This is a genomic window from Cerasicoccus sp. TK19100 (assembly GCF_027257155.1).
GTDB lineage: Bacteria > Verrucomicrobiota > Verrucomicrobiia > Opitutales > Cerasicoccaceae > Cerasicoccus > Cerasicoccus fimbriatus.
On record NZ_JAPWDU010000001.1, the window covers coordinates 574,941 to 690,283 of the forward strand.

Annotated in this window: 97 protein-coding genes, 1 tRNA gene, 2 pseudogenes and 1 riboswitch (2 of these 101 cut by a window edge); of the genes and pseudogenes, 53 read left to right on the forward strand and 47 right to left on the reverse strand. The window is 56.5% G+C overall.

Going from position 1 to position 115,343, the window contains the following annotated elements; all coding sequences use genetic code 11:
• Window positions 1-384, reverse strand: partial view of a LacI family DNA-binding transcriptional regulator gene (locus O3S85_RS02300; RefSeq protein WP_269537541.1) — the 5' portion only. It extends 690 nt beyond the left edge of the window; 384 of the gene's 1,074 nt are visible here — the first part of the coding sequence; its start codon is at window positions 382-384; the stop codon falls past the left edge of the window.
• A 167-nt stretch (window positions 385-551) separates the two neighbouring features.
• On the opposite strand from O3S85_RS02300, the gene O3S85_RS02305 reads away from it, so the two are divergent.
• The 3 genes from O3S85_RS02305 to araD are packed head-to-tail and all read left to right on the forward strand — an operon-like array spanning window position 552 to window position 4,363.
• On the forward strand, window positions 552-2,141 hold the full coding sequence (locus O3S85_RS02305) for a xylulokinase (protein WP_269537543.1): 1,590 nt from the start codon (window positions 552-554) through the stop codon (window positions 2,139-2,141).
• Between the two features lie 29 nt (window positions 2,142-2,170).
• Window positions 2,171-3,664: an L-arabinose isomerase gene (gene araA, locus O3S85_RS02310; protein ID WP_269537544.1), complete on the forward strand. Its 1,494-nt coding sequence runs from the start codon at window positions 2,171-2,173 to the stop codon at window positions 3,662-3,664.
• Between the two features lie 3 nt (window positions 3,665-3,667).
• On the forward strand, window positions 3,668-4,363 hold the full coding sequence (gene araD, locus O3S85_RS02315; RefSeq protein WP_269537546.1) for an L-ribulose-5-phosphate 4-epimerase AraD: 696 nt from the start codon (window positions 3,668-3,670) through the stop codon (window positions 4,361-4,363).
• Between the two features lie 42 nt (window positions 4,364-4,405).
• On the opposite strand, the gene O3S85_RS02320 is transcribed toward araD, so the two are convergent.
• Window positions 4,406-4,481: transfer RNA gene (locus tag O3S85_RS02320), tRNA-Thr, on the reverse strand.
• 516 nt (window positions 4,482-4,997) lie between these two features.
• Between O3S85_RS02320 and O3S85_RS02325 the strand changes: the two genes are divergently transcribed.
• Window positions 4,998-6,377 (forward strand): trypsin-like peptidase domain-containing protein, encoded by a 1,380-nt coding sequence (locus O3S85_RS02325; protein ID WP_269537548.1) that lies wholly within the window; start codon window positions 4,998-5,000, stop codon window positions 6,375-6,377.
• A gap of 10 nt (window positions 6,378-6,387) precedes the next feature.
• Here O3S85_RS02325 and O3S85_RS02330 read toward each other — a convergent pair whose 3' ends face one another.
• Genes O3S85_RS02330 through O3S85_RS02390 form a run of 13 tightly spaced genes read right to left on the reverse strand, consistent with a single transcriptional unit; the run spans window position 6,388 to window position 16,745 of the window.
• The gene (locus tag O3S85_RS02330) at window positions 6,388-7,707 is read right to left on the reverse strand and encodes a class I adenylate-forming enzyme family protein (RefSeq protein WP_269537550.1); all 1,320 of its coding nucleotides are present in this window, start codon (window positions 7,705-7,707) and stop codon (window positions 6,388-6,390) included.
• Window positions 7,704-8,120, reverse strand: coding sequence for an ApeP family dehydratase (locus O3S85_RS02335; RefSeq protein WP_269537552.1), 417 nt, complete (start codon window positions 8,118-8,120; stop codon window positions 7,704-7,706). The genes O3S85_RS02330 and O3S85_RS02335 overlap by 4 nt, the downstream gene beginning before the upstream one ends.
• A gap of 10 nt (window positions 8,121-8,130) precedes the next feature.
• Window positions 8,131-10,404 carry an MMPL family transporter gene (locus O3S85_RS02340; protein ID WP_269537554.1) on the reverse strand — a complete coding sequence of 758 codons (2,274 nt, stop codon included), beginning with the start codon at window positions 10,402-10,404 and terminating at the stop codon, window positions 8,131-8,133.
• Complete coding sequence (locus tag O3S85_RS02345; RefSeq protein ID WP_269537556.1) at window positions 10,404-10,964, reverse strand: hypothetical protein; 561 nt, start codon at window positions 10,962-10,964, stop codon at window positions 10,404-10,406. Before O3S85_RS02345 ends, O3S85_RS02340 begins: the two co-directional genes overlap by 1 nt.
• A 14-nt stretch (window positions 10,965-10,978) precedes the next feature.
• A complete protein-coding gene (locus tag O3S85_RS02350; protein WP_269537557.1) occupies window positions 10,979-11,752 on the reverse strand; it encodes a glycosyltransferase family 2 protein in 774 nt (257 codons plus the stop codon).
• Window positions 11,745-12,044 carry an ApeI family dehydratase gene (locus tag O3S85_RS02355; RefSeq protein WP_269537558.1) on the reverse strand — a complete coding sequence of 100 codons (300 nt, stop codon included), beginning with the start codon at window positions 12,042-12,044 and terminating at the stop codon, window positions 11,745-11,747. The genes O3S85_RS02350 and O3S85_RS02355 overlap by 8 nt, the downstream gene beginning before the upstream one ends.
• Window positions 12,011-12,802 (reverse strand): lysophospholipid acyltransferase family protein, encoded by a 792-nt coding sequence (locus O3S85_RS02360; RefSeq protein ID WP_269537560.1) that lies wholly within the window; start codon window positions 12,800-12,802, stop codon window positions 12,011-12,013. Before O3S85_RS02360 ends, O3S85_RS02355 begins: the two co-directional genes overlap by 34 nt.
• On the reverse strand, window positions 12,792-13,706 hold the full coding sequence (locus O3S85_RS02365) for an LpxL/LpxP family acyltransferase (protein ID WP_269537562.1): 915 nt from the start codon (window positions 13,704-13,706) through the stop codon (window positions 12,792-12,794). The genes O3S85_RS02360 and O3S85_RS02365 overlap by 11 nt, the downstream gene beginning before the upstream one ends.
• The gene (locus O3S85_RS02370; RefSeq protein WP_269537564.1) at window positions 13,697-14,350 is read right to left on the reverse strand and encodes a hypothetical protein; all 654 of its coding nucleotides are present in this window, start codon (window positions 14,348-14,350) and stop codon (window positions 13,697-13,699) included. Before O3S85_RS02370 ends, O3S85_RS02365 begins: the two co-directional genes overlap by 10 nt.
• Complete coding sequence (locus O3S85_RS02375) at window positions 14,343-15,440, reverse strand: beta-ketoacyl-[acyl-carrier-protein] synthase family protein (RefSeq protein ID WP_269537566.1); 1,098 nt, start codon at window positions 15,438-15,440, stop codon at window positions 14,343-14,345. Before O3S85_RS02375 ends, O3S85_RS02370 begins: the two co-directional genes overlap by 8 nt.
• Before the next feature lie 15 nt (window positions 15,441-15,455).
• Window positions 15,456-15,710 (reverse strand): phosphopantetheine-binding protein, encoded by a 255-nt coding sequence (locus O3S85_RS02380; RefSeq protein ID WP_269537568.1) that lies wholly within the window; start codon window positions 15,708-15,710, stop codon window positions 15,456-15,458.
• Window positions 15,711-15,721: 11 nt separating this feature from the next.
• Window positions 15,722-16,327 (reverse strand): TVP38/TMEM64 family protein, encoded by a 606-nt coding sequence (locus O3S85_RS02385; protein WP_269537570.1) that lies wholly within the window; start codon window positions 16,325-16,327, stop codon window positions 15,722-15,724.
• A 43-nt stretch (window positions 16,328-16,370) separates the two neighbouring features.
• Window positions 16,371-16,745 (reverse strand): acyl carrier protein, encoded by a 375-nt coding sequence (locus tag O3S85_RS02390; protein ID WP_269537571.1) that lies wholly within the window; start codon window positions 16,743-16,745, stop codon window positions 16,371-16,373.
• 142 nt (window positions 16,746-16,887) lie between these two features.
• Here O3S85_RS02390 and O3S85_RS02395 point away from each other — a divergent pair, with 142 nt between their 5' ends.
• Window positions 16,888-17,541 (forward strand): HAD family hydrolase, encoded by a 654-nt coding sequence (locus O3S85_RS02395; protein WP_269537573.1) that lies wholly within the window; start codon window positions 16,888-16,890, stop codon window positions 17,539-17,541.
• Window positions 17,542-17,555: 14 nt separating this feature from the next.
• Here O3S85_RS02395 and O3S85_RS02400 read toward each other — a convergent pair whose 3' ends face one another.
• The 6 genes and pseudogenes from O3S85_RS02400 to O3S85_RS21190 all read right to left on the reverse strand — a co-directional run.
• Window positions 17,556-18,311 (reverse strand): hypothetical protein, encoded by a 756-nt coding sequence (locus O3S85_RS02400; RefSeq protein WP_269537574.1) that lies wholly within the window; start codon window positions 18,309-18,311, stop codon window positions 17,556-17,558.
• A gap of 81 nt (window positions 18,312-18,392) precedes the next feature.
• Window positions 18,393-19,265, reverse strand: a complete 873-nt coding sequence (locus O3S85_RS02405; RefSeq protein WP_269537576.1) for an LOG family protein — start codon at window positions 19,263-19,265, stop codon at window positions 18,393-18,395.
• Between the two features lie 57 nt (window positions 19,266-19,322).
• A complete protein-coding gene (gene speA / locus O3S85_RS02410; RefSeq protein ID WP_269537578.1) occupies window positions 19,323-21,284 on the reverse strand; it encodes a biosynthetic arginine decarboxylase in 1,962 nt (653 codons plus the stop codon).
• A gap of 68 nt (window positions 21,285-21,352) precedes the next feature.
• Window positions 21,353-22,231, reverse strand: a complete 879-nt coding sequence (locus O3S85_RS02415) for a hypothetical protein (RefSeq protein ID WP_269537580.1) — start codon at window positions 22,229-22,231, stop codon at window positions 21,353-21,355.
• 77 nt (window positions 22,232-22,308) lie between these two features.
• Window positions 22,309-22,641: a hypothetical protein gene (locus O3S85_RS02420; protein WP_269537582.1), complete on the reverse strand. Its 333-nt coding sequence runs from the start codon at window positions 22,639-22,641 to the stop codon at window positions 22,309-22,311.
• A pseudogene (locus O3S85_RS21190) lies at window positions 22,641-22,780 on the reverse strand (sodium/proton-translocating pyrophosphatase); the annotation flags it as partial. The gene O3S85_RS02420 and the pseudogene O3S85_RS21190, both read right to left, overlap by 1 nt.
• Window positions 22,781-23,160: 380 nt before the next feature.
• Here O3S85_RS21190 and O3S85_RS02425 point away from each other — a divergent pair.
• The 4 genes from O3S85_RS02425 to O3S85_RS02440 all read left to right on the forward strand — a co-directional run bounded on the left by O3S85_RS02425 (window position 23,161) and on the right by O3S85_RS02440 (window position 27,672).
• Entirely contained in the window at window positions 23,161-23,910 is a 750-nt protein-coding gene (locus O3S85_RS02425; RefSeq protein WP_269537584.1) for a hypothetical protein, read from the forward strand.
• Window positions 23,911-24,033: 123 nt separating this feature from the next.
• Window positions 24,034-24,426 carry a preprotein translocase subunit YajC gene (gene yajC / locus O3S85_RS02430; RefSeq protein WP_269537586.1) on the forward strand — a complete coding sequence of 131 codons (393 nt, stop codon included), beginning with the start codon at window positions 24,034-24,036 and terminating at the stop codon, window positions 24,424-24,426.
• 62 nt (window positions 24,427-24,488) lie between these two features.
• The gene (gene secD, locus O3S85_RS02435) at window positions 24,489-27,173 is read left to right on the forward strand and encodes a protein translocase subunit SecD (RefSeq protein ID WP_269537588.1); all 2,685 of its coding nucleotides are present in this window, start codon (window positions 24,489-24,491) and stop codon (window positions 27,171-27,173) included.
• A gap of 85 nt (window positions 27,174-27,258) precedes the next feature.
• Window positions 27,259-27,672 carry a cupin domain-containing protein gene (locus O3S85_RS02440; RefSeq protein ID WP_269537589.1) on the forward strand — a complete coding sequence of 138 codons (414 nt, stop codon included), beginning with the start codon at window positions 27,259-27,261 and terminating at the stop codon, window positions 27,670-27,672.
• A 7-nt stretch (window positions 27,673-27,679) separates the two neighbouring features.
• Here O3S85_RS02440 and O3S85_RS02445 read toward each other — a convergent pair whose 3' ends face one another.
• Window positions 27,680-28,279, reverse strand: a complete 600-nt coding sequence (locus tag O3S85_RS02445) for a hypothetical protein (RefSeq protein WP_269537591.1) — start codon at window positions 28,277-28,279, stop codon at window positions 27,680-27,682.
• A 498-nt stretch (window positions 28,280-28,777) separates the two neighbouring features.
• Between O3S85_RS02445 and O3S85_RS02450 the strand changes: the two genes are divergently transcribed.
• The 3 genes from O3S85_RS02450 (at window position 28,778) to O3S85_RS02460 (ending at window position 35,668) form a co-directional block, all read left to right on the forward strand.
• Window positions 28,778-33,442 (forward strand): glycoside hydrolase family 9 protein, encoded by a 4,665-nt coding sequence (locus O3S85_RS02450; protein WP_269537592.1) that lies wholly within the window; start codon window positions 28,778-28,780, stop codon window positions 33,440-33,442.
• Window positions 33,443-34,625: 1,183 nt separating this feature from the next.
• Window positions 34,626-35,171 carry an NUDIX hydrolase gene (locus tag O3S85_RS02455; RefSeq protein WP_269537594.1) on the forward strand — a complete coding sequence of 182 codons (546 nt, stop codon included), beginning with the start codon at window positions 34,626-34,628 and terminating at the stop codon, window positions 35,169-35,171.
• A complete protein-coding gene (locus O3S85_RS02460) occupies window positions 35,156-35,668 on the forward strand; it encodes a hypothetical protein (protein ID WP_269537596.1) in 513 nt (170 codons plus the stop codon). The genes O3S85_RS02455 and O3S85_RS02460 overlap by 16 nt, the downstream gene beginning before the upstream one ends.
• A 190-nt stretch (window positions 35,669-35,858) precedes the next feature.
• On the opposite strand, the gene O3S85_RS02465 is transcribed toward O3S85_RS02460, so the two are convergent.
• Together O3S85_RS02465 and O3S85_RS02470 are read right to left on the reverse strand one after the other, a co-directional pair.
• Window positions 35,859-36,611: a sugar phosphate isomerase/epimerase family protein gene (locus O3S85_RS02465; RefSeq protein WP_269537598.1), complete on the reverse strand. Its 753-nt coding sequence runs from the start codon at window positions 36,609-36,611 to the stop codon at window positions 35,859-35,861.
• A gap of 117 nt (window positions 36,612-36,728) precedes the next feature.
• Window positions 36,729-37,781 carry a Gfo/Idh/MocA family protein gene (locus tag O3S85_RS02470; RefSeq protein WP_269537600.1) on the reverse strand — a complete coding sequence of 351 codons (1,053 nt, stop codon included), beginning with the start codon at window positions 37,779-37,781 and terminating at the stop codon, window positions 36,729-36,731.
• 155 nt (window positions 37,782-37,936) lie between these two features.
• Between O3S85_RS02470 and O3S85_RS02475 the strand changes: the two genes are divergently transcribed.
• From O3S85_RS02475 to O3S85_RS02510, 8 genes are all read left to right on the forward strand, one after another.
• The gene (locus tag O3S85_RS02475; RefSeq protein ID WP_269537602.1) at window positions 37,937-38,725 is read left to right on the forward strand and encodes an AraC family transcriptional regulator; all 789 of its coding nucleotides are present in this window, start codon (window positions 37,937-37,939) and stop codon (window positions 38,723-38,725) included.
• Between the two features lie 298 nt (window positions 38,726-39,023).
• Complete coding sequence (locus tag O3S85_RS02480; RefSeq protein WP_269537604.1) at window positions 39,024-39,839, forward strand: glycine/sarcosine N-methyltransferase; 816 nt, start codon at window positions 39,024-39,026, stop codon at window positions 39,837-39,839.
• A gap of 6 nt (window positions 39,840-39,845) precedes the next feature.
• Entirely contained in the window at window positions 39,846-40,676 is an 831-nt protein-coding gene (locus O3S85_RS02485; RefSeq protein WP_269537606.1) for an SAM-dependent methyltransferase, read from the forward strand.
• On the forward strand, window positions 40,673-42,250 hold the full coding sequence (locus tag O3S85_RS02490; protein WP_269537608.1) for a BCCT family transporter: 1,578 nt from the start codon (window positions 40,673-40,675) through the stop codon (window positions 42,248-42,250). The genes O3S85_RS02485 and O3S85_RS02490 overlap by 4 nt, the downstream gene beginning before the upstream one ends.
• 131 nt (window positions 42,251-42,381) lie before the next feature.
• Entirely contained in the window at window positions 42,382-43,074 is a 693-nt protein-coding gene (locus O3S85_RS02495) for a type II secretion system protein (protein ID WP_269537610.1), read from the forward strand.
• Between the two features lie 159 nt (window positions 43,075-43,233).
• On the forward strand, window positions 43,234-43,677 hold the full coding sequence (locus tag O3S85_RS02500; protein ID WP_269537612.1) for a VOC family protein: 444 nt from the start codon (window positions 43,234-43,236) through the stop codon (window positions 43,675-43,677).
• 39 nt (window positions 43,678-43,716) lie between these two features.
• Complete coding sequence (pyrF, locus tag O3S85_RS02505) at window positions 43,717-44,415, forward strand: orotidine-5'-phosphate decarboxylase (RefSeq protein ID WP_269537614.1); 699 nt, start codon at window positions 43,717-43,719, stop codon at window positions 44,413-44,415.
• A 48-nt stretch (window positions 44,416-44,463) separates the two neighbouring features.
• Entirely contained in the window at window positions 44,464-45,666 is a 1,203-nt protein-coding gene (locus O3S85_RS02510; RefSeq protein ID WP_269537616.1) for a sensor histidine kinase, read from the forward strand.
• Here O3S85_RS02510 and O3S85_RS02515 read toward each other — a convergent pair.
• The 3 genes from O3S85_RS02515 to O3S85_RS02525 form a co-directional block, all read right to left on the reverse strand.
• Window positions 45,663-52,487, reverse strand: a complete 6,825-nt coding sequence (locus O3S85_RS02515) for a hypothetical protein (RefSeq protein ID WP_269537618.1) — start codon at window positions 52,485-52,487, stop codon at window positions 45,663-45,665. The two genes, O3S85_RS02510 and O3S85_RS02515, sit on opposite strands and share 4 nt — an antisense overlap.
• A gap of 164 nt (window positions 52,488-52,651) precedes the next feature.
• Window positions 52,652-55,621, reverse strand: coding sequence for an MMPL family transporter (locus O3S85_RS02520; RefSeq protein WP_269537620.1), 2,970 nt, complete (start codon window positions 55,619-55,621; stop codon window positions 52,652-52,654).
• Between the two features lie 89 nt (window positions 55,622-55,710).
• Window positions 55,711-56,574, reverse strand: coding sequence for an outer membrane lipoprotein-sorting protein (locus O3S85_RS02525; RefSeq protein WP_269537622.1), 864 nt, complete (start codon window positions 56,572-56,574; stop codon window positions 55,711-55,713).
• A 174-nt stretch (window positions 56,575-56,748) separates the two neighbouring features.
• Between O3S85_RS02525 and O3S85_RS02530 the strand changes: the two genes are divergently transcribed.
• The gene (locus O3S85_RS02530) at window positions 56,749-56,994 is read left to right on the forward strand and encodes a hypothetical protein (RefSeq protein ID WP_269537624.1); all 246 of its coding nucleotides are present in this window, start codon (window positions 56,749-56,751) and stop codon (window positions 56,992-56,994) included.
• 15 nt (window positions 56,995-57,009) lie between these two features.
• On the opposite strand, the gene larE is transcribed toward O3S85_RS02530, so the two are convergent.
• Window positions 57,010-57,822 carry an ATP-dependent sacrificial sulfur transferase LarE gene (gene larE, locus O3S85_RS02535; RefSeq protein WP_269537626.1) on the reverse strand — a complete coding sequence of 271 codons (813 nt, stop codon included), beginning with the start codon at window positions 57,820-57,822 and terminating at the stop codon, window positions 57,010-57,012.
• Window positions 57,823-57,894: 72 nt separating this feature from the next.
• Here larE and larC point away from each other — a divergent pair, with 72 nt between their 5' ends.
• From larC to O3S85_RS02555, 4 genes are all read left to right on the forward strand, one after another.
• Window positions 57,895-59,271: a nickel pincer cofactor biosynthesis protein LarC gene (gene larC / locus O3S85_RS02540; RefSeq protein WP_269537628.1), complete on the forward strand. Its 1,377-nt coding sequence runs from the start codon at window positions 57,895-57,897 to the stop codon at window positions 59,269-59,271.
• Window positions 59,264-59,998, forward strand: a complete 735-nt coding sequence (gene larB, locus O3S85_RS02545) for a nickel pincer cofactor biosynthesis protein LarB (protein WP_269537630.1) — start codon at window positions 59,264-59,266, stop codon at window positions 59,996-59,998. The genes larC and larB overlap by 8 nt, the downstream gene beginning before the upstream one ends.
• A gap of 812 nt (window positions 59,999-60,810) precedes the next feature.
• Complete coding sequence (locus O3S85_RS02550; protein ID WP_269537632.1) at window positions 60,811-61,524, forward strand: BRCT domain-containing protein; 714 nt, start codon at window positions 60,811-60,813, stop codon at window positions 61,522-61,524.
• 25 nt (window positions 61,525-61,549) lie between these two features.
• Entirely contained in the window at window positions 61,550-61,870 is a 321-nt protein-coding gene (locus tag O3S85_RS02555; protein ID WP_269537634.1) for a hypothetical protein, read from the forward strand.
• A gap of 63 nt (window positions 61,871-61,933) precedes the next feature.
• On the opposite strand, the gene O3S85_RS02560 is transcribed toward O3S85_RS02555, so the two are convergent.
• Window positions 61,934-62,674 carry a TVP38/TMEM64 family protein gene (locus O3S85_RS02560; protein WP_269537635.1) on the reverse strand — a complete coding sequence of 247 codons (741 nt, stop codon included), beginning with the start codon at window positions 62,672-62,674 and terminating at the stop codon, window positions 61,934-61,936.
• A 128-nt stretch (window positions 62,675-62,802) separates the two neighbouring features.
• On the opposite strand from O3S85_RS02560, the gene O3S85_RS02565 reads away from it, so the two are divergent.
• Window positions 62,803-62,997 carry a hypothetical protein gene (locus tag O3S85_RS02565; RefSeq protein ID WP_269537637.1) on the forward strand — a complete coding sequence of 65 codons (195 nt, stop codon included), beginning with the start codon at window positions 62,803-62,805 and terminating at the stop codon, window positions 62,995-62,997.
• Window positions 62,998-63,178: 181 nt separating this feature from the next.
• Here the strand turns inward: O3S85_RS02565 and O3S85_RS02570 are convergent, their stop codons facing one another.
• The 3 genes from O3S85_RS02570 to rny all read right to left on the reverse strand — a co-directional run bounded on the left by O3S85_RS02570 (window position 63,179) and on the right by rny (window position 66,576).
• The gene (locus O3S85_RS02570) at window positions 63,179-64,012 is read right to left on the reverse strand and encodes an alpha/beta hydrolase (RefSeq protein ID WP_269537639.1); all 834 of its coding nucleotides are present in this window, start codon (window positions 64,010-64,012) and stop codon (window positions 63,179-63,181) included.
• Window positions 63,993-64,994, reverse strand: a complete 1,002-nt coding sequence (locus tag O3S85_RS02575) for a 3'(2'),5'-bisphosphate nucleotidase (protein WP_269537641.1) — start codon at window positions 64,992-64,994, stop codon at window positions 63,993-63,995. The genes O3S85_RS02570 and O3S85_RS02575 overlap by 20 nt, the downstream gene beginning before the upstream one ends.
• Window positions 64,995-65,061: 67 nt before the next feature.
• Entirely contained in the window at window positions 65,062-66,576 is a 1,515-nt protein-coding gene (rny, locus tag O3S85_RS02580) for a ribonuclease Y (RefSeq protein ID WP_269537643.1), read from the reverse strand.
• Window positions 66,577-66,827: 251 nt separating this feature from the next.
• On the opposite strand from rny, the gene O3S85_RS02585 reads away from it, so the two are divergent.
• Window positions 66,828-67,682 carry a hypothetical protein gene (locus O3S85_RS02585; RefSeq protein ID WP_269537645.1) on the forward strand — a complete coding sequence of 285 codons (855 nt, stop codon included), beginning with the start codon at window positions 66,828-66,830 and terminating at the stop codon, window positions 67,680-67,682.
• 77 nt (window positions 67,683-67,759) lie between these two features.
• Here O3S85_RS02585 and carA read toward each other — a convergent pair whose 3' ends face one another.
• Window positions 67,760-68,917, reverse strand: coding sequence for a glutamine-hydrolyzing carbamoyl-phosphate synthase small subunit (carA, locus tag O3S85_RS02590; protein WP_269537647.1), 1,158 nt, complete (start codon window positions 68,915-68,917; stop codon window positions 67,760-67,762).
• Window positions 68,918-69,050: 133 nt separating this feature from the next.
• Between carA and O3S85_RS02595 the strand changes: the two genes are divergently transcribed.
• The 5 genes from O3S85_RS02595 (at window position 69,051) to O3S85_RS02615 (ending at window position 72,995) form a co-directional block, all read left to right on the forward strand.
• Complete coding sequence (locus tag O3S85_RS02595; protein WP_269537649.1) at window positions 69,051-69,731, forward strand: exopolysaccharide biosynthesis protein; 681 nt, start codon at window positions 69,051-69,053, stop codon at window positions 69,729-69,731.
• A gap of 169 nt (window positions 69,732-69,900) precedes the next feature.
• Window positions 69,901-70,377 (forward strand): hypothetical protein, encoded by a 477-nt coding sequence (locus O3S85_RS02600; RefSeq protein ID WP_269537651.1) that lies wholly within the window; start codon window positions 69,901-69,903, stop codon window positions 70,375-70,377.
• An 84-nt stretch (window positions 70,378-70,461) separates the two neighbouring features.
• Window positions 70,462-71,427: an endonuclease/exonuclease/phosphatase family protein gene (locus O3S85_RS02605; RefSeq protein ID WP_269537653.1), complete on the forward strand. Its 966-nt coding sequence runs from the start codon at window positions 70,462-70,464 to the stop codon at window positions 71,425-71,427.
• A gap of 19 nt (window positions 71,428-71,446) precedes the next feature.
• Window positions 71,447-72,352 (forward strand): phosphatidylserine decarboxylase, encoded by a 906-nt coding sequence (locus tag O3S85_RS02610; protein ID WP_269537655.1) that lies wholly within the window; start codon window positions 71,447-71,449, stop codon window positions 72,350-72,352.
• An 82-nt stretch (window positions 72,353-72,434) separates the two neighbouring features.
• A complete protein-coding gene (locus O3S85_RS02615) occupies window positions 72,435-72,995 on the forward strand; it encodes a hypothetical protein (RefSeq protein WP_269537657.1) in 561 nt (186 codons plus the stop codon).
• Between the two features lie 54 nt (window positions 72,996-73,049).
• On the opposite strand, the gene O3S85_RS02620 is transcribed toward O3S85_RS02615, so the two are convergent.
• From O3S85_RS02620 to O3S85_RS02630, 3 genes are all read right to left on the reverse strand, one after another.
• On the reverse strand, window positions 73,050-74,000 hold the full coding sequence (locus O3S85_RS02620) for an ADP-ribosylglycohydrolase family protein (protein WP_269537658.1): 951 nt from the start codon (window positions 73,998-74,000) through the stop codon (window positions 73,050-73,052).
• A gap of 62 nt (window positions 74,001-74,062) precedes the next feature.
• Window positions 74,063-75,556: a coiled-coil domain-containing protein gene (locus tag O3S85_RS02625; protein ID WP_269537659.1), complete on the reverse strand. Its 1,494-nt coding sequence runs from the start codon at window positions 75,554-75,556 to the stop codon at window positions 74,063-74,065.
• Between the two features lie 68 nt (window positions 75,557-75,624).
• A complete protein-coding gene (locus O3S85_RS02630) occupies window positions 75,625-76,065 on the reverse strand; it encodes a hypothetical protein (protein ID WP_269537661.1) in 441 nt (146 codons plus the stop codon).
• 276 nt (window positions 76,066-76,341) lie between these two features.
• Between O3S85_RS02630 and O3S85_RS02635 the strand changes: the two genes are divergently transcribed.
• Complete coding sequence (locus tag O3S85_RS02635) at window positions 76,342-77,331, forward strand: malate dehydrogenase (RefSeq protein ID WP_269537663.1); 990 nt, start codon at window positions 76,342-76,344, stop codon at window positions 77,329-77,331.
• A gap of 121 nt (window positions 77,332-77,452) precedes the next feature.
• On the forward strand, window positions 77,453-81,379 hold the full coding sequence (locus tag O3S85_RS02640; RefSeq protein ID WP_269537665.1) for an SdrD B-like domain-containing protein: 3,927 nt from the start codon (window positions 77,453-77,455) through the stop codon (window positions 81,377-81,379).
• A 21-nt stretch (window positions 81,380-81,400) separates the two neighbouring features.
• Here O3S85_RS02640 and O3S85_RS02645 read toward each other — a convergent pair whose 3' ends face one another.
• The 3 genes from O3S85_RS02645 to dnaG form a co-directional block, all read right to left on the reverse strand.
• Window positions 81,401-87,655 carry an autotransporter outer membrane beta-barrel domain-containing protein gene (locus O3S85_RS02645; protein ID WP_269537667.1) on the reverse strand — a complete coding sequence of 2,085 codons (6,255 nt, stop codon included), beginning with the start codon at window positions 87,653-87,655 and terminating at the stop codon, window positions 81,401-81,403.
• 292 nt (window positions 87,656-87,947) lie between these two features.
• Window positions 87,948-89,810 carry an RNA polymerase sigma factor RpoD gene (rpoD, locus tag O3S85_RS21185; RefSeq protein ID WP_332107527.1) on the reverse strand — a complete coding sequence of 621 codons (1,863 nt, stop codon included), beginning with the start codon at window positions 89,808-89,810 and terminating at the stop codon, window positions 87,948-87,950.
• A gap of 21 nt (window positions 89,811-89,831) precedes the next feature.
• Window positions 89,832-91,673 carry a DNA primase gene (gene dnaG, locus O3S85_RS02660; RefSeq protein ID WP_269537669.1) on the reverse strand — a complete coding sequence of 614 codons (1,842 nt, stop codon included), beginning with the start codon at window positions 91,671-91,673 and terminating at the stop codon, window positions 89,832-89,834.
• A 225-nt stretch (window positions 91,674-91,898) separates the two neighbouring features.
• Here dnaG and O3S85_RS02665 point away from each other — a divergent pair, with 225 nt between their 5' ends.
• The 3 genes from O3S85_RS02665 to O3S85_RS02675 all read left to right on the forward strand — a co-directional run bounded on the left by O3S85_RS02665 (window position 91,899) and on the right by O3S85_RS02675 (window position 94,115).
• Complete coding sequence (locus O3S85_RS02665) at window positions 91,899-92,444, forward strand: PEP-CTERM sorting domain-containing protein (protein WP_269537671.1); 546 nt, start codon at window positions 91,899-91,901, stop codon at window positions 92,442-92,444.
• Window positions 92,445-92,534: 90 nt separating this feature from the next.
• The gene (locus O3S85_RS02670) at window positions 92,535-92,864 is read left to right on the forward strand and encodes a hypothetical protein (RefSeq protein WP_269537673.1); all 330 of its coding nucleotides are present in this window, start codon (window positions 92,535-92,537) and stop codon (window positions 92,862-92,864) included.
• 207 nt (window positions 92,865-93,071) lie between these two features.
• Entirely contained in the window at window positions 93,072-94,115 is a 1,044-nt protein-coding gene (locus O3S85_RS02675; protein WP_269537674.1) for a uracil-DNA glycosylase, read from the forward strand.
• A 48-nt stretch (window positions 94,116-94,163) separates the two neighbouring features.
• On the opposite strand, the gene O3S85_RS02680 is transcribed toward O3S85_RS02675, so the two are convergent.
• Complete coding sequence (locus O3S85_RS02680; protein WP_269537675.1) at window positions 94,164-94,727, reverse strand: type VI secretion system tube protein Hcp; 564 nt, start codon at window positions 94,725-94,727, stop codon at window positions 94,164-94,166.
• Between the two features lie 20 nt (window positions 94,728-94,747).
• Window positions 94,748-96,250, reverse strand: a complete 1,503-nt coding sequence (locus O3S85_RS02685) for a hypothetical protein (protein ID WP_269537676.1) — start codon at window positions 96,248-96,250, stop codon at window positions 94,748-94,750.
• A 281-nt stretch (window positions 96,251-96,531) separates the two neighbouring features.
• Between O3S85_RS02685 and O3S85_RS02690 the strand changes: the two genes are divergently transcribed.
• Window positions 96,532-97,338, forward strand: a complete 807-nt coding sequence (locus tag O3S85_RS02690) for an alpha/beta hydrolase (RefSeq protein WP_269537677.1) — start codon at window positions 96,532-96,534, stop codon at window positions 97,336-97,338.
• A 3-nt stretch (window positions 97,339-97,341) separates the two neighbouring features.
• Here O3S85_RS02690 and mnmM read toward each other — a convergent pair whose 3' ends face one another.
• A complete protein-coding gene (gene mnmM / locus O3S85_RS02695; protein WP_269537678.1) occupies window positions 97,342-97,905 on the reverse strand; it encodes a tRNA 5-(aminomethyl)-2-thiouridylate-methyltransferase MnmM in 564 nt (187 codons plus the stop codon).
• Between the two features lie 107 nt (window positions 97,906-98,012).
• Between mnmM and O3S85_RS02700 the strand changes: the two genes are divergently transcribed.
• Window positions 98,013-98,531 carry a TlpA family protein disulfide reductase gene (locus O3S85_RS02700; RefSeq protein ID WP_269537679.1) on the forward strand — a complete coding sequence of 173 codons (519 nt, stop codon included), beginning with the start codon at window positions 98,013-98,015 and terminating at the stop codon, window positions 98,529-98,531.
• Window positions 98,532-98,541: 10 nt separating this feature from the next.
• On the opposite strand, the gene O3S85_RS02705 is transcribed toward O3S85_RS02700, so the two are convergent.
• Both O3S85_RS02705 and O3S85_RS02710 read right to left on the reverse strand, forming a co-directional pair.
• Window positions 98,542-99,603, reverse strand: coding sequence for an NAD(P)/FAD-dependent oxidoreductase (locus O3S85_RS02705; RefSeq protein WP_269537680.1), 1,062 nt, complete (start codon window positions 99,601-99,603; stop codon window positions 98,542-98,544).
• 65 nt (window positions 99,604-99,668) lie between these two features.
• Window positions 99,669-103,133, reverse strand: coding sequence for a PPi-type phosphoenolpyruvate carboxykinase family protein (locus O3S85_RS02710; protein ID WP_269537682.1), 3,465 nt, complete (start codon window positions 103,131-103,133; stop codon window positions 99,669-99,671).
• 246 nt (window positions 103,134-103,379) lie between these two features.
• On the opposite strand from O3S85_RS02710, the gene O3S85_RS02715 reads away from it, so the two are divergent.
• The 6 genes from O3S85_RS02715 (at window position 103,380) to O3S85_RS02740 (ending at window position 107,364) form a co-directional block, all read left to right on the forward strand.
• On the forward strand, window positions 103,380-103,913 hold the full coding sequence (locus O3S85_RS02715; protein WP_269537683.1) for a GbsR/MarR family transcriptional regulator: 534 nt from the start codon (window positions 103,380-103,382) through the stop codon (window positions 103,911-103,913).
• Window positions 103,914-103,955: 42 nt separating this feature from the next.
• A complete protein-coding gene (locus O3S85_RS02720; protein WP_269537684.1) occupies window positions 103,956-104,132 on the forward strand; it encodes a hypothetical protein in 177 nt (58 codons plus the stop codon).
• A gap of 10 nt (window positions 104,133-104,142) precedes the next feature.
• On the forward strand, window positions 104,143-104,604 hold the full coding sequence (locus O3S85_RS02725; protein ID WP_269537686.1) for a hypothetical protein: 462 nt from the start codon (window positions 104,143-104,145) through the stop codon (window positions 104,602-104,604).
• Window positions 104,605-104,637: 33 nt separating this feature from the next.
• On the forward strand, window positions 104,638-105,402 hold the full coding sequence (locus tag O3S85_RS02730; protein WP_269537687.1) for a DUF2071 domain-containing protein: 765 nt from the start codon (window positions 104,638-104,640) through the stop codon (window positions 105,400-105,402).
• A 45-nt stretch (window positions 105,403-105,447) separates the two neighbouring features.
• Window positions 105,448-105,882, forward strand: coding sequence for a hypothetical protein (locus O3S85_RS02735; protein WP_269537689.1), 435 nt, complete (start codon window positions 105,448-105,450; stop codon window positions 105,880-105,882).
• Window positions 105,883-105,945: 63 nt separating this feature from the next.
• Window positions 105,946-107,364, forward strand: coding sequence for an exopolysaccharide biosynthesis polyprenyl glycosylphosphotransferase (locus O3S85_RS02740; protein ID WP_269537691.1), 1,419 nt, complete (start codon window positions 105,946-105,948; stop codon window positions 107,362-107,364).
• A gap of 110 nt (window positions 107,365-107,474) precedes the next feature.
• Here O3S85_RS02740 and O3S85_RS02745 read toward each other — a convergent pair whose 3' ends face one another.
• Window positions 107,475-107,909 carry a hypothetical protein gene (locus tag O3S85_RS02745; RefSeq protein ID WP_269537692.1) on the reverse strand — a complete coding sequence of 145 codons (435 nt, stop codon included), beginning with the start codon at window positions 107,907-107,909 and terminating at the stop codon, window positions 107,475-107,477.
• A gap of 168 nt (window positions 107,910-108,077) precedes the next feature.
• Between O3S85_RS02745 and O3S85_RS02750 the strand changes: the two genes are divergently transcribed.
• Window positions 108,078-108,638, forward strand: a complete 561-nt coding sequence (locus O3S85_RS02750; RefSeq protein WP_269537693.1) for a TetR/AcrR family transcriptional regulator — start codon at window positions 108,078-108,080, stop codon at window positions 108,636-108,638.
• Window positions 108,639-108,757: 119 nt separating this feature from the next.
• Here O3S85_RS02750 and O3S85_RS02755 read toward each other — a convergent pair whose 3' ends face one another.
• A complete protein-coding gene (locus tag O3S85_RS02755; protein WP_269537694.1) occupies window positions 108,758-109,357 on the reverse strand; it encodes a polysaccharide biosynthesis/export family protein in 600 nt (199 codons plus the stop codon).
• A 123-nt stretch (window positions 109,358-109,480) separates the two neighbouring features.
• A complete protein-coding gene (locus tag O3S85_RS02760) occupies window positions 109,481-109,921 on the reverse strand; it encodes an acyl-CoA thioesterase (RefSeq protein WP_269537695.1) in 441 nt (146 codons plus the stop codon).
• Window positions 109,922-109,955: 34 nt separating this feature from the next.
• Between O3S85_RS02760 and O3S85_RS02765 the strand changes: the two genes are divergently transcribed.
• The 7 genes and pseudogenes from O3S85_RS02765 to O3S85_RS02790 form a co-directional block, all read left to right on the forward strand.
• Window positions 109,956-110,108, forward strand: coding sequence for a hypothetical protein (locus O3S85_RS02765; RefSeq protein ID WP_269537696.1), 153 nt, complete (start codon window positions 109,956-109,958; stop codon window positions 110,106-110,108).
• Between the two features lie 65 nt (window positions 110,109-110,173).
• Window positions 110,174-110,288, forward strand: a riboswitch (TPP riboswitch).
• A gap of 85 nt (window positions 110,289-110,373) precedes the next feature.
• Complete coding sequence (thiC, locus tag O3S85_RS02770) at window positions 110,374-112,299, forward strand: phosphomethylpyrimidine synthase ThiC (protein ID WP_269537697.1); 1,926 nt, start codon at window positions 110,374-110,376, stop codon at window positions 112,297-112,299.
• A gap of 78 nt (window positions 112,300-112,377) precedes the next feature.
• The gene (locus O3S85_RS02775) at window positions 112,378-112,848 is read left to right on the forward strand and encodes an SET domain-containing protein (RefSeq protein WP_269537698.1); all 471 of its coding nucleotides are present in this window, start codon (window positions 112,378-112,380) and stop codon (window positions 112,846-112,848) included.
• 531 nt (window positions 112,849-113,379) lie between these two features.
• Complete coding sequence (locus O3S85_RS02780) at window positions 113,380-113,892, forward strand: hypothetical protein (protein ID WP_269537699.1); 513 nt, start codon at window positions 113,380-113,382, stop codon at window positions 113,890-113,892.
• Window positions 113,893-113,982: 90 nt separating this feature from the next.
• Window positions 113,983-114,216: pseudogene (locus tag O3S85_RS21220) on the forward strand (HNH endonuclease); the annotation flags it as partial.
• A 48-nt stretch (window positions 114,217-114,264) separates the two neighbouring features.
• Entirely contained in the window at window positions 114,265-114,762 is a 498-nt protein-coding gene (locus O3S85_RS02785) for a hypothetical protein (protein WP_269537700.1), read from the forward strand.
• 258 nt (window positions 114,763-115,020) lie between these two features.
• Window positions 115,021-115,343 carry the 5' portion of an SOUL family heme-binding protein gene (locus tag O3S85_RS02790; protein WP_269537701.1) on the forward strand. It continues 244 nt past the right edge of the window, so only the first 323 of its 567 coding nucleotides appear in the window; the start codon lies at window positions 115,021-115,023; its stop codon lies beyond the right edge, outside the window.

Sequence of the window (115,343 nt, forward strand, 5' to 3'; positions counted from 1 at the left end):
ATGAAGAATGCGGTTCAAACGCTCGCCATCCAGCTCCGGATCGTGCAGCCAAAAGGTGTCAAAAGTATAGCCCAGATGCTGTGCTCTTCTTTTACAACCTGCGACGTAGGTGGGGATGGTTGGGTGCTGCTGAAAGGCAAACTTATCTTTGTTGGCGTTGATCAAGGCCAGGGTGGCTTTGGGGCCGGCGTTTTGTCCGGAGCGGAGCTGTGTCATGAGGTGCGCCACGATAGGATTTCGCTGATAGCCCATGTCATCGGCGATTCGTTGAATGCGCTCACGGGTCCGGGGTGGAATTTGCGAATCGTTCCGCAATGCGAGGGAAACGGTATTCTTGGAGACACCGGCTTCACGGGCAATGTCAGTCATCGTTACGCGTTTCATAGCCGACATTTTCACGCGGGCGACATTACTGTCAAGCCGCGTCGCGATTTACAGGATGATTCTGGTAACTATGATTATTAAAGTAACTCATTTCCCCGTCTCTCGTCGTTACCCAAACCATCGAGAGAGTCGGCAGCGCCGCGTCGCAGATTTCTACTTATAGCCCTATGAACAATTACGCAGAAGAAATACAAAACGGCCAGGCTGTGCTTGGCATTGAGCTGGGCTCTACACGGATTAAAGCGGTGTTGGTTGGCACTGATAATCAGCCAATCGCATCGGGCGGATACAGCTGGGAAAATCAACTGATCGACGGCGTCTGGACCTACTCTTTGGATGAAGTTTGGGCGGGCGTCCAGGCCAGCTATTCAGCGTTGAAGAAAAACGTGTTGGCCGAGCATGGCGTAGAGCTTTCCACTATCAAAGCCATCGGCTTTAGCGCGATGATGCACGGCTATCTGGTCTTTGGCGCGGATAACGAGCAACTGGTCCCGTTTCGCACTTGGCGCAATAACATTACCGGGCCTGCCTCGGAGAAATTAGGTGAGCTTTTTGATTACCCAATACCTCAGCGGTGGAGCATTGCGCATCTCTATCAGGCTATTCTCAATGGTGAGTCGCACGTTGGCGAAATCACTTACATGACGACGCTTGCCGGCTATGTGCATTGGAAGCTAACCGGGCAAAAAGCGATGGGCATTGGCGAGGCATCAGGCATGTTCCCCATCGACATTGGTTCGCAGGATTTCAACGCAGGGATGATCGCGCAGTTCGATGAGTTGGTGCAAGAGAAGGGCTATGGCTGGAGCCTGAAAGAACTGTTGCCACAAGTGCTATCCGCGGGCGAATCGGCAGGTGCGCTGACGGAAGAAGGTGCCAAGCTGTTGGACCCTTCTGGCTCGCTCAAACCGGGGATTCCGTTCTGCCCGCCAGAAGGCGATGCGGGCACGGGCATGGTGGCGACCAACAGCGTCGAAGTGCGCACGGGTAATGTCTCGGCGGGCACCTCCGTTTTCGCAATGCTGGTTCTAGAAAAAGAGCTGACCAAAGCGCACCATGAAATTGATTTAGTCACGACGCCCGATGGCAAGCTCGTGGGCATGGCGCACACGAATAATTGCTCCTCGGATATCGATGCATGGATCGGCTTGCTCGGAGATGCGGCCAAGACCATGGGGGCTGATTTTAGCACGGACGAACTCTACGCCCGGCTTTTCAATCTCGCGCTGACGGGGGATGCGGACTGCGGCGGCCTCCTTGCCTACGGTTATGTTTCCGGTGAGCACGTGACGGGTTTTACCGAGGGGCGACCGCTCTTCGTGAGGTCACCGGATAACCGCTTAACGTTGCCGAATTTTATCCGCACGCATTTGTTCACCGCGCTTTGTGCGCTGCGCACCGGCCTCAATGTTCTCTTCGTCGATGAGGGCGTGGAAGTCGACGAGATCCGTGGTCATGGCGGATTTTTCAAAACACCGGTTGTCGGTCAGCGTATCATGGCGGCGGCGACGGGCGCACCGGTTTCCACGCTGGACACCGCAGGCGAGGGTGGTGCCTGGGGCATCGCACTTTTGGCCGCATACATGATGCGCGCAGATCAGGCCATGACGCTGCCCGAATTTTTAAAACCTGTTTTCGCCGACAGCATGGGAGCAGCGGTTGAACCCGACCCGGAGGATGTCGCGGGCTTCCTTCGCTTTTTTGAACGCTACCACCGCGGCCTCTCAATCGAGCGCGCGGCAGTAGACGCGATTTAATGGTTAAACCTTAGCAATGATTTAATACAATGAGCACGAAACAAGTTTGGTTTGTCACCGGTAGTCAGCACCTTTACGGCCCGGAAACGTTGAAGCAAGTGGCGGCGAACGCCGAAGAGATCGCCAAGGCGCTCAACGCCGATGCATCGATACCGGTCGAGATCGTCTTCAAGCCGATTGTCACCACTCCGTCGGAGATTCGGTCGACCCTCGCCGCGGCTAGCAGTGAGGCGAGCTGCATCGGTGTTATCACATGGATGCACACATTCTCGCCGGCGAAAATGTGGATCAGCGGCCTGAATGCGCTGACCAAGCCGATCTGCCATCTGCACACGCAGTTCAACCGCGACATCCCTTGGGATATCATCGACATGGACTTCATGAACCTGAACCAGTCGGCGCATGGTGGGCGTGAATACGGTCATATGCTGACCCGCATGCGCATTCCGCGTAAGGTGATCGTGGGCCACTGGGAAGCATCTTCGGTCCGCAATCAATTGGCAAAGTGGGCGGGCGTTGCGCTTGGTTGGGATGAAATGCGCAACCTGAAAATCGTCCGCTTTGGCGATAACATGCGCTATGTTTCGGTGACTTGTGGGGACAAGGTCGAGGCCGAGCGGGTGTTCGGTTTTGAAGTGAATACGCATGCCGTGGGCGACTTGGTTGCGGTGATCAATGAAGGTGCGGATGCGGAAATCGACAATGTATGCCAAGAGTATGCCGACCTGTATGATTTGGCTCCAGAGCTGGCTAAGGGTGGGGCGCGCCACGACTCTTTGCGTGAAGCCGCGCGCATTGAGATTGGCCTGCGCCGATTCCTGGTCGACGGCGGCTATGGCGCATTTTCCGATACCTTTGAAGATCTCCACGGCATGGTGCAGTTGCCGGGCTTGCCGGTGCAGCGTCTTATGTCCGACGGATACGGGTTTGCCGGTGAAGGAGACTGGAAGCACGCCATGCTGGTGCGCGTGCTCAAGGCGATGACTCCGGGCATGAGCGGCGGCACCTCCTTTATGGAGGACTATACTTACCACTTCGATCCGGCTGGCGCGCGCTGCCTGGGTTCGCACATGTTGGAGATTTGCCCGTCCATTTCGGCGACCAAGCCACGTGTCGAAATTCATCCTCTGGGCATCGGGGGGAAGGCTGACCCGGTTCGCCTGGTTTTCAATGGCTCCACGGGTTCGGCGATCAATGTTTCGCTGGTCGATCTCGGCAACCGTTTCCGCTTCCTCGTGAATGAGGTGGAAAGCGTCGAGATACCCCATGAAATGCCGAAGCTGCCAGTGGCCCGCGTCCTCTGGGATGCCAAGCCGAACCTGGCAACGGCGGCCGAAGCCTGGATTCAGGCGGGCGGGGCTCACCACACGGCGTTCAGCTTTGACGTGACTGCGGACCAGATCGAAATGCTCGCCGAGATCAGCGGCGTCGAGTGCGTTTTCATCGATGAGGCGACCGAGATGCGCCGATTCAAGCAGGACCTGCGCACGGGCGAAGTTTATTACGGCATCCGGGGGATCTAAGCGATGAATTACCAATCCATTCGCGAAGAGTGCTGCGAGGCGAACCTCGCGTTGCCCAAGACCGGCCTGGTCGATTTGACCTTCGGCAATGTCAGTGTGCTCGATGCTGACGCCGGTGTCTTTGCCATAAAGCCAAGCGGGGTGGACTATGCCGCCCTCCGCCCGGAGGATATGGTGGTCGTGGATCTGGATGGCCAAGTCGTTGAAGGGAAGCTGCGATACTCATCGGACACGCCGACCCATCGCTGCCTGTTCCTTGCTTTTGCGGCAGCAGGAGTGCGCTCGGTGGTGCATACTCATTCGCGTTGCGCCGTGGCCTTTGCACAGGCCGGTCGTGAAATCCCCTGTCTGGGGACGACGCACGCCGATCATTTTTACGGCCCGGTTCCGGTAACGCGAAAGATGACCGCCGAAGAAATAAACGGCCAATACGAATGGGAAACTGGCCAAGTGATCGTCGAGCGCTTTCAGGGCATCAATCCCATGGATGTGCCGGCGGTTCTGGTTAACGACCACGGACCTTTTGTGTGGAATGTCTCCGGAGCCAAGGCGGTCGAGTATGCATTCGCCCTGGAAGTGGCGGCGGATATGGCGCTGAAAACGCTATCCATTTCGCCTGATCAGCCCCCGGTCGACCCGGTGCTGCTCGATAAACATTTCCTGCGCAAGCACGGCAAAAACGCGTATTACGGGCAGTAGTCCGGTTTCCTGATTTGCGCCTGAAAAATCAATGGAATCAGATGGAGCCGGGTATCGGACTTGAACCGACGACCTGCTCATTACGAATGAGCCGCTCTACCAACTGAGCTAACCCGGCATCCAAGAAAGCCTATACAAACAACATTCCACTGCGCTCCGGTCAAGTGTGATTTTTCGATGATCGAGAATCTCCCCACGGGCGCAGAGTAATGATTAAGTGAGGATTTGATCAGCGCGAGTTAGGAGGGCGTCCGTGTTGTCTCCTGGCAAACGGCCCATGAGGTCATTAAAAAACGAGCACTTAGGTTTTCTAAAACAACGCAGGCTATGTTGCTTCAACAACACTAGCTATGTTGACCCAACAACAGTGGCTATGTTGAGGAAACAACAGTAGTGGCTTTTTCAAAACATAGCATAGGGCTTTTTAAAAACAACAGTATAGGGAAACGCACTTTTGGCTCAGTTGCTTTGGTTGGCGTGCTTTTGCTACAATTTGGTATGCAAATTGGACTGTCGCGCGGTTCCTGCGGAGGCGAATCGACCATGACTGCGGGGCCACTATCGGCCAGTTGATCGAAAATGCGCATTTCGAAGCAGGGCTTGCCATCGGCATTAGGTCGCGCATCTTGTGGCTATGTTTAGTCTGCGCAAATGTGTGATTCCCTTCTGGTCTGGTTTGATGGTGCTTGTGGTCTTTTTGTCCGGCTGCGCACACCAAGGCAGCACGTCAGAGGTCGCAAACGGCAACGAGGCAGAGTTCGATCAGCTGCTCGACAGCGTCGTGCGGCTCGATGTTTGGGAAACGACGTTTGAGGGCGGGGCCAAGCGCACCGCGCGCGGCGTTGGCAGCGGTGTGATCATGACCGAAGACGGCTTAATCCTGACCAATGCCCACGTGGTCAACCCATACGCGGAGCGGATTTCCGTCACATTGAACAATTTGGAGCGGGTGCCAGCGACGCTGCTTGGGTGGGATCATTGGACGGACCTCGCCGTCGTGAAGCTGGACGCCGATGAAATTGCCAAACGCAACTTAACGTTCTCCCATGCGCAGTTTGGTGACAGCAGCCAATTAAGGCCCGGGCAAACGGTTTATGCCGTGGGGACTCCAAACGGTCTGACGCGCACCGTTTCGCGGGGGATTATTTCCAACACCAATCGCTACTTCGAGGGACGAACGGTGGGGCAGGGCTACGAAACTGGGATGTTCAACACCTGGCTGCAAACGGATGCCGCGATCAATCCCGGCAACAGCGGTGGCCCGCTCGTGCTGCCCAATGGCTTGGTGATTGGCATTAATACCCGCGCGTATCTGGGCGCGAACAATTTGGCCTTCGCCGTACCCAGTGATATTGCCCGCGAGGTATTGAGTGAACTCATTGAGGCCGAGTCCGTCTCGCGTAGTTATATTGGCCTGATCCCCGGGCCGCTACAAGATCTGGAGAACTTCTACCAGCTTGAGGCCAATCAGGGAATGCTTGTGCAAAGTGTGGACCCCGGCTCACCGGCGAGCACCGCAGGCATCAGCCCGGGCGACATTGTTTTGTCAATCAACGGCGAGCCGATCGATGGTCGGTTTCCGGAGCAACTGCCAGCGATTCAGCACTCTATCGCCAGTAGCCCGGTGGGCAGTGAGCTGAGATTTGAAGTGCGCCGGGGCAGTGCGACTAAAGTAGAAACAGTGGTTTCGGAGCCGCTGGAAAGCCGGGTCGGTGCGATGGAGGCCTTCGAGAAGTGGGGGCTGAGTGTGCAGCGCATTTCCAAAGCGGTAGCCCGCGAGGAGAAGTTAAAAAGCAACGACGGCGTTCGCGTAATGGGGGTCCAGGCGGGTTATCCGGCCGCAGAGGCAGGTGTGCGCCGCGGCGATATCATCCTTAAAGTTGGAGATCAGTCGATAACGACATTGGACAGCATTCAAGCCGTGTATGAGGGCTGGGTGGCGAACCCCGAGAAGGTATTGGTCGAGGTCGACCGTGGCCATCAGGCATCGTATCTGGTCCTCAAGCCCCGATAGCCCGGGTTATTCAAAACTGCCGCTTGAGCTTTCGCCGGTCGACTTTTCCGCGAGCATTCACTGGCAGTTGCGGAACGCATTTTACCTTAAACCGGCTACGCCATGGCTGAAACTTATCGGCAAGGTGGCTGCGTAATTCAGCTTCGTTAATTTTGCCTTCGTAGGCGATCAGTAGTTTGTCCGTGATCTCGTCGTGAAGTGCTGCCGCGGATTTTACGTCTCCGGCCTGGAGGGCAATGTTCTCGATCGAAGACAGATCAATGCGCCGGCCAGCACATTTGACGATACGATCCGAGCGGCCACGGATGACGATGCTGCCATCGTTTCGGATAGTAACTTTGTCCTGCAAAGTAATCTTCGCGTGTCCGCGGGGATTGGTCGTCCGCCGGTAGGAACTAACCGCCGCAGATGTCACCGTGAGCCGTCCATGTGAATCCGTGGAGAGGGTTACATTGTCCATGGCCTGCCCGATGCTCTCACCCTGCTGGCCCAATTCTCCAGAGCGGTCATAAGCGATGCCGCCGCATTCGCTGGCTCCGTAAAAATTATGAATAAGCAGGCCTGTATGCTGATTGAACTCATTGGCGAGCTCGGCGGGCAGGGGTGCTGCCGCCGATATGCAGAGCCGTAACTTGCCAAGGCGAATGCCTTCCGTGCGCGCGATCGACTCAAAGACTCGCGGTACACTGGGAAATACGGTGGCTCCGTGTTGTGCAATTTCATCGGCGATCACACGGGGCAGGGCGGCGCTGCCAATGGCCATGGGGATGCCCGCCGCGAGTAGCGGCACGACTAAATTCCCCAGGGCATAGCTGTGGGCAAATGGTAGCAGGGCGAAGTTCACATCGTCTGACCGTAGTCCCATGGTCGAAATGATGTTGTCGGCATCCGCGCAGAGTTCGGCCTCGGTGAAGGCAAATGCTTTGGGGTTACCGCTGGTGCCGGAGGTTAGCTTGAGTAGCGCGATGCCGTCCTTCCAGCCGCGTGCATTTTGGTCGAGGATTTCGAGGCTTTTACTTTGCATCGCAAAGCAACGGGTGGCCGTCGCTTGCTGGCGGCAAAATGCAGTATCTGCCACGCCGTCTATTGGAGCTACCACGGCACCTGCCCACCGAAGCGCGAGAAACGTGGCCAGCCACTCAACGCTGTTTGGCAGGTGTAGGGCGACTGCTTTTCGCTTCAGATTTTGCAGGCGAAATAGTTCCAGCTTTGTCATCGCCAACTCATGCAGTTGAGCGCGAGTCCAATGCTGGCCGTCCTCAATGACAGCTAGTGCACCGGCATCCTGTTTGAGGAGCTTCGCCCAACGATCGGTCAGCGGAGTCTTCACTTTGCCAGAATGGTTAGCTGACCCTCCACGAGTAGCATTTTACCGGAGGATAGCTGGGCATTAAAGATAAATGCACCGACTTCGCTGTCGGCTACCAGATCCGCAGAAATGAAAATTTCTCCATCCTCTGGTAAGGTGGCTTGGCGGAGGTCCCACTGTGAAACTTTGATCAAGCGACCTTCACGATAGCCTCGCTCAGCGTAGTATTTCCCAATGATTGCGGCGCATGCCTGAGAGGCGATTTCCAGGGACCAAGCCGAGTCGATTGTTTCCCCCGATTTGATGTAAGGATGGTTCAATAGACATGTGCTGCAGCGAACGGACCCGGCCGAAATATCGTGAATTCGGTCGAGCAAAATCATGGGCGACTCGTGCGGAATCAGGTCGCGAATCTCGGTTGCTTCATTTGTCACTGGAGTGGATTCAGTTCGTTTGTCGGGATGAGGGCAAGCATAGTAGTTCGGAGATCAGCCAAGCCATGGCTACGGTTAGGACCACTACTTGCCCCAGTTGTGCCACGGCGGGAATGGAGCACAAGGAGAGCACTAAAAACGCACTGAAGGTCGTCGCTGCGGAAATGCGAATCGAAGACGGGGGCTCCTCGGCTGAGGCGGCAAACGCGCCATAGTCCAGGGCCAGGCAAAAGGCCAAGACGCCACCAATCAAGGCGAGTAGGCCAATCGCCCCGCTGGCAAGCACGGTGAGCGCCAGGCCGATAACGACGGACCAGAAGGGGACAAGCATTGCGCGCATGGCGTGCTTGCGGAAAAAGACTACGACACAGAGTGTAATCGCGATCAGGCCGAATGCGGCACTGTTCAGTATGCCTTCGCGCGCATGCTGGAGCACTTCGTTGAGCTTGTTTCGCTGAGACAACTCTCTCGTGAAGGCAGTGAGTGAGTCGGGGATGCTGTTATCGGCGGGAGCGTTGATGACCGCTACCCAATGATCGCCGTCGTGCATGAGCAGGGCTTGTGCGGGCCCATGCAGGGCGTCAGCAATGTTGCGATAGGCCGCGTGTATCTTTTGAGGCGAGTCCCATTCCGCGGCGTAGGAAAGCCGGGAGAAAAATGGCTGAAAGGCATTTGCCTCAAATCCTGCTTGCTCCAGCTCTTGCTTTAACTCTTCGCCGAAGTGTTTGCTTTGCGATGCAAAGTTCTGCTGGAGAGCATCATCACCTCCTGAGTAGTTGACGCTTTCAGGAAATTGCTTGGACACCTGTTGAATGCGATTTCTAAGCTGGGCTGGTGAATTGCCAAAAACATACCACTGCGTGCTGTCGCCGTCTGGGCGGATGTTTTCGGTCAATGTGCTGAAGCGGTCGATGGCTTCAGAAACAGGCATTTGAAAGTCTGTAATGTCGTCCGAAAAAACGTGCGTAGAAGCCAGATAGCCCATCGCACTGATCCATAGGACGAGCGCGAAGGGTGCCCATGCCTGCCAGCGTAGCGCAGGCAAGGGCCGCTTGATCAGGCGCGAAATCTCGTAGTTGCCCGCGATGGGCTCAAGCCACGGGAGGAGGAACTTTACTGACAGGAGTGCGGCGAGCATGCCTGCGGGCACCATGACCGCAACTTGCTTCATGGCGACCATTGGGGATAGCCATAAAAACAGAAACCCGTAGCAGGTGGAGAGGCAACTGGCCGTGAGTGGCAGGCGGACTTTTTTCCACGCCGTTTGAAGGTTTCCGTTTTTTCGATTTGCTGCCAAATGGACGGCATAGTCGACCGCTAGCCCAAGGACCACGGAGGCCACGGCAATCGCTATGACGTGGATGTGCCCGAAGATCACCAGACCAGCTACCATACACCACAGGACGGCGACACATGCTGGCACTGCGGTGAGAAGTATGAAGCCCGGGTGCCGGGTAAGCGCAAGAATCAGCGCAAGCATCACGACGACCATACCGATGTTGAGCAGGCTCACTTCGCTCTTGGTCTTGGCTGCACTCTCACGCGCAATGTCGTAAACACCGCTGGCTAGCTGCTCATAGCCCGGGTAGCTGGCGCGCATCTTTGCCTCGATGGCTCGCAGTGAATCTTCAATCTCCTGCTGGCCTTCCGAGGTGAGCGGGTCGACATTGATGGGCAGCCAGAGCATTAGCTCGTCAGCAGAAAGCTCGGGCTGGGCGGGTAACGACTCCAGCGCGTGGGGGACGAGCAACAGCGGGTCTTCAGGAATTTGATCCGCGTAGCCCATACTCGCTGGGTTATCTAGAAACGTATTTAGGCGACTGGCTGAATCTTTCGCTAGCCATGCAATGAATTCCTGACTGGGCTCATCTGCCTGACGGTATTCGCGATGCCGGTCGCTGAGCCATCCACTAAACAACAAAGCCTCACGGTGCTCTTGAACCACCCCGGCCAGTGCTTCAAACTGATTAGGTTGGTTGAGCAGGATGGCTTCGCTAAAAGCGGTTTGCTGCTGCGCGGTTTCTCGCAAATCCGCAGTTGCTTGCTTTAAATCTGCACCTTCTACCATGGCGCGAAGCATGACCGGATACGACAGGCGCTCATTCAAAAGTTTGCGAACGGCCTGATCCTCCGGTGCCTCGCTCTCTTCGGGTAAGAGTTCCAGAATATTGTCATTAAAGGCCTGCGACCAATCAACGAAAGGCAGATATGCCAACGGCGCGACGATCAGCAATAGAATTGCGATCCAGGGCGTCGATACCTTTCGTTGGGCAGGCGCACTCATTAGTTGGCAAACGGCGTGGCCGCGTCATCGCCACTGGTCCAAACGACTTCTCCGAATTCGTAATTGCGCGTTGCCTGATTGCGCTGATGAACGCGCACTGACTGCACACTTTGCGATGCAAAGTAAACTTCGATGAAGTCTATGCTCGCCGCTATTGAATCATTCTTCGGCGAGAGCTTTAGGCCGTCCGCAGTCGGTTCAATATTCCAGTTTGCCTTTAGCTGTTGCACGTCGCCGCGAAGCAGGTCGCTGATCGCGTGCCCATCGAAGCGGTCACTGGGGATCGTTTGCAGCGCCCCGCTGCCGTCATCTAATTGAATACTGTCGCCGCGTATGAGTAGCCTCATGCTGCGGGGCGAATCGTAAACAATGGCGAGGTCACCCTCAGGCGAGCGATACATTTTGCCGGTATAGCGTTTGGGGAATCGGCGAAATGGAAAAGTCCGCTCTTCGTTGAATGCGAGCATGGCGGTCTCGGGGCGTTCGGGCCATGCCAGACGCTGTAGCATGTCTTCCACCGGCTCTGCGCGCAGGCAAGGGCTACCCAGACCAAACAGCATCGCTATCAGGAATATTACTTTGCCGATGTTCGTCGAAAGCGGCGCTTTAACTGGGCAATGTGAAAACATTTGAGGAGGAATTCTGGCAACAAACGGACATGCAGGCAAACCATTGTAAGGTTGTCACGCAGATAGTGAAAATGGCTGATGCCGCCTTCGTCTTTGGGCACATAGCGGACCGCTGCTTTGAGCTTAATTGGCCGGACACCTGCCCAGAACAGGCGCACGGCCGCAGCGGGATCGAAGTCATAGCGTCGGCCCATGGTGGTTTGTTTGAAGGCATCGAGCAGCGGCCTTACGGGATAGACGCGAAAGCCGTATAGTGGGTCCGCAATGCCACCCCAAAGAGTCTCAACTTGCGTTAGCGCAATACTCAGTTGGCGACCAGCGAGGCGGATCATCGGTGCGTCCGGGCCAAAGTCGGGCTGCCCCATGATGGTTGCGTCCGGGGCCTCGACGGATGCCGCCATAAATTCAGCGACTTGGTGGGTGGGGTGCTGCCCGTCGGCATCCATGAGCAGCATGTGGGTGTAGCCGGCATTCATGGCTTCCCGAGCGGCCAGAAGCGCCGTCGCGCCCTTACCGGCGTTCTCTTTTTGGACGAAGACGCGCAGGCCCGGCCACTGTTCAGGGTTCTTAAGAAACTCCTCGTGGGCCCCGTCCGTGGAGCCGTCGATAAAGAGCCATACCGGGTTCCAAACGGCGAGTGCTTCGGTGATCGTGCGTCGAAGAATCGGCCCGGTGTTGTAGGACGGGATGACGACGACATGCGTGCTGGACTCAGTCATGCCGGACTAGGGAAATTTGGGCGTAAGGGCCGTCTGCGTCGGACACCTCGCCTTTAAACCCTAACTTGGTTGGTGCGAGGGAGATGTCGACATCGCACCCAGGTTGGAGCTCACGCAGCAACTTGAGTTGGCGGATTTTCCAGCCACTTGTTTCCGGCGAAATGTCACTGGCAAAGCGGATGAGCCACTGAGCCTGCACGGCGGCCGGCACAATGGCGTGGCCGGGGAAATGCCCCGCGCAGTGTCCATTGTCGAAGGTTACTTTGAGGCTTTTGCTCGTTGTTTCTGCCATGGGGCGAAGTCGTCGGTGGAAAGTTCGTGGCGGAAGAATGACTCAACTCGCTGGCAAAAGTGAACTGCTTTTTCACCCTCATTGACCTCGAAAATTTGTCCCGGCGTGAAGACGTATTGGAAGGGCGTGGCGTAGCGGCGAAGGAGGCCGCCACCCTTGGCAAGCAGACCGCACGAATTGCGGATGACAATGGTGCGAACCCGGACGTCGGCCCGGCGGGCGACGAGGGCAAAGCCTGCTTTGAACTCGTTCAGTGGCGGGATTTCCGTGCGCGTGCCTTCCGGGAACACCAGGATCGTCTTGCCGAGGGCCAAGGCATTGCTCATGGCGTGAAGGAGGTCCAGCCCCTCGTCATTGGCGATAAAATCGTTCTCGCGAATCACGCCGCAAAAGAATGGGCTGCGTCGCAGGCTGGATTTAAAGATGCACACGACATCCGGCAGTTCGGTTAGGAGAAAGAGTGCATCGAGCAGCCCGGTATGATTGGCCACGATGATCGACGGGCCCTTGGGGATGGCCTCGCGGACGCCTTGAAAACGGACGCGACCAACGCCGCCTGCTTCGATCGCGGCGATGAACGTCTTGAGTAGCCAGACCATGATTCGCCGCGAGAATTGCTGGCGTCGTTCGCTGGCGGGCAGCCATTGGGTGAGCAGGCAGAGGGCGTTGTAGGCCAGTGCTCCGCTGCCAAAGAAGAGCACCAGGCCCAGATAAATAATGTAGCGCCCGAGGGGAGCCTCTGTCCGGTTAGCGGCCATCAGGAGAAGGATCTTGGGCCTGGGCCGGGTTTAACGGAAGAAAATTAAACCACTGATAGGGATGCGCCTTGAGCAGGGATTCCAGCCAATTCAGGACACCCTGAAAATGCTCATGCGCGGCGGTCTGGGCTGCTTGGCGATTTCCGCTCGGGCGAAACGCTTCGCTGGCGTAAACATCGAAGCGATCCCGGGAATCACCGTGGGGCAGGGCGATGCAAAATTGCACCGGCCGCTGGTAAATCGCTGCGAGCCGATAAATGGTTACCGGAAAAAGCCGTGGCTTGCCGAGGAATTGAAACGCCTCCAGCTTGGAGGCGTGCTCGACCCGGTCGCACTGCATGGCGATGGATTTACCCGCACCGAGGGCGTCCTTGAGCGCAAAGACAATCTCCGACTCGTCGTTGACCCAGATGATCTCGATCATTTCGCCAGCCTGAGCGAGAAGGCGCTCGATGTCTTCAGAGTTTTCGACGCGTTGGCGAATCATGGTGACGCGTCGCCCGGTCTGCTTGATGTGAAAGCCCATCAGGTCCGACGCACCCACGTGAAAGGTGCCCAGCATGATTGGCTCATCGGCATACAGCAGATGCCCGCGCTCGCGATTGGCGTCATCACGCCAGTCGATTTTAATCGTGCCCGGTTGGTTGGCGCGGAGCTTGGCCAACAGGCTATGGGTAAACTCCGCAAAGTGGCGCATGCCTTCGCGCTTCGTTGCGGGGCGTTGCCGGAGGGCGGTTAAATACTCGTGAGAGGCCGCGCGCTGCCCAGGCATCGAGCTGTAGGCAACCGCTCCGCCGATGCTGACGACGGCATCCCGCAGTGGTCCGGGCAGATGCTTGTCCCACCAGTGGATGGCCCGATAGCCCCAGCTGGGGCCGGGGTTTCTGGGCGGAGCTACAGCCATGTTAACCGGATGACGCCGCGTTCGGGCAAGTGTGCGCAAAGGTCTTGTCGCTGGGCCAGACGTTTCGCTGCATCCTGGTGTGTGTGGCTGGCCGCCTGGCTATCGCCGGGCTGCAGGGATACTTCGCCGAGTGCATTCACGGGGTCGCGACTGAGGCGCAGGTAAAAGCCAAAGGTGGCCCCGGAGCCCAAGCCGTGCTGAGCTGCCCACTGAGTGTATTCTTCGCCTGCCGCCAAGTGGACCACCTCGGCGCGAGAGATGAGGGCCGCCAGCAAGGACTCAGCCAGTAAATTTTCAGCACCAATGATCGGGGTTAACTGAGCCGCAGATTGCCCGCGCACGACGTTGATCAGGTCCAAGGGGCCAGGCTGGATTGAGTTTTGGAAATGCAGCGGACTGGGCGTGGGAAAGCTCTCCAGATACTTTTCCAAGCTGATGGAGCCGCCATACTCCGAAGCGAAAATCCACTCATCGTTGGGCTGTGGGGCAGCATTCTTGGTCAGCTCGCCGAGGATCAGGGGCAGAGCAGTAAGCCGCCGTGCCGCCAGTGGTTTAAAATTTTTGCGCAGGTCTTTGCGCACCTCATCGGACAGTTCCTGAACGGGCGCAAAGGCAGATACTTGCTGAATGTAGCGCTTATTCATGGGTGATGAGGTGGCCGGCATGCGCGCCGCCAAATGCACTGCTGAGCAGAACCGCGGCTTGGTAGTTTTTCGTCGAAAAGGCTTCTGCCTGAACGTTAGCCGAGCAATAGGGGGCCGACGAACCGACGTTGCCCGGGGCCCGGCCTTGGCGCATGGATTCCAGGGCAATGGCGAGCTCCACCAGGCCACATGAGCCAAGGGTGTGGCCGAGCGATCCCTTCCAGGAGACCAAGGGGGCCTTGGGAAATGCTTTGGCGGTTGCTGCGGCTTCGAGTCGCGCGGCCTCAAGGGTTCCGGTTCCGTGCCCCTTGACCCAAGCGGGTGCGCCATCCAGAACGGCGGCCAGCGGAGCGACTACGGCGTTGAACCCGGAGCCGCTTGGGTCATTGCCCGTCATGTGGTGAAACTCGGAATACGATGATGACGCGGCAATACGAAATGGCGACGGCTGGCGACTGAGTAAGGCGAAACCCGTCCCGTCACCAAGGCCAATTGAACCGGTTTCACGCGCGGCGTAGGGTTGCGGGAAGTCGTTGTTAAGAATCTTCAGCGAGTGGAATCCGCCCACTACGAAATGGCTGAGGTAATCGAACGAAAACACCAGTGCTTCGTCAGCCAGGTCGTTTTCCAAGAGGCGTTGCGCGTGGATCAGCCCAAGTTGAGCCGAGACACAAGCATTGGAAATGATGGTCCGGTTACCGCCCCAGTTCAGGCGAGTGGCAAATGCCTGCACCGCGCTGACTGCGGTGGCTTGCTCCCGGTAGTGCGCATGGCCCTGCTGATGGAATGCGAGCATCTGATCGATGCCGAAATTACTGCTGGTGATAACGATCGGATGGCGCGCGTCGCCCCATGCTCTTTGCGGGACGCTGGCAAGCAGCTCGAGGCATGGCTCCAGCCAGCGGGGCGGATCGCAGTCGGCGAGATTTCCAGTCAGCGCCAGCGGCACCGCGTCATCGGAACCGGGCAGGGGAGGCATCGCGCGCAGGGCAATTTTCCCATCGACCAAGCCTTGCCAGGACTCATGGGCGTTACCCAGCGCCGTGCGGCAATCGCACGCATGTAGGTAAACGTCGGTCTGTGGGGTCATAGAAATCGTTAGCGATCAGCTTTGGCGGGACTGAATGAACGCAGCCAAACTGTTGATACTGGCAAGCGCTTCGCGGGCTTCCTCACTGTTTTTAATTTTGATGCCGAATTCCTTCTCCACGCGGACAACGAGCTCCAGCGCATCGATGGAGTCCAGCCCAAGGCCGTTGTCCATCAGGGGCTCGTCGTTGTCGAGTTCTTGGGGTTCGACGTCATCCAGTTGCAGGGCGTCGACAATCAGGGTTTTTAATCGGTCAGTCAGGTCGCTCATTCGTTCTGCGGTCAAGTTGTTGAGGCTTCGGATTGAGTCAAGTCCGCATGCCGCCGTTTAAAGGTCACGCGAATGCCGAGCATCGTCACCAGCACGACAAATCCACCCCAAAGTGCGAGCTGTCCATCCTGCGTAATGGCACCATTGGCGGTCAGCGCGACGCCCAGCAAAAAGCAACCCTGTATGGTCCAGGACAAGGCCAGGTAAGCGGCAAACGGCACGGCGAGCACGCCAAGGATATAATTTTGCATCCAGAAGGGGATGCCGGGGATTGCGCGCACGAGGATGGTCAGGCGCAGTGCGTTGCCCTCGTTGAGGGAAAAAACCTGCGGCCAGCGTCGGGAAATCTTTTCCCGCAAAGGCTCGCGCCAGCAGTAGCGGGCCAGGAGATAGCTGGCGGACATGTTAATCGCCAGGCAAACCAGGCCTACTGGAATGCTCTGCCATGGTGAAAACGCGACTCCTGCGCAGACGTAAAACACCGAAATCGGAAAGCCGACCATCGGCAGGAAAATCATCAGCAGGGCAAAGATGGCCAGGGCCCAAGGCGAACCATTGTCCAACAAGGTCCGCCATCCGCCATTGAGCATAATCAGTGACCAGGCGAGGATTGCCATGGTGGCCCAGCCAATCGTCAGCGGTATCCAGCGCCGACTGCGGTTAGTTGATGGCGCGCTTTTGCTCAATGAGATTTGCCAAGTCGTTCAGGTTCTCCAGCTCCACGAGGTCCTGATTATTCATCGTCACGTCGAACAACTCCTCCACGGCAAAAGCGACTTCGGCCAGCATCATGGAATCCGAGCCGAGATCGGTCCGCAGATTCAGCGTTTCTGCGTGTGCGGCCAACCACTCCTTGGAGAGGTCTTCCACGTGATGTTCCAAAAGTCCGAGCGCCAAGGTGCTCAGGCAACTACGGTCACCTGTCGACATGAAGCGCACAAACGCGTTCTGAAAATCCGGAGAATAATGACGCGCGCGATACCGCCATACCGCTTCCTGGTCGGTAGCGGTATCGGTTGGGGCTGGGTTATTCATCGTGTTGGTAGTATTCACGTGCAACGACCATTAAATGCCATTCTGGTGCATATTCGCAAGAGGAATAGTTTTTCAGACTCTATCCAGTGGCAAATCACGCTCGCCGTTGACTTTTTTTTAGCGGCGGCGACTGTCATCTCCAATGGCTTACAAGCACGTGATTTGGGACTGGAACGGCACACTGATGGACGACGGCTGGCTATGCGTGGACATCATGAACCGCTTTTTGGCGCGGCGCGATAAACCGACGATCGATAACGAATTCTACCGCCAGCATTTTCAATTTCCCGTGCAGCGCTATTATGACGCGCTGAATTTTGACGAGACGGTGGACCCGTTTAAGCAAATCAGCCACGAGTTTATTGCCGCCTACGAGGCCCAGAAACGCGAATGCGTGCTCTACCCCGATGCTGAGTCCGTGCTGGCTCGGTGGCATGCTGCGGGCGTTGAACAGGTGGTTCTCTCGGCTTACCGTCAACCGCTGCTGGTGGAGATCATCGATTTCTACGGCCTCAATGACTACTTCGACCGTCTGATCGGCCTGGACAATATCTACGCGGAGGGGAAGACCGGCAACGCGCTGCAACACGTGGCGTCGATCCCGCATGAGCCGCATGAGTTGCTACTGATCGGCGATACCGTGCATGATTACGAGGTCGCCAATGCCGTCGGTGCAGACTGTGTGCTCGTTTCGCACGGGCATAATTCGCGGGAGCGTCTGGAGGCGACGGGCGCTGTCGTAGTCGATTCGCTAAAGGAGGTTGCGGCGCGAATCCCGGTGGCACCCCACGAATAACTAAACGGCCGCGCCTAGCTCTTGCCGCCGCGAATCAGGCGGGCGACAGCCTTGGAGCCGGTTTCCTTGCGGGCCTGCTCCAGCGCCTTGCGCAGGTGAGTGGGCGTGCGTTTTTCGGCTGGGCCGATGTCGTCGAGACTGGTGGGCAAATTGGCCTCTTCCTCGTCGAGGTCGCTATCGGCCAAGGGTGCCTTGCTAATGCGAAAAGGTGGCTTGGATTTAGGCTTGGCCGGTGGCTCTGGCTCTGATTCCTCAATCTGTTCGGGCGCTACGGTTTCGGGCTCCGACTGGTGTTTTTTGCCAACGAGGTCTGCGCCGGTAGGGCCGAACTTTAGCTGGGTCGCCGCGGGCTTGGACTCGGGTTCCTCGGGTTTTTGCTGTTTGACGACTTCACCGATGCCGAGGTCTTCATCGTCCGAATAGCGGTTAAAACGGCTCTGGGCCAAGCGTGCAGACTCCGGTGCCCCACCACTATTCAGCTCTATTTCGGCCAGGCGAAACTCCAGCTTCATCACATGGTTGCGCACTTCTGCCCAGTCGCCGCCGCCATGTTTGGCGGTCACGTAGTATTCCACGATGTAGGGCGCGCAGGCCAATACGGCACCGCTGACGATAGAAATGACCACCCAGGCCATCGCAAGCGGGGGCAGGGGCGCTCCCTGAGAGAAGGCCAGGCCGATGCCGGTGGCCACTAGCAATGCATCGCCAACGAAAAACGGCCACTTGGCAATGTGTCGCTTAGGTGTCGGCATGAAGGAATCACTGGGCATGCAAGTTGAAGTAACGGCTCGGTGCCGCCGCTGGCAATGATAATTCCCGCCCATTCGCGGGCGGTTTAAAGTGAAACTGTTTTAGATCCCCGGTATGGTCGGCTCGACGTGTGGCTTGTTGACGTAATGGGTCGTTAGTTCCTCAATAATCCAGTCCCGCGCCTCGTCGATATCGTCCATGATGCGGAACAAATTGAGGTCCTCATCGCTGATCATACCCCAGTCTCGAAAGGCTTCGAAATTGAGAATATCGTTCCAGAATTCCGAACCAAGCAGCACGATCGGCATGCGCTTTTGGATCTTGTGGGTTTGAATGAGCGTCATGATCTCGAAAAGCTCGTCCATCGTGCCAAAGCCGCCGGGGGTGGCGACCATCGCCTTGGCCATGTAGGCGAACCAGTATTTGCGGATCATGAAGTAGTGAAATTCAAACTGCAGATCGTGCGGAATGTAGGGATTGAGCTCCTGCTCGAAGGGCAGGCTGATGCCGAGGCCCACAGACGGCTGATCGGCGAGGTAGGCACCGTGATTGGCTGCGCGCATCATGCCGTCGCCACCGCCGGTGCAGATAAAAAAGCGCTTCTTGGGATCGGTGATAGTCTTGGACCATTCGGCGAGCTGGCGGGCCAGTTCCATCGCCATATCGTGATACTTGGAGGCACGCATGTGGCGCTTGGCGACGCGAAGTCGCTGGGCCAGGGCTTCGTCGTCGGGTTTGCCTTCAGCGGCTTCTTTTTCGGCGACGGTCAGGTGTTCGCGGGCGGTATTGCTATCGGGGATGCGGGCCGAGCCAAAAAACGCGATGGTGTTATACACGCCCATGCGTTTCAGGCGCTTTTTGGGCTCTGCCAATTCGCAAAGGATACGCACGTGACGTGCCTGGGAGCTATTGAGGAATTCTAGATTTTTGTAGGCCTTTGGTGGCCACTCATTTGTGTAATTTGTGTCTTTCATGATGTTATCAATCGACACTACTCCCAAATGCTAAACTTTCCCAGCCAAGATCGTGCTTTATTTCGCCTTTTTCTTGACGGTTTTCTTCACCTTATCGCCCGGTGTCAGGTAGGTTTTTTGGTTGAGCATATCCGTGTAAAGATTGAGCAAGCGGATGCCTTCGCGGGGCTTCACGACGTCGTTGCGGGTGGCGACGTCGATCTGCTTTTTCATGGCTCGGGTTAGGTCCGCGCCTTTGTATTGGATAAAGTCGAGCACCTCGTCCGTGGAGAAGCCGCGGATGGTTTCCTCAATGTAGAAGCCGTCCTCTTCGTCGTCTTCAAGGAATACGTGCACTTCGTTGACGCGGCCAAAGAGGTTGTGCAGGTCGCCCATGATGTCCTGATACGCGCCGACCAGGAAAATGCCCAGGTAGTATGGTTTTTTGCCCAGCGGATGCAGGCGCAGACTGTGGCGAACGTCTTCCAGGTCGACAAAGTCCGTGACCTTGCCATCGCTGTCACAGGTAATGTCCACCAGCGTCGCTTCGATGGTCGGCTCTTCGTCGAGGCGCTGTAGCGGTGCAATGGGGAAGAGCTGGTCCAGCGCCCAGTGGTCGAGCAGGCTTTGGAAGACGGAGAAATTGCAAACGTATTGCTCTGCCAGCAGGGCACCGAGGTTTTCAAGATCCTCGGGGACGTAGCCGTCCTTCTTGAGGCCGGTGTGGATGTCGGCGCAAATTTGCCAGTAAAGGGTGTCCGCCTGGGCGCGGGTAGGGAGGTCCAGGTAGCCGAGGGAGAACAGATTTGCAGCCTCGTCTTTCTTTTGTTGGGCATCGTGAAAACGCTCCTGCGGGCCGTGTGCATCCTTGTTGGTCAGGATGTATTGCAGGTCGGCCAGTATTTGGTGCTTCTTGATCTTAGGCGTCTTCCCTTCCTCGGTTTCCGGAATTTTGACAATGCGATCCACGGCTTCAATCACGAGGATCGAGTGGGGGGCCACCAGCGCGCGCCCGCTTTCAGAAATGATGTCTGGCACGGGATGGCCAGCCTGCTCGCAAACGCTCTTGATGTTAAAGACGACATCGCGCGCATACTCGCCCATTGAGTAGTTCATTGAGCTCTCGTAGTTGGTCCGGCTGCCATCGTAGTCGATGCCCAGACCGCCGCCCACGTCGAGATATTTGATGTCGAAGCCCATTTGGCGAATCTCGCAATAGAAGCGTGCAGCCTCGCGGACGGCCTTCTTGATCGTCAAAATATTCGGCACCTGCGAGCCGATGTGGAAGTGCACGAGGCGCAGGCAATGGCCGAGCTTGGCGCGCTTCAGCTTTTTACCGGCGGCGACGATTTCCGCGGCGGTCAGGCCGAACTTTGCATTGTCGCCGGTGGACGTCGCCCATTTGCCTTCGCCGGCGATGGACAGCTTGACGCGGAAGCCGATATGGGGCTGCACGTTCATTTCGCGGGCCACCTTGATGATCGCGTCCACTTCGGAAAATTGCTCGATGACGAGGATGACTTCGCGGCCCAGGCGCACGCCGAGCAAGGCCGCGCGAATATAGTCCATGTCCTTGTAGCCATTGCAGACGAGCAGGTCGTTCTTGCGATCAAGCTGGGAGAGGGCAATGAGCAGCTCGGGCTTGCTGCCGGCTTCGAGGCCAAAGTCATAGGAGCGGCCAGCGTCGAGAATTTCTTCCACTACCTCGCGCAGTTGGTTGACCTTGATCGGGAACACGCCCCGGTAATGCCCCGCATAGCCTTCCTCTTCGATGGCGCGGTGGAAGGCTTCGTTGAGCATTTCCACGCGGCGGCGGAGCAAGTCCTGCACGCGAATGGTCAGCGGCGGGCGTAGGCCGTGCTCGGCTTCGGCTTCGGCCAGGACATCCGCCAGGCTGATGCTGGGACCGTCTTCGCCTAGTGGCTGGACACACAGATTACCTTTTGCATCCGCGCTAAAGTGGCCTTGGCCCCAGCGGGGCAGGCCGTAGTATTCTGCGGATTTTTCGGGGGACCAGTTGGACTTGTCTGAAGCAGGCATTCTGGCGCGAAATTGTGGATAAATCGGGCGTTCGTCAAAGGCGAAAGCAAATGGATCGAGTCACCGGCTTAATGATTACACTGGCTATCGCCGAAATCTTCGGGCCCAAGAATGCCCGGATAGTGCTCCTGGCCGCATTCTGGGCAAAGGCTGTGGCTGAACTCTGCAGTGGAATGCGCGCGAATGTAGCTCTCCACTTCGTGCCAGTAGCCTTTATCGTCGCGCACTTTTTTACAATAGGAGCAGATCGGTAGCAGGCCGCGCAGTGTTTCAATACGATCCATGGCCATCTGCAATTTTACGCGAGCCTGGTGCTCGCTTTGCCATTGTTGGAACTCGGCGATACGCGTTTGGTGGAAACGCCAGTTAACATACAGCCCGCAGATGACCGTAATGGGGAAAATCATCGTAGCTTCCCACCACATCTCCGTGAAACCACCATGGGCATGCAGCATCCAAATATGCGCCGTGGCAAAAAAGGTGCCGGAGATCAGCTGATACGACAGCCGGTTGGGCATGAAAATGAAAATCGAGATCAGATAGGCGAGATCCGCCATGGAGTTCTGATAGGCATTAACGGGCAGTAGGTGGTCAGTCCAGACGAACAAGGTGCTGCAGATAAGTTGCCACGCCAGCACCAGTTTCTGCAGCATGGTTGTGGACCGAATAAACGGGATCCAACTGGCGAAAGCGAGGGAAAGCGCCAGCAGCAGCGCACGCATCTGCACAACACGGCCGCTGTCCAGGGAACCACTCGGCAGCGAAAATTCTTCAACGATGAAGGCAAAGTTCACCAGCCCAATCAAAATGACGGCAGTGACCGTTAACCGGCGGTCGGCCTTCGCGTAGCGGCAATGAATGACACTGCTTAAAACCCTGCCTTTAAGTTCGGAGGGTTCCGGTTGGTCAGCGTTAGGTTGGCTATCGTCGGAATCGGCGATGGTCATTCGGCTTGGTGTAGAAAGGGCTTAGGTGAGAGGCCTTTATCCTTTACACTGCCGGGGGCACCTTAAAGAAAAAAATCTTAATCTTTCAAATTATCTGACGGTGTATCGGCCTCGGGTCGTCGGCCTTCCGTCGCTCGGGGCAGGCCATAGCTAAACCAATAAGCCGGCACGGTGATCGGAGCGAAAATAACCCCGAGCACCGTCCACCAAATCTTTTCGTCCTGCGTTTTCCGTGACTGCCATAGATCTATCGCGATCCAGATTAATCCCGCCAATGCGACGATACGCGGGATGTCGCCCAGCTTAAGCACCAGGCTCTCGATGGCAGAGATACCCAGCCAGGGACCGAGCAATTGAACGGGCAGCCAGACGGCCGTAAATGTGCAGAGGGCGATTTTGATTTGTTTCATTACAGTAGCTGAAATCCGGTGCTCACGCTGGCCATAGCGATGGAGATCACGCTCATCAGCTTGATGAGGATGGTCAAGCTCGGACCGCTAGTGTCATAAGGGGATTACCGACGGTGTCGCCGAATACCGTGGCCTTGTATTGCTGTTTTAAGTAGGTGCGCGTCGTCACTGACGTAGCTGACGATCTCGACCGTGCGGTCGTTACCGGCGGGTTGTTGGATCATACCAACTTAGCATGTTCACGCTAAAAACAACGCCACGAGGGCGGAGGTGGTGGCAAACCAGAAGAGGGGGGTAGTTCTGGGTTTTACGGGGTTCTCTTTGACTGTTAGCGGTCTATTCAGGGACTGTCCTTGGATGGTTGGATTTTTCCTGACAAGCTGTCCATCAGCGGCTTGCGTTATGCCAAATACACACACTATTTCCAACTACGGCAATTGTGTTTAAATTGGGGACGTCAAATCATGGCTGGACGCGAATTAGTTTGCTCCGGTGATTTAAATCCGGTGAACTATTGGTATGCTGATTAAGCACTTTGCGTTATCTCTTTCCTTGGCGTTGTTTGTTTTAACCGGTTGCGAAAGCACGGACCCGGGCTCCGGTTCCAGTTCCAGCGAGCCTATGGGAAATAACTTCTCGGGCCACGTGGCGGTGCTGCCGTCTGAGGTGCTCAGTTACCTGCCGCAAAATTACGCGTATATCTGCCCGATGGTCAATGAGGCCACGGCAGATGAGCTCATCCAGGAAGGCTATCTCGTGGCTCCGGAAGACCTGGTAGCCAACGCCCTGGCTGCCAACGGGGAATCGCTGCGCCGTCAAATTCAGTCCAGCGACCCCAAAGTGATGGCCAAGGGCGTCAGTGATCTGATCTGGAAGCTCAACGACGAGACCAAGGTGGAAATGCTGATTGTCCCGCAGATCTTGGAGCAATCCGTCACGCTTAAGTCGCCGTATAACGGCCACAGCTGGGGCGGCGTATCGCGGGAGTTCCACGTCAACGGCGATCGTGGCGGCGAACAGATCCTGCAGGTCGACACTGCCTCCGTCATCATGGGGGCGTACAATAAGTTCGGGCAGGCGGTTTACTTTGGGCAGGGGGGCATGGACTTCCTCGAAAATGCCACACGTGCCGGCGATCACCTCTATCTTTCACCCAAACTTTCCGGGCAGATCCCCACCGTGTATGTGCAGGATGCCGTGGCTAAGGCCTTGGCCCGCTGGCAGATGGAAGCCCCCGTTTCGATGAGCGGTCGGGATTACCAGCGTTAGAAGGAGTAAGCCACTCACTATTTAATGCCCACGGGTGCGGGTGAATCACCCTGATTTGTGGCTGATTCACGCTTGCTTTCCGTGGGTGCATCCGTTTGTCTGCCCGATTTCCCGAATTTAAACATGCTCGAAACACCCAACATTGCATCTTTTTTCACTATTTTAGCCCAAGCGGAAGGCGGCGATCAAAGCCCGATGAGCTTTTTCCTGATGATCGGTCTCTTTATGGCCGGTTTCTGGTTCCTCATCGTTGCCCCGCAGCGCAAAATGCAGAAGGAGCACGACGCACTGGTCAAAGGCCTGAAAAAGGGCGATAAAATCATGACCAAGGGCGGCGTGTTCGGCACGATTGTTAACGTCAAGAGCGACCGCGTCTCGGTGAAGGTCGCCAACAACACCAACATCGAAATCTCCAAGCCCTTCATCCAAACCGTTCTGAATAAGAAGGACGACGCCAAGGGTGATGAAGCGGCGGAAGACACCACCGACGAGCCGGAAAAAACTGAGGCTAAGTAAGTTTTCCACGAACATAATCCCCGCATCAAGGACCAAGGAAACTTTGGTCAACTGCCAAACCCATGAAAAATTCCATTATTTGGAAACTGATCTTCACCGCCGTCATCATGGCCTGGGCGGTGCTCTCGCTGTTCCCGATTAAAGACACGGATTTCCGCGACTACGTGCTCGCCGAGCCGGTGGACAACGCCGCCGAGTTCAATGAGCTGGTCGAGGAAGCTGATAGTCGGGTCACCGAGAACTACCCGTTCGTCGCCGCCTTGCGCGATACGGCCAATGAAAAGAAGGTCAACCTGCACGATCAATACTTCCCGCACATTAAGATGGTGCGTGAGCCGAATCTGCAACGTGCCAACAAGATCATCACCGATTATCTTTACCAGCAATCACGCGGTAAACTGCACCTCGGTCTGGATCTCGATGGCGGCGTCTCGCTGGTGCTGAGCATCGATGCGGAGCAGGACCCCAATGCGCAAAACGTCCGCTTGGAGAAGGCGGTCGAAATTATTTCCGGCCGTATCAACGCGCTTGGCGTTGCCGAGCCGCTGATCCGCCCGATCCCGCCGAACCGCATCGAAGTGCAGCTGCCAGGCGTCGACCTTCAGCAAAATCCGGAGCTGATCGTAAACCTCGTTAAGGCTGCGCGTTTGGACTTCCGCACCGGGCACCGCTACCTGCGCCCGAATTCAGATCCTAACAGAGGACCAATAGACAACGTGGGCGACTTGAAAAGCCTGCCGCTCAACCCCGGCAATCCCAATGGCCCCAGCGCCATGTATGAAGTGCTCGCCGACGAGCGCACCGACGCCAAAACCGGCGAGACCACCATTGTGAAGTATTGGGTCAAGAAGATCCCCGAAGCCCATGGTGATATCATTGACGAAGCCTACATTGACATGAGCACCGGCTCTCCGATGGTCGGCTTCACTACGACTTCCGAAGGCTCCGAGATCATGAAAAACATGACTCAGCGCATCGTCGACGAGAATGCCAGCACCCGCACTGACGAGCTGCTGGTCGTCGTTCTCGACGGCGAGTTGGAATCCGCCGCCACGGTGCAGAGCGCGATTTCCCGCAACGGCCAAATTACTGGCAACTATTCGCAGGACGAAGTGATCCAGCTCGTCAGTGCGCTGAACAATCCGCTGGAGTTCGCCCTGAAGGTCGACCAAATGCAGGAAGTCGGCCCGAGCCTGGCGAAGGACGCGCAGGATGCCTCCATCAGCGCCGCCATGTATGGCGCGATTGCGGTGGTGGCCTTCATGGTGATTTATTACCTGTTCTCCGGCGTTGTCGCGGTGGTTTCCGTGTCCCTCAGCTTGGTCATCGTGCTCGGTGTGCTTGCTGGTGTTGGCGCGACGCTTTCGCTGCCAGGCATTGCCGCGTTGGTCCTGACCATGGGTATGGCCGTGGACGCGAACATCCTGATTTTCGAACGTATCCGCGAAGAGCTCGTCGCTGGCAAGTCCATCAAGAACGCGCTTAAAATCGGTTACGACAAGGCGCTGTCGACCATCGTTGACGCGAACGTCACCACGATGATCACGGCCGTGATCCTGTTCGTGCTCGGCGTCGGCCCAGTCAAGGGCTTTGGTTTGACGCTGGCCGTCGGTATCGGTGCCTCGGTGTTCGCCGCGCTGATCATCAGCCGCGCACTGTTGGAAATCATCGTGCATGGCGGCATTGCCGAAAAGGTGATTCCGAACTTCAGCATCCAGAAGGGCTTGGGTATCAAATCGCTTAACTTCCTGGGCAAGCGCAAGCCGGCCTTTATCTGCTCCTGGGCGCTGGTCCTGGCGGGTGTGGTCGCGATCTTTATCGCCAAGGACGACATCATGGGCATCGACTTCCGCGGTGGCGCGGAGGTGGTGTTTGAGTTCGATCCGGGCTCGAAGGACACCCTTGAAATCGCCGCGATTGAAGACATGGCCGTTGCCAACGAGCTGGGCGAAGTCATCCCGGTCTTCCAGTCTGAAATTGGCCAAAATATCGAGCGTCTGCGCATTCAGGTAGACTCGGAAGAGGGCCGCACTGAAGCCCTCGTCAACGCCATGCTGGCCACGTTCCCGAACGCCGAGCTGGTGAAGGTTTCTGAAAACGTCATTGGTGCCGCCGTGAGCGACCAGATCGTCTTCAACGCCATTGAGTCCATTGCTTTCGCGCTAATCGGCATTCTGCTCTACGTCGCGTTGCGCTTTGAGATCGGTTACGGTGTTGGCGCGGTCGTAGCGACGATTCACGACGTGCTGATGTCGATTGGCCTCTTCGTGATCCTGGGGCAGTTCCTGGGAATAGGCAGCGGTCAGTTTACCGCGCCGATGGTGGCCGCCGTGCTGATGATCGTGGGTTACTCGATTAACGATACCATCGTTGTGTTTGACCGTATCCGCGAGGAGCTGGAGCTCAACCCGTCCATGAAGCTGTTCGACGTGATCAACCGCGCCATCAGCCTCACGCTGAGCCGAACTTTGCTCACCAGTATCACGACTTTTGTCGCTGCCTTCGCGCTGTTTATCTTCGGCGTTGGCGTGGTGACGGACTTCGCGCTGGTCTTCCTGATCGGTATCGTCACCGGCACGTTCTCGTCGATCTTCATTGCGAGCCCGGTCTTCTACGCCTGGCACAAGGGTGACCGCAAGCACGTCACCGATCACGAGTATGCCAAGCCGACCTACGAATGGGAAGCGGGCAGCAAGCGCGCCACCAAGGAGTCGGATTCCGACAAGACCTCCGGCGCACCGGCCTAATCGGGTCAGTCAACTTTTCCCAAAAGGCGAATGCACGCATCGGCGGCATTCGCCTTTTTTCTTTTCCCGTGTGCGTCCGCTTGGCATGTTGGAGCGCATGGAGAAAGCCCGCATCCTACATCAGGCAACTGGCCAGAAAAACGCCGCCCAGCGCCTGGGCCCCTACGTGCTGGAAACGCTGATCAAGGAGGCCGACGAAATCGGCGTCACCGCCTACCGCGTGACGATCGAGCCGCACTCCACGACCGCTATTAGCTACCACAAGAAGGCGGAGGAAATTTACTACGTGCTCTCCGGGGAGGGAACCGCGCTGCTCGATGGCGTGGCGCATTCACTAGTGGCGGGAGATTTTTTACGCCTGCCGCCTGGCGTGAAGCACGGCTTTATCACGACCGCCAAGCCCCTGGTCATGCTGGATATCCACAGCCCGGGTTCGCGTCCGGATCGCGATGTCTATTTCGAAGGTGAACCACCTTCAGGCTTCTCAGATAACGAGTAGCCAGAGGCTACTTCATAATCAGATACTCGAAGCGGATGTAGCAGATGTAGTCATCCGTGCCGCCTTCGAAATGGATGCTCTTCAGCACGTATGAGTTGTCATCATCCTTGTCTAGGATAACGGGGTCGTTGCCAAGGGCCGCGCTTTCGCGCTGTTTGGCTGCTTCGAGCGCTTCCTGCCTCTTGCGTCGTTCTTTGGCGGAATTCAGGCGGTCGTTGATCATGCGCTCGGCCTTGTAGCGGGCATCGATTTCGGCAAGCTGGATCGTGCGCCCGTAGCCGACCGTTACTTCCTGCAAAGGCCTGCGGTTATTGGGGCGGTAAATGTCGTGCTTTATTTTTATGCGGCAAAAGTGGGTGTCTCCCCGATTTTCCAGTTTAATCCAATCCAGGATATAATCACCGTCGAAGGCCTTGTTTTTAGCCTGGTCAAGAACGGCTTCTTCGGCGCGTTCGCGCGAGCGTCCGTAGTCCACCAGCATTTCGTCGATGGTGGTATTGGGCTTGCGCGTACGTGGTTGCTCCTGGGCGGGGAGCAGGCCGGCAAACAAAAATAGGGGAATGATAATCGATAGAGAGAGCCGCCGCATGATTGGCAGCGTTACCATTTTAAACGGGGCAGTCAATATCCGGAATCGGTCACCTTGGTCTCCTGTTCGACTATTTTCGCGATATAAGCGTAATTTAATCCTGCTTTAAATTCTCTCCTTTAATTATACGGAAGTGAAAAAATCAGGCTTCATTATAGGTGAAAATACGGGATTTTACTGAGGCAAATGGGGGAGTTGTAAAAGAATTATAAGTGGCTGATCATGAAATGGTAAAAGAAAAAAGTCTGCTTGGAATAAGTGCGGATATACTTACTCTTATATACAATCCTGAACTGCGAGTCACGAACCGAGAAACTGATTATGAACCGACTCCAGTATTTTCATCCATCCAGTTCGCCCTAACTGCCGGGCGTCGAATCCGCCATTATCGTTTGGTGGAGTAGGGGTGTTGCCCCATTGCCTGAGCCAAGGCTCAGTTGACCTACTTAATTCTGGCTATGCGCCTGGACGAGGCGCCGCCGTGCCTACGCATATTTGACTTACACACCACAGATTATGAAATACACACTCATTGCCGGTCTGGCGGCATTTGGTCTGAGCGCTTCGGCGTTTGGTCATGGATCGATGGCCGATCCCGTCAGCCGTGTTTACGAAATCTTTCTGGAGGATCCCCAGTCCCCGGATTACCCCTCATCGGCGGCCGCAATCGCGGTCAACGGCACCCAACCCTTTTACGACTGGAGCGAAGTCAACCGCCTCGTTCCGGATTACAACTACCAGTCTCTTATCCCTGACGGTCGCTTGATCAGCGCCGGGCGTGACAAATATCTGGGCATCGAACTCCTTCGCGACGACTGGCCAGTGACCTCGATTGAGGCCGGCCCCTACGATTTCGTTTACGCCGCGCACGTGCCCCACGATCCGAGCTTCTTCGTAGCCTACATTACCAAGCCGGGCTACGACCCGCTGCAACCGGTGGCATGGGACGACCTGGAGCTGCTCGATGGCAACATCCAGGCTAACCTCGTGGGCAATAATTACCTCTTCACGCTGGACCTGCCCGAGCGCGAAGGACGCCACGGCATCTACGTGATCTGGCAACGCATCGACCCGGCGGGCGAAGCGTTTTTCTCGTGGAGTGACGTCGTCTTCGGCGAGGACAATGGCAACACCACCACGCCTCCGGAGGACACGAGCGGACCAACCTCGTCTGCCGTTGATTTCTCCGTCAGCAATTCATGGGACGGCGGTTTCGTGGGCAACGTGACCTTGACGAACCCCTTCGACTACGCGCTGAACGGCTGGGAGATCGAATTCGATTTCCCCCGCGAAATGATCAACGTTTGGAGCGCCAATGTTGTCTCCCGCAACGGCGATGCCTATGTGTTAAAGAACGCCGGTTGGAATCCGCAAATTCCGGTGGGCGGCTCGGTCACTTTTGGCTTCCAGGCCAGTGGCGACCATAACGGCGTCAATATGACCAATATCTCGCTCAACGGCGTTGATATCAGCGACATCACCCACGATCACGGCGATCATGGTGATCACGGTGACGGCGGCACGGGAGACGGTGGCTCGGGTGGCGACCATGGCTCCGGCGATAGTGGCTCAGGCGATAACGGCTCGGGTGACGGCGGCTCTGACAATGGCGGCGGCGACATGGGCGATGGCCACGTCGATCACGGCTCCGGTGACAATGGCTCCGGTGACGACCACGCCAGCGGTGACGCGGGCCTCGTCGTAACCGTAGCGGATGACTGGGGCAGCGGCTTTACCGCCAGCGCCACGATCACCAATACCACGGGTGCCGACTTGCAGGGCTGGACCTTGACCTTCGACTGGCCGCACAAGCCAACGAATGTTTGGGACGCCAACCTTGTCTCCGTCAGCGGCGACACGGTAACCATTAAAAACGCAGCCTGGAACGCTTCGCTTCCGGCCGGCGCGAGCGTCACCTTTGGCTTCAACGGCTCACCAGGGGACGTTACGACCCAGCCCACCAACGCTGCCCTCAACGGCACACCCGTCAGCGGCGGCTCTGGCGACAATGGCTCCGGAGGTTCCGATAATGGCGGCTCCGACGGCGGCAATGATAACGGCGGTTCCGATGGCGGTAATACCGACGGCGGTGACGACGGCTCCAACGGCGGCGGTACGGACGATGGTTCGACTGGCGGCAGTGATAACGGCGGCTCGGGTGATGGCTCCAACGGGGGTGGCGACAACTCCGGCGGCGACGCCGATGCAGGTCTTACCCTGACCATTACCAACGACTGGGGCAGTGGCTTTGGCGCCAGCGCTACGGTCACGAACACGACCGGCAACGCGATCAGCAGTTGGGAACTCAGCTTCGACTGGCCCTACGATATCACCGATTACTGGAGCGCGACGCTCGTCTCTCATGTGGGTGACCGCTACACGTTCTCCAACGTTTCTTATAACGGCAGTATCCCGGCGGGCGGCTCGATCGAATTCGGCTTCAACGGTGCTCCGGGCAACGTTTCCTCGTTCCCGACGAACATCACCTTGAACGGTCAGGCAGTCACCGGCGGTAACGGCGGCGGCACTGATGACGGCGGCTCGGGTGATGGCGGCAACGGCGGAGACAATGGTGGCTCTGACGGTGGCAATGACAACGGCAATACCGGCGGCGATAACGGCAGCGGTGGTGACAACGGTAGCGGCGACGGCAATGCCGGTGTGGAGCCCGATGGCAACTTCCGCAAGCGTATCGTGGCCTACTTCCCCAGTTGGGGCATCTATGGCCGTGACTACCAGCCAACGGAAATTCCTGCCGAACGCCTGACGCACATTATTCATGCGTTTGCGACGATCGATGCCGCGGGTGAGATCGCGATAATTGATAGCTATGCCGATCTGGAGAAGTCCTACGGCGACGACACTTGGGATCAGCCTTTGAAGGGCATCTTCAATCAATACATCGAGCTCAAGGCAGAGCACCCGCACCTGAAGACGCTGATCGCTGTGGGCGGTTGGTTTGACTCGGGTCGCTTCTCGACGGTGGCCGCAAGCGCAGCCAGCCGTGAAAAGTTCGCGCAATCCGTTCGTGAGTTCGTGGTCCAGTATCAGTTCGACGGCGTGGATCTCGACTGGGAATACCCGGTCATTGCGACCGATGTGAACAGCAATGTCTCACCCGCTGACGGCGAGAACTACGTCCTCCTGGCACGTGCCATTCGCGCGGAGTTCGACGCCCAAAGCGCCATTGACGGCAAGACCTACCTGATTAGCGCCGCGGTGCCCGCTGGTTACGACAAGTATGAGGCGATCAACCTCGACGGCCTCGCCGATGAGCTGGATTGGATTAACGCCATGACGTATGATTACCACGGCCGTTGGGTCAGCAATCGTACCGGCCACAATGCGCCGCTGTTCCACAACCCGGCCAGCCCGGATAGCGACCGCTACAACGCGTCTTCCACCGTGCAGGGTTACATCGACGCCGGCGTTCCGGCCGAAAAGATCAACCTCGGCATCCCGCTGTATGGCTACACCTGGAAGGGCGTCGGAGCGACCAGTGATGGCCTCTACCAGAGCGCCACAGGCGTTGGTTTTGGCACAATCGCCGAAGAGCCCGGCATGGCGGACTACCGCACGATCGCCGCACTCGTCGACGCCGAGCCGTCCGCCGAAAAGTGGGACGAGACCGCGCAGGTGAGTTACTTCTACAGCCCAACGCTCGATGGCGGTTCCTGGGCCGGTTACGACAGCCCGCGCGCCGTGGAGCGCAAGCTCGACTATGTGGACGATGAAGGCCTCGGCGGCGTGATGTTCTGGGAGTTGTCTAACGACATCCGCGACTACGACGACGAAGACAGTATCATCCACATCGTGTCGGACAACTACGCCGTGGCCGACAACGGTACGGGCGCGTTCAACTATGGCGAAGCCCTGCAAAAGTCGCTCTTCTTCTACGAAGCGCAACGCTCGGGTGAACTGCCGGACGACAACCGCGTCTCCTGGCGTGGTGACTCCGCGCTCAACGACGGTGCCGATGTGGGCCTCGACCTGACCGGTGGTTATTACGATGCGGGCGATCACGTGAAGTTCGCGCTGCCGATGTCGGCCTCGCTGACCTTGCTCGCTTGGGGCATCGAGGAATACGAAGACGGTTACGCGAACAGCGGCCAGTTGGACGAAGCACTGGACACGATTCGCTGGGGCACGGACTGGCTGATGAAGGCCCACCCGAGCGCCAACGTCTTCTACGCGCAAGTCGGTGACGGCCATGTGGACCACGCATTTTGGGGCCCACCGGAAACCATGACGATGAACCGCCCGGCCTGGAAGGTGGACGCGCAAAATCCGGGCTCCGACGTTGCGGGTGAAGCCGCCGCCGCGCTCGCCGCCGCATCGATCGTCTTCCGCGATAGCGACCCGACCTACGCCGACGAACTGCTCAGCCACGCGATCGAGCTCTATAACTTCGCCGACACCTACCGCGGCAAATACTCGGACTCGATCCCGAACGCGCAATCGTTCTACAACTCGTATTCCGGCTATAACGATGAGCTGGTCTGGGGCGCGCTCTGGCTATACAAAGCCACTGGCGATTCCGCTTACCTGACGAAGGCCGAGAGCTATTGGAGCGCCATTGGCGGCCTCAATAACAGCTGGACCATCAACTGGGATGATAAGTCCTACGGTGCCGCAATCCTGCTCGCGCAATTGACCGGTAAGGCCACTTACAAAAACTCCGTGGAGAACTGGCTCGATAACTGGATCGGTGGCTCGGTTGCTCAATCCGACGGCGGTCTGCGCTGGATCCAGCAATGGGGCAGCCTGCGCTACGCTGCAAACACCGCGATGATGGCGTTTATCTACGGCGATACGGTCAACAACGATAACGGTGTCTACACCGCCTTCGCGGAAGATCAGCTGAACTACTGCCTGGGTGACAACCCGGCGGGTCGCAGCTATGTGGTTGGTTTCGGCGTCAATCCGCCGATCAATCCGCACCACCGCGCAGCGCATGGTTCCACCAGCAATAACCAATACAATCCGGTTAATAACCAGCACGTGCTCTACGGTGCCCTCGTGGGCGGGCCGAAGTCAGCCAATGACTTCGACTACGTTGACGACCGCTCAGATTACGTGGCCAACGAGGTGGCCATGGATTACAACGCCGGCTTCACCGGCGCCCTCGCGCGCCAGACCGAAGTCTACGGCGGCGAGCCCCTGGCCAACTTCCCGAATTAATCTTCCTTAGTTGGATTGAGATACACATAGCCCGGTGGTTGGTTTCCGGGCAACCCAAGCAGGGCGCGGTTCACTCCGCGCCCTGTTTCTATAAACTATGTCACGCTGCCGCACCCGTAGCATAGGCGTCCCGCCTGTGCCCGAATCAATGATATCAAAATGTTGGAGCAGGGGCACAGGCGGGACGCCTATGCTACGGCTGCCAAACAGCCAACAAAACCCTGCCCCCAAGCACATTTTTCATTCGCTTCAAACGCTACTTCCTGCCATACTTTCATTATGAAAAGTCGGCCCACCAGAAGCCCCCACCGCTGGCTAAGTATCGCCGACTGCGCGACCAAGCGTCGCCGACTGTAGCTCGAAGCGTCGCCGACACTTCTACGGAGCGTCGCCGACGCTTCACCCAAAGCCTACCCCGGTGTTTACCATACTTACGCCCGTCTTTCCTCCCAACACACGGGTTGTTCTTTACTGAAACCTCGGACGTCATTCCTAGATAATTCCTCCGCAGTGAGTTAGTAGTCATTGTGCTAATTGATTTAATTGTAAATCAGTTTCTTGTATCATCCTCAAGCCTTGACGGATGGGGCCCATTGGGTTAATCATTCAATCATGAAATTCCAGAAGGTCACTCAGTTTAGATCATCTTGGGCGTGAACAGTAATACTGTCGTGCTAATAAATGAAAACCGAAGACGTAAGTAAAATTTGGGGTAATGAGATTATCCCAGTTGTCCATCGCCCAGGAGGGAAGCATGACATAAGAGTTAGGCTACCATTTTCCAATGATAACAGAAGTTTTCTTGGCGGAGGAACACGCAAGCAAGAGCCAGTTTGGAACAAAGAAAAGAAGTTCTGGTCATTGCCGAGGAGTAGATTTAATGAGATTGTTGAACTTATCTTGAGACGACATTCTAAAGTCTATATCATACAGCCTTATATTGAGACAGAGAAGTGCGCACCAGCATGCCGAAATGCTATAGGTCACGAATGCCAATGCTCTTGTTTAGGAGCAAATCATGGAATTGGGAACGATGGAAGTTGGTTTGATATATCTGAGAGTCTAGCGTTGCGGCACAGAAATCGGACACTCGGGTGTCGATTGCTAGTGTCAAATTAAGCATCAACAACTCTGGTGCATGTTTCTTCTGGCGGTGGGACGGCACTTTGCTACGTTGCGCTACATGACGCCCAAGCTATTTGAATCCTTCCAGCATTGCCCCATGTGCGGCTCGGCCAACTTGTGCCAGGGCGCGTTGCAACGGAAATGCGGGGACTGCGGGCATGCGATGTTTAACAACCCGATTGCCGCGGTGGCGGTTTGGATATTCGACGCCGAGAATCGGGTGCTGCTCATCGAGCGTGGACGCGAACCGGCCAAAGGGAAGCTGGCACCGCCGGGTGGATTCCTCGATGCGGGGGAGTCGTTGGAAGTCGCCGCCAAGCGCGAGATCGAGGAAGAGGTCGGCCTGAAAATCAAGGACCTGCAGTTCGTCTGCTCGCACCCAAATGACTACCTTTACGGCGGCAAAACTTGCTCGACGTGCGATGTATTCTTCACCGCTCAGTTAGCCGAACCGGCAGGCAACGGCGTGGCGCAGGAAGGCGAAGTCACCGCGATGAGTTGGCGAGCGCTGGCGGACATTTCGCGCGACGACTTGGCGTTTGAGTCGATGCGGGTGTCATTGGATAAGTTGCGGGGATTGCGCTTGTTATGCAGAAAAAAGTGAATCTGGCATCGGTGCTGACAGCGATTGTCTTGTTTTTCCTTCCTTGGGTGCAAGTTAGCTGTCAAGAGGGGGTCGTTCGACAATCGGGGGTGCAGGCTATCCGAGGTGATGTCACCGTCATCAAGAATGGCGAGGCGCAGAAGCAACCAAGAACCGTTGAAAAGAAAAATGATTTTCCGGAGCCTGCTTGGCTGATACTGGCGGCTTTTGTCTCGCTCTGCGGAGCGGGAGCTTTGGGGATTTGGTCTTGGTTTGCCAAGCGTAGTGCACTGGATCAGGCAGTTGTGTGGATTTGTGTGGGGGCGCTTATTTTAGTTTTGGCTCAAAGCTTCGTTGGCTTTCCGCTCTTTACCTTCATACTGCAAGCGACCGACAAAGCCGCCTTTGATGACGAATTGTGGCGAAGTTACCAACCTGCTTTTTATGCACTCTGGGTCGCCTTGTTTCTGCCCATTACATGGCGTATCGCGGATAAGAAGTTTAAGGGTGCTGGATAAGGTGGCGCGGATCGTCTCGATTCGCAGTTTCAGTTGATTGGCCAGTAGGATGCTGGCGGCTTGTCTGGAGACTGCGCCCTACCTTTTTGCTTTGCGTTGCAAAGTAAACGGCCCGCCTGAGCAGAAATCAGGCGGGCCGGGTGGGGGATAATTCGCTATTATGCGAAATACTAAATGGACGTATTGTGGCTTAGGTCGCGGCGCGCATGGAGGCAACGCAGTCTTTGAGGGCGGGGACAGGGTCTTCCGGGTCGCCTTCATATTCGATGACGGTCATGCCCTCGAAGCCGCCGTTTTCCAGCGCCTTGACGAAGCCCGGGAGGTCGAGGTTGCCGGTGCCGACAACGACATCGGTCCACTTGCCGTCCTTGCCGAAGGTGAAGTCCTTGTAGTGGACGCCGTAGATGTGGCCGGCAAATTTTTCCGCCCACTGGATTGGCTTGCCCTGGTTGGGGCCGATTTGCATGCACCAGGCGGTGTCGATGCAAAGGCCGATCTGTGGGCCGCCGAGCTTGATCAGGTATTCGAGGACGTCGGGGCTGCCGCCAAACATGTAACCGCCGTGGCAGTGAATGCCCACGCGGATGCCGAACTCTTCCGACCACTGGCGGACCTTGGGCACGGCCTGCATGAAGCTGTCGATGCGGAAGTGGGCGGAGATGTGCTTAGCACCTGCGGCGGCGGCGCACTCGAACTTTTTGCGCTCGTCGTCGCAGCCGACGAAGGTTTCCACGCCAATGGAGCAGATGGAGACGCCGGCATCGTTGTAAGTCTGAACGACTTCCTTGAAGGACTCCGGGTCGTTGAAGTCGGCGTGAATGCCGCAGATTTCGATTTTGCTCAGGCCGATTTCCTTCACCTTGGCGGCGACGGCGGCGTTGTCTTTGGTGTTGCGGAAACAATAGCTTTGCACGCCAAAGTTTCTTGCGGGGGTGGTGCTCATAATAAGTGTTGGTTGAGGTTTTTAACTACGGATGTCGCAGATGAGCGCAGATATTGATATGAAAACTTATCGGTGTGAATTTGCGTTATCCGTAGTTCCTAAATTCTTAGTTTCAGTTTAAAGAATGACTTCCTTGCCGGTGGCACTGGATTCCTGGATGGCGTCGAGAATCTTCTGCACGACGAGTGATTGCTGCGGAGGCGTGGCAAGTTCTTCGCGTCCGAGGATCACGTTGGTGAAGTTCGCAAAGCGGCAGCAATGTTTGTAAAGCGGCTCAGCCTTGACGCTCTCAATGACGTCGTAATCGGCGCGGAGCGGGTCGTTGCGGAACAGCTTGGCTGTGGCGACATCCGCGCCGGCTTCGGTGCCAAAGAGCTGCACGCCGTTGCGGTTCGGTGTTTCCATGTGGCAGGCCCAGCTGGCGTCGAGGGCAACAGTGGCACCATCGCTAAAGCGAATCAGTGCAGTAGCAAAATCATCCACGTCGAAGACGGACTCCGTCTTGTCGGAGATGCCCCAGCCGCCGGCACCCAGGCCGCGGTTACCAAATTTGGTGTAGGTCGCGCCATAAACCGAAACCGGATCGAAGCGGTTGATGGAATACAGGCACAGGTCGAGGAAGTGAACGCCGATGTCGTTCAGGCAGCCGCCGCCCGCGAGGACCTTATTGCCGAACCAGGTGCCCATGCCCGGGATGCCGGTGCGGCGATTCCAAAATGCCTTGGCGTGGTAGATCTCGCCAAAGGTGCCCTGGCGCTGCAGGGAGACGATCTTCTGGTGAGTTTCGACAAAGCGCTGATTCATGCCGACGGTGAACTTTTTGCCAGCGCGTTCAGAGGCGGCAATGACGTCCGCAGCTTCCTTGGCATTGAGCGCAAACGGCTTTTCGAGGATGACATGTTTGCCGGCTTCGAGTGCTTGAATCGCGAGCGGTGCGTGAAACTTATTGGGCACGGCGATGTAAACCGCGTCGACATCCGGGTTGGCCAGCAGCTCATCCGCCGAGGCGTAGCTGTTGGGGATTTGCTTGTCCTCGCAAAGCTTCTTCAGGCGCTCGGCGCTGAGGTCACTCGCGGCAATGACAGAGGCGTCGTCGTGCTTGTTAATTTGGTCGGTAGCGGGCCAGGCAATGGAGCCGGCACCGATGAGGCCGTATCGAACTTGAGACATGTTTTATTCAGGGTTTATTTTTTAAATGTCGGGTATGGCTCTTATCAAAGGCCTTTGATTGAGGATTGCTAGAATATAGAATTTACAAAAGCTATGATATTTTACCGATTTCTCTGCTTGCCCCAACGGGCGAGAAACTGATTGGCTAACGGTTAATGTTTAGTAGCTTGCGCAAGTTGGAAATTCTATCGGTGGCGCATTTTCACCATCCGCCGGGACTGCATCCCAAGCCGCGTATCATTGCCAAGGACCAGCTCTGCATCGAATTAGTAACCGGGGGCCGCGGCTGGATTGAGCACGAGAATGATTGGGTGGAGGTGAACCCTGGTGCCTTACTCTGGAACGGCCCCGGTGAATACACCATCGGGCGCAATGATTTCGAAAATCCCTATCGCTGTCTCTCGGTGCGTTGCCGATACCAAGGGCGTTTTCAGCGCGCCACGCCGCGTATCACCAAGTGGGATGACTTGGATTCGGTGCGGCAGTTTACGGATCAGGCCGTGCGCCTCTTTTACGAGGAAAGTTTTAATGTGGAGTTGCTGACCGGCCGCATCATGGGGGAGCTCCAGTTTCGCGCCGGTTATTACGCCTGGGCGAGTGACCGCCAGGAAGCGCCCAAGCCATTGCTCTTAGCGCAGCAGGCAATTGAGCGCGACTATGCGCAACCACTTTCAGTCGAAGACCTGGCGGAACTCAGTGGGTGGTCGGCCCCTCATATGCACGCGGAGTTTCGGCGGCACTTCGGGGAGTCGCCACATCAGGCCTTAATTGCCCGGCGGATGCGCGCGGCGAAGGTGCAACTGGCCGCGACGAATAACCCGATTAAGCAGATCGCCGTCGAATGTGGCTTTTCCGGAGCCTCGGCTTTTTGCACGGCGTTTCGTCGCCAGACGGGGGTGACTCCCGCTGTTTTTCGTCAACAACAGCAGCACGGAGCCCGATAGTTTCAGATCGAGGGTTGCATTGTGGTAAGGGCGTGGCTTACCATGCCATCTTCGTTTCCTAATAGGTAACACTAAAGAAGCAGAGACCCAGAAATATCCATCAAAGACAGCGCCAGCTCCGGCGAGCCACCGTTATAGGCTACGAGCATGCCCGTGGGCCCCAAGACAGATTTCTGTTCGGGACGGGTGAGGATAGAAGAATCTGGTTTCAAGCCGCACCGCAGGCATGGCCGTGTACGACTACTTTTTTCGCAACCTGGCTGTAACCTCCATTATTATTATTATTATTATTATTATTATGACAGATGTCACCAAGACCACCGAACAGGACTACGGGGAAAACCCAATCGGAGTCCGAGAAACAGACACTTACAAAGGCGAATACGTCCATTCCTTCGTGGATAAATGGGACGAGCTGATTGATTGGGACGCACGCGCCGAGAGCGAGGGTTCGTTCTTCATTAAATTACTGAAGGAGCGCGGCTGCAAGCGGGTGCTGGATGTTGCCACCGGCACGGGGTTTCACTCCGTTAGGCTGATCAAGGAAGGCTTTGAGGTGGTGAGCGCTGACGGCGCACCGGAGATGCTCGCCAAAGCATTTAATAATGGCCGCAAACATGGCGAAATCCTGCGCACGGTACAGGCAGACTGGCGTTGGCTAAACCGCGACGTGCACAACAAGTTCGATGCCGTGATTTGCCTGGGCAATTCCTTTACGCACCTTTTCTCCGAACGCGATCGGCGTAAGGCATTGGCCGAGTTTTATGCCTGCCTGAGACATGATGGTATCCTGATTCTCGACCAGCGAAACTACGACATGATCCTGGATGAAGGCTTTAAGACTAAGCACACGTATTACTACTGCGGTGAGAATGTTCGCGCCGAGCCAGAGCACGTTGATGAGGGGCTGGCGCGTTTCTGCTATTCCTTCCCGGATGGCTCTAAGTTCCACCTGAACATGTATCCGCTACGCGCTAATTACGTGAAGCGGCTGATGACCGAAGTCGGTTTCCAGAACATCGAAACGTTTGCGGACTTCCAGGAAACTTACCGTCAGGACGACCCGGATTTCTATATCCACGTCGCCGAGAAACGCTACCCGAACGCCAAATAATACGATATGAGCAACGCGACTGTAGAAAAAGCAAAAACCTATTACGACAGTAACGACGCCGATAACTTCTACTTCAATGTATGGGGTGGGGAGGATATCCATGTGGGCATTTACCTGCGCAAGGGTGAGTCGATTTTCGAGGCCAGTCGTCGCACGGTGGAGACCATGGCTGCGCGGCTCGATGGCTTTCCGGCGAGCTCACGCGTGGTTGATCTAGGCGCTGGTTATGGCGGTTCCGCGCGCTACCTTGCGCGGGAAAAGGGATTCCACGTTACGTGCCTGAATCTCAGTGCCGTGCAAAACGAGCGTAACCGCAAGATGAACGAAGAGCAGGATTTGGCCGATCAGATCGATGTCGTTGATGGCAATTTCGAGGAACTGCCTTTTGCGGATAATTCCTTTAACATTGCCTGGACACAGGATGCGATTCTCCACAGTGCCGACCGCGAACGCGTATTTGCCGAAGTGGACCGTGTGCTCAAGCCTGGAGGCGTAATGGTGATGACTGATCCGATGATGAAGGAGGGTGCCGATCAATCCGTCCTTCAGCCAGTCTTTGACCGGATTCATCTGGCCTCAATGGGCAGCGTGGAGAAATATGCGGCTTATGCGCAAGAGCTTGGCTGGACTGTCGAGCCCATGGAAGAGCGCACCAAGGATCTCGTGACACACTACTCACGCGTTTTGGAAGAGCTGGAATCGCGCACTGAAGAGCTATCACGCCACTGCAGCGTGGAATACATTGAACGCATGAAAAAAGGTCTGCGGCACTGGATCAACGCTGGTCAGAATGACGCCTTGTTCTGGGGTATTCTGATGTATCGCAAACCAGAATGAGCGAAGCGAAAAATGACAAGCCGGCGCGCAAACGCATCGACGTACACGCGCCGGTTTTCTTCTGTTCGGCCGGGCTGATAATCTTCTTTGTCATTGTGAGTTTGGTCTCGCTGGAAACAGCGGGCCAAACTTTCTCTGCGATGCAAAGTTGGATATCGAAGAACTCACGCTGGTTCTTCATTGGCGTGGTGGATCTGTTTTTGCTGTTCATCGTTTGGCTGCTTTTCACGCGCTTCTCCCACATCCGTCTGGGCGGGAAAGACGCGAAGCCGGAGTTCAGCTACTTCTCCTGGATGTCGATGCTGTTCAGCGCAGGCATGGGTATCGGCCTGTTGTTCTACAGCGTGGCCGAGCCGATCATGCACGCTTCGAATCCGCCCTTTCACGGTGTGGAAGCATTGACGGAAGATGCCGCGCGCGACGCCATGCAGCTCACGTATTTTCACTGGGGTTTCCATGCCTGGGGCATCTATGCGCTGGTGGGGTTGTCGCTGGCTTACTTCTCCTTTAACCATAAGGCTCCGCTCACGATTCGCTCTGCGTTTCGTCCGCTACTGGGTGACCGGGTGGATGGGCCAATTGGCAACTCGATTGATATCCTCGCCGTCGTTGCGACCTTATTTGGCGTGGCGACTTCCTTGGGGCTCGGTGTGCAGCAGGTTAATGCGGGCTTGGACTACTTGTTCGGCATTGGCGAATCGAGGATTACTCAAGTGCTGCTGATAGCGGGCATCACCGCGCTGGCGACGATTTCCGTCGTCTCTGGTTTGAATGGGGGCATCCGCCGTCTGAGTGAGCTAAACCTGTCGGCCGCCGCACTGCTGCTACTCTTTGTATTGTTTGCTGGGCCGACTCTGTTTCTGCTCGGCGGCTACGTGCAAAATATCGGCTCTTATTTGCAGAATTTTCTTAAGCTGAGCACTTGGACGGAAACCTATCAGCGTACAAACTGGCAAGAGGGATGGACCGTTTTTTATTGGGCCTGGTGGATCGCCTGGTCGCCGTTTGTGGGGATGTTCATTGCCCGCATTTCACGCGGTAGGACGATACGGGAATTTATTCTGGGTGTGTTATTGGCACCGACCTTGATGACGTTTGCCTGGTTGTCGATATTCGGCAACGCCGCGTTGTTTGAACAGCTTTACGGCGCTGGCGAGCTGGCGGGAGAGGTTAATAAGAGTATCCCTGTGGCGCTCTTTGAAATGCTCGACGCCTATCCGCTGTCCAAAGTCGCTTCACTACTTTGCGTGGTGGTGATCATCACCTTCTTCGTGACTTCGTCTGACTCGGGTTCGCTGGTGATCGACATCATCACCGCAGGCGGCAATACCGACCCGCCCGTGGCACAGCGTGTTTTCTGGGCGGTGATGGAGGGCGTCGTGGCGGCTGTTTTATTGCTTGGTGGCGGCCTGGGTGCTCTGCAGACGGCTTCCATTACGACGGGGTTGCCGTTTGCCATCGTGTTGGTGGTAATGATGTTCAGCCTCTACAAGGGGCTCTCGCAAGACCCGGCGGCACCCCCTTCGTATCAACAGCTACGACGCAAGGTCGAAAAACTGGAGCAGGATCGCTAACTTTTTCATATAAAAACCCGCATTGATTGGCGGCGATGTGATATTTAACATTAGCGCTTGTTGATGAATTAGAGTATATCGTAACACTGCGGGGCCTCGCAGGCTTTTTAACCCAGAAAGACCTGCGAATTATGAAAAGAAAGCAACTTGGTTTCACTTTGGTGGAACTCCTGACCGTGGTCGCGATCATTGGAATCTTGGCGGCCATTTTAATACCTGCGGTATCCAACGGCTTAAAGCGGTCGCGCCAAGTGGCAGCGATGGCGAATGCCGGGGGTGTCGCATCTGCTTATCAAAGTTACCTCATTGACCGGGGCCGCGCGATGCCACCCGATAGCATCGAAAGTGTCGGAGACTTTGCTGCGAAGCTGGCTGAGTTTGATTATCTGGCCAGCGCTGAGCCGTTTTTTATCTCGGATGATCCACTGGCTCCGGACCCGATCCCCCGCTCGCTGGCTGCGAAGCAAGGCGACGAGTGGAAGGCGACTGAGCCGTTTAGTTCCGTCAACGCTTATAGCCTGGATGTGGCGATTGGCATCTCACCGCATCACGCGACTTCGACGACACCGATGCTCTGGACACGCGGGCTAACGACGAGTGGTGAGTGGTCGGAGGACGCCGTTTGGGAGAATCGTGGTTTTATGATCTATGCCGATGGGCATTCCGAAATGATCGACACGATGGGCTCGGGGGAGAACGCATTGCTCTTGCACTATACGAATCGCACGCCGACGGCAAATGTGCTGCAAGCGCTTCCCAGCCGTGTGGTGGTTCGTGGTAAAGGAAGCGGCTCGCTGAATGGTCAATCTGGAGTCGGGAACTGACTCCGTAGTGTGCCCCGCAGAGCGGTGCCTTCGGGGGAGGGCACCGCTCTTTGTTTGCGTTGACTTATCAACCGCGAAGCAGTCTGCTGTGGGCGTCGCGACGCGAGTTTGCTTAAGCTACTTTGCGTCACAAAGTTTACGCCCAATTGCTTTATTTCCATGTCGAACCAAACCTCACCTCTCGGCGTTCAGCGCCTCGCCCACGCCTGCATTCACGTAGCGGATCTCGACCGCTCACTCGCGTTCTATTGCGAGACCCTTGGGTTCGCCAAGAAGTTCGATTTTATTGGCAAAGCCGGTGACCGCTTCGGTGCTTATATCGAGCTGGCACCGGAGACCTTTCTGGAAATTTTCTGTGTGCCGGATTCGCCCAAGGGCCAGTCTCCGGTGAATCACTTCTGCCTCGAAGTCGCAGACATCGACGCCGCGGTGGCGCACCTGAAAGCGAAGGGAGTGGAACTGTTTGTGGACAAGAAAATGGGAGCCGATCATTCCTGGCAGGCATGGTTTGGCGACCCCGATGGCACACGCATCGAGCTGCATCATTACACCGATAAAAGCAGCCAGCTTACCGGGGCGGATTGCCACGCGGATTGGCGATAGGCTTGCCAAGCGCGCATCGGCTGCCCAAAGGTAGTGACTATGCCGAAACCGACTGAATTGATTCTTGCCTTGGATGTGCCCGATAAGGCCGCTGCGATCGAGATGCTTGATCGCATTGGCCCCGACCTGAAGTGGGTCAAAATCGGCCTGCAACTCTTCGTGAAAGAGGGGCCAGCGCTGCTCGATGCCGTGGCCGCACGTGGGCAAAACATATTCCTCGACCTGAAGCTGCACGACATCCCCAATACCGTTGCCTCTGCCATTAAGAGCCTCAAGGGCAAGCCCGTGGGGCTGCTTACCATTCATGGTGCCGGTAGCAGCGAGATGATTCGCTATGCTGCTGAGGCTGCTGCCGAGGCGCTGCCGGATGCGACGGTTCTCGCTGTGACGGTGCTGACTTCCATGAACCGCGAGCAGTTGGCAGACATCGGCATCGACGCCGAGCCGCAGGAGCAGGTACTTCGCCTCGGCAAACTTGCTTTGGCCAAGGGGGCCGGTGGATTGGTTTGCTCGCCGCAAGAGTTGCGGACCCTACGGGAGGAGTTGGGCCCGGACGCCGTGCTGGTAACGCCTGGTATTCGGCCGGCGGGTGCAGACCTGAACGACCAGCAGCGCGTCATGACGCCTGCCCAGGCCGCCGAGCTCGGTAGTAGCTTCATCGTCGTGGGCCGACCCATCCTCAAGGCCGACGATCCGGCAGCCGCGGTTAAAGCGATTCAGGCCGAGCTGGCGCAGTAGCGCTTTGGCGTTGAAAACCGGGGCGTCTGCCAACAGCATTTTCGCAACATGGCCGCCCGCAGCAAATCCTCGCCCCTGGAGCGCATCCTGGGGCGACTCGACGATCTCGATACGACAAACCTTACCATCCTGGTGCAGCGCTTGGCGCGTGAGCGCGAGTTATTGGAGGCGGTCTTTAACACGATTCGCGAGGGCGTGCTTGTCATTGGAAAGAGCGGTTTGGTGGAATATGCCAATGCAGCCGCGCTGATAATTCTAGGCCTGAAAGACGACGATGTCGGCACGATCCCGGTTTGGAAGGCGGTGCCGGACCTCGCGCGCACGATGAATCTCAACTCCACGGGACTGGATGGTTCCGGCCACCGAGTCCGCCCGGCCGCGCTTGCCCGGGAGCTGGAGATCACCTATCCCGAGCACCGCTTTGTGCGGATTTACCTGACGCCGTTTGAGGCTGAGTCAAACGACAAGGAGGCACCGCTCTTCACGATGATCCTGACGGATATCACCGAGGACAAGCTGTCGACCGAGCAACTGATTCAGGACGAGAAAATTTCCAGTATCTTCGACCTCGCCGCGGGAGTCGCACATGAGCTGGGTAATCCGCTGAACTCGATCAACATTCATCTGCAACTCCTGGAGCGTCAGGTGAATAAATTAGACGATCTAGTCGCGGCGAAAAAAATGCGCAAGGCCGTCGATGTTTGCACGAACGAGGTTCAGCGGCTGGATGGAATTATCTCAAATTTCTTGCAGGCGATTCGGCCACAGGCGCTTGATCTACAGGAGGTCCCCTTGTTGGATATTCTGGATGAAGTGCTGAATTTTCTGGGGTCGGAATTGACGAATCTCAATGTGAACATCGACGTGACGGTCGATGGCGAATCGCCAGTGGTGCTTGGTGATCGCAACCAGATAAAACAGGTGTTTTTTAACGTCGTCAAAAACGCCATGGAGGCCATGGATGCCGGCGGCGATCTCCGCATTGCTTCGCGCGAGGATGACGAGTTCGTGTTCCTTTCTTTCGCCGACACGGGCGTGGGCATTGCCCAGGAGGATCTCTCAAAAATCTTCCAGCCTTACCACACAACGAAGTCTTCGGGTAATGGGCTTGGCATGATGATTTGCCGCCGAATCATGCGTGACCATGGCGGACAAATCGGCCTGGATAGCCGCCCGGACGCGGGCACTGTTGTGACGCTGCAATTCCCGAAAAAGCACCGGCGCATGCGCCTGCTGGAAGCTGCGGATTAATCCGTAGTTACACGCAAGCGCATGAAGCGGTGGCCAGCCAAGTCGTCTTCGATCGCCGTGGTGTCGCGGAAGGTGCGTATTGCATTGCCGTGGCCATCGGTGGGTACCGGGTTGGCAGTTATTTCCACGACTTCACCTGGATTACTGCTCCACGGCCCGTTGGGGTCGTTGGCGACTTCGACGATGAATTCCAAATCGGTGGCGTCACTGGCTTCCGTGTAGGTAAGCGTCAGGTAGCGTTTGCCGTCACCGGGGTTGGGCACGCTGACGATTTGTGGAACGTCGATGGCGTCGTTGACCGCTGGGTCCAGCGCGAGCGCGAACTCCAGCAGGTTCTTGATACCATCGAGCTCGTAGTCTTCGCCAAGGCCGGTGCCGGGTTGTCCAGCGTTGAGGCCAAACATGCGGTAGCGCCAGTCATCGGTCGGCTTATCCTTCAAGGTAAGCGTTGCCGAGTCGGGCGCACCCAGGTTGTAGGCCGGGTCTTCCACGAGCGTGACCATAATCGTCTCGTCGCCTTCTGCCAAGGTGTCGGTGAGTGGCGTCACGACAACCTGGGTCGCAGTGCTTTGCGCGGGAATGGTCGCGAGATTACTCAGTGCATCGTAGTCGGCATCGGGCGTGGCTGTGCCGCCAACGGTATAAATGACATCCAGTGGTTGGCTGACATCGCCACCCGGGCGGGTAATGGTGAAGGCGCCTGCGATAAGCCCAAATTCCTGAGCGGCAGATCCCGCGGTGATGGTCACACCGTCACTGGCCGGAATGCTGAGTGGATCTGTCGGGTCGCTACCAGCATTGGCTTCGACACGGTTGGTGAAGGTATCGCCATCGAAGTCGTCGCCGGGGAGAACTTCGGTGAGCAGTTTCAATTCATCCTCGGGGTCGAAATCGATGATCAAGTATTCCGGCAGGTCGAGCATGCCGTCGCCATCGCTGTCATTGATCGATAGGCCTTCCTCATAGCTGACGATAAATTTTCGCAGCTCGATGGGGCTGTTTTCATAAAGGGCGAGCACTTCGATTTCGGGGTTATCCAGTGGTGAAACTTGCACGTCGTAGTAGCGGCCATTCTTGTTGTTGGTTAGTCTGTTGGGGCCGGCCAGGAGGTTGCCATCCGGATCCGAGAAGGCGTAGTAAATTTCGCTGCCGTTCATGGTTGTGGAGGTCCAGACATAGGCGACGACGGGGTCTGTCGCGTCGTCGAGATAGTGTGCTTGTAGCTGGCGCGGGACCTCCATTAACACGAAATCATTGTCGCGAATGTAGTTCGTTCCACCGGGTTCCAGCACGTAACGCAACAGTCCCTGATCAGTGGAATTGGAGATTATGACAAACGTGCCGTCGGGTTCTCCGTAGGCGGTGGCACCCAGATAGGTGTTGTACGTGTTGGTGACGTTTTGGTCGAAAAGGGTGAGCGCCGAGCCGTCCCAACGATGCGCTTGCACGGCATCCAGCGGGAAGCCGAAGTTGGTGATCACATCGACACGGAAGATATCGAGGTAGTCGGGGCCGTTGGGACCGCCCGAAGCAACGGCGAGCAATTCGACTTGGCGTGGCGCGCCGACGGTTTCCACGGACGACCACGCGCCGCTGCTAAACTCACTGAGGCAGATCTGCTCGGAGCTGTCACTGAAGGGGCCGGGCGTATCGATCCAGATCGCGGTAATCAGGCTGCCAGATTCGTGAATCTGCAGTTCGCGTGTCTGGCCGTTGAGCGCTGCAATCAGACCGGCGGAGCTGAAGTTCGCGCCGCTGGCATCAGAGATGGCGTATTTTAAATCGGCTTTGGCCAGTGGGTCGTCGGCATCGGCCATACTAACGCCGGACCACGCGACGAGGATACGGCCATCGGCCAGTTCGTGAATCGTGGACTCGGCGATATATCCTTCACGAGCGATTTCGACCGGCGTGTTGTAGCCAAAGTCACCCGAGGGTGTGGAGAGCTTTAAGACGACTTCGCCGGTGGCGGAGTCATATTCCGTGAAGAGGAAACTGCCGGTGTTGCCCAGCGCCAGTTCGGCCAAAGGGGTGAACTCATCCATGATCTGCGAGTCGCTGCCCAAGAACTCTGGAATGGGATAGGCGGCGAGATCCTGAACCGTGTAGGAGATATCCATCGGGATCATTTGGAATATGTTCTCCGTGCCGAATTGGACATCGAAGGTGACGAGATTCCAGCTCCAGCTTTTCGTGAAGTTGTGAATGGGCGTATGGACGTAGCCGCCCAGCTCGATGTTAATGCCGCCGCTGATTCGCTTGATCATCGGCCAGTCGCCAAAGTCATTGAACTCGACGGATGTCGAGGGCAGGCCGGCGCATTCGTTACCGGTCAGGCTGATGCGACCGCTGGCTCCGGCGTTGCCGCCCGCGGCCTCGGCGTCGATGCCGAAGGCGAAACGGAAGCACAGCAGGTAGGAGTTTTCAATACCGTTGCTTGCGGCTTCAGCGTCGGTTAGCTCACTACCGCCGAGGAAGTGCTGGCGGGGCTGACGTTGCTCGGGGTCGGTGGTGCTGCTAAAGGTGTTTTGCGGCTTTAGCGTAGTCCAGGTAAAGGTGTTTTGCACGCCGACTCCGGCCTCGGTGACGCCAAAGAATTGCAAGGCACCGGTCGCGTCCAAAGCAATGAGCACCGGGCCAGCATATGGAATCTTGCCCAGAACCGGTTGGAGATTCATGCGGAATTGGGAGTCCATGTTGAACGTGACGACATTCGTTAAGCGCGCTTCCCATGGTGCCTCGGGGTCGACATTGGCCGACGCCGTGGTCGCGACTGAACCGCTCACGGCAGTGATCTCCGCTTCGACGTTAAAATTCTTCATCAAGGCCGGCGTGTAATCGGAGATATCGATGTCCTCCTTGCTCAGGGTACTCTCGACGGTGAAGTCGATTTTACGCTCCTTGCCGGGAACGGAGATTTTGCCCTCGGTCTTGAATTCGCCGCCGAGGATGCCCTGAGCGATGCTGGTGGTGTCGCCGCCGGGGGAGTCCTGTCCTTCGCGTTGCACGAGCGTGAGCGCATACTCATAGTTAACGTAGTGGTCGTCGTCTTCGTCTTGCGAAATCGTCGCGCTGAACTCGGGGAAGGGGATGAACTTGCCGTCTGGCACGTATTCCTTGATCGTGTCCTGCGTTGCGGAAACTCCGGCGGTGAAGCCGATCATATCAAAGGCGAAGCCAAGCCACGGCGGGATGGGAATGCCCTGTAGACGCTTTTCCGGCTCGTCGATGTAGGGCACCTCGTAGACGCCGATGGCACCTTGGCGGGTGACGACGACGATGGCCGGATCGAACTCGCCCGTGGGGAGCTCCCAGAGTCTGACCTTGCCAACGAACTTCCGGCTCGTTGCGCCATTATCGCCAACGGTGCTTTCGGAAATCTTTTGATACCACTGGACGGTCGGCGCTTCGCTGCTGGTGGCGGTCGCGCCCAAGCGGTTGAGGTAGCGCCGCATGAGCCAGGGCTCCTGAGCCTCAGGCGTGTAGTTGGAGGCGGGATCTTCGCTGAAATAATCTCCCGTAAACAGTCGTTGGTCGACGAGGTATGCGGCCACGACTTCATCCTGCAGGTTGATAGTGGTAGGCGTGCCGGGTGAGCCGTCGAGTTGATCAAAGGCGTTCATCTGGTAACTGTGCGTAGCGGGGGTCGCTTCGATTTCCCATTCCATGGTCAGGACATCTTCAGCGGTAAAGCCGTCGAACACGCTCTGGTCGCCGGAGCGCTTAATGCCGGGCAGAAACGCGCCGGCGCGGTTAAAGGGGATGCCCGTCGTGTGAACCGTGGGTGAGGGGAGTGGGGTGAGGGCGAGTGTTTTGTTGAGCCGGTATTCGAGGGAGTTGTCATCAGGAGCCTCCACGGCTTCGGAGGTGAGAAGTCGGTAATTCTGGTTTTCAAAACCGGGTGCCATTACGTTGGCAAAATAGTCGCCGTATTCGAGCGCGTTAAAGGTGGCGACGCCGTTTTCATCGGTGCTTACGAGATCGTCCAAGGGAGCGCCGGTCACGGTATAAATGCGGACGGGAACATTGACCAGCGGCTCGGTCGTCACCCCGTTGGTCACCATTAGATTCACCTCGTAGCCCTGCGTCACGAACGCCTTATATTCCAGCGACGGTTGATTGCCATTGAGCGTGATGTTGGTGAGCACGGCGTTACGCGTCCACAGCCAGTTATCGCGATTGGCACCGTAGAGTTTGGTTGGGCGGTGGTTCATCGCCACGTTACTTTGGGTAAAGGGCGTTTCGTATTCCATCTCATCGCCGACCGTGAAACGGACGCCCTCAATTTCCGTAGCCTGGTCGTTTACATAATAGGCGCGGACATCGAGGTTACTGGTAAATTGCGGCGCGGCGGAAGGCGTGGTGGCGGAGGGACCATTGATGAGGATCACAGAGCCCGGGCCGACTTCATACCAGTTGCCGCTAATATTTAGCCAACCGCTCCAGTCGGGTGTCGCCAGAGCGCCAGAGTTGTGCGCATAGACGCCGTCGACGCCGGGGAATATTAAATAGCTCGGATTGGTATCCAGCAGGGTGCCGTACTCTTCGCTGGAGAAGTTATAGTAGCGATAGTGAACGACGGGATCCGTGCTGAAGTTGGAGGTAACGTCCACATCGAGGTGGAACTTCTGAAATGGCCGAGATTCGTTGAAATTATTTGCGCCGACTTCTAGGTCGAAACCTACGGTATCCGGCGTGTAGCCGGGGTCTGGCCAGTCATAAAAGTTTAGCGTGCCTTCGGGCGTGAAGGTGTAGTTGGGATGGCTGACCTGGAGCTCGTATCCTTGGCCAGGGGCTACGCCATCGAAGCGGGCGTAGAGTTGCGAGGAACTGGTCGGGTGGGGGACGATGTCTGCCACATAGCTATTCACGCCGTTGGTGAGCGTGGCGGTGGTCCCGTTGGCAATAATGGCAGAATACCGCAGTGTCTCCAGAGTGTTGCCAAGAATGTTGGTCGCGAGAATCAGATTTTGGGTGGGATCATTCTGGACGTTGAAATTTACCTCGACGGTGTGGACTTCTTTCTGGAGCCGCAGCTCCATATCAATGTCTTCACTTGAGTTGATCGGCACGCCTCCCAATTGGAACTCTTCGACGATATTGAACTGCTCGGCGAAATATTCATCATAGTCTTTCCAAGCTTCGAAGGTGGGCCAGTTCCAGACTTGGAGGCCAGAATAATAGTAAGTGTTGTCACCATCGTCTAAAACGGTGACAACGACTTCCTTGCCGTAGTAATCCTCTACGCCATGGACGCGGATGCCATATAAGCCGGGCATGAGTGTGGTGGTAAATTGCCCCAATTCATCGGTGGTAACGAAGACACTTTTCTCGCCTTCGGGGAGCAGGTCAGCGCCTTCGCGTTCAACAAATTCAAATGTGGTGTTCGCCAGAGGTTTATAAAATGGTTCGTCTAGCGGGGTCATTTCATCAGCAGCGACTAGGCGGCCACGGACTTCGGCGGGTAGGATTTCCGCTTCGATAACCGGCGCTGGCGTGATGGGGCCATACCCGGGCATCACGTCATAGGTGACGGCTCCTTGCAGCTGCATATTGAAACCCGGTGCATAGCCTTCGTAGCCTGGCGCATACTCAATACCGCTGATTGAGTAAACTGAGCCCGCGTCCACGAGCTCAGTGCGATAGGTTCCGGCAATCAGGTAGGTGTGGGTGTTGCTGAAAGAATCGGGCTCGAAGCCATAGGCCGACCCTTCAAGGAGATAGCCTTCGGAATTCGAACCCGGAAGCCCGGTCGTAAGCACGCCCGCCGAATAGAGTAAGCCTTCGCGATTGTAGGGGGTGTCCACACGGACGGTGAGCGAATTGTAATCAATGTTCATGACGCGCTCAACGGTGTCTGCGGAGAAGATGCCGCGAGTGGTCGAGCCGGGATTGTCGTCATCAAGTTCTCCGGAGTGAATGCCGTAGCGCGTGCTGCGTCCATACTTGCGGTAGCGATACTGGTAGCAAATGCCTGGCAGGCCCTCGAAGGTGACTTCGCCGTTTTCGTCGGTGCGGCCGACCTGTGGCGGCAGGAGGGGAATGTCGTCATGCGGGTCGTAGCCAATGATTTCCACGTAAATATCCTCCAGCGGGACCTCGGAGAAGGTGTCACCGGTTTTGGGGTCGTTACCCACGGCTCTAAAAGTGAGGCTCTGCGGGATGGGCTTCAGGTAGAGATTGGCCATGTAGGACTGGTTGACGAATGTCTTGTCCTGAGCAGTGCCTTCAGTGGTGAAGCTCTCCCAGCCTGCAAAATAGTAGGGCTCACCCGGTTGATTGATCAGAAAGCGATAGTAACCTTCGGGCGGGGCAAAGAACTCGACGAAGCCATTGGCGTCGGCGTTGAAGGTCCACTCATGGGTGGGCGTTGAATCCGCCTGATTTTCAAAACGCTGGATTGTAACCGGAACAAAGCGCAGACCCCAGTTGGAAACGGCTCCGCGCACCTGAACGTAGAGTGTGTAGAGCTCAGTTCCGATGTAGCCTGCTTTGCGCTGGAGTTCGTAGCTCTTGCGCAGCGTTTCCATCGAAAGCGGGTTGATGTCCTCCATGACCAGCTCGAAAGCGATATGCTCTACTTTCAGCTCGTAAGCGCCGGGGGTTATGGATTCAAAGCGGTAAAAACCGAACGGGCCGGACTTCGTTTGGTAGTCGATAACGTCGTCTTCAGTATCGAGGTCGAGCGTCACGATAGCGCCTTCAACCGGGAGGTCCGTTGACTCGTCAATAAGTTGACCGCGGATCATCGCGCTTTGTGCCCATGTGACATGAGCAGTGATCAAGGCGGAAAGGAAAAGTAGCAGCTTTATGTAGGACATGAGGGAAAAAGTCCACTTATGATGCATATTTCGGCGCTAATGACAAACCCGTATCGCCCGCTAGCCCTGATATGAAGCGCATCTTCGGCGATTCAAGGGTTTCTAGCCTTGCTATTAGAGGCTTCGGGCCTTGCCGAGGCCCCCGTCGATTGGCCAAATGCGGGTTATTTGGGCCCGTCTTTCGGGCGCTGCATCCGACTGCGGCTCTTAAATGGTGTGCGCGTGGGGAAGGGAGCCGGGGATTCGATCCGCTCCAGTGACGACTTTAGCCGCTGCCCCAAAATACGTGATAAATTCAAGAAAAGCCGCGAAGACAAAAACGGATTGTAGCGCTGGAGGTTTTCCAGTTCGGACCAGTTCAGACGCAGCAAACGCGTGTCGGTCGTGGCCGTGACGTCCGCCGTGCGCTTGATGTCAGAGATCAGCGCCACCTCGCCGAAAACATCGCCCAAGGTCAGGCGGGAGAGGATGATGCGGTTGCCGTCGATCTTCTTACTAACCTCCAGTTCGCCGTCGATGATCACATACATCGAGTCGCCCACCTCGCCCTCACGCACGACATATTCGCCGATTTCGCGCTCCTCGAGATTGGCGAGCAGAATGAGCTTTTTCGCCTGCCATTTGGTGAGGCCTTCGAACATCACGGAGCGCTCAATGAGCGCCTTGCGGAGGTTAAAGCCCAGCACATCCCACAGGGTAATCAGGCGTGTGGTGGAGAGCAGCACCGGCGTCAAAATAACGTCTGCAATCAACGCCAAAATCATGACGAGTGCGCTGAGCAGGCCAAACTGCATGACCGGCACAAAGCTCGAAAAGCCAAGGATTACGAAACCGCCGGCGAGGCCCAGCGAGGTCGTAAGGACGGGATAAAATTCCGCCTTCACCGATGACAGAATCGCCAGGTGCTCATTTTTCAGGCGCTTGAGCTCCTTGTTGTAGCGCACCATCATGTGCAGGGTGTCGTCCACCGCGATACCGATTGTAATAGCCGCGACCATGCACGTGCCGACGTTTAGCGTGACGCCGAAAGCCGCCATGACACCGAACACCATCACCACCGGGAACAGGTTGGATAGCACTGCCAGACTCGCCGCGCGGGTGGAAAGGAAGAGCAGCCCCACGATGGCAAAAAGCAGCGCCGTCATACTCGTCAGCGAAATCACTTGCCCGTTGATGATCCGATCCACCGCCGAGGCGACCATCACGGATTTGCCGGTGACTTTGTAGCGATGGCTGCCGTATTGGCCGGAGTTCAGTGCCTCACGGATATCCGCGACGAGTTGGTTCAGCTCGCTGCTATCGCTGATATTGCTGCGCAAAACGACGTTGGCCATGCCGAATTTGTTGGCCACGTAGGGTTGGAGATCCGAGCTGTGGAAAAAGACCAGATATTGCGCAATCAACGAATCATTCTCGGGGATATTCCGGTTGGCAATGTCGCCGCCGGTCATCGCCTGGTTGACCAAGGCAATGTAATCCGCCACGGAGGTGACGGTGTCTACGCGCTCATCGGCGCGTAACCAATCGCTCAGCGCGGACAGCTGACGGAGGCTCTGGTGTTTCTTAAATTCATTTTCCGAGCCGTAAAACGTGATGTAAATGACCTTGCTGCCACTGAGTTTCTCGGCCACGAGATCGAGTTGCTGCACGATTTCGGAGTCCGGTTTGAGGAAGCCGATCAAGTCGTTGCTCACGCGGATTTTCGGAATCAGGATCACACAGGGCAGGGCGATGGCGATGAAGGCCAGCAGTACGTTGCGCGGCTGTGGGATTAGCTTGTGCTCCAAAAAGCGCGCGACTTTGTCGCAGAGGCGGTCTTTGCCTTCGTCGCCCTCCTTGGTTTGCGCGGGCTTGATGAAGCGGCCAAAGATACGCAGCCAGGCCGGCAGGAACGTCAGCGAAACGAGGAAGCGCGACAGGATGGCGATCGCGGCGACGATGCCGAACTCCTGCATGATTGCCAGGTCGCTGATACCCGTCACCGCGAAACCCATCGAGGTGGTGACGCCCGTTAAAAACAGCGTGAGGCCGATGTGCTGAGCTATGTAGGCCACCGCGCCTTCGCCAGTCTGGCCCTCAGCCTTGGCCATGCGGTATTCGTTGAGGATATGGACATCCTCCGTGGCACCGATGATGAGGATCAACGCCGGCACGATGTAAGTCAGCATGCTCAGCGGCACGCCAAAGTATACCATCATCGCGCCGGTGAAGGCGGTACTGATGATAAAGTTGATCACCGGAATTATCGCGCATTGAACGCTGCGCAGCATTACCCCGAGCAAGATGACGAGGATCAGGCAAGCCAGTGGCAGCATGACGCTCATGTCGTCGAAAATATACTGCGCCATCAGCACATGCAGAGCGGGGCTGCCGACTTGGAACACGCGGTCAAACTGCGTGCGGTAGTCCAGCGGCTGGATGACGTTGTTGGAGCGCGAGGCGAGAATTTTCTCCTGTAGCGCGGGGTCGAGCTTTTCTGCGCCGGGCGGAAGCGTTGGTGCGGGGACTTCGTTTTGGCCCAGCAGGATCTCCTGAATGCCGTGGTAGATCAGCTTGTCGTAGTCTCCCTTGTCGAGCGGTTCTGGCTCTACGCCTGCTTCGCGTGCGGCCTCTTCGCGCTCCTCGACGATCTCTTCGTAGGGCTTCAGGTAGAGCGTGATCAGGGTGGCATTGCCGTCTTCCGAAATGATCGACCGCAGCATCAGCGGGTTGTCGATCGCCTGGGATTGCTTATCGCCGAGCTTCTCCGGGTGGGAGGGGATCTTGCGCAGTAGTGGCGAGGTGTCGACCCAGCCGTTGACCGAGCGGATGTCGTTCACGGTAAACAACGACTCGACCCGCTGCACTTGCGGCAGCGCCTTGAGCTGCTTGCTCAGGTCGCGCAGCGTGGTGAGCTTGGCCTCGGTGAAGAGTTCGTCGTCTTCGACATAAATCAGCGCTAGTTGGTCGGAGCCAAACTCATCGGTCACGCGCTCATACTCCAGCCGCAGTGGGCTGTCGGCAGGGATCAGCGAGTCCGTGGAGACATTAACGGTCAATTCCTTGGCCTGCCACAGCGAATAGCCGGTCAGCGCAAGGATCGCCAGGATCACCAGCAGCGCATAGCGGTAGCAGAATTTGAACAGTCGTTGCACAGGCGGAAATACTTTACGCCCCCATCTGGAAGTTCAACACCAATGCCACGGCCTCCGTTCAAAAAAGCCGTCTGTGAGATAATTGGGGGCTAGCTGCCCGCGTTGAATTGTTCAAGTAGCGGCTCGTCCATCTCCGGAGTCCAGTTGTTGAGGGACTCGGGGTCGAAAATCTCTTCATCCACCGGCACGTTGAGGCGCGACTTGAGCAGCGTCATGACCGAGTAGGTGTCGTTGGCATAGTTGTTCATGCGCAGACGGGCAGGGCGGTCAGCGTCCACATCCACTTCGACTTCGGCATACTTATCCGCTTCAAGCACCTTGATCGGCTGGGTGTTGTTCTCCTCGTAGAACTCGACCTTGAGCACGTTGTAGGTGTCTTTGTCGATGTAGAGCAGGCGGTTGGCGTAGCCGGTAGCGGACTGGATGTCGACATTGGCGGGTGCAGCCATGACGACATACACGGGCTTGCTGTTAACTTCGTCGTCGTGCAGGCGGTGGTAGCTGTGTTCGGTGGTGTTCTCCTTGCGCAGGTCTTCGAAAGTGAAGTCTGATCCCATGAAGTAGCCGCTGCGGTTGTCACCAGCGATCTTGCGCGCCTGACCGAGCGCGGGCATGTAGAACCACTGCTCCGGATCGGTGGAGTTGGCTTCGTTGGTCAGCAGGGTGATGCCTTTGACGTCGGCCGGGGACAGAAAGCGAATCAGGTAACGGGCCTCACCCTTGTCGTTTTTACTGAAAACGCTGAGCATTTCGCGGACTTGGGTGTTCCCCTCGTCGTCGACCACTGCCAGCTTGATCAGCTCCAGTTCGGTCTCGGCCTTGTGGCGGTTGACCACCTCCTTCATGATATCCGGACCGGTTTTGTAGGCTACTTTTTTAAATCCGGATTGGCTGACGACCACTAGAAAGGAAGCCAGTAAACTGAATAATAAAGAAGGGCAGCGACGCATCATGCAGGACTATATGATCTAAATTGCTCAAAAGCGCAAAAGAAAATATAAATGATTTCTGCACTTTTTCTACATTCCAGACCGCAAGCATGCATTGTCTATGCGGTGATTTGGCTTTTTTGGTAATTTCGAGCCGTTTGGGTTGCCAAGTGGTGGAATAGAGCCCATCCTCTACTCATGCAAAAGTTCCTCACCGCTGCAGCACTGATGGCCCTTGCGCCCAGTGTCGCCCTGGCGCACGCCTCCAATGACCTGAGTCATGGCCACGCGCATTATCTCTTTAGCTGGCATCACCTGCTCGGCATTATCGGCCTCGCGGCAGTCGCTGCTGGCCTGATCTGGTATCTCACCCGCCCAATGGGCGAAGAGCCCAAAGAGAAGCCCGTTCGCGTCGAATCCGACGACGAGTTGCGCCGCCGCTAGGCTCCGCTGCCTTTCCTAGGACCGCGCTTTCGCTTGGCCGATGGCGCGGTTTAGTTTGCCCGAAACGAGGCCTTCGGCGTCGATTTCCACTTGGGCAAACCCGATGGCCGCCAGCTGTTCGTTGAGCGTTGCGGCGTGTTGCTGCAGCTCGGCTACTTGTCCGGCGGGTGCCTCAATGCGGGCTAGCTCGCCATAGTGGCGCACGCGGTTGATGGGAAAGCCCAACTCCGCGACGATGGCCTCGGCGCGCTCGATCTGCTTGAGTTTTTCAAAGGTAATGCGCTCGCCGTAGGGTACGCGACTCGCCAGGCACGGGCTCGCGGGCTTGTCCCAGCATTGGAGGTTAAACTCCGCCGCCAGCGCGCGGACGCCGTCTTTGTTGATGTGGCAATCGAGCAGCGGGGTGCGGACTTCGAACTCCGCCGCCGCCTTCATGCCGGGGCGGTAATCACCGGCATCGTCGAGATTGGCCCCGTTGAGAATCCACCAGCCTGGGTAGCGCGCGCGGATGCCCGCCAGCTCGTCGTAAAGCGTGTGCTTGCAGAAGTAGCAGCGGTTGTCGGGGTTGTTGAAATAGTTGGGGTTCTCGAGCTCTCCGGTGATGACGACTTCCAGCGGGATGTCGTGCTCGCGGGCGAAATCGCGCGCCAGCTCCAGATCGGACAACTTCAGAGCGGGCGAGGCCGACGTCACCGCCAGGCAACGCTCCTTGCCCAGAAACCTGCGCGCCAGAAATGCAACCAGCGAGCTGTCCACGCCGCCCGAAAACGCCACTAGCGCACCGGGGCAATCGGCGAACCACTGCTTAATCTCTTCTTGAGGTTGCATCGTTCGGTCATGTTAGGTTTGCTGTGGCCAATGTCAACCGGCGCTCCCGGTTCGGCGAAAAACTATTTTCCCATGCGAACCCTATTCTACCAATGCCCCGCCGGCATCAGCGGCGATATGAACCTCGGCGCGATGGTCGCCCTCGGCGTCGATCCGACGCAACTCGAAAGCGAACTGCAAAAGCTCGGCCTCGACGGCTGGCAAATCAAGTTCGCGCCCGATGAGCGTGGCGGCGTCACCGGCATTCGCTGCGATGTCATCGTCGAAGGCGAGGAGCACGACCACGACCACGCGCACCATCATGAGCATGCCCACGCGCACAGCCACAGCCATTCGCATAGCCACAGCCATGGCCACAGGGAACACCATCACGATCATGACCATGACCATTCGCATGCGCACGATCACAGCCACGCGCATCACCACCACCGGACCTTTCGCGAAATCCGTGAAATGATCACGGCGTCCACGCTCTCGGACAAAGTAAAGACTGACGCGATTGCCGTTTTCGAAGCGCTCGCGATTGCCGAGGGGGGCGTCCACGGCAAGCCGCCGGAGGACGTGCATTTCCACGAAGTCGGCGCGGTGGATTCGATTATCGATATGGTTGGCGCCGCGATCTGCTGGGAGCTGCTCGGGGTGGATCAGATTGCCTGCGGCGCGTTGGAGCTCGGCGGCGGCACGGTCATGTGCGCGCACGGCCGGATGCCCGTCCCGGCCCCGGCGACCGCGCGGCTTGTCACCGGCTTACCCGTCACGCTGGGCGGCACGAACAAAGAGGCGACCACGCCCACCGGCGCCGCGTTGCTCGTGGGCAAGCAGGCCAAGTTTGGCGAAGCCATTGCCGGCACGCAGACCGCCGTCGGCGTGGGCGTGGGCCAGCGCGATGACCCCAAACTCGCCAACGTCGTTTACGCCGCGATCATCGACACCGAGGCGGCCGCAGCCGATGAAGACGATGCCGCCGATCCGCAGGATGTCGTGCTCGAACTCGCCGTGAATCTCGACGACATGACCGGCGAAGCGGTGGCCTTCCTTTGCGAGCAGCTGCTCGAAGCAGGCGCGGTCGACGTCTGGCAAACGGCGGCTACGTTTAAGAAGGGCCGCGTAGGCGTCATCGTCCACGCGCTCGCGCCGTTGGACAAGGTCGACGAGGTCGAGGAAACCTTTTTTGTGCATAGCTCGACGCTCGGCGTGCGCCGCCGCGAATGGCAGCGCACTATCCTGGAGCGCCAGCTCTTCGAGGTGGAAACGCAGTGGGGGCCAGTCCGCGTGAAGCAGGCCCTGCGCGGCGGTGAGGTGGTCCGCCTCAAGCCGGAATACGACGACTGCGCCCGCATCGCCAAGGAGCAGGGGCTGTCGATCTCAGAGTTTTCCCAGATGCTCGCGGGCGAGATTTTTGACTTCGACGATGACGAAGATGAAGACGAGGAGGGCGCTCATGGCTGATCTGCGCGACATCCTCGCCCGCGTGCAAAGCGGCGAACTTTCCACCGACGAAGCCGCCGTGCAACTGCAGGGCTATGAAGACCTCGGCCACAGCCGCGTGGACCACCATCGGGCCGCCCGCAACGGCGCACCGGAGGTCATCTTTGGCCAGGGCAAAACGCCGCAGCAGATGGTCGAGATCATGAAGAGCCTGAGCGCGCGCGGCGCGAACGTGCTCGCCACCCGCGTGCAAGACAACGCCATCGAGCCGATCCTGGCCGCGTTCCCCAATGCGACCCACCACGCGCTGTCGCGGCTGATTACTTTGCAACACAAAGCTCCCGAGCCGGCGGCGACAAAGATCGCCGTTGTCTGCGCGGGCACGAGTGATCTGCCCGTGGCCGAAGAAGCGCGCATCACGTGCGAGTTTTACGGCAACCCAACCTTGTCGATCTGTGACGCCGGCGTGGCGGGCCTCCACCGCCTGCTCAACAGCTTGGAAGAGATCCGCGCCTGCCGCGTGGTGATCGTTGTCGCCGGGATGGAAGGCGCGCTCCCGAGCGTGGTCGGCGGCCAGGTCAGCGCCCCGGTGATCGCGGTCCCGACGAGCGTCGGCTATGGCGCGAGCTTCGGCGGGGTGGCGGCATTACTGGGTATGCTCAACAGTTGCGCGAGCGGCGTCAGCGTCGTGAATATCGACAACGGCTTCGGCGCCGGCTTTTTGGCGAACCGGATTAACCGCCTGTGAGGCAGGCGGGGTTTTAACCGGAAGATCGGGAAGACCGGGAAGTGGTGAGTATCGCATAACCGCTTAACGTAGCGCCGAAAGAGCTAGCGTTTGCTTAACGGGCTCCATTGGAATGTAGGGCTCGCGCTCGCGCGACGCCGCATTCGCTCAAGCCCATTCCGCCTATTGCCGCATCCGCTCAGGCCCGCGCCACCACCTATTGCGGCGTCGCGCAAGCGCGAGCCCTACATCGCGACGCAAGCTTGATCTACTGCCACCAAAACAGGTCAACCGAAGCAACCGAGCAAACTGAAGCAATGGAACCAACCGAAGCAACTGAGCCAAAATAGCGTTTCCTATACTGTTGTTTTGTAAAAGCCCCATGCTGCTTTTCCGAAAAGCCTACTGGGTCTTTTTCAAAAAGCCTTACGCTGTGTTTTCGAAAAGCCCTATGCTATGTTTTGAAAAAGCCACTACTGTTGTTTCCTCAACAACACCAGTGTTGTTGGAGCAACATAGCCACTGTTGTCGTACCAACATAAGCACTGTTGTTTTTGAAGTTCCCCGTCGCGAGATTTCTCAATAGCTGAGCGGAGTCGTTTTGAGCAGTCTGTGTTGAAACCCGTATCGCATATATGCTGTTTCTACCGGGAAATAACCATTACGACCTGAAATGAGATGAAACACTAAGTAAAATCCATCTCTATTAAGCGGAATCCTTGACGAACAAGCCAATTATGGACACGCTCATGCTCTGAATAAGCGCTAGAGGGCAGTAGTCACGCTTCCGGCACTACGTAGCCGAACCGTCATGCTGCAAGTTTACGGTCAACATGAAACCAACAGAAATTACATTTGAAGGTAAAAGCTTCTGTTTTACTGGCAAGCTTTCTGACCTTAAAAGGACTCACGCTGAACGCTGCGTTAGAGCTCGTGGAGGATACACCACCGGAAAAACTATTAATGAAAGTTTGGACTATCTTGTAATCGGTTCGATTCCGTCAATTGGTTGGAAGCACGGAAATTATGGAAACAAAATAGAAAAAGCCTTGAATTTGAAAGCTTTAGGAACTGAAGGGCCAGAGTTGATCCCGGAAGTAGATTTTATGGAGGCACTTGCATACGTTCCCGAAACATCCTCTGGAGATATTGAAGATAAAATTGTCGTCTGTAATTACAAATTCTTTGCAAGAGAAGGCCAGTTTGATAAAAAAGCTATTGAAGTATATTTAGACATGCTAAGCGACTCGAGAGGTTGTCATGTTTCTGTCTATACTGATTACGCCTCAATTTTTGCGATGCTCTATACCGGTAATTGCGACGATTTCGACGACGAACAGATTTTGGTTCGAATCCGAGTAGTTAAGCAAATTCACATAGATGAAGACACTCAAGCAACTGTGGATGAAATAGCCATGGCTTTTGAGGCCATTGATGGTGTGGATGGTGATTTGGAGTTTTTCGAGCGCCAAGCAGGTACTGCTTCGTTTTTGAAGGTATTAAGCGAAATCCCAGAATCACGCAGAATTTCAACAAACAAAGAGTAGATATATCAAAGTTACCAAAACGGCCATGACTACAAAAATTTCATTTAAGGATGGATACGCTGATGGTTATGAATTCGCGATTCCGGAAAATTTCAAAGAATCACTTACCCGAGAGAAATTTTCAGTTGGTGATGTGTTCTATAATGATCGCTCTGCATACGAATCCCCTTGGAATGAAGCTCTTAGAAAATTCACAGTTTGCTTGCAGGTTGTTCAGTCGCTTCCGAATTCCATTAGATTTAAGGTTTTAAGGCCTAATGGAGAAAAAAATGCTCTCGAAACTTTAGAAATTGATTCTGTCAAGGTAGACAAATTCCATGAAATATTAAAGTCAGGATTGAGGTAGAATAGTCTATTTGCAGGGATATATATTTACGGTCTAGTGTTCCACGCAAGTCCGTGTATCGAGTCACCCCTCCTCCCGCCGCATTGCATCCTCGGCTTCCTGGAGGGCTTTGCGGGCGGTGTGGCCGATGTAGGCGGTGCCGGCGATGGCGAGGGCCAGGCCGGCGTATACCATCAGGTCGTGCAGGCCGAAGTGGTGCTTGGCGTTGGAGGCGGTCTTGGCCCAGTGGATCGCCGCGTAGCCCAGATACATCGAGGCGAAGGAGACCGGGATCAGGCCCGTGGTCGCAATCATGAATTTATCGAAACGCATAGAGCTGACGCCCATCAGGTAGCTGATCGGGGAGGCCGGTACTGGCGCCATGCGGATCAGGAACAGCAGGCGCGCGCCGCGCAGCTCGATGGCGCGGTTGATGGCCTGCATCTTGGGCTTGTTTTGGATCCAGCGCTCCACCTTGTGTCGGAGCAGGTGGCGGGAGACAACAAAGATCGCCGCCTGGCTGAGCATCGTCGCCACGACCAGGTAAAGCGCGCCCCAGGCGAGCCCAAAAATCATCCCGGCGGCGATGAACAGCACGTCCATCGGGAAGCAGAGCAGGCAGAGCACGACGACCAGCAGAATGTAAAATACCGGCGCCCAAACGCCCTGCGCTTGGATCCATCGCTCGGCTTCGGGGAGATGCGGGGCAATCTTGTCGAGCAGTAGCACGACGGTCAAAATGACGATTATCGCCGAGCCAATGCGCACTAACGTTTCGCCTGTGGGGCGATTTCTGGGGGATTTGACCGGTGATTTTATGCCCATAAGACCCGATGGGGTGTTTTTTGATAAGTGTATTTTATTCTGAGTGTAAAAAAAGAAGAAACTTTTACGGTCGTGTGAAGTCTTAGTTGAAATCAAACGAGTTCGTTACTAACCTGCTTTCAAAAATCATGGGACTCATATTCGAAGTCAAGCAACGCAAGGGTGGTGAATTCACCGCGACTTGCCACATGGAAAATATCTACACTCAGGGCGTTGATCTGCAAGAATTGCATTGCAACATCAACACTGCGGTGGATGAGCGTTTCGTGGGCCGGGAGCGTCCGGTGGCGCGAGAGATCCACTTGCTGATGTCCCAAGAGTAGCCAAAGCACACCAATTTCTAACGCCAACAACGCCGGGTTGCCAAGCCCGGCGTTTTGCGTTTTGGCATGCGGTGTACGATGCCCGAAGCTTCACGGTGCGGAACGTTGTTCTCCCCCTCGAAGCAGCGCGAGAGAACTGCTTCCCAAGAGGCGTTAATTATTCTGACTCGTAACGGCGCGATTATGCGCGGTTCTTGAGCCAGCTGATGAGCACCGGGCCCCAAGGGTGGTTTTGGGCGAGGCCGATTCCGTGCGGGCCTTTTTCGTAGATGTGCAATTCGGCCGGGACGTTGTGTTGGCGCAGGCGCTGGTAAAAGATGATGCTGTGCTCGGGGACGACGCCTTGGTCTTCACTGGTGTGGATCAGCAGGCAGGGTGGCGTGCTTTCCGAGACGTGGCGCTCGGGCGAAAGCGCGGCCACGAGCTCCATGTCGTTAGCCTTCTCACCGAGTAAATTCCGGCGAGAGCCGAGGTGCGCATAGGGCTCGAAAATGGAGGCCACGGGGTAGATCGGCACGGCGAAATCCGGGCGGCAGCTGAGCGCGTCAATGGCGTCACCCGCTAGTCCTTCGGTGATGGGTGGCAGGGTGGCGGCGCAGGCGGTTAGGTGGCCGCCGGCGGAAAAGCCCAGAATGCCGACTTGGGCCGGATCGAACTCCCATTCTGCTGCGTGGTGCCGCATCAGGCGGATGGCGCGCTGCGCATCGAGCAGTGGCACGGGGTGGCGGTAGGGGGCGTAGCGATACTCCAGCACCGCGGCGGCAATGCCGTGGCTGCTCACGTAGCGCGCAATGCGGTGGCCTTCGTGCGCTACGGCATGCATCGCATAGCCGCCGCCCGGGCAGATGACCATGGCCTGTCCGGTCTTGTAGTCGTGGGCTGGCAGGTAAACGGTGAGCCGGGGGAGGCCGGGCAAATCGTCACCCGCAAACGGTGCGCCATCTTCCCAGAGCGGGATGGTGAGGGGCAGGCCGGATTTAAGCGTGTCGAGGTGGTTACTTGGGGCCGAACTCATCTTGGGTCTCCGCAATGGCTTGGATGACGAAATCGTGGATGTGCAAATTACTGGCGACGACACCCAGGTTGCCGCTCAAGGTCTGGCCTTGGCCGAAGTCGAGTGGTTTACCGTGGATATCAGTCACCTTGCCACCGGCCTCTTGCACGGCGAGCATGCCCGCGGCGTGGTCCCAGATTTTCTCCTGGTAGCCGGGGCGGGTCGGCAGGCGGAGGTAAACCGAGGCGTCTCCGCGTGCGACGGCGGCATATTTGCACTGGCTGTCCATGCGGACGGATTCCGTGGTGACGCCGAGCTTCTCCGCAATGGCGGCGGCCCAGTCATGCTTGGAGTGGCCGCTTTCGACGGACTCGCAAATGGTCGCCAGAGTCGGGTTGAAATTGTCGTCGACGATCGCGCCGGAGACCATCTTGCCCTCCATGTTGTAGATTTCCGTGCCGTGTCCTTTCTGGGAAACAAGCAGGCAGCCGACCGGACCCTCGGGGCGGTCGAGCATGTGGGGAAGGGCGGGGCAGCCGAGCACGCTGAAGACGACTTCGCCGTCCTCGATCAGGCCCAGGGCGATGGCGTATTGGTCTTTGCGGAGGAAGCCCTTGGTGCCGTCGATGGGATCAAGCGTCCAGAAACGGCCGTCCTTGCCGCCGTAGTTACCACGGTCGATGGCCTGCATGACGGAGCCTTCGGTGGCGGTCGGGTCGATCAACTGAACTTCGAGCACGACCTTGTTGCGGAGTTCGGTTTGGTCGCTGCCGGCCAGGTCGGAGGCGTCTTCTTCGGCGACGATGGGATCGTCCGGGAAATGCTTGGCCAGCTCAGCTAAAATAATCGCCTGCGAGCCGTAGTCGGCAATGGTGACCGGCGAGCGGTCTTCCTTTTGTGCCGAGTCGCTGTCGGCTAGCTTTTGGCGAACGTGTTCGCAGAGTTTGCTTGCCGCGATGACCGCCTCAATCGCGACGGCTTTTTCTTCTTTCCAAGTTTTCATAGCTAGGTTTTGAGCGGCCTACCATAGGTCGAAGCCCTCGGATTGAAAACCTTAAATGGCGGTCTTTTTACTTCGCCGTTTCGACGAAGCGGCTCTCACGAATGACGGTCACCTTGATCGTGCCCGGGTATTGCAGCTCTTCCTCAATGCGGCGGCGGACCTGGCGCGCGAGGCGGCGGGCCTCCTGGTCGTCCATGCGGTCGGGCTCCACGATGATGCGGATTTCCTTGCCGGCTTGCACCGCGTAAACTTCGGAAACGCCGGCCATGTCGCGGGCGATGTCTTCCAGGCTGCGGACGCGCTGCAGGTAGCCTTCCAGAGCGTTGGCGCGGGCACCGGGGCGGCTGGCGGAAAGGGCGTCGGCCACGCGGAGGAGGCCGGCATAAACACTGGTTGGGGCGATTTCGTCGTGCGAGGCCGCGACGGCATTAACCACGCGATCGTCCTCGCCGTAGCGCTTGAGCAGCATGGCGGCGCTGGAGGCGTGGCTGCCTTCGTAGTCGTGGTCGATGGCTTTGCCCAAATCGTGAAACAGGCCGCAGCGTTTGGCGACGTCGGGGTCGAGCCCCAACTCGGAGGCCAGCAATGAGCAGAAATACGCAACCTCGATGGAGTGCTCCAGCGTGTTTTGGTTATTGGAAAGACGGTAATGGAGCTTGCCCAGCAGGGAGACGATTTCCGGGTGGACGCCATGCAGGCGCAGCTTGAGCAAGGAGCGTTCGCCAAGCTCGATGACGCTGTCTTTCAGCTCGTCGCGGACCTGGGTGACGGTGTCTTCGATGGAAACCGGGTGGATGCGGCCGTCCTTGATCAGGCGCTCGAGCGCGATGCGGGCGATCTCGCGGCGGACGGGATCGAACGACGACACGAGCAGGGTGCCGGGCGTTTCATCGATCATCAGGGTGACGCCGGTACACGACTCGATGGCGCGGATGTTGCGGCCCTCGCGTCCGATCAGGCGGCCCTTCATGTCCTCATTGGGCAGGTCGACAAGGGTTGCGCTGATCTCGTTGGGCGGCGTCGCGGTGATGCGTTGCATGACATCGATGAGGATGCGTTGCGCCTCGTGGCGGTAGGCCTGCTCGCTTTCGAGTAAAATCTCGCGCTTAATCTCCTGCACGGTTTCGTCATCGCTATTGCGGAGCTCGTCACGCCAGGCGTCTTCGGCTTCTTGCTTGGACCAACCCTTAATCTTGCGCAGGCGGTGGCGGTAGGCGTCGCGGTAGCGCTTCACGCGGCGCATTTCGTCGGCCAAGCGCTTGCTAGAGGCGACTTGTCGGTCTTCGCGGTTGATGATCTGTGTCTCTTTTTCGAGGGCGGCAGACTCACGCTGGCGCAGCATTTCCTCACGCTCGTTGACCTCAGCCTCCAGCTCTTTGCGGCGCTTCTGCTGCTCTTCGAGGAGCTCGAGCTTGGTCAGGCGGGTAGACTCCTCGGCAGAGCGCTGGGCCCGCTCGACTTCTTCTTTGCGCAGGGCGCTCTCGCGCTTAAGCTTTTGGCTGGCCAAAGCCCAAACGAAGGCAGCAGCAATGAGCGCTCCAATCAGGAACGCGATGATTAAATGCCAGGAAAATTCAAACATGCCGGTTTGCTACCAAACCTGCGGGGATGGGACGTGCAACGGGGTGAAAAGAAAATTGTGACAATAATTTATCAATAGCAAGCACGATTCCTACTGAAGCCAGCACCCGATGAATATGGCTCATGACAGGACCGTGGATTTTCAGAGAGGCTATTAGCTGATGCGTTTGTTTAAATTAGTAATTGCAATGTTGTTTGGTGGTGTTAGGTTAATCAAACGTATCGATTACTCCAAATATCAAAGAATAGACTATGAAATATTTACTCAGCCTACCAATTGCCGGTGCCCTTTTAATTTCTCACATCCACGCGGCTGACATTGTCTGGGACGGCGGCGGAGACGGCACATCCTGGAGTGATCCGATCAACTGGGATACCGACACAGTACCGACAGCCAGTGACTTTTTTAACCCGGCAGGAGCGACGATTACGGTCAGCGTCACAGACGCGACTTACTCAACGTTGATTGCTCCTTCATCCGGATCGGTTGTTATCGCCAGTGGTGGCATATTGACGGGAACCGGCTCCGACTTTCGTGTCATTCGATACGTGAACTTTACGGCCCAAAACGGCGGGGAATTTCATGTGCCATTCGACGCAAACATCCGCAGCGATGTCACCATTGACGACGGTGGACTCTTTACTGGGGCAGACCATATTCAGGATGCTGCAGATTTGTTGGTAAATGGCAGTTGGAGTCCTGGAGACAATGTAGATGGAAACAATGTGATTACGTTTCAAAATGCTTCCAGTATCATCCTGGGTGCCACTGGAAACATCACGCTCGACATTTTCGGCAACGGGGTAAACGAGTATTTTGATTTAGGAACATCCACCAGCACGCTGGACCTTAGCAATGGCAGCATCACGCTATTGTCTCAGGGATACACGCCGCAATTGGGTGACCAGTTTAACCTTTGGTATATGCCCGCAGGCGGCACCGTCATTCCCGGCGATGGTAGTAACATCACACTCTCGGGCTTCACGCTGGACACGAGCTCTTTCATGACGGATGGCATCGTAACCGTGGTCCCTGAACCCCGCGCCTACGCCATGGTGTTCGCGCTGGTGGTGGGCCTGGGCGTCTGCCTCAAGCGTCGCTCCTGATGCTTTGACCAACTCTGCTGACAAAAACGCCCGATGGATTCCATCGGGCGTTTCGTTTTAAAACGGTTTAGTCGGGCCTAGCCCTTTGCTTTCGCGACCATCTTGTAGAAGTCGTTGAAGAGCGGGTCGGCATCGTTGGGGCCGGGGGCTGCCTCAGGGTGGTACTGCACGCTGAAGACGGGCAAGTCCTTGTGGCGAAGGCCTTCGACGGTGTCATCGTTCAAGTTGATCTCGGTGACAATGGCACCGCGGGCTTCGAGATCCTCGCGCTTGGCTGCGAAGCCATGGTTTTGCGCGGTGATCGAGACCGCACCTGTCTCGATGTTTTTGACGGGCTGGTTGCCGCCTCGGTGGCCGAACTTCAGCTTGTAGGTGGGAGCCCCGAGGGCGTGCGTAATCACCTGGTGGCCGAAGCAAATGCCAAAGGTCGGGTATTCCTCAATCACGTCCGCCACGGTTTTGTGAGCGTAGGTGACGGCAGCCGGGTCACCCGGGCCGTTGCTGAGAAAAAGGCCGTCCGGGTTGAGCTCGCGGATCTGCTCCGGGCTTGCGTCAGCAGGCAGGACCCATACGTCGAAGCCATGCATGCGCAGTTTGCGGAAGATCGAGCGCTTGGCACCGAAGTCGAGGGCGGCGACCTTGTAAATTTTTTCCGGACTCGGGTCCGGGTAAAGCGTGGTGCCAGGCACGGTAAAGGGCTTGCGATCGAGACCCGGCTCAAACTGGTAGGCCTCCTTGGCAGTCACAGCCTTAACGTAGTCAACGCCGACCAAGCCGGACCATTCGCGGGCGCGTTCCACGGCCTCGCTGTCAGTCAGGCCTTCGGTGGAGATGCAGGCGTTCATGGCACCGGCCACACGGAGGCGCTTGGTGATCGCGCGGGTGTCCACGCCGGACAGGCCGGGGATGTTGTGGCGCTTCAGGTAATCAGGCAGTGACTCGACGCTGCGCCAATTGCTGACAACCGGGCTCAGGTCCCGCACCACGAAGCCAGAGACCTTGGGGCCGTCCGATTCCTCGTCATCCGGGTTGATGCCGTAGTTGCCAATTTGCACGGCGGTCATGGTCACGATTTGCGCGAAGTAGGAGGGATCGGTCAGGATTTCCTGATATCCGGTCATCGACGTGTTGAACACGGCTTCCCCCACGACGGTGCGGGTGGCTCCAAAGGCGCGGCCCCGGTAGACGGTGCCGTCTTCCAGGGCGAGAACTGCGGGCTGCGGGTCGCTTGACATTAACCGGCAGACAAAAGACCGACCCCGCCGTTCCCGCAAGCGGAAAAAGCAATTTTGCGCCGGTTCGTTAAAATTTTTCAAAGTGGCGCACCCATTTGACCTTCTTTAGGGGATTAGTTTCCTTAATCTTGATTTGAGCCGACTATCTATACAGCCACCCAATGACATTAACCTGGCCCGCCGTTATGACGCCAGCGCGGGCACCGAAGCGCCCTTTCCCAAAAAGAGATATCTGACACCGCCGCACGACCTCTCGGAAATGCTCGACCGGCTGGAATACAATGGGAGCGAGGACAAGGTGACCATTGCCTCGATGATGGACTCCGTGGGTCGCCGCGGTTTTGGCCCATTGATGCTGATTCCCGGGCTGATCGCGATGTCCCCGCTGAGCGGTATTCCCACGCTGCCGTCGATTTTGGGCGTGATGGTCGTGCTGATCGCAGGCCAACTGCTCATTGGCAAAAAAGTATTCTGGCTCCCACGCAAGATTCTCGACCGCTCCGTGGACAAGGAAAAGTTCGACAAGGGCATCGGCGCGGTGCGTCCGGTGGCGCGCTTTGTGGATAAGCTGATCGGTCCCCGCCTGACATTCCTCACACAGGGGCCGGCGGTATACGCGACGGCGCTGATCTGTGTGGTCGTCGGTGCCACGATGCCACCACTGGAAATTTTACCCTTTCTGGCCACGACCGCCGGTTCCGTGCTGACAATCTTTTCGCTGTCGCTCATCGCCCGGGATGGCCTGCTCGCGCTGATCGGCTACACCCTGACCGGTGGCCTGATCTACTTGGTCGTCGCGCAATGGCCGTTTTGAGTGGGGCGATCTTTTTTCGCTACCGCACATTGAAATCAATCTGGTGCTTATAGCTCCTTGCTAGTGACAGCGCTCTCTGTTGATTCCGCGAACGGAATTTACTGTTTGCCATGGTTCAAGCTAGTGTAGACTAATTCGTGCACGCAGTTCAGTCGCTGTCGATGCCCTCATGATTAGCTCGAGAAAATGGTCCTTCTTACATGCCTTTATTGTGGTTCCGTTCGCTGTCTTTTTCGCTTCCTGCTCGGTTGAGAAAAGTGTAGAGACAGCCGCCAGCGATGCTCTAGAAGCGATATATGACAATGACCTTAGAGCATTTTATAAAATCATTGGCGAAGATCAGCGAGAAAAGGCTTCGGATGATTATGTGAAGGTATTTCTTGAAAAGCACCATGAGTTGTTTGCTTCGAAAGGTAAATTATCCAAATTCGAAATTGAGATAGATCTAATTAGCGGAGCCTCTGTTGAGGTTTTTGCGCGTCGCTATCAAGAGGGCCTAATTTTTGCGTATGATCCGGAATACAGATTCTACGATGTGATCTATGTTTATCCTGAAGGTAACTTTTACATTGCTGTATTCTTCCAAGACACGTCAGGAAATTTTCATATGCTGCTACCCTTGATACGTTTTGGCGATGACTCATGAACTGCGACTGACTTCTACTTTAATCTTCTGAAGCAAAAGATTAGGGCGGAACTGAATCTCTTTTCCGTTGTGATATTTGCAGGGATGACATCTCGCCCGGCTATCGCTCGAAATTTCCGCACGCGCATCGCTTCCTACTTGTCCGTATTCGGCTTTCTGGGGTGCGTTGCGACGGTGCTGGGCTTCTTCGGTGGAGTGCATAATGTGGTGGCGTTATTGGCGCATTTCCGCGTCCAGTATTTTGCTGGGCTCTTGGTCATCGCGCTGTTGCTCGCGGTTTTGAGATCGTGGCGATGGGCGGGGGTGTGCCTGGTGTTTTCGCTGATCAATGCCAGCGTCATCGCGCCACTATATTTCGGCAATGAGCCGATCTTGCCATCAGCGCCAACTATGCGGGCGATGCTGTTCAACGTGAATTCCCAACTTGGCGATCCGAACCAGGTGCGAGCGGTGATTGAAGCGCAAGATCCGGACATTCTCGTGTTGGAGGAAATCTCCGATGATTGGGTTATGGCGTTGGAGCCAGTGCTCCAGCGGTATCCGCACTCTGTGGTGCGGCCAAGATCGGATAATTTTGGCATCGGTTTGTATAGCCGGATTCCGCTGGAAAATGTCCAGACACATTACCTGGGCGGCAGTGAGGTGCCGACGCTGACGGCGACCCTGGAAACGCCAAGTGGCGGGTTGGACATCATTGCCACGCACCCACTGCCTCCAATGTCCAACGACTATGCCGCCGCGCATCGTGCGCAGATGGGCGAGCTCGCGGGCTTGGTCCAGCCGGGGAGGTCAACTTTGCTCATTGGCGACCTCAATGCGACACCGTGGGATGCTAGTTTCCGGCGTTTGCTCCGGGATTCGGGCTTACGGGACAGCATGCGCGGGTTTGGCGTGCAGCCCAGCTGGCCATCGCAGATTTGGTTTTTGCGCATTCCGATCGACCACGTCTTGCATTCTGAGCACATTAGCATTGTCGATCGTGAGGTGCTGGCGGATGCCGGATCGGACCATTTTCCGATCGTTGTTGATTTTGTCTGGTGGCCGCAGTAGCCATGTTCTTTTGCAAAACATGGAGCCGATTGAGTTTTATAACCGCTACACGGGGCAGATTGAGACCGAGCAAGTCTTTGGCGAGCAATGGCTTGCGTGGGCCTATGGCACGCCGATGGGGCGGCTGACCGTCGAACTGGCTGCGAAGCGTGCGTGGTTCTCGCGCTGGTATGGCTGGAAAATGTCCCGCAAGGCCTCGGCGGCGCAGGTGTTTCCGTTTATCAAAGAATACGGGCTCGATGTGGCGGACTTTTTGAAGCCGCCGGACTATTTTGAGAGCTTTAATGACTTCTTCTCTCGGCAGCTTAAGCCGGAGGCACGGCCTATCGATCCGGACCCCAATAGCGTGGTTTTTCCGGCTGACGGGCGGCATTTAGGCTGGGCGGATTCGTCCGCGATTGACCGCGTATTCGTCAAAGGACAGAGCTTCGATTTGGGCAAACTACTGGGCGATGCGGCCTTGGCGGACCGTTTTCGTGGTGGCGCGTTGGTGCTGTCTCGGCTGTGCCCGACGGACTACCACCGCTTTCATTTTCCGGCGGCAGGGGTGCCGGACTCGCCACGCCAGACGCCGCGTGAGCTGGCGGGCCCGCTGTATTCGGTGAATCCCGTCGCGCTGCGGCAGCGCATTGAAATCTTCTGGACGAATAAGCGCGTGGTAACGGTCCTGCAAAGCGAGGAGTTCGGCGATGTTGCCCTGGTCGAGGTCGGCGCAACTTGTGTCGGGACGATTCTGCAAACGCATGTTTCCGGCCAGTGGACCGAGAAGGGCGGAGAAAAGGGCTATTTTGCATTTGGCGGATCGAGCACGATTACGTTGTTTGAGCCCGGCGCGGTGACGCTGGCCAGCGACTTGATCGAGCACACTGGTGCGGGCCGCGAGCTCTATGCGCGCATGGGTGACCGCATGGGCGTCAAAAGCTGAAATAGAACCCCCAGTAGTGTGCTAGGTTAATCACACTATTTTTCCGGGAATAGATTGGCCGGCCTCTGCTTCTTACTGGCATATGAATAAATATGTCACATTGTCTACGCTGCGCCGCGAAATGGAGTTCCACAACCGGCGCGATTGTTGGCGACTGGCCTTAGGCGGCCAAGTGATCGATCGCCCGTTTAGCCTGTCCCTGATTGAGGAGACCGTCAGTTGGGACCCGGATTCGACGTTTAGCGTTTGCCACGCCGATGAGCCGATCTCGCCCGTTGGGCGCTGGCGGAAGGTGGCCATGCGCAAGGGCACGATGCCGTCCAAGGGGCACACGACTTTTTTCCGCGTACCCACGCCTCCGACTCCCCCTAAGGCTGAGTCGGAGCTGGCTGAAGAGGCGGCACCCAGCGAGGTTAATATTGCTACACTTGAGCGTCGTCTCGAAGCCGTGGAAGAGCACTACGCGACGATTGTAGAGTCGATTCAGCGTCTGCAAAACGACATCGCCGGCATGCGTGGCTTTGCCGAAATGGTCGACGATATGCGCGCCATGAAGCAAGAAATCGAAGACGTGCGTGACGACATCAACCGCAACCAGTTCAGCCTGGCGGGTGTGCGGATGGAGGTGGCTGGCGTCGCTTGAGAGGACGTGTAACCTTTGCGGACCGGTTGGCGAAATACGGCCAGCCGGTCTTTTTTATTTTCCGGCCAGCTCGCGTGAGGCCTGGTAAAGCCGCTCGGCGAGACGGATGATTTTCTTACGGTAGAGAATTGTGTCACGCCAGCCGTCGGGGATGCTACTGATGCCGTAATAGGCACCGGCCAGTTGCCCATAAACGGCGGCGGTGGTGTCGGCGTCCTCGCCCAAATTGACCGCAGCGATGACGCCGTCGGCAAAGTTATCCGTGCTGGCAAAGGCCCAAAGCGCGGCCTCCATGCAGGAGATCACGTCACCCCGGCCGCGGATGGCGGGCGGCGCTTTTTCCCAGTAGGAGCCGCGGGCGACGTTTTCGACTTCGCCCGTTAGCGGTTGGCACAGCCACACGCCGCGCACGGGAGAGTAGCCGGGCGCAAGCAACTCGTCTTTGGGCACCCCTTGCACGGCACCGACGATCAGCGCTCCGTAGTAGCGACAGGCGTCCACACAGAGGCGTGCGGCGTGCGTTAGGCGGCTGCTGTCGCCGGAAAATTGAATGGCGTCCTTGGGCGATTCCGCATAGTAAAGCGGCACCGGTGCCAGGCGCATGAGCGAGCCGTTGCTGGCGCTGGATTCGGTGGACAGGCCGGAGAAGGGCGCACCCTCGGCCTCATAATATTCGATGGCGGCCTGCGTTGTCGTGCCGATGCCAAAGGCGATCTCGCGGCAGCTCCAATAGCCGGCGCGCCACCATTGGCGAATGCGGTCCATGGCGTCAGGGGCATCGAATCCGTTTTTGGCGACCAGGCTTTCGGCCAAGCACATGGCCAGGGCGGTGTCATCCGTCCACTCGCCGGGCTCGATGTTGTTTACGCCGCCGCCGGAAAAATTCGTTACCTTTGGAAACATGCCCGGAGCAAGCCCCTCGACGGGAGCGCCCATGGCGTCGCCAATGGCCAAGCCCAACATGCTTCCGTAGTAGCGTTCCAGTGGGTCCAATCCGCGCGTCATAGCTTCATCCTAAGCTAGCGTGGTGCCAATTCAAGCGCAGATATAAAAGAAGCGCGCGCAGCTTATCGCAAGTCCGGGGGCAGGGTGGAGGCGTTGGCGGAGAGACGCTGCTGATAGGCACGGATTTGGGATTCGCTAAACTTTGAGCCTAGTGGGATGCTACTGGTCTGTGCCGCGGTGGGCGCGATGACCGCAAATTGGCGGTTGACCATTGTGCCGATCAAATCGCCGGTTTGGGAAAATACCAGGTCGCCCTCGCGCGGGTTGAACTCGCCAAAGAGCTCGCTGAAAATCGAGGTATCCATGTCGAGGTATTCCGGGTGCGCTGCGACGAGCTTAAACCCGACTTCGCCAAACTTCCCCTGATTGCTCACCAGGACCGCCTTTGGGAATTTAAGCGGGTCGCTGGCCAGACTGAACGCGGCGACGCCCCAGCTGTCGGGAAAATCCGCCGGGAGGCGCAGGGTGAGAATGCGTGGGTCGGCGGCCAGGACGCCGAGGCTTTCAAAACGGCCTACCCGGTTTCCGTAGCGAATGGTGCCCGTGACGGCGCGCAACCCGCTTTCGGTGAAGGGGGTCTTGTTGGCCGGAATCAGGGCATAAACGTTACCGTCATCACGCACGAGAATGGTGTCGAGTTGGTATTTCTCGCTCGTGTTGCCAAACACGCCCGCTTCCGTGGAGTCGAAGTTAATGCGCACGCGATTCTTCTGGAACCGGTCGAAAATGGTGTTCATCGAGAGGGGCTGCGCGCGCTTGACTTCCGCGCGAATCTGATCGGTCGATTCCGCCAACTGCCCAACGCCTTCGGCCAGTGTTTGCGTGGTCTCCTGTAGGTTGGCCTTTTCAATGCGGGTGATCTCGATGTCGCGCTGGGCGAGGGCCAGTTGTTCGGCTTTGGCGGTGGCTTCGGCCTTGGTGACTTCGAGCTGCGTGGCGAGCGTTTGTTTTTCCAACTCGGCAGTCTTGACCTCGCTGGCCAAACGCTCGCGCTCGGCGGCGAGTTCGTCCGCGAGCTTGGCCTTGGTTTCGAGTTCTTTCTGCATGGCGCGCAGACGCTCGGTGGAGGTGGCGGCGGTTTCCTTAACCTCAGCCAAAGATTTAGCCAGCTCGACGCGGTCTTGCTCGGCGGCGGCGAGCTTTTCCTGAGCAGCCTTGGATTGTTCGGCGAGTTTGGCGCGCTCGGCTTCGGCCTGAGCCTTCTCGGCCGCGAGTGCGGCGCGTTGCTTTTCCAAACTTTCCTTTTCCGCGGCTAGCTGCTCAGCGGTTTTCTGGGTTTCCTCAAGTTTGGCCTCGCGCTCGGCTAGTGCCTTTGCCCGTGCCTCGAGCTGCTCCTGGGTTTCGGCCAATACCGTGGAGAGCTCGTCGCGGTTCTCTTCTTCGGCGTCGAGGGACATCTTGAGCACGTCGATCAAGTCCTGGTTGGCCATAGCGTCCTGCTCAATGGCCTGCTCGGCCTCAGGCGCGGTCTGGTCCTCGGGCTCGTCAAAACGCGCCAGCGCCAGCAAGCTGAGCAGCAGGAAATCGCAAATGACAAGGAGGAGGGAGCGGTTCATACAATGACCAAGATTTACGTAGCCCTTTCGACAACGCAATCGCGGAATAGGTTTCTTAGAATCTACGACTAAACAACCGGAGTCGGAGTGGTACTCATGCCGATGAGTATCCCAAGAATAAAGAACGGGATCATTGTGGCGATGTAGAGCGCGGTTTGTATCAGTTGGATCAGGATGCCTCTCTTGAGGCCGATGGGTAGGCCCCGGCGAGAGTTTATGAAGCGCGCATTAATCACTGCGGATAAAATGAAGCTGGCGATGAAATAAAGCAAAAGCAGGAGAATATGCAGGAACTCAGGCGTATACATACCGATGAGCCAAAAAACCATTTGAATTGCGGCGACTCCCAAAACAACCTTGATCGAAACGCTGCAAGCATCGATTAGCGGGTAGCGGCGCTTACAAATGACTTTAATGGAAATTTTGAGGAAGCAGGCATTAATGACCGTTCCGAAGATCAGCCACATCAACATGCTTAACCCAAAGTCTAGACCCATTAAGATTTCCATGGATATTAATTTCATGTATCATGAAATCCGTAGCAAGCACTTTCTCTCTCATGATTCCGTGGCCTTTTAGCATGTTACAGCGATGCTAATATCGGGGCGACATCAGCGTTTCTGCTTCACGTGGGCGATGATTAGATGTTTTAATCAAATCTTGGCCGAGGTCATCGTTGACATGATCGAAAGAAATCTTTCATATTCTTTCAAAACCTCTCAACCTGATCCCCGGTCATGAGTTCTTACGTTCTCTACAAAAACAACCCTTATCGCACAAAAAGCATGAGCAAGAAACCCATCCGTGTCGCCGTTACGGGCGCAGCCGGCAATATCGGCTATGCGCTTCTCTTCCGCATCGCCTCGGGCCAAATGTTTGGTCCGGACCAGCCCGTCGCGCTGAACCTCATTGAGATCGAACCCGCGCTCGGCGCACTGAAGGGCGTCGCCATGGAACTGGACGACTGCGCCTTCCCGCTGCTGACCGACATCGTGCAGACGTCCGACCTCAACGAGGGCTTCAAGGATGTGAACTGGGCGCTGCTCGTGGGCTCCGTGCCGCGCAAGCAGGGCATGGAACGCGCTGACCTGCTCGGTATCAACGGCAAGATTTTCGTTGGCCAGGGTAAGGCCATCAACGACAACGCTGCGGACGACGTGCGCATCGTAGTCGTGGGTAACCCCTGCAACACCAACTGCCTCATCGCACAAAAGCACGCGCCGAAGATTCCGGCTGACCGCTGGTTCGCGATGACCCGCCTCGACGAAAACCGTGCCAAGACTCAGCTTGCGCAAAAGGCTGGCGTGCTCGTAAAGGACGTTTCCAATCTCTGCGTGTGGGGCAACCACTCGCCGACGATGTTCCCGGATTTCTACAACACCAAGATCAACGGCAAGCCTGCGACGGAAGTCATCAACGACGAAGCTTGGCTCAAGGACACTTTTGTGCCGACCGTGGGCAAGCGTGGCGCAGCCATTATCGCCGCGCGTGGCGCTTCCTCCGCTGCATCCGCCGCCAACGCTGTGGTCGATACCGTGGTCAGCCTGACCACTCCGACTGCGCCGGGCGACTTCCACAGCGTCTGCGTGCTCTCCAATGGTGAATACGGTGTGCCGGAAGGTATCATCACCTCGCTGCCGATCAAGAGCGACGGCTCGAAGTGGGAAGTGGTCAAGGGCATCCAGCTCAGCGACTACGCCAAGGAGCAGATCGCCAAGTCCAACCAGGAGCTTCTCGACGAGAAGGAAATGGCACTCGCCGGCCTCCAGAGCTAAGCGATCAAGCAACTATTTTAATCAAGCCCGGCCGTTAGTGGTCGGGCTTTTTTTGTATCTTCGCTGCGAAATCGTTTCGGTGTTAAGCACTCGTTAATGCTCGTTCTGGCATGATGGCGGCATGATACGTTTCCTCTCTGTTATTATGCTCGCCGCCTTGGCGATGGTTGGCACAACGACGCGCTTGTCTGCGGACGAGCTAGAAATCATCATGGTCGAGATCGAGGCCGCTCCCACTGACGACATCACCTTTGGGCCGATTACTGTGACGGTGGACGACCTGACCTTCACTGAAGACTCCGGTGTTTACTCGGCCAGCGGCACGTCGACGATTTCGGTGGAAGACGAGTCTTTCGTGGTCGCTTTTGCCGACGACGGGCTTGTTATCGAGGACGACTCCGGCTCGTGGTCGCTGGTTTCGCTGGAGGCCTCGGTCTCGTCGGACTTCACCATGCTGGGGCTGGACATCAGCATCGACGAAGACAACCCACTGACTTTTTTCTATGATTCGGACTCGGGCGACTTCAGTATTTACGGTGACGCAAGTCTCTCGATCAGCACCGGCTCCGACACGGACTCGGTGGATTTCTCACTTGGCGATTCGGACTCACCGGGGCTTGTGATCAACGATGAGGGACTGGAGAGCTTTGACTTCGGCATCTCGGACTCCATCACGCTGGCGGACTTGGAAATTGCCACGACGGGCGACTACCTCGGCGTGAGCTACAACTTCGACGATGACACGTTTGAAATCTATGGTGGCCTGAGCGTGACCTTCGATGACCAGACGCTGAGTATCACCGCGGGCGACTCCTCAGACCCCGGGCTGGTGATGGTGACGAATAACAGCAACCACCTAGAGCTCGATTCACTCGACGCCACGGTCTCGGCCGACTTCACGCTTTACGATATGGAGATCAATCTCGGCGATGACGGCCTGACCTTCGTTTATAATTCCGACGACGACCTTTACGAAGTCTATGGCGATATCGACATCACCGTGGATGACCAGGAGCTAGATTGCACGTTGGGCGACTCCGACACGCCCGGCTTGGAAATTAAAAAGGGCGCCCTCAAATCGCTGAGCATCGGCGTTGCGACAGATATTTCCATTGGGGGCTTTGAATTCATTCTGCCGGATGATGACCCGCTGACCATCACTTACTCGGACTCGACTTTCACCGTCTCGGGCGAGGTGGAGCTCGATACGCTTTGGGACGTCTCCGTGACTTTGGGGGACAGCGATACGCCGGGCCTGATCATCAGTGGTAACTCCTGGGAAATTGACGACATCTCCATTGAGATCGATAGCATCGATGTCGGCTTCGCTCAGGTGCAGGAGGTCAAAGTTTCTTTCAGTGAGAGCCATAGTGATGTCTCGGTGGATATCGAGCTGGACCTCTACATTTCGGAGCTTGGCGGCACGTTGGACACGGAGGTTAGCGTGAACGATGGCGAGATTTCGGAGATCTATGTGGATTACGAAGTCACGGGCACGTCGGAAGGTATCGAGATCCTCGATACCGGCATCGATGTGGCCAAGCTTAGCGTGACGCTGGAGAACCTCGATCAGCCAGCGGACCTTATTTTGATGGGCACGATCGGCTTGGAGTTCGGTGGACAATTCAGCCTCGATGGTGAAACGGTGACGCTCATCTACATTGAAGGCGAAGTTACGATCAGCAGTACCGGATTCACCATGACGGACGCGGTTTACGTTGGTGCCTACGAGGATGACGACGAATGGAAGTCCGTCATTTCTACTGGCATTGCTTCAATGGATATCGATTGGGCTAATGGCATTTACTTCATGATGGGCGTTCTGGAGCTTCCCAGCGATTACGGCATTTTGCTATCCTCCTCACTGTTTATTGACGACGAATACATCGTTTCCGCCTCGAAGGCCGAGGTGCGGGTGCCGAGTTCTATCCCGCTCATTGGCGGAGACAATTTGGGTGAGGTCGATGTGGATGTACTCATCGACTTTAACGACACCTCCAGCAGCTTTGCCGCCGGTTGGACGAAGATCAGCTTTATCTTCTTCTCTGAGGAATTGGGCATCAAATACAAGTTCCACAACAGCGACATCAGCTTGATCGATAGTGGTGATATATCCGACATTAAGGACGAAATCAGCGATATCGAAAGCTCGTCACTTTTCGCCAGCTCGTTCCTCTTTGCCACGACTACGGATTACACCGAGCAGGTTTACACCTTCGAGGTGCCGGAAGAGGCCAAAGGGTTTGCGCTCTCGATGGACTGGGGGTTGTATGATCTTACCGACACCGACGCCGACCCGACGACAGTGGAAGAAATGAACGTCATCATCACCGGGCCGGTTAGCATCAGCGGTGCCACGATTGAAACGCCGCTCGTCCTACATGAGCAGGCCTTCGACAGCGACACGGGCACCTACTCCTACAGCGCTGACGTGACCAATATGGACGACGGTCCGGTGCTGACTTTGGCGGATAGCAGCGGCGGCTTGTTCACCTCGGAGGGGTATCTCTTCACTGAAGACGGCGAGATTCAGCAATACGAATTGGCCGGCGGCACTTATACGCTCACGCTTACCTATCCGTCATCCTATGATACGACGGATGCGCAGGTGCAGTTCGACACGCCTTCGGTTCGCACGTATTATGATTACGACAAGCCCACGATCGCCATTGATTCGTTGACGATCGATTCGACCAATTCACAAACCGTCAATAGCGATACCTACCTGATCAGCGGCAAAACCTTGCCCATCAATTTGGAATATTTCTCAACGTCTGAGTTCTCGGATGACGCAACGATTTCGATCTTCGTCGACACGGATTCAGAAGACTACGACGGCACCGTGATCGAGTCGCAGCTCAGCTACGATGGCGATGGCTCGGGAGGGACAATCTCGCGCTCGGTTGATTGGACGATTGAAAATATCGGCGAAGACCAGACCGACGAATATTACATGTATGCGCTGATCGACAACGGCCATCAGCAGATTACTTACTCGCATTACTATGGGCCGTTTAAGGTCTCGCCGTCGATTTATGGCAACGTTTACGACAGCATTCAGGGCGATGTGCTCGAAGGCTTCCGCGTTTATTTGGATGTCAACGGCGACTTGGATTACGACGCGGGCGTGGACCTGGCGGCGATCACCAACTCCAACGGAAATTATATTTTCGACAACGTGCCGGAGGGGGAGGCGACCGTTGGAGTAGTCATTCCCTATGGCTATGAGTCCAACACCAGTTCGCTCGACTTGATCACCACGACTTACGTGGATGGCGATTCGATCGAAGTCGACTTCGACATCAACTTGCTCGATTCGATCTCAGGTTATGTTTACGAAGACACCAACGAAGACGGCATCTTCGACGATGACGAAGTAGGGGTATCCGGGGTAACGCTTTACCTCGATGAAAACGGAAACGGCTCCTACGATAAGGGCGTCGATTTGGAAGTAGTGACGAATGCCGATGGGTTCTGGCGCTTTTATAATGTGGACATCGACAGCTCATACACGATCTACATTCTGGCGTATCCCTCGCAGCTTAGCAGTACTGACGACGCCTTTCTGGTCGTTGAAACCGACACGGAAACGATCCCCGACGACGATGCCAAGGCTTACAATGAATTCAGTGGTAATGATATTGGCGTGTATTCCGGCGCGACGGAAGAAGTCGGCGACCAGGATTACATGGCCTACATCCTGACTTATTATCCGGAGGGCGATGACGAATCGATCTCCAGCACTGCTGACCCCGACAACGATAGCCTGACCAATAAAATCGAGCAGCTCCTCGGCACCGATCCCAATAGCTACAACGGCACGCCGACGCCTGGCGTCGACTACGGGGAGGCCGACTCGACTGATGTGGTGTTGGTGTCGTTCACTCAGGTATCATCCAATCGCTACATAGTGCAGCTCTCGAACGACTTGGAAACTTGGGAAACCGTAGAAAGCTTCCGCGCGACATCGACCGAGCCAGTGGTCCTCGAAATCGAGTCCGATCTGGCCTCGGAGAGCGTGTTCGTCCGGCTGAAAATTCAGGACTAACTTTGCACTGCAAAGTAGTTCTTAGAACAGCAAGCCAGCGCGGAAGGAGACGGAATTCGCGAGGAAGTTCTGGCCAAAGTCCAGGTTGTATTGTAGGCGGAACTCGGCGGCATCGGCTTTAATCAGGTCGATGCCGATCTCCACATTGCCGACCCAGTCATCGCCCTCGTAGGAAGTCGTGAGGGTAGGGCTTCCGGCTGGCGTGGAGGCCAGGCGAGAAGTGATGGTGTGATTGGAGTTCGACCACCATTCAGCACCAAACCGGCCATAGGGGCGCAGCACCGAATCGTCGATGTTGATACGTCCGCCGATTTCCACTTCGGGATTCAGGCCTACCTGCGTCAGGTTGCTCTCGTTGAAGTGCATGTTCAGCGCGCCACCACCGGATTCAGTGTAGGCGGGGATGTTCATGTGCATCAGATCGATATTGGAGCCGGGGCGGATATACCACATGCCCATATCGAAATTATAGGCACCGCGGAGTCGTCCCGAGTAAATGTAGTTCTTTTGCGTAGAGGTGGCAGTGCGGAGCGTGCCTCCGGAATTAACGACACGGGAATAATCCATCTCTCCGTAGGTGAAGCCCATGGAGCCGGACAGCAGCCAATTCTCATCGAGGATTTTCTTCACCACGGCACCACCGGCGTAGTAGTCACCGTTGCCGGATGATGGAACGTTGGTGGCCGTAACATTGCGGCTGGTGAAGTTGAGGCCGCCGCCGAGATACCAACGATCGTGCAGCTCCTGCTGGCCGCCAAAGTGGAACACGGTGTCGTCCTGGTCGTAGCCGGAAATCTGTTGGCTGTTGCTATGCTCGAGGTTTGTATAAGTGGTCCGCGCATAAGCACCGCTGGCTTCGGAAAGCTGAGCCGTGTCGCCCACGAAGACCGGGATCGAGTGCAGGCTCTTTTGGAAGCTACTGGCACTGTGTGCGGCACTGGCCTGCGTGGCGGTATGGACTTCCGGAGACAGATCTTGCAGCGCCTTTTGGTATTCGCCGGACGAATTGATGTTCAGCAAATGCGTGATGTGCTCGCCGGTTTCGCCAGTGCTGGCCTGCGTGCTGTGTGCACCAGAGGTGTTGATGAGCGCATTCAGATAGTTGGCCGATGCGCCGACATTGGGGCGAGAATCGCCAAGGTCTTTTAGCGCCTTGTGCGGATCCACGTTGGCCTTCAGGCGAACGTCGCTTAAGATCCCGTTGTCTTGCACGATGCTAAAATTCACCATGGAACTCTGGGTTATCTGAATGCCTTCAGTGTTGATGTCCTCCAATAGGCCGCTCTTGAGGATGGTAAATTCCGAGCCGTTCAGCGTGCTCAAATCGGTGGGCAAGCCGTCTTTGACGAAGTTGGGCTTGATCTTACCCTGCGCTAGTGAAGTGCTGCCACCGGACACGGTTAACATGTCGTTCTCAGAAGTGCGGCCATTGAGGTCCAGGTTCCACACGCCGGTCTGCGTTTGAGTAAAGCTACCATTGAGTGTGCTCTTGCCGATGACACCCGGGCCAGCGATATCGAAAATGCCAGCATTATTGAACACTCCACCATTGAGATCAATGGAATCTCCCGGCTGGTAGGATGCGTGTTGGTTGTTGTTAAAGGTAATCGCAGAGCTGCTGTCGTTGGTGCGGATGTTGCCAATGATAACGCCGAGGAGGTTATTATTGATGGTAGTCTGTCCGGTGTTGCTGAGGCTGATGGCGGTGCCGGATTTGGCGCTGAGTGTGCCATGGGAGTAGTTGATGCTGTTGCTGTCATTGCCGCCATCGAGCCAGATGCCAGCCGCGTCGTGGCCATCGCCGCCCGTGATGGAACCCTTGTGAGTCAACTCGATGCTTCCGTAAGAGTCACTAAAGTCGGAGAACACGGTGCCTTCGCTGGCCAGGATACCATTCTGTGCAAAAATGCCGACAGCTTGATATCCGGTTGCGGAAATGGTGCCCACCAGATCGATGATGGTATTGCCAGTAGAGCCTCCTTGCGTATTGCTGCCACGGTACGAGTGGCCGTTGAAATCGTGGATGGTAATGCCGCCTGCCGAGCCAACTGCGCCACCGCCATTGGCCAGATTCTGTGTGTAGATACCGTGGGCATAATCGCCGGTGGTCTTTATCTGAACCGAGTGGGCGTTTTCATCCGCCATCACGATGGAAAGGTTGCCGGTGCTTGCGTTGCCGCTGGAACCACCTTCCGGCGCTGCTGCGAGGAATTCTCGGAGCGAGTCAACGGCACCCTCAAAGGCTCCAGTATAGCCACCGCCACCACCAATTGCTTGTGCGAAAATGCCTACGGCACCTTTGCCGCTGGTTTGAATCGAAGCGCGGTTGCCGAGGTTTATCGTAAGGTAGCCTGCATTGCCGTAGCCCGCGCCGAAGTATCCGGTCACGGTTTGCTGGGTGTTCGTGCCTACGCCATCGGAGCCAAGGCCACCACCGCCGCCGATGCTTTGCGCAAGAATGCCGAAAGCGTTATCGCCGTGCGTTGTAATGGCTCCATCGTGGTTGATGATCAGATCGCCACCATCGCCGTTGTTGCTCCAATCACTGCCAAGCTGCAGAGCGATCGTCCCCGTCGCGTTGTTGAGGCTGTTGATGTAGTCATTCTTTAAGTCATTTAAATCAACGCCATTGTCTGTCAGAATCGTCTCGATTTGCGTTACGAAATTGGGGTCTGTCGCGACGCCACTACTGCCGTCGCTATCCGATGGATTCACTAGGAAAAGGCCGCCACCGCCGCCAATCGATTGTGCTACGACGCCATGAGACTCGGAGCCGTAGGTTTCGATGGAGCTGCTCTTATTCACGTTGACCGTGACTATGTCGCTCTGGGAATGGCTGCCATTGGTACCTGCGCTGCCGAGCTGGCCAGATATATCCAAGCCGAAGGTGCTGTCGGTTGTGGAGAAGACCGCCACGCCGCCGCCGCCGCCGATGCTTTGAGCAAGGATGCCGAATGAAGAATGTCCGTGAGTGGTGATCTCACCAGCGTGGGTAACTGTCACTGCGGCACCATCGCCTTGGGCTCCATCTGTGCCGCCAACGCCGAAGTTGTTGTCAAACGGGTCCGCTGCCGACAGGTCTTTTTCGAAGGTGGTGCCATCTTGGCCAGCGATGCCGCCTGCGCCACCACCACCGCCAATTGAGTGGGCAAAAATACCGAAGGCTGCATCACCAAAGGTTTCAATATTCCCCTCGTTGGTCACGGTGACGGTTCCGCCATCGCCACCCGCGCCGCCAGAGCCGCCGATGCCAACATTGAAGCTCATGGAGGGCATGCCATCGTCGCCTTCCTCGTCATCCTCACTGTTCAGGTAGTCTTTCAAGTCGTCGGCGACACCGGGCGCGCTGTCTTTGAGCTTGTTGTTCAGTAAGTCCTTGATCTTGGAAATGTCTTTGCCGAAGCCGAACTTTTCGCCCACGTAACCTTCGATTTTATCTTGCACGAATTCATGGAGTTCTTCGAAGTCAGCGTCCGCCGTTTGGGTTCCGCCGACGCCTCCACCACCGCCCACTGATAGCGCGTGAATGCCGTGTGAGCCATCTCCATTGGTAATGATGTTGGCGTTTTTGGTGTTGCTGACGGTGACTGCATCGCCATGAGAGCCACTGCCGCCGGAGCCGCCGATATTGAATCCGATATTGATGTTCTGCGCACTGGAGCTGGCCCCGGAAGCGCCTGCGCCACCACCACCGCCGATACTGTAAGCCAAAATGCCGCGGGAGTCGCTGGCACCGGTGATGATCGTACCGTCATTGGTGGCGTTGACCTTACCACCGTGGTTCCCGCTGCCGCCCGAGCCACCAATCGAGATATTGGTGTCGATATTGGTGCTATTGGACAGGGAGAGATATTGGATGTCTCCCGCAAACTCGAGCTTGATGCTGGGCGTGGTGGTCGAGCTGGAGCCGGTGCCGCCATCGCCACCACCGCCGCCAACGCTGACGGCATGAATGCCATCAGAGGCAAAGCCATTGGTAATGATGACACTGTCCGTGTGGACGTGGGCATCCACTTCACCTCCGGTGCCGCCATCGCCACCGTTACCTCCAATGGATACGCCCACGTTTGCCTGCTTGCCGCCGCCGTAGGTGTTTGTCTGAGTGAGGGCGTTGCCGCCCATGCCGCCACCGCCGCCGATGCTGCTCGCGTAAATGCCGCGTGATTGCATGCCATTGGTGACAATCATGCCGTGGGTGTCGACCTGGACTTTGCCGCCGCTTGCGCCGCCGCCGCCGTCGCCGCCAATGCCAATCGTGGCGCTGGCTGAAGGCACATCTGGCAGGCTTAGCACCGAAGAGAGGGCAGAGGCCTGGCCGCCTTTGCCGCCGCCCCCACCAATACTCACAGCGACGATGCCGCTGGAGTCCGAGCTCTCGGTGGTGATGTCGGAGTGGTAGTCGATGGTCACGGATCCGGCATTGTTGCCATCACCGCCGGCACCGCCTTTACCGATGTTGACTCCGAGTCCGAGGGTGTAGTCATTGGTCGAAGCCGCACCGCCCATGCCTCCCGAACCGCCGATGCTGAAGGCCTCGATGCCGGAGGAGGATACGCCAGACGTTACGATAGGGGCTTGGTAAAATTGTTTTTTATCCGCGTTGATCACATCAGAAATAGTGACATCACCGCCTTTTCCTCCCTGGGAACCGCTACCGGCATCGCCAACGGTAACGATGATGCCCGATGTTTGGTCGTCGCCTCCTTGCCCGCCGCCGCCGCCGAGACTCTGCGCCAGAATCGCTGGAGCGTTGGAGCCGCCAGTGGTGATTGCGTTGTTATTTTGAATGGATACTTTTGAGCCATCGCCACCCGTGCCGCCGTCTCCACCTTGGCTGAAGAACCAACCGCTGGGGCTTCCCCCTGATGCGCCGGAACCACTGTCCTGAGCTGCATTATTCGCCACTTGGAGCGCGCCTGATGCGTTGCCCCCACCGATGCTCTGGGCAATGATGCCGATGGCGTTGTCGCCTTGAGTCGAAATGGATCCGGTGATGCCTGTGGTTGAGCCAGTAATGGTTACCGTCCCCGCTTTGGCGGATTGACCACCATCGCCACCATGGAAAATGCCGTCGCCACCGCTTCCGCCCGTGCCGCCTACGCTTTGCAATACAACGCCAAATGAGTGGTCGCCCGTGGTTGAGATGCTACCTTCATTGGTGAAGGTGATGTCGCCGCCGTTACCGCCTATGCCGCCGTAATCGTTAGAGCTTCCCCCGGAACCGTCACCTCCGTCGCCGCCAATTGACTCTAAGGTTACGGTTGGCGCTACATCTCCGTCAGTAGAAATATGGCCGGAATTGGTGAAGCTAACGCTGCCGCCGTTGCCGCCTGCGCTGCCCCAAGTGCCCGTTTCGCCGCTGCCGGCACTGCCGGCACTGCCGCCATTGGCTTGAGCGATGATCGCTGGGACACCGTCGCTTGAAAGTTTTACGATCGCCTTTTTGCCGATGTCCACGGTCACTTTGCCGCCACTTCCAGCAGGGGCGGAGTCACCGGCGACTCCCGTTCCTTCGGCCGTGTCATCGCCACCATTGCCTCCATCGCCACCGCTGGCGGATATGGTGACGCCGGTGACGCTGGGGGAAAGGTTTTCTCCGGTTAGTGAGCCATTGATGGTCAGGTGGGCGTCGCCTCCATTGCCGCCGATATCGCCGGTGCCAGGGTAGTCATTGTCCTCCCAGAAGTGGCTGTTTTTGCTGGCGCCATGGCCGCCATCGCCGCCGTCAGCTTGCATCGAAATGCCCGCGGTGAGGGGGCCAGCAAACTGAAGACTGCCATTTTCCGCGATGGTTAAAGCCAGGTAGCCGCCATTGCCACCGACGGTGGTTATGGGGGTAATGTTTTCCATGGCGTAACCATCCGAGAAATTACCGCCTCCGGTGTCGCCACCGGATGCAGAGAGCGTCACTGCCGGTCGTAGCACGATTTCTTGATCGAGGGCAGTGTCGATGGTGATATCCAAGTTGCCGCCGTTGCCACCGCTGCCATCCTTGGCGTCACGATTACCATTTCCACCAACGCCCCCGTCGCTAATGATCGTGATAGGCAAGTTTTGGGGCAGTTCTGACTGGATTTCGCTCGTTTTGAATGTCGCGTCACCTCCATTTGTGCCGCTAGTTCCCGAAGTGCCAGGATCATCGGTGCTTCCGTAAGAGCCATCGCTGCCTGCGGAACCGGAGAGGTCCAGTTGATAAGCGGGGGTGACGTCAGCCCATAGCGATGGCAAAGCACTTGTGATGATGCTGGAAGTTAACAGTAGAGTTATTCCCTTCATGATTGTGCAGTAGTACAGACCTTATTTGGGTCGTTTTATTTTTCTGAGCGGTGATTAATTAGGGCCATTTGCGCCTGATATTGTCAATTTTAATACTTTTGCCTGTGTGATTTCACCGAGGTTTAGGTATAATCATTCATGTTGAGAGTTTGAGTAAGGCGCTTTGAATATATTCCACATGGTTTCAATCTTTTGGGGATGAAGCATGGCACTCGCGTTGTTGAGAGTGTGATGGCACAAAAAAACAGCGCCGGAATGTTCCGACGCTGTTGATGAAAGAGTTTGCGAAGCCTTACTTCTTGAAGTGCTCGAAGCCGGGGCCGCTGGTGTCCATCTCGCCTTCGAAGAAGCCGTGGAGCTGGCGGATACGCGTCGGGTGACGCATCTTGCGGAGGGCCTTCGCTTCGATCTGGCGGATACGTTCGCGGGTGACCTTGAACTGGCGGCCGACTTCTTCCAGCGTGCGGCTGTAGCCGTCGACGAGGCCGAAGCGTAGGCTCAGGACGCGGCGTTCGCGCTCGGTCAGCGAGTCGAGGACGTCCATGATCTTCTCACGCAAGAGCGAGTAGGCGGTCATGTCGTAGGGGTTTTCCGCGCCCTTGTCTTCGATGAAGTCACCGAAGTTGGTGTCGTCGGAGTCACCTACGGGGCTTTGCAGCGAAATGGGCTGCTGGGCCATTTTCATGATCGCTTGCACGCGCTCGACCGGCAGATCCATTTCATCGGCAACTTCTTCCGGGGTCGGCTCGTGGCCGAGTTCCTGAAGGAGCTGCTTCTGCACCTGCATGACCTTGTTCAAGGTCTCGATCATGTGCACCGGAATGCGGATCGTGCGGGCCTGGTCGGCAATGGAGCGGGTGATCGCCTGGCGAATCCACCAGGTGGCGTAAGTGGAGAACTTATACCCGCGGCGATACTCGAACTTTTCAACCGCCTTCATCAGGCCCATGTTACCTTCCTGAATCAGGTCGAGGAAGGAGAGGCCGCGGTTGGTGTATTTCTTGGCGATCGAGATCACGAGGCGGAGGTTGGCCTCTACCATTTCGGTCTTAGCGCGGTGGGCCTCACGCATGTTGCGGCGCACCTCGCGGATCAGCTCCAGCATCTCGGCGGCGTCCAGGCGATACATCTGGGTGATGTCGTGGAGGCGCAGCTTGATGGTAGCCGGGTCGTGCTTCTTGTGCTTACGCTGCTGAACCTTTTTGGAAATTTCCAGGTGGTCGAGGTGGTCTTCGATCTCACGCAGGGTGGGGGACAGGTTGTCCAAAAACTCCTCGAAGACCTTCATCTTGAAGCAAAACTTCTTGAAGATCGGCTTGAGCTGGCCTTCGTATTTCTTGAAGCGGGTGACGGCGCGCTTTTCGTTGGGCGAGTCGTTCTCGTGCTTCTGGATGTCGGCCCAGGCCTTTTCGCAGCGCGCTTCGATGTCGTCGGACTTCTCGATGAGCTGCGGCAGGGACTTGAAATACGCCTCGCGGCTTTCGATCTTCTTATCCAGGACGACGCGGTCGAAACGCTCTTCACGGTCGATGAGCTTCTTGGCGAGGTCGATCTGGTAAGTTGTGGTCAGCCCAACGGAGAACAGCAGGTCCATGGCCTTGGACTCGGCCTTTTCGATGCGCTTGGAAATGGAGACTTCCTGCTCGCGGGTCAGCAGTGGCACCTGGCCCATCTGCTTGAGATACATGCGAACCGGGTCATCGAGGATGTCCTGGTTGGCTTGGCGGCTTTCCTCTTCTTCCTCTTCTTCAAGGCGGGCCTTGTAGTTTTCGACTTCTTCGTTGTCGAGGATGTCGATCTCGAGGTTTTCGAGGATGGAAATGACGTTCTCAATTTCTTCCGGGTTGTTGATACTCTCCGGGAGCGCGTCATTGATGTTCTGCACCGTCAGGTAACCCTGCTCTTTGGAGGTGCGGATCAGGATGCGGATTTTGTCATTAAGGTGCGCGGTGGCGTCGGCTGCGGCTTGCGCATCCTTCACCGGCTTTTCAGCTTTCTTGGTGGCGACAGGTTTGACGCTGCTGGCCTTTTCAGGGGCAGCTTTTTCCTGTGCTTTAGTAGCTGCTTTCACCTTGGCCTTGGCGGCTGCGGCGGTCTGCGGCTTGCTGGATTTAGTGCTACGGCTTTTTGCGGTCTTTTTGGCTTTGGACGGCATGTTTTTGCTGGGTGTGTCTACTTAGTTGGGCAATTCAATGGTGGGAGGCTGAAGCTTGAGGCGGCGAAGGCGGATGCGCTCCTGGTGAAGCTTCCGCATTTCCTCAGGCGGGACAGATTGAGCGTTTAGAATACGCTCTTCCAGATCTTGCTGGGCGCGTTTGATGTATTGTTCGAATAAGCGGCGAATGCATTCATTAACGGCTTGGATCGGGTCTTCAAAAGTAAGTTCGCGCGTGAGCAATTGGTAAATATAGTTCCGTTCGTCCTCATTTTCAAGAAGGGGTTCCAGTGTTTCCGCGCCGTCCCATTGATCAATCTCGGCTTCTGCTAGGACAAGGCCAAGCAGCCTCCCGTCTCGTTGGGAGGTGTCAAGCCATTCATGGTCAATGGTTTGTGCATAATGCTGGGCCAGATCTGGCCGATGTAAAGCGGTGAATAATAAGACTGACTCCGCGCTTGTCAATTTTTCAGTGTTACCGTTCTGCTGGGCGGGCTGGGGCGCAGGTTGGCCCTGAGCGCGCTGGTCGCGCTGGCGGTGGCGGCGGAAGTCCGTCTCCAAAGCCGAGCGGTCAGTGCGCGTAAGATGCGCCAGTTCGTCCAAATATTCCCCTCGTACAACGGCGCTATCGCAGCCGGCTAAAGTGGTAAACATCGTTTCCAGCACCGCCGCCTTGTCTCGCGGAGTCGACTGGCCGGGTTTAGGCAGTAGCGCATTGACGGCAAAACGGACGGCGCTCAGGCGCTTGGCGCGGAGCTCTTCTAAGGCATTGGCTCCCTGATCGCGGAGCAGGTCGTCCGGATCCATGCCTTCGGGTAGGGGGAGAAAATGCACCTCCAGACCGGCGGCGAGGGCCAGTGGGAGCATCCGCATGGCCGCCTTTTGTCCGGCGCGGTCGCCATCGAGCAGCACCTCGATTTTGGGCGTGTATTTACGCAGCAGGGAAAGCTGGTTTTCGGTGATTGCCGTGCCCTGCGGGGCAACGGCCTCATGGACGCCTTGCTGAAAGCAGCGCAAGCAGTCGAGCTGGCCCTCGACCAGGACAAAGGCCTTGGTCTCGTCGATGTGCTTACGAGCGTGGTCGAGGCCGAAGAGCACGTTGCTTTTCGTAAAGAGTGGCGTCTCGGGCGAGTTAACGTATTTTGCTTCCTTGGAGTTGTCGTCCTCGGGCACGAGGTCGGTGGTGCGTGCGGTGAACGCAATGACGCGGCCCTGGATGTCGCGGATGGGAATCATCAACCGGCCGCGGAAGCGGGGCCGGGCCCGGGAGGCGTCCCGCGCGTTGTCGTAAATGTAAAGCAAGCCGCAGGCCTTGAGCGCCTCAATGGAGAAGCCCTTACCTGCCATGTATTTCACAAAGCCTTCGCCGGAGGAGGGGGCCAGGCCGATTTTGTATTCGTCGGCCATTTCGAGCGGAAACTGGCGCTTTTCGGTCCAGTATTCGCGGATAAACTCAGCCTCAGGGTGGTCGGCGTGGAAGGCGCGGTGGTAGTAGTCCGTCGCGACTTCGTGGATCTGGAACAGCTCTTTGCGCAGTGATGCGCGCTCCGGTGTCATGCCGTCGCTGTCGTATTCCAGCGGCACGTTGTAGCGCTCGGCGAGGAATTCCACGGCCTCGGGGAAGCTGAGGTTTTCCTTGAGCATGACAAAGCGGAAGAGGTTCCCCGCGTTGCCGCTGGAGTAGTCGTGGAAGACGTTTTTCTCCGGGTGGACGTAAAAGCTGGGCGTTTTCTCGCTGCCAAATGGCGATAAGCCCCGCCACTGGGCTCCTGCGCGCTTCATTTGCGTGTATAATCCCGCAACGTCCACCAGGCTAACTTGCTGGTTGATGGTATCGAGGCAGCTTTGCGCAATTAAGGGCATAACGTATGAATCTGGCAGATATCCCCTCCAAGGCCAAGCGCGCACGGAAGTTTTTTTATAGAGGTCGCCCGCAATCTAATTTGCAGTTGAGAATGTATCAGCTAAGAATCTTTTGGCCCTGACTGCAATTACACTTGATTTGCAAGATGGTAGGGTTATTAATTGCTGGATATGGGTATTATACGCTACATTCTGCCACTGGTCTTAGTAACTAACCTGAATGCAATGTTGATCTTTTCATTGCAGGATGTCGGATCGGATTTGGTCCTTACCGCGACTGGGTCCGTGAATAGTATCACGGGCTTGAACGTCGCTTTAATCAACCAGCCTGGGGGCAACTCTAACATGAATGCCTCGGCTGGACTGTTCGTTGCTGGAACTGGCACCAGTTTTAATCAGTATAATAACCTAAGTGGTCCGTTGTCGATCGGCTCAGGTGGCGGTTTTGGTATTGCAACAGGTGGTTCGTCAGGTCCATTTGCGGGAATTAACGGCTCAGGTGGGAGCCTCTACACGGAAGGAAATTATGTGTTGGGCACGCCGATTAACAGCACTTCCTTTTGGACGGGGGCGTCGCTGGCTTCCTACGGCATCACGCCTGGGGTCTACACGTGGACTTGGGGTGGCGGTTCGGGTGACTCAGCTGTGCTCTACGCAGGTGTGACTCCGATCCCCGAGCCGACAACTTACATTGCGTTGGCGGGCTTTGTTGGGCTCTGGCTGTTTGTGTGGCACCGGCGTTGGGTGAAGGCGCATCAGTCAGCGGAATAGCCGCTAGTGTCGCAGCTTCTACCGCCAAGCTCGGTTTGCGGGAGTAGACGGATGGGATTCTGTGGCGAAAGGTTTAACTCAATTCCGCCAATGAATCTCGACTCCATCCGTCCGCTACGTCCCGTTTTCCTGATCTTCGCCATCCTTGGCTTTTGCGTGATCAACGGTCCGTTCCTCTATATCGCACTCGCTGATCAGGCGACGTATGATGCCGGCATGAGCAACGGCTTGGCCCAGGTCTTCATGGCCGAGGCCTTCCTACTGATGTTTTTCTTCGCCTTCCTGATCGCCAAGCTCGGCCTGAAGAAGCCCGGCTGGGGGTTCTTTATTTGCATGTCCTTACTCGGCAGCATGGCCTTCAGTATCCCGCTGCAGCTGTATCTGTGGCTTGGGCGGAGAGATGGACTGAAGGAGAATTAGCCTTCATCTCTGGCTTACCGGAGGGCAACATTCTATTGTTGCCACCCTCTGGAACAAACAGCGTGAGCGGGCAAAGGGTGGCAACAACGGAGTATTGCCCTCCAGCACATCTCAAACGAACCGCTCGGTCAGGGGATTCATACCTCAATCTACGCCATCCGCGCCTTTTTCCTTTAATCTTTTTCCTTTAATCTTTTTCCTCTCCTCATGCGCGCTCAGTTGGAAGCAGTTGTCGAGGAACTCAAGCGTTGGCGAGATGCCGGGCAGGGCTCGGTTTACCTGGAGCCAGGGACGCTGGATGCTCTGCGCGCCAAAGTCGGTGAGATCCGTGCGGCTGCGCCAGCGGGTTCGTTGCCTGATCCGGAGGCAAGCTCGGGACAGGGCCGCAAGGTCGAGCCCGCGTTCGAGGCCCAGCATCAGCATGGTCAATCGCGCCGTCCGCGCATTAAGCAGGATGCGGACGTGATTAAGGATTTCATTGCCAATGCCGAAAAGCCGCAGTCTGCCTCTAAGCCTTCGACACGTTCAGGCCAGGGAGTGGCGGCCAAGAAAGCCGCGCAAAAGGGGCAGGGCTTGCCGGAGGGCGTGAAGGAGATTCCCGCGCCCACGCCGTTCGAGCTTCCAGAGGGCGACAAGCAGGCGCAGTGGGACTGGCTCCGCGAAAAGGTCCTGACCGACGAAGTCTGCAACGAGCACCTGCGCCCGGGCAAGCAGGTCGTATTTGGCGTCGGCAATCTCGATGCGGACATTTTCTTCTGCGGCGAAGCGCCGGGCGAAGATGAGGAAATCCAGGGCGAGCCGTTTGTCGGCAAGGCTGGTCAGCTGCTCGACAAGATCATCGGCGCCATGGGCGTGAAGCGCGAGCAGGTCTACATCGGCAATATCATGAACTGGCGGCCCGAGCACGATAAGCCCTTTGGCAACCGCGCCCCCGTCGAGGCCGAGATTAATTACTGCCTGCCGTATTTGATCGGCCAACTGGAAATCGTAAAGCCCAAGGTGATTGTGGCTCTCGGCTTAACGGCGGCCAACGGACTGCTCGGCTACGACCCCGACCGCCGCATGGGCAAAGTCCGCGGGCAGTGGTTGGAGTTTTCCGGCGTGCCCCTGATCATCACCTACCACCCGAGCTACCTGCTCCGCAACCAGACCAACCAAGCCAAGCGCCTCGTGTGGGAGGATATGCTCCTGGCGATGGAAAAGGTCGGCCTGCCGATCTCGGAAAAGCAGCGCGGGTTCTTTCAGGGCTAGCGGGTGTTGGAAAAGGTGGCACCCGGTGTCCCTCTATTTGAGCGCCTCCTAGAGTGGTTCGTTGGTTTCCAGATTCCAGCCCATGGAAAATGAATCGCCTGCTTCGCCAGTTTTGGGATCAACAGTCTTCGTTTCGATCGTGATCTTTAAATAAGCAATGTCGACTGAGAACACGCCGCGGTCGCCGTCCGCGCCTTGGAGGTCAACGGAGGCAATATAGCAATCTTCCAGGGTGATTTTGAGGAATTCAATTTTCCCCGATGGGCCGGTCAAGTTAACACCGGTTAAAATAATTTCTTCAGTTTTGGCGCCATTGGCGGCGAGCAGAAAGAGATCCGGGATGGCCTTTGAGTCGGTTTCGATGATCGCATTGAGCGCACTCCAGCTGGATGTGCCAGACGAGATGCCTCCCGAGTTAACGACGAGGTTGTTGCTGACGCCCAAACTGTAGGACAAGAGCTCAATCTGATTTTCATAGCCCACAATTTGGCTGCCGCCTTCGATTGCCGGACCGTTTATGGACATGAAATAGTTAACCTGTTGGCCGAGCAGGCTGGACGGCAAGAGGGCGAGAGCTATCGACGCGAGGAAACGCAGTAAGTGATTTTTCATAATAAGCGTGGAATCTTGGTTTAAAGGGGAATGGGCGGAAGGTATTCGATCACAATGCGGCCAAAGCGACTGGGGCCAGGTTCGGGATCGTCGATGGCGAAGACTGCGCGGTCTTGCCCGGAATTATCGTAAAGAAAAGCGCCGATGTTGGAGACGCGATCCCACTCAACCATGTCGTCGGAAAACTCCGCATGGTAGAGCAGGGGAACGCCGGTGCGGGCGCCAAATGCAATGCGCAGGTTGCCGCTGCTGAGGAAGCCATTCGGCGCAAAAGCGTAGTCCTGCGGCTCGCGGTCGGCGACGGTTGGGTCGTGGCCGAAGGCGAACTCTTCAATCAGCGTTAGGCCGTCGCCGTCGAGGTCACTGTTCATGGCCGCGTTCTCGCCGTAGAATCCCATTGCGGAAAGGTAGTCCAGGTAGGGCAGGCGTTGAATGTGATTGATGCGGACGCTCAGCGGGCCGCCAGCTGCGGTGGGCACGCTCTTGGAGAAAAAGATGTAGCGCGCGCCAGTGGGCATGGAGATAAAGGTGTTGGTGCTGATGAGAAAGTCCTGCGCGATGTTCGTGGGCGTGGCGAATGCGGCGTCCTGACCCCGAACCTCGTTTGTGTAAACGGACCTACCCGCCTTCACGGGGGCGGGGATGCGTTGGAACTCGTTGCCGGCAAGTAGTTCATTGGTTCCCATGAACACGCCGAGCAAGTGGTTGGCCTTGCCATTGCTAAAGGATGCGCCGTTGCGTTGAAAGAGCAGGATGTCGCCCGCGCGCATCAAGGGAAACGCGCTGAAGAGATCGATACAATTGTCGTGATCCTCGGAGGCCTGATCCGTCGCGGGGATGACGTTGACGGCGCCCAGACCGCGGTGGAGATAGGTGTCCGTCGGGGAAATCTCCAGGTCCACATAGCTGTCAATCGGCAGCTCGGGTAGGGGCGGTAGCTCTGGTTTCAACTGGAATTCCAGGTCGCCGATGTAGAATGGGACGCGCACTTTCGAAGCTTCATCAACCGCGTAAATGAGGACCAGGAAGAGCTCGGATTTCGGGTCAATGCCGCCGACGTAAACCGGGCCGCCGTCGCTGATGACATTGGTGCGGTAGACGAATTGGTAAGACGGACTGAAGAACTCAATGACGAAGCGGGTCTTGGCCGGCGTTTCGGGTTCCATGACAGCGCCAAACCCCTGCACGCCTTTGGACAGGTTAAGCTGAAAACTGCTCTCCGGGCCGCATGTGGCGTACACGCCAGGCATGGCGGTGTCGTCACGCTGGACGATCTGCGGCGTGTTGCCGTTATTTGCTGAAACACTGAGCGTTAGCTCGGAAGAAAAGCCGCTGATAGTTGTGCCCAGCGGAACTTCCTGGCTGGGCGGCGAGGTAAGCAGGTCGTTCCAAAAGAGCGTCGCGGAATTCCAGAGATTGTTCCGTTTATCGACGGTGAATGGCGCGGCGAAACCTGAGCTGGGCAGAGCCAAGGCAATAAATACCAGGATGATGCGCTGCCAGAAAATGCGGCCTAACGTCATTGTGCAGTAGTGGAAATTGAAATAGTAGTGACCTTATACCATAGCAGCTGTTTCCTTAATAGCCAGCATTAGTTAGGATTTATCAGTGGTTGGTTAAAAATCTAGCGGGCATGAAGCCATCCGTGAGGGTTGACAAATTAGCAGTTAATCCACCATCGTAGTCTAACATGATATTCCCCCGATTGCTTTTAGTCTTCTTGCTGTCTTCCTTATTCGCTTCGGCTGCCCAGCCGTTCAAACGCTCCGATGTGGAGACTGAGGTTAGCGCGCAAGGTTGTCAGGTGGATCGTTTCACAATGCACTCGCCGTCGATGGACCGCGACATCAAGGTGGTCGTCGTGCTGCCGCCGGCCTATGCCCAAGACTCGCAGGAGACCTTTCCCATTCTCTACACGCTGCACGGCTACGGCGCCCCCTACGATACTTGGGCCTCGATGCCCAAGCTCCAGCAGCAACTGACGAAGACGCCCTTCATCTATACCTGTTTCGATGGCGACATAGGCTCATACTACATAGATTCATTTTATCCAGTGAAGACCGAGCGGGACAAAGAACTGCGTGAGTCCGAGGAGCCGAAGACTTCGAAGTTCATGACTTTCTTTTTCGACGAGTTCATACCGGCCATCGACGAATGGTACCGCGTGAATCCTGAAAAGCGCGCGGTGACGGGCTTCTCGATGGGTGGCAGCGGCGCGCTGACTTACGGGCTGGCGCACCCGGAAATGTTCTCATCGATCAGCGGCCTTTCGTCGGCCTTTATGGATTTCTCCGGCTCCGAATCCAAGGCCAGCGAGCGGATACAGAATTACCTCGGCCCGAAGGACGAGTATCCCGAGCGTTACGAGTCGCTGGATCACTACAAGCTCATCGAGAAGCACATGGCCGACGGCGTGAAGTTGCCGCCGATTTATCAGCACATCGGTACGGAAGATTTCCTCCTGGACGAAAACCACAAGTTTCAACAGTTCGCGCAGGAGAAGGGCCTCGACCTGACCTACGAAGAATCAGCCGGCGGCCACAACTGGAAGTTCTGGCACCCGGCCAGCGTGGGCGTGGCGGAGTTCCACTGGCAGCACTGGCAGGAGTAGGGCTCAATAATACAAGCTGAGAAGACGCGGGCTGTCGTCGGTGGGGTGGTCGCCGTCGTTCCATTCGACTTTGGCAAAGAAATCGGCGTTGGCTTCGACCCATTGAATGATCATGGATTCCTCGTCATGGCCGCCGTCGTGGCCGCGGTAGATGAGGATTGAAATCAAGCCACCGGGGGCGAGAAGCTTCTTGCAGACGTGGAGCGCCGCGTGGGTGGAGTCCGCGCTGGTGTTGACGGATTTATCCGAGCCTGGCAGGTAGCCGAGGTTGAAGACAATGGCTTTGACGCCGTGTATCCAGGGCGTCGGCGCGTAGTCGAGCATGTCAGCGTGGCTGCCTTGGATCAGGATTGCCTGTTTGCGGAGGCCTTCGTCGATCAGCCGTTTATCGGTGTTGATCAGCGCCTGCAATTGCTTGTCGATCGCCATGACTTTGCCCGCCTTACCCACGAGCTTGGCGAGAAAGGCGGTGTCGTGCCCGTTGCCCGCAGTGGCATCGATGGTGAAGCTGCCCGGTTGGACAACGGCGGCTAACTGATCGTGGGCGACTTGGGTTAAGCGGGGCATGGTGTTGGTGCGTGTTAATCAGGTGGGAACAATGAATGTTCGGTGTTTACTTAACTCGGTGAAAACTGTTAAATAAAATTATGATGAAATCTCTACTCCTTATCCTCGTGTCGTTGGCCGCTGGTTTGGTCACTGCTGAATCTAATTTTTCATACGCCTTTGAAGGGGACGCTGCCAAGCGCGAACGGCTTGCTGGTTTGCAGGACTCGTCTACGCCGCCGCCATTTGAAGTCACCGATTGGGAGAACTCTGCGCCTCTGAAACTGTCTGAGCTGAAGGGCAAAGTTGTGGTCCTTGATTTTTGGGCGACTTGGTGTGGACCCTGCGTCCGCAGCATTCCACACAATAATGAGTTGGCGCAGAAGTATGCGGATGACGTTGTGTTTATCGCGATCACGCACCCCAAAGGCTCGGAGAAAACTCAAGCGATGATCAAGGAGAAGGGCATTGCTTACCCCGTAGCGATCGACAGTGAAGGCAAGACGGCAAAGGCTTATAAAGTGAACGGCTACCCTGACTACTTTATCATTGATCGTGAGGGAAATATTATTGTGGCGGACTGCCAGAATAGCAAAGTCGACGAGGTGTTGGCCGAACTCATTCCCGAGCCAGGCAACAAAGGCTAAAGCGTTTGCCTCAGGCTCGTTTCTTGCGGGGAGGACGTGCACGAAAATCACAATCTTCAGGTAGCGGAGCGCCGGTTAGCAGATGCTCCGTCAGGTGTTGAGCCAGCCAGGGGATGAATACGTTACCCTTCGAGCCGAAGCCGTTGAACACGCCGATGCGGGGGTGGTCTGGATGAAACCCCGCGCGTGGAATGTGGTCGCCCGTTGCACAGCGAACACCGACACGCTGGCCGACCACACTCAAGGTATGCGTGGGCAAAGTGGCGGCGACTTTGGCAAGGATTTCTGCGCAGCCTTCGTTGGTCGCCTCAAAGTCGGTTTGGCCACGGCCATAGGTGGAGCCGCACCAAGCGGTGCCGTCGGGTTGGGGAATGATCCACTTGCTGCGGTTGATCGGGTAGTCCGGGAAAGCGTGGTTGGAGGCGATGGTGAGAATCTCGCCTTTGTTGGGCTGGAAATTGAAGTCCGCAAACCACGGGTTTTGCAGGATGCGGAAGCCTTCGGCGAAGATGACCCGCTCGGCGGAAATGTCGCGCCACTGGACATGGCTGTCGTCGACGGTGAGCTCGTCGTGTTGAAACTCTGCGTTGCAAAGTATGCCTTGGTCGGTGAAGTAATCGCGCAGGCAATCGAGCAGCGGATTGGTTTCGACGTAGCCGCTGTGGTTGATTTGCAGGCCCCCGAACTCGTCGTTGAGCGGTGAGTTGGAGCCAGCGGGTTCGAAGTTGCCAAGGTAGGGGCGAAAGCGTTCGTCGTCTCGGCGTTGCTCCAGGTAGTCGCGCTCTTTGTCGTTGTCGATCAGGCGGAGAATGGGGGCCGTGTGGAAAAACCGCCGTCCGAACTTTGCCTCCATTTCGCGAAAGAAATCTTGAGCAACCGGGAGGCAGTCTTCGATGCGCCAGGCGAGGTTAAGACGCTGGCCTTGCACGGGGTTGACCATGCCCGCGGCAACACGCGATGAGCTGGTGCGGTGCCCGTCATCGATCACGCGAACCTGATGCCCACGCTGGTGGAGCATCCACGCCAAAACACTGCCAGCCATGCCTTGGCCGACGATGAGGGTTGGGGTCATTGGGATTATTTAAAAGAAGACAGCCCGGGTTGATAGCGTTTCAACCCGGGCTGGCGTTAAGCTGTTTATTGATAGAGGTAAGGGTCGGTTCCCAGGGTGCCCTCCAGTTGTTTCACGCGGCCGTCGGCGCGGAAGACACCGAGGGTTTCGATAGCGTGCTGCAGGCGGGCGTTGAGCTCCTGCGTCTCGTCCGAATATTTCCCGTCCGTGAGCTTCGCAATCGCTTCGTTGAGGTAAGTCTCGTGGCGCTCCCAGAGCTTTACCTCGACGTCCTGGCGCTGCTTCAGGCGAGCCTGATACCAGTCACTGGCCATCATTTTCTTGCGGCAGAACAGGTCGCGGATCTCGGCGTCGGCGAGCGTCTTGCCCTCGTAGGAGCCGTCCTTCATGATGTGAAGCAGGGCCTTGAGAGGAGGACAGGCACCCTCGATGGAGCCGTCCTCAAAGTAGAGCGCGGCGACGCGTTCGTGCACGCCCAGAATGTTGTCCATGCCGTCGGCGTAAACGTCGAGCCCCTGGAGTTCCGGCTTGAGCATTTCTTCGCTCAATACGGCGGCCGGGTTACCGAAAACGCGGCCGAAGTAGTGGCGCACGAACTTGTCGGTGATGCGGTAGCCGAGGATGCTGGACTTGACCGTTTTGCCTTCGAATTCGACATCCGGCACTGGCTCGAGCATGCCATCGGCGATGAGCACTTCTGGGTCGCGTTCGCGTGGCTTCATGCGGCTCCAGACTTCGGGCACGAGGAGGGAAATGTCGTGGTCGACGCGGTTCTTTGGGCCGACGTAACCGGCGGCGGTGATGAACGGCTGGTAGCCAGTGAGGATGAACGACACTAGGGCGTTGTTCAGATCGACAATGGGCGGCAGGCAGTTGAATGGACCCTTGGTCAGCGCGCCTTCCGAGCCGGCACCGGTGGTCGACGGACTCTTGCCAGTCATTGAGGAAATGACCTCCATGAAGAACTCCGGCAGCGGCAGGAAGTGGATCGGGTTGAAGACCGCCAGTGAGCGGATGCCCTTTTCCGGCGGGTTGTTGCGGCGGCCCGGCAGTACGGCGTTGACCGGCATGGGCACGGGCTTGCCTTCGCCGATGCGGCGGAACAAACGCACGCCCATCTCGCCCAGGTAGTAGTTGCGCGGGTTGACGAGGTCGTCGCGGTCCTGGAGGTAGCGCGGGTTCTTGGTCGGCTTACCGTCGACGAGGCGCGGGTTGGAGTTGACCACCATGTATTTGCTGCGCTCATCGGCGAGGAATTCCTTCATCGCGGTCTGCATCGGCTCGGTGAATTGCTCGAAGCGGATGGAGTCCTCGGTCATGTCCTGCACGAAGTCACGGTCGAGTGCCTCGTAGTTGGCGAAGATGTTGCCCGCCTTGGACATGTCTTCTTCGGTGCGCTTGTCGTAGCCGCGGGTGATGGCGTCGTCCGGGCGTTGGAAAAGGCGGAACTCGCAGTTTTCGATGAACTTGATCGACGCGTTGCTGTAGCGCTTGTTGAGGTTCTCGATTTTGTCCGACGGCATGACGACGGCGGCGGAAATATCGTCCTCGGTTTGGAGCTTGGCTGCCGGGTGGAAGTCCTTGCGCAGACCAAAGATACGCCATGAGCCATCGGCATTGTAGCCGACGCGCAGGTACTGGGTGATCAGGCGCATGTCCTTATACTTGAGCCAGTTGCCGGACGAGCCGTTGACGGTGTCCACGCTGAAGCGGCTGCGCCATTCGCCCTGCCAGTCTTCTTTATAGAAGCGTTTGACGATGAAGACGAGCTCCTTGATGTAGAAGGGAATTTCGCGCAGCCACTCGTTGTATTCGTCGGTGTATTCCGGCGCGGGAGTCAGCAGCTTAATCACGGAGCCGAGCGTGCGGGCCTGGCCGAGGATCGGGCGGCCGTGCTCGCGGTTCTTGGAGTCGTCCTTGAAGCGCATGCCGTATTCCTTATCAAGGATTTCGCCAACGCGGTCGAAGTCTGCCTCGAAGTCCGCCGTGATAACCGGCGCGTAGATAATGGCGTCGGAGATTGACTTGGAAATCTCGGACTTGCCTCCGCCGGAAACGGTGCAGGGCTTGTGGCAGAAGGTGCCTTCTGCCGTGGTGCCCACGAGACGCCAGCGACGACCTTCCGTGGCCGGGCGGAGCATCTCGATCTTGTAGCCCGACGGCAGCACGTAGGTGACGTGCGGCTTGAGGCGCATGCAGACGCGGGCGTCGCCCTTACCCCAGCAAACGGTTTGCTCGGCGAGGGAAATCTCGGTATCGGCCGGAACGTAGTGGATGTCCGGGTATTTGTTGTCGATGGCGTAACCCTCAGGCTGGCGGGTGGCGCTGTCTCCGATGATCTTCATCGCACTCTCGAAGGAGTGGTCCAGCTCAGGGATAAACTGCGCAAGGCGGAATTCTTCACCCAGGTCATAGCTGGGGAAGGCGATGGCACCGCCGGCGTGTTCTTCTTCGGCGAGGCCGTAAAGATTCGCGGCGAAGCTGATCTGGGTTTTCACCTCCTTCTTGCAGTAGCCGAAGTAGTTGTCAGCGATGATGGTAATGACCACGCCCGAGGCGTCGCGGCAGGTGAGCTTGAAGGCTCCGCCGTCGTTGTAGAGCTCGTCTTCCTTTTCCCAGCACATACCGTCGCGCCTTTGGAGGTCGGTGGCCTCGTCGATATGGGGCAGGCCAAGCTCGCGCTTGGTCAGGGTGATCAGGTGGGGGGCCAGAATTACGCAGCCAGTGTGACCAGTCCAATGTCGCACATCGAGAGCGGCGTCGTTTTCCGGGAGGAAGGGGTCGCCGGCGTTGCCGAAAATGGATTCCACAAAGTCGAGGTTGGCGACCATGTTACCCGGCGCAAAGAAGCGGACTTCGTAGCGTTTTTCGGAGATGATGCCTTCCACGCCGGGGCAAACGACCGGGCGCATGAGCAGGGAGGTCCAGACTTCAGCGGGCTTGTCGAGCGTCGAAGTGAAGGGCAGCTCCTTGAGGGACGACGGCGGCTTGAGCGCGGCGTCGAGCATGCGGGCAAAGGTGACCTTGGGGACCGACTTCTTGTCGGCCGGAATCGGCAGGCCGCCTTCGGTGACGTGGAAGACGCCCTTGGTGGTGCGGCGGTCGTTCTTCGGATTGTGCAGCACGCCATTGTGGACGCGGTAGCTATTGATGATGTCCGAAGAAAAGTCTTCCTGGTCCGGCGGAAGGGAGAGCACGCGGGCGAGGCCGTGGCGGTCCAGGCAAAGGGTGTTGGAGGGCAGGCGCGGGCGCGGCTCTTCCTTGGGCAGGTCGGCCAAATATTTGTCGATGAAGTCCTGCGCGCGTTGGTCGACCGGGCTCAGGTGATCGGCAAGCAGGCGCGATTGCTCCTGATACTCAGCCAGAATGCCCTTGGCTAGGCGCATGAACGGATAGTTGGACAAGTCGCCGACAATCGGCTGCTTGAGCGCTGCCAGCTTCAAGTTGGCGTATTCGATCAAGAATGGGTCGCGCGAGACGGCGCGGCGTTCTTCGTTTGGCAAAAGTCCGATAGCGGTTTCCAAGTTCATATGGCTGTGGTTTCGAGTTTGTATGACTAACCAGCAGTCAGCAAAAACAGGGCCAAGTGACGGCTCAACGTTTTTCGCTCCAGCGGCTTTGTGATTTTTATGTTAACAATAGTAAAGCTTATCGTTGGTATTGTTTGTATAAGTAAATGTTGAGCTATCAATAGAAAAACGACTCAAGCAGCAAAATTTCTTTGGAATGTGAAAATATGCTTGCGAAATCTGTATTTTCAGAAATTATCGAAAGTAATGATGGAAGCGAACCCCACAACACTTACTGAACTGGAACAGGCCCGCGAAGATTTTATCCGCCAGTGGGGCGCGATGGGCAGCGCTTGGGGAATCAACCGCACAATGGCGATGATTCATGCGGCGCTAATGACGAACCCCACGCCGATGAACACAGACCAGATCATGGAGATGCTGGAGATTAGCCGCGGTAACGCTAACGCTAACCTCCGCGAGTTGGTAGGGTGGGGGCTCCTGCGGCCGACAGCCGTCAAGGGCGAGCGTAAGGACTACTACGAGGCCGAGAAAGACGTCTGGAAAATGTTTTGCGTGATCACCCGTGAGCGTAAGCGTCGCGAGATTGAGCCCGCCATGGCGGTGCTCGACGACTGCGCCGCGCGCACGGAAAAGCTGAAGGGTGCCGAGGCCAAGGAGTTTAACCAGATGATGAAAGACTTGGGCGAGTTCGTGTCGGTAGCGTCCTCCGTGATGGACCGCATCTCTCGATCTGAGCGAAGCAAAGTCGTCCCCACCGCCCTTAAGCTCTTCGGCTAAGGGCAGAATTAGGAAGCAATTCAACCAAGAAAGATTTAAGTTATGAACGCAATTTTCACAAATACTCGAAAATACGAAAACAACCTGCACGCGCACAAGCCAACTGTAGGCCACCAGGTGGTTCATGGCCGCAAACCTCGCCGACGCCTGGGGCACGCCCTGGGATTTTTCAATGGCGGCAATGTGCTGACCTTTTATTTGAACCTGATTTTCAAATAATCCTGAAAGTATGAAATTAAAGATTTTGGAGGACAAGAAGATGAATGACTATTTTTACATGCTGGACCTGCGGGTCCGCCGTATCGCGCTGACCATGGCGATTGCCAACACCATACTGGGAGTTGCCGCGGCTTTCTATGCGCTCTATCTGGTGGCGACGATCGTGCTAGCGGTGGTGCCACTGATGGGGTATTGGATGCTGGTCGATTATTGGCGTCGTTTTATTAATAAAGGGGCACCGCGCGACTGGCTCTGGGTAAACACCATCTGGTTTAATCTGATCCCGCTCATTCTGCCATTACTTGCACCGGAAACACTGGGAGAGCCCTGGTTCTATGTCGTGCTCGGTTGGAATGCGCTCATGGTCGCCGGTGCGGCCTTCGCCAAAAAGTGGGACGCTAAACTGGCCACCATGCTGACTGCGCCCAAGGGCGGATGGTTGGCGCATGTTGAGGAGGAGCTGCCAGCGTAGGCACTTCTCGAAACGCCTAACTAACTCAACGCCATGCTACTGAAACTGACCAAACCACCTCGCCGCAACCCTCCTCCGCAAGAGCGAGCGGCGGAAACCATTAACGCCGAAGGCGGCCCTCTACTAAGGGCTGCCTGGCGCGATGCGCTGATGGTGCACTTCATCATCGAGCCGAAGGAGCTTCAGCCCCACACGCCGTTTCTTCTGGATTTGTTCGAGGGAAAAGCCGTGGTCACGCTGGTGTTCTTTCGCATGACGGATCTGCGATTCGAGACTTGGCCAGGGGGGCCGCACTGGATGCTCAAGCCGGGCGAGCACGCCTTTCTCAATGTGCGCACCTATGTCGTTGTTGATGGCGAGCCGGGCATTCATTTCCTACGCGAATATGTGCCCAAGCTGCTGGCACGGATCGTTGGCCCACTGACCTACGGTTTGCCTTACCATTTTACCCGGATGCATTACGAGCACGCCCCGCGCAATCGGCGCTTTGTGGGTGAACTGGCCGGGGGCAGGGTAGCCGTTGATGCCGAATACGCCTTCGCACCGGAGCCGGGAGATGCCTTTAACGAATTTGTCCTTGAGCGCTACAACGCCTTCAATCGCAGGCTTCGCCAGACGCTCCGCTTCCGCGTGGCGCATCCACCCTGGCAAATGAAACGAGCGAGTATTCGTGAATGGAACGATGAGCTGCTCCGCGATCAGTTGCCCTTTTGGGAGAAGGCGCAGTTTGCCCACGCCCACTTCACCGAGGGCTTTAACGATGTCGCCATGGGGGCTCCGGCTCCAGTCGCTGCTTAAACTCTGTGCCGCAAAGTAACGAATAACTCTGTCCTACAAAGTAAAATGAACATCACACTCAATACCGCCATGCTCTACGCCGCCGGCGCGGGGCAAATCTTCATTGCGCTGATTTACGAATGGGTGCGCCGCATACTGGATTGGGATGCCGGCGTTGCGGCGATGCCGAAGCGTCTGAACCGGCAAATAACGCACACCTACAGCCGCTACATTCAGGGGCTCAATTTCGCCTTTGGCTTGATCACGATTCTGCTCGCGGATGCTTTCGTTGAGGAGCCCCGCTTGGGGGCCGCGCTGGCGGGCTTGCTGACGGTCTATTGGGGCGTGCGCACGGTGATCGCATTGACCTACTACGACATCGGGCCGGTTGTTCAAAAGCGCGCGCTGTTCCGCTATGGCAATTACGGTTTCAGCCTGCTCTTTGCGCTCATGGCTGGGGTCTACGCCTGGACGACATTTCGGGCCTTAAATGGAGGTTAATCGATGGATTTCCCAATCGGGTCTATAGTTACCAGTTGCCATATGGTGAAATGACTCTAGATTATGCGCCAAGTTTCTATGCTCGATCGTCGTTCCCAAGGGTTGTTGACGTTGCATGGCTGTGTGGTCATCGCGGCGCTTAATGCGCTGTTTGTGTTGCAGGCAGTCGTGGGGGTGGAGCTAACACATCGCTACGACTACGATCTGATTAATTTCCCGCTCTACCTGATGGGCATCTCGGCGAGCGGCATCATCTTTTTCCACTTTTACCCGCTGCTCTCACCGGGGATGTTTCGCCGCCACAGTGCGCGGATTTTTCAGGTGACGAACCTCCAAACTGCGATCCTGCTGCTGATGCTGTTTGGCATTATCTTCGCGACGAAGGACAAGGGCATTTCGCGTATCTTTGTGGGCACGTATTTGATCCTGAGCTACCTGATGCTGTTCTCGATCAACTCCACGCTACCGCGCGGCATTTCCCGTTTGATGTTCAAGGGTGGGAACATGCGGCGCTGCCTGGCCATTGGTAAGAAGGCGGCCTATGACAACATGAGCGAGTGGATCGACAGCCGCAAATCGTTGGGCATGGAACTGATCGGCTTGGTGGACACCGAGTTTGACGCCAATGCCGAGGTCGGCAGTGACTACATTGGCAACGTCGCCAAGCTCGAGGAACTCGTTTCCAAGCATTATGTAAACCAGCTCATTTTGCTGGAGACCCGTCAGTCCAAGCGCTGGGTCCAGCAGATTATGAGTGTCGCGGAAGAGCAGGGGTGCCAGGTGATGATTTATAACCCCTGGGCAGAGTTTTTCGAGCAGCCGCTAACTTCGCTGAAGGACGGCCCGCACACCTTTTTTGTCCCCCGCGAGGAGCCGCTGGAAAATCCCTTTAACCGCCTGATCAAGCGTGTTGTGGACCTGTTGATCGCGACCCCGGTCATTCTGTTTCTCCTGCCGCCACTGATTCTCTGGGTGAAGGCGAAGCAGGCCAGTCAGTCACCCGGTTCGGTGTTTTTCAAGCAGAAGCGGCGCGGCTACAACAAGTCGATTTTCACGATATACAAGTTCCGCAGTATGCACGTGAACAACGACGACGAGGCGCGCCAGGCCAGTAAAAACGATTCGCGCGTGTTTGAGTTCGGGCAGTTCCTGCGTCGCACGAGTTTGGACGAGCTCCCGCAGTTTTGGAACGTCTTTAAGGGCGACATGAGCGTCGTCGGCCCGCGCCCGCATTTACCCGAGCACGACAAGTTATTTGGCGAAACGGTGCGCATCTACCCGCAGCGCCATTTCGTGAAGCCCGGCATCACGGGTCTGGCGCAGTGCAATGGCTTTCGTGGGGAAATCACCGAGCCAGCCATGATCCGGTCCCGTGTGCAATACGACCTCGAATACATCACGGAGTGGTCGCTCTGGCTGGACCTTGAGATCATGGCCCGCACAGGCATGATTCTGGTGCGTCCGCAAGCCAGCGCCTACTAGATTGTTCTTCGGTGAATTCATTTCTCAGAATCCACTTTATACAGTGAGGCAAAACTCTAGCTGCGTGTCCGGAACTAGCAGCTAGAGTTCGTAAGAATGGATTCAGAAGCTTAGACGTTGGCTAGGCTGGCGGCAGCCGATATTTGTTGGCCCAACTCTTCATTCGTGTAGGCCTTTCCGCTGATCCCCCAGAAGCCGTCGACCGCGTAGACCATATTTACCCAGATGTTGTCGATTGGAAGATTACCACCAGTTGCTTCGTGAACCAGCCGAGTCGCCTCGGCCGTAAAGCGTTCCCGTAGCTCAGCCGTCGCTAGCACAAAAGATGGTGCTCTTAGTTCGACGATTGCAATTTGCTGCGCTACAGATCCCGCGAAGCTGAATCCCTCAGGGATGAAGCTCACTTCGCCAATAACATTGGGACGCATGAAGGCGTTTTGTTCAAGTCCATGAACCTCCAACAGTAGCTTGCTAAGCGAAGAATGGAGTTGTTGAGCAGACTCTTTGTCTAAGAGCCCTTCCGTTATGATTACCTCAATTGGCATTGTGTTCCTTGTTTATGTTTCGCGTCGACCAAACCCGGTCAATCACGTTGGTGGCCACTTTTTATAACGATCGCTATATGGTCAAACTCAAAATATAGTGATCGTTATATTTTTGCTTTGCTAACCTGACAGGGCGGTCTACACTCAGGCTCAGTATTCCCAGCTATTATGGAACAAAAACTGTCTAAGAAGGAGAAAACCCGGCTTCGTATCCTTGAGTCTGTGCATAAAGGATTTCGTCGACACGGATTTGCTGCTGCTGGAGTCGACGGCCTCGCTAAAGAGGCAGGTGTCACCTCAGGAGCATTCTACGCTCATCTGGGCTCGAAAAACGCGGCTTTCCGTGAAACGATCGCTGATTCGATCGATACATTCCTCGCCGCAGTTCTATCGTATCAGGAACAATATGGAGCGAACTGGCTTTCGGAGTTTGCAGACTTTTACTTGAACGAGAAGCGCAACTGCCCACTCGGTCAAAGCTGTGGTCTGCAAAGTCTTTCGGCCGACGTATCCCGTAGTGACGATGAAACCAAGTCGTTGTTTGAGAATAAGCTAGTGCAAGTGCGTGATGCCGTAGCGGATCCAGATGTGGACTCAGCCTCCGTTGAAAAAGCCTGGTGCTATCTCGCGATGCTGATTGGCGGCGTTACGCTTGCCAGAGCCGTAGAAAAGCCAGAAACCGCAGATGAAATTGCTAACGCCGTAAATGGTTGCATCGACAAGTTCTAGAACAAGCCTATACTTTAGATAAAGCTATGTGGAGTTGGCATATAGCTTATGCACTTTCACCACACTCATTCCATCGGCAGCAGCATTTGAAAATGCTCTGAGTTTATTCTACCCTTGGCTTAAATCCAGCGCTCGCTCACAAAGATGGAGTCACCGTTTTTGATGATGATATCGTTGGAGGCGGGATCTTCGAGAATGTCATCGAAGTAGTGGATCGTGACCGTCTTTTTGCCATCGGCGTCAGTGCGGGTGAGCTGAATTTTATCACTGGCCAGCCGAGTCATGCTGCCCGCAGCACTGATTACTTGCGAGAGCGTCATGTTTTCCTCGGGCGGTATCACGACTGGGCCTGGAGTATTGACTTGGCCGTGCACGTAAACGCGTTGTTCCGTGTAGGACATCAACTCAAGTGAAATTTGCGGATTCACCAGGTAGTCCCGGTTATAGAGGTCAGTAATGTGGTTGTTGGCCTGCTTGATCGACATGCCGCCCAGATTGGTGTTGCCGATGAGGGAAAGGTTTGCCGTGCCGTCCTGACTGAGTCGAATTTCCTGCTCTAAATCGGGTTCCATGTAGACGGTGACCCTAAGGATGTCCATTGGCTTCAGCTCATAATTTTTGCCGATAAGACCGATGTTCTTAGTGGATTCCTGTGCGCCAGCCAAAGCTGGAAATATGCTAACTATGATTAGCAAAAGGTAATATCTTGAAGTTAGCATGTATGTCTTTGTTGTGTGAATATTTCTCTATTAATTACCCGTTTGGACCAATATATGCGACATATGTTCACCGAGAACGGCAAATACTTCCCAGGATTGTAAAAAGCAAGAGCTCGACGCTCCTTATTGGTGCACCGCTAGCTTTTCCAGGGCGGCGGTCAGTTCGTCCGGAATAGATGCCGATTCGATGGCACCGGTTTCGGGGTGGCGTTTGGCGAAAACGGTGGTCATCGCGCCGGTGGCGACGTGGACTGGTTCTTCGCCACCCAAGCGAAAGATGCGAAAAGCATACTCCACGGCGCGGATTTTGACCTGCTTCACGGTCAGTTCCACCTCGATTTCGTCGCGAAACTGCACCGGCGCGTGAAACTCCGCCTGTACACGGACGCGGGGCCAACCGCAGGAGACGCCGTTACGGGTCTCGATCAGGGGGGTGCCGAGAGACTCAAATAGCTCGGCCTCAGCGGCTTCCATCCACCGGAAAAAATTCGTAAAGTGCGCGATACCAGCCATATCAGTTTCACTGAATTCGACTCTCTTGCGGTAGCGGGTGGTTGTAGGCATGGGATAAGTCTGTCCCAAATTTTTTTTACGCACAATGGAAATTCCCCTTAAATTTGAGGGCCAAATGGACGATAATACCCCTATGCAAGATAGTCGTAATTCCTCAGAAAAGATTACCCCTTATATCATTCAAGGCATTGCCCTGGCGATTCTGGTGGCGATTCTGTTGGCCCTGATGCCAAGCTAGGAGACGCCTCGCAACGAGCCGCGCGTAGTTTTTCATTGCGTCGCGGGCAGGCTTGATTTTCGATTGATAGCACATTGGGGAGCCCGTCGCGACGGGCTGAGATGGCGCAGCGAGCGCTCGCCGAACCCTTGGAACCTGATGCGGGTAATGCCGCCGAAGGGAAAACTATGGAACTCACACTGCGACAATCGACCCATTGCGAATCGGCGACGTGCCGGGGCGTAGCGTTGTCGCCCAACGAAACTTGCAACCGGCATTAATTACGATGAGCGAAAATAACGGCGCCGCCAAACCTACACTGTTCCCCAATTCTCAGCGCGTCTACGTGACGGGCTCCCGGGAAGACATCCGCGTTCCCATGCGCGAGATTACCCTCAGCGACACCAAGCGCCCCGACGGCTCCACCGAGCCCAACGCGCCAGTCCGCATCTATGACACCTCCGGCCCGTGGGGCGACCCGGAGTTTCATGGCGACGTGACCAAGGGGCTGCCCAGCATCCGCTCAAAGTGGATCACCGAGCGCGGTGACGTCGAGGAAATCGAGGGCCGCGAGTTCAAGCCGATTGACGACGGTTACCTTTCCGAAAAGCACCGCGAAAAGGCCGAGTCCGAAGGCGCTCGCAACCGCATTGAATACTTTGCCCGCGGCAGCCGTAAGGTGCTCCGCGCCAAGCCGGGCGTGAAGTCCGTCAGCCAGCTGCATTACGCGCGGCAGGGCATCATCACGCCCGAGATGGAATACATCGCTATCCGTGAAAACATGAAGCGCCAGCAGCTGCGCGAGGAAATGATGTCGTCCGCCGAATGCGCGGGTCTGCCGTCCACGGACCTCCGCAAACAGCACCCAGGCGAAGGCTTTGGTTGCTCGATCCCCGAAGAGATCACCGCTGAATTTGTCCGCGACGAAGTCGCCCGCGGCCGCGCCATTATCCCGGCCAACATCAACCACCCGGAGCTGGAGCCGATGATCATTGGCCGCAACTTCCTGGTGAAGATCAACACCAACATTGGCAACAGCGCCGTGGCTTCCTCGATCGAAGAAGAAGTTGAAAAGATGCGCTGGTCGGTCAAGTGGGGCGGCGACACGCTGATGGACCTCTCCACCGGCAAAAACATTCACCAGACCCGCGAATGGATCCTGCGCAATTGCCCGGTGCCGGTTGGCACGGTGCCGATTTATCAGGCGCTGGAAAAGGTCAACGGCAAGGCCGAGGACCTGACATGGGAAATTTACAAGGACACCCTGATCGAGCAAGCCGAGCAGGGCGTTGACTACTTTACGATCCACGCCGGCGTGCTCCTGAAATACGTGCCGCTGACCGCGCGCCGCATGACGGGCATCGTCTCGCGTGGCGGCTCGATCATGGCCAAGTGGTGCCTCTCGCATCACAAGGAAAACTTCCTCTACACGCACTGGGACGAGATTTGCGAAATCTGCGCCGCCTACGACGTGTCGTTCTCCATCGGCGATGGTCTGCGCCCGGGCTCCATTGCCGACGCCAACGATGCTGCGCAGTTCGGCGAGCTGAAGACCCAGGGCGAGCTCACCGAGCGCGCCTGGGAATACGGCGTGCAGGTCATGAACGAAGGCCCCGGCCACGTGCCGATGCACATGATCAAGGAGAACATGGAAAAGCAGCTCGAGTGGTGCCACGAAGCGCCGTTCTACACGCTCGGGCCGCTAACCACCGACGTCGCGCCCGGCTACGACCACATCACTTCCGGCATTGGCGCGGCGATGATTGGTTGGTACGGTTGCGCGATGCTTTGCTACGTGACGCCCAAGGAGCACCTTGGTCTGCCGGACAAGGACGACGTCCGCGAAGGCGTGATCACCTACAAGATCGCCGCCCACGCCGCCGACCTGGCGAAAGGTCACCCCGCCGCGCAATACCGCGACAACGCGCTCTCCAAGGCCCGCTTTGAATTCCGCTGGGAAGACCAGTTCAACCTGTCGCTCGACCCGGAAAAGGCCAAGAGCTTCCACGACGCCACGCTCCCACAAGACTCCGCCAAGACCGCGCACTTCTGCTCCATGTGTGGACCGAACTTCTGCTCGATGAAGATCACGCAGGACGTTCGCGACTACGCCGACAAGCAGGGCCTCACCGAGGAAGAAGCGCTCGAAAAGGGCATGCGGGAAAAGGCGAAGGAATTTGCCGAAAGCGGAGCGGAAATCTACGTGAAGTAAAATTTCGGATGCCGACAAAAAACCGTTCTTGGCAGGAACGGTTTTTTTGTCCACAGGTGTTTGCAGGTTCTTTTAACCATGCACAACACGCTGTTGGCGCCGCAGATCGGCGCGTTCGGTTCTTTAGTTGAAGTCCGCTCGAGCCAGATTCATGGCTTGGGCGTTTTTGCCCGTGAGTTTATCCCGGCAGGCACGGTTTGGTGGCGAGCCAATCAGGACAACGTTCTGATGCTCAATAAAACGCAGTTCGAAACGATCATGTCTTCCAATTGCAACGCCAATATTCAGGAGTTCCTGAATACCTGCCTGATTTACGGCTACTACTCGGTGACGCTGGACAAGATCATCATCTGTCTGGATAACGCGCGCTACGTCAACCACAGCCTCACGCCCAACAGCGGCGGCCCACTCGATTTTGACGGGCTCACGTCGACGGCAACACGCGACATCTTGCCAGGCGAGGAAATTGTCGAAGACTACACCGGCTACGACCATTGCCCGTGGAGCAATTTGTTCTGTTCGCTGGCGGCAAAGGACGGCTTTCAGTAGATCATCCCAAGCCCGCAACCCGCGTGACAGTCGGCGCGGCCAACTGAGGTGAATGATGCTCTGCCGGCGCAAAGGTGCCAATCGGGGCAGCTGAGCCCAAATAGCGTTTCCTATGCGGTTGTTTGGGAGTTTCCTATACGGTTGTTTCGGAAAACCCTAATGCGGTTTCTCCGAAAAGCCTTATGCTGTGTTTCGGAAAAGCCACTACTGTTATTGAGGCAGTACAGCCACTGTTGTTGGGTCAGTACAGCCACTGTTATCGTAAGAACAACAGTGCGGTTCTTTTTCACTTACAGCATTAGGCTTTTCAAATACGCATGAACGCATTTTTGCTCTTCTTGCCCCGAAATGTTTACCAGGTTTCGTTGCAAAGTACTTTACGGCCTGACGGCCCTTCGTTAACTTCTTGTGGATGCGCATCTCCCGTCCCCCAAGACTTAATGGCCAAGCACCCCAGCTTATCATCATCGGCAAAGGCTGGCCTTGTCCAATAGAGGTTTGGGTTGCTTAAAACACTGTTGGGCAAAAGAAATGATCACACCTGAAATAGAACGCGAGCACGTCAGGATGTTTTGTTCTGATATAAGCGGAGGGAATTTACCTCGCATTCTTCAGCTTGCCCCGCACCCCAAAGCCTCTCTCCATCGATGCGTCCAAAATGTTGAAACAATCGTGTCTATTTATGGCGGTAAATCCATCGCAGGATGGCACATATCGGAATGGCCCGGACTATACCTAGAAGCCCGAAGTCATGATGTATGGGAATCCCCCGAAGGAAAAATAATCGACCCGACACCAACATCGATGCGTTTTCTGGCTACAGCATTCGTCGAAGATCATAGAGTTAAGGAATTGAACGAGCACACTTCACACATCAAGATCCTCGTAGATGATGACCTAGTTTACGATTTTATAGGTGAAGGGGATCTCTTAAATAATGAGTTTTCTCGGACAGGAGTATTTCCCCTGCATAGACAACATCGGATAAAAGAACTGTTGAAAAAAATGATCCGGAAGTATGGAGAAGAGCCCTTTGATTCATAGTTACATAAAAACCAAGCCAACCAATCGGAGGTCTCAATTCAGTTACGCGTACCGCGCTTCACTTCTTGAGGCTCCTCGACGTTGCTAAAAATGGCTATTACCGATAGAACACGCAAAGTCCTTTGGGGGCGTTCAGGAAATCGATGTGCGATATGTAAGAATGCGCTCGTGGTGGCTGCCACTACGCATGATGACGAGTCAATTGTTGGAGAAGAGTGCCACATAATCTCAGCAGCAGAATCGGGTCCGAGACATGACGCAACTTATCCGAAAAATCTATTAGATGACTACGTGAATCTTATTCTTCTGTGTCGCACTCATCACAAGATGGTGGATGACCAAGTAGACACATATAACTCGGAGATCCTGCTTATGATGAAAAAGAATCACGAAGAATGGGTCTCAAAGAAACTAGATGAACCCGAGAATCGACCTCTGAGAATCACTCGACGTCGCGAGAATTTGCCAAAGTATCTTCACCCGATTTTTACCGGTAAGGGTCTGTTCGATCTCGTCGCACAGGCGAGCGGCTATTTATTCGATTACGAGGAACTCGAAACTGAGGACGAGGTTGGATTAGTGAGTGATTTTCTTCAGAACCTACAGGATTGGGGTAAGGTTTCCGATGATTTGGAGTCAGGAGAGCGAGTTAGAGCGTCTTTTACGCTTCAGCAAGAGTTGGAGAGATTGAGGATTGCTGGATTTTGTGTATTTGGCGCGTCCGAAACGAGGTATATTGAAGGAGGAACTAGCTCCGAACGTACTCCGTTTAGCACCGCCATCGTGAAGGTGATGCGTCAAGACAGTCCTGACATCTACAAGCCCGAGAATCAATCAGAGGCCGAACAAGGCGCTGCGCCTAACTCCTGAGCGCTGTGAGTGTAAACTGTTATTGCTATTGAGCCATCGAGCTGCAGTCGAAGCCATGCTCAAGGTCAGGCGCAGGTGGCCTTTGACGCACGATGCACCCACGTCAAGGCCCGCAGAGGTCAGTCTGGCAGCACGATTTGATTTTTTAGAAAATGCAGATTGGTTGTCATGATGTCACCGATTGCTTTGTCTTGGTTCAGGCTCGTGTTGGCCACTATAGCCGCGTTAAGCCTTGGTGCTTGTGGAACCGTGGGTGATGTGAAAGAGCCGAAATATCAGATCATTCAGACTTTTGACGAAGAGTCGATTGAAGTGCGGGAGTATCCGCAATTGTTGGTAGCGGAAGTGACGGTGGAAGGCAGTCGGAGTGAGGCCGCCAATCAGGCGTTTCGGCCTCTCTTTAATTACATTAGCGGCGAGAATACCGTCCGCGAAGAAATCGAAATGACGGCGCCAGTGACGCAGGAGCAGGCAGAGGACGCGTCGACGGAGATTGAAATGACGGCGCCGGTCACTCAGAAACCTGGGCCCGAGGATGAAGCATGGGTAGTTGCCTTTGTCATGCCAGAGCGTTTCACATT

Coding starts and splice junctions, on each gene's coding strand:
- O3S85_RS02305 (WP_269537543.1), top strand. CDS start 552: ATGAACAATTACGCAGAAGAAATACAAAACGGCCAGGCTGTGCTTGGC.
- araA (WP_269537544.1), top strand. CDS start 2,171: ATGAGCACGAAACAAGTTTGGTTTGTCACCGGTAGTCAGCACCTTTAC.
- araD (WP_269537546.1), top strand. CDS start 3,668: ATGAATTACCAATCCATTCGCGAAGAGTGCTGCGAGGCGAACCTCGCG.
- O3S85_RS02325 (WP_269537548.1), top strand. CDS start 4,998: ATGTTTAGTCTGCGCAAATGTGTGATTCCCTTCTGGTCTGGTTTGATG.
- O3S85_RS02340 (WP_269537554.1), bottom strand. CDS start 10,404: ATGAGTGCGCCTGCCCAACGAAAGGTATCGACGCCCTGGATCGCAATT.
- O3S85_RS02345 (WP_269537556.1), bottom strand. CDS start 10,964: ATGCTGTTTGGTCTGGGTAGCCCTTGCCTGCGCGCAGAGCCGGTGGAA.
- O3S85_RS02350 (WP_269537557.1), bottom strand. CDS start 11,752: ATGACTGAGTCCAGCACGCATGTCGTCGTCATCCCGTCCTACAACACC.
- O3S85_RS02355 (WP_269537558.1), bottom strand. CDS start 12,044: ATGGCAGAAACAACGAGCAAAAGCCTCAAAGTAACCTTCGACAATGGA.
- O3S85_RS02360 (WP_269537560.1), bottom strand. CDS start 12,802: ATGGCCGCTAACCGGACAGAGGCTCCCCTCGGGCGCTACATTATTTAT.
- O3S85_RS02365 (WP_269537562.1), bottom strand. CDS start 13,706: ATGGCTGTAGCTCCGCCCAGAAACCCCGGCCCCAGCTGGGGCTATCGG.
- O3S85_RS02370 (WP_269537564.1), bottom strand. CDS start 14,350: ATGAATAAGCGCTACATTCAGCAAGTATCTGCCTTTGCGCCCGTTCAG.
- O3S85_RS02375 (WP_269537566.1), bottom strand. CDS start 15,440: ATGACCCCACAGACCGACGTTTACCTACATGCGTGCGATTGCCGCACG.
- O3S85_RS02380 (WP_269537568.1), bottom strand. CDS start 15,710: ATGAGCGACCTGACTGACCGATTAAAAACCCTGATTGTCGACGCCCTG.
- O3S85_RS02385 (WP_269537570.1), bottom strand. CDS start 16,327: ATGGCAATCCTCGCCTGGTCACTGATTATGCTCAATGGCGGATGGCGG.
- O3S85_RS02390 (WP_269537571.1), bottom strand. CDS start 16,745: ATGAATAACCCAGCCCCAACCGATACCGCTACCGACCAGGAAGCGGTA.
- O3S85_RS02395 (WP_269537573.1), top strand. CDS start 16,888: ATGGCTTACAAGCACGTGATTTGGGACTGGAACGGCACACTGATGGAC.
- O3S85_RS02400 (WP_269537574.1), bottom strand. CDS start 18,311: ATGCCCAGTGATTCCTTCATGCCGACACCTAAGCGACACATTGCCAAG.
- O3S85_RS02405 (WP_269537576.1), bottom strand. CDS start 19,265: ATGAAAGACACAAATTACACAAATGAGTGGCCACCAAAGGCCTACAAA.
- speA (WP_269537578.1), bottom strand. CDS start 21,284: ATGCCTGCTTCAGACAAGTCCAACTGGTCCCCCGAAAAATCCGCAGAA.
- O3S85_RS02415 (WP_269537580.1), bottom strand. CDS start 22,231: ATGACCATCGCCGATTCCGACGATAGCCAACCTAACGCTGACCAACCG.
- O3S85_RS02420 (WP_269537582.1), bottom strand. CDS start 22,641: ATGAAACAAATCAAAATCGCCCTCTGCACATTTACGGCCGTCTGGCTG.
- O3S85_RS02425 (WP_269537584.1), top strand. CDS start 23,161: ATGCTGATTAAGCACTTTGCGTTATCTCTTTCCTTGGCGTTGTTTGTT.
- yajC (WP_269537586.1), top strand. CDS start 24,034: ATGCTCGAAACACCCAACATTGCATCTTTTTTCACTATTTTAGCCCAA.
- secD (WP_269537588.1), top strand. CDS start 24,489: ATGAAAAATTCCATTATTTGGAAACTGATCTTCACCGCCGTCATCATG.
- O3S85_RS02440 (WP_269537589.1), top strand. CDS start 27,259: ATGTTGGAGCGCATGGAGAAAGCCCGCATCCTACATCAGGCAACTGGC.
- O3S85_RS02445 (WP_269537591.1), bottom strand. CDS start 28,279: ATGGTAACGCTGCCAATCATGCGGCGGCTCTCTCTATCGATTATCATT.
- O3S85_RS02450 (WP_269537592.1), top strand. CDS start 28,778: ATGAAATACACACTCATTGCCGGTCTGGCGGCATTTGGTCTGAGCGCT.
- O3S85_RS02455 (WP_269537594.1), top strand. CDS start 34,626: ATGACGCCCAAGCTATTTGAATCCTTCCAGCATTGCCCCATGTGCGGC.
- O3S85_RS02460 (WP_269537596.1), top strand. CDS start 35,156: ATGCAGAAAAAAGTGAATCTGGCATCGGTGCTGACAGCGATTGTCTTG.
- O3S85_RS02465 (WP_269537598.1), bottom strand. CDS start 36,611: ATGAGCACCACCCCCGCAAGAAACTTTGGCGTGCAAAGCTATTGTTTC.
- O3S85_RS02470 (WP_269537600.1), bottom strand. CDS start 37,781: ATGTCTCAAGTTCGATACGGCCTCATCGGTGCCGGCTCCATTGCCTGG.
- O3S85_RS02475 (WP_269537602.1), top strand. CDS start 37,937: ATGTTTAGTAGCTTGCGCAAGTTGGAAATTCTATCGGTGGCGCATTTT.
- O3S85_RS02480 (WP_269537604.1), top strand. CDS start 39,024: ATGACAGATGTCACCAAGACCACCGAACAGGACTACGGGGAAAACCCA.
- O3S85_RS02485 (WP_269537606.1), top strand. CDS start 39,846: ATGAGCAACGCGACTGTAGAAAAAGCAAAAACCTATTACGACAGTAAC.
- O3S85_RS02490 (WP_269537608.1), top strand. CDS start 40,673: ATGAGCGAAGCGAAAAATGACAAGCCGGCGCGCAAACGCATCGACGTA.
- O3S85_RS02495 (WP_269537610.1), top strand. CDS start 42,382: ATGAAAAGAAAGCAACTTGGTTTCACTTTGGTGGAACTCCTGACCGTG.
- O3S85_RS02500 (WP_269537612.1), top strand. CDS start 43,234: ATGTCGAACCAAACCTCACCTCTCGGCGTTCAGCGCCTCGCCCACGCC.
- pyrF (WP_269537614.1), top strand. CDS start 43,717: ATGCCGAAACCGACTGAATTGATTCTTGCCTTGGATGTGCCCGATAAG.
- O3S85_RS02510 (WP_269537616.1), top strand. CDS start 44,464: ATGGCCGCCCGCAGCAAATCCTCGCCCCTGGAGCGCATCCTGGGGCGA.
- O3S85_RS02515 (WP_269537618.1), bottom strand. CDS start 52,487: ATGTCCTACATAAAGCTGCTACTTTTCCTTTCCGCCTTGATCACTGCT.
- O3S85_RS02525 (WP_269537622.1), bottom strand. CDS start 56,574: ATGATGCGTCGCTGCCCTTCTTTATTATTCAGTTTACTGGCTTCCTTT.
- O3S85_RS02530 (WP_269537624.1), top strand. CDS start 56,749: ATGCAAAAGTTCCTCACCGCTGCAGCACTGATGGCCCTTGCGCCCAGT.
- larE (WP_269537626.1), bottom strand. CDS start 57,822: ATGCAACCTCAAGAAGAGATTAAGCAGTGGTTCGCCGATTGCCCCGGT.
- larC (WP_269537628.1), top strand. CDS start 57,895: ATGCGAACCCTATTCTACCAATGCCCCGCCGGCATCAGCGGCGATATG.
- larB (WP_269537630.1), top strand. CDS start 59,264: ATGGCTGATCTGCGCGACATCCTCGCCCGCGTGCAAAGCGGCGAACTT.
- O3S85_RS02550 (WP_269537632.1), top strand. CDS start 60,811: ATGAAACCAACAGAAATTACATTTGAAGGTAAAAGCTTCTGTTTTACT.
- O3S85_RS02555 (WP_269537634.1), top strand. CDS start 61,550: ATGACTACAAAAATTTCATTTAAGGATGGATACGCTGATGGTTATGAA.
- O3S85_RS02560 (WP_269537635.1), bottom strand. CDS start 62,674: ATGGGCATAAAATCACCGGTCAAATCCCCCAGAAATCGCCCCACAGGC.
- O3S85_RS02565 (WP_269537637.1), top strand. CDS start 62,803: ATGGGACTCATATTCGAAGTCAAGCAACGCAAGGGTGGTGAATTCACC.
- O3S85_RS02570 (WP_269537639.1), bottom strand. CDS start 64,012: ATGAGTTCGGCCCCAAGTAACCACCTCGACACGCTTAAATCCGGCCTG.
- O3S85_RS02575 (WP_269537641.1), bottom strand. CDS start 64,994: ATGAAAACTTGGAAAGAAGAAAAAGCCGTCGCGATTGAGGCGGTCATC.
- rny (WP_269537643.1), bottom strand. CDS start 66,576: ATGTTTGAATTTTCCTGGCATTTAATCATCGCGTTCCTGATTGGAGCG.
- O3S85_RS02585 (WP_269537645.1), top strand. CDS start 66,828: ATGAAATATTTACTCAGCCTACCAATTGCCGGTGCCCTTTTAATTTCT.
- carA (WP_269537647.1), bottom strand. CDS start 68,917: ATGTCAAGCGACCCGCAGCCCGCAGTTCTCGCCCTGGAAGACGGCACC.
- O3S85_RS02600 (WP_269537651.1), top strand. CDS start 69,901: ATGATTAGCTCGAGAAAATGGTCCTTCTTACATGCCTTTATTGTGGTT.
- O3S85_RS02605 (WP_269537653.1), top strand. CDS start 70,462: ATGACATCTCGCCCGGCTATCGCTCGAAATTTCCGCACGCGCATCGCT.
- O3S85_RS02610 (WP_269537655.1), top strand. CDS start 71,447: ATGGAGCCGATTGAGTTTTATAACCGCTACACGGGGCAGATTGAGACC.
- O3S85_RS02615 (WP_269537657.1), top strand. CDS start 72,435: ATGAATAAATATGTCACATTGTCTACGCTGCGCCGCGAAATGGAGTTC.
- O3S85_RS02620 (WP_269537658.1), bottom strand. CDS start 74,000: ATGACGCGCGGATTGGACCCACTGGAACGCTACTACGGAAGCATGTTG.
- O3S85_RS02625 (WP_269537659.1), bottom strand. CDS start 75,556: ATGAACCGCTCCCTCCTCCTTGTCATTTGCGATTTCCTGCTGCTCAGC.
- O3S85_RS02630 (WP_269537661.1), bottom strand. CDS start 76,065: ATGGAAATCTTAATGGGTCTAGACTTTGGGTTAAGCATGTTGATGTGG.
- O3S85_RS02635 (WP_269537663.1), top strand. CDS start 76,342: ATGAGCAAGAAACCCATCCGTGTCGCCGTTACGGGCGCAGCCGGCAAT.
- O3S85_RS02640 (WP_269537665.1), top strand. CDS start 77,453: ATGATACGTTTCCTCTCTGTTATTATGCTCGCCGCCTTGGCGATGGTT.
- O3S85_RS02645 (WP_269537667.1), bottom strand. CDS start 87,655: ATGAAGGGAATAACTCTACTGTTAACTTCCAGCATCATCACAAGTGCT.
- rpoD (WP_332107527.1), bottom strand. CDS start 89,810: ATGCCGTCCAAAGCCAAAAAGACCGCAAAAAGCCGTAGCACTAAATCC.
- dnaG (WP_269537669.1), bottom strand. CDS start 91,673: ATGCCCTTAATTGCGCAAAGCTGCCTCGATACCATCAACCAGCAAGTT.
- O3S85_RS02665 (WP_269537671.1), top strand. CDS start 91,899: ATGTTGATCTTTTCATTGCAGGATGTCGGATCGGATTTGGTCCTTACC.
- O3S85_RS02670 (WP_269537673.1), top strand. CDS start 92,535: ATGAATCTCGACTCCATCCGTCCGCTACGTCCCGTTTTCCTGATCTTC.
- O3S85_RS02675 (WP_269537674.1), top strand. CDS start 93,072: ATGCGCGCTCAGTTGGAAGCAGTTGTCGAGGAACTCAAGCGTTGGCGA.
- O3S85_RS02680 (WP_269537675.1), bottom strand. CDS start 94,727: ATGAAAAATCACTTACTGCGTTTCCTCGCGTCGATAGCTCTCGCCCTC.
- O3S85_RS02685 (WP_269537676.1), bottom strand. CDS start 96,250: ATGACGTTAGGCCGCATTTTCTGGCAGCGCATCATCCTGGTATTTATT.
- mnmM (WP_269537678.1), bottom strand. CDS start 97,905: ATGCCCCGCTTAACCCAAGTCGCCCACGATCAGTTAGCCGCCGTTGTC.
- O3S85_RS02705 (WP_269537680.1), bottom strand. CDS start 99,603: ATGACCCCAACCCTCATCGTCGGCCAAGGCATGGCTGGCAGTGTTTTG.
- O3S85_RS02710 (WP_269537682.1), bottom strand. CDS start 103,133: ATGAACTTGGAAACCGCTATCGGACTTTTGCCAAACGAAGAACGCCGC.
- O3S85_RS02715 (WP_269537683.1), top strand. CDS start 103,380: ATGATGGAAGCGAACCCCACAACACTTACTGAACTGGAACAGGCCCGC.
- O3S85_RS02720 (WP_269537684.1), top strand. CDS start 103,956: ATGAACGCAATTTTCACAAATACTCGAAAATACGAAAACAACCTGCAC.
- O3S85_RS02725 (WP_269537686.1), top strand. CDS start 104,143: ATGAAATTAAAGATTTTGGAGGACAAGAAGATGAATGACTATTTTTAC.
- O3S85_RS02730 (WP_269537687.1), top strand. CDS start 104,638: ATGCTACTGAAACTGACCAAACCACCTCGCCGCAACCCTCCTCCGCAA.
- O3S85_RS02735 (WP_269537689.1), top strand. CDS start 105,448: ATGAACATCACACTCAATACCGCCATGCTCTACGCCGCCGGCGCGGGG.
- O3S85_RS02740 (WP_269537691.1), top strand. CDS start 105,946: ATGCGCCAAGTTTCTATGCTCGATCGTCGTTCCCAAGGGTTGTTGACG.
- O3S85_RS02745 (WP_269537692.1), bottom strand. CDS start 107,909: ATGCCAATTGAGGTAATCATAACGGAAGGGCTCTTAGACAAAGAGTCT.
- O3S85_RS02750 (WP_269537693.1), top strand. CDS start 108,078: ATGGAACAAAAACTGTCTAAGAAGGAGAAAACCCGGCTTCGTATCCTT.
- O3S85_RS02755 (WP_269537694.1), bottom strand. CDS start 109,357: ATGCTAACTTCAAGATATTACCTTTTGCTAATCATAGTTAGCATATTT.
- O3S85_RS02760 (WP_269537695.1), bottom strand. CDS start 109,921: ATGCCTACAACCACCCGCTACCGCAAGAGAGTCGAATTCAGTGAAACT.
- O3S85_RS02765 (WP_269537696.1), top strand. CDS start 109,956: ATGGAAATTCCCCTTAAATTTGAGGGCCAAATGGACGATAATACCCCT.
- thiC (WP_269537697.1), top strand. CDS start 110,374: ATGAGCGAAAATAACGGCGCCGCCAAACCTACACTGTTCCCCAATTCT.
- O3S85_RS02775 (WP_269537698.1), top strand. CDS start 112,378: ATGCACAACACGCTGTTGGCGCCGCAGATCGGCGCGTTCGGTTCTTTA.
- O3S85_RS02780 (WP_269537699.1), top strand. CDS start 113,380: ATGATCACACCTGAAATAGAACGCGAGCACGTCAGGATGTTTTGTTCT.
- O3S85_RS02785 (WP_269537700.1), top strand. CDS start 114,265: ATGATGAAAAAGAATCACGAAGAATGGGTCTCAAAGAAACTAGATGAA.